We start from the raw sequence: 111,242 nt of genomic DNA, 5'->3' as shown, positions 1-111,242 counted from the left end.
TCGTCTAACGGACGAGGAGCTTCTTCAGATTCTGTACCCGGGCATCTATGACGCCACAAAGAGCGCCATCAGAAACTACGCTGCCGGCTCCCCTGACGGACGCGGGTTGTGCTTGATCGGCTACGCCCTCTCTTACATACGTAAGTACGGTTATGCCCGCGTCATCGATGAGGTTCCAGGTTCTGGCGCATTCAACTTTGCGGATCTCGACGGCTTAGACTATGCGCCGCGCGCTCATGGTCTAGAACCTGATTACCTCAACACTGCGTCCAACTACACTGACAGCCTGTCGGCACTACCCCAGTTCCTGTCCGACGGCATCGTGCTCAGTGATGAAGGACTGCAGAAGCGCCATGCTCACGTTGAGACGCTGCGCAGGTTTCTGACACATCGTGAACACCAGATCCTCCGCCTGGCTGTTCTTGAGCAACATTGCTCCGTAGACATGAGCTCGATGCTTGGGCTTAGTGAAAAGCAGGTATGGAAGGTACGTCGCCAACTCAAGGTCAAACTCGGTGAAATAGCGATTGACCAGGGCATCTGCCCTCGCGTCGTCGCAAGCCTGAGAGGGAAAGAGACGGCGGCGGCCGGCGAATGAAGCAATCAATCACAGACTTCATCAAAGACGCCGTATACCCGAAGCTAGATGCAGTGGATCGTGGCCTTCTTAATCACCTGCACCCCAAAAAGCTATCAGCCAATGGCTCCTATGTCCTCGACTGTCCAGCCTGTGGTAAAGACCGCGCTTTCTACTACCCATTCAGGTCCGGGATTCAGTGCAATCGTAAGGACAACTGCCCAAGCCCATACACGCCTTTGTGGGACGCCCTCGCCCAGAACGGCATGAGCAACGGCGATATCGTCAAAACCCTTTGTGAGTCCGCAGGTGTTGAACCCCCTGACAACCGGGACAACGAAGCCAAGCAGCAGTCACGCGCAGCCAATGGTGGTCGCCCTCCCCTCACGACGGGCCAGGCAATCATTCTGGTGACTCAGCAACTGGCTCAACGCAACAAGGGGATTCTTGACGAATTCCAGCAATCCCGAGGGTATACAAACGAGGTCATGGCTACGCTGCGCCTCGGCGTATTCACTAACAATGATGAAGTGCTTTCGCTTCTTCAGGCTCACGGTGTTACCCGGGAGCAAGCCCGTTCTATTGGGATCGTCAGCTTTGAGGATGAAACCCCTTCATCTGTCTGGTCGGGGATGGAAGGTCGAGTTATCGGTTACTGGCCTCACCCAGACGGCGAGGCCCGTATCTGGGGCAGGATCCCATCAGGACAAGGTGAAGCCAGGTCTAATCCGAAATACCGTTTTTCACCAAAATCGTCCAAAGATATCCCTTACCTTTTCAAGCAGCGGCAGAAGTCCATCCTGGTTTGCGTGGAAGGGACGTTGGATGCTTGGGCTCTGCAGCTCATCAAGGTTTGGGGATGCGCCATTGGGCAAGCATCAATTAACTCAGCCCAGGCCGCATACCTAGCCAGCCAAGGAATTACAGAGGCCGCTCATATGGTCGATGGCGATCATGCCGGCTATGAAGGTGCACTATCGTCGATCCGTGAGGCTGAAGCCGTTGGCATAACCTTGAGCATCATAGCGCTTGGCCGTGGCATGGATGATGCCGATGCCATGCGAACAGCTGGTCGTGAAGACGCACTCAAAGCCCTGATCAACTCAAGGATGAATGCAGGTGAGTATATGGCCAGATATTGTGCCTCTTTACTCGACCAGCCCCTTCCTGACCTACGGCGCGTAGCCAAGATACGAGCCATTGCCAATGGGCTTACCACTGCCTCCAAGCGTAAATGGCTGGATTTCAGCCAGAGCCTAGGCATCGCCGCCGATGAAGAATCTGATGCCCTACGGGCACTGAGCCATCTGGTCTCGGGTGGTCTCACTTTTGAAGAAGCCTCTGGTGTTATTCGCCGCAGGACCGGATACCAAATCACCATCACCAAGGATGCCGCTCATGGCTGAGTCGAGCTCACAGGGGTCGTCATCCGGCCCGATAGTGAAATCTCTCAAGATCGTGCTCTTTGTCTTTCTCGTTATCTTCGTTGCGAAGATATACCTGAGAGCTCCTGAGTATCGATACGTCGAGGTTTGTTACTTCCCGCAAAAAATATTCCAACTCGCTTGGATTGATGCTTGGGGTTTGTTCGTCCCTGACGACAGCGCCAGCTACCTGAGTCACGCAAGTGACGTCAGCGACTTTTTTCGCTCATGCACCCAACAAGCTGCTGGTTGGGAATGGCTGAGATCAATTGGCACTCACCAGTAAGGTAACCCCATGGCTAACGAAACTACCCAAGTCCGCAACACCGCGCCTCAACTTCCAGAGCGCACCCTACGCATTGACGGCGAGCGTACCGCGGCGATGTACACCCTGGCGATCCGTGTTGCACGGCTCGACTCGCGTTTTCGTGAGCTTGCAGGCAACCCCTCCGTGGAAGGTCGCAAGCAATATCGTTCGGGCAACGAAGGCTTTGCTCGGGCGCTCGGTGAGTTCGAAGACGCTCTCATGCAGATCGAGAAGGACGTGGATATGAATTCACGCCGCAGCGGTCGCCAGAGTAAAGGGCAGCCACAACGACGCGAGCCTCAGGCGCGCCCACAGACTGCTCCACAAAAGAATTCAGCTGCGCCGGCGGCCACTACTACGCCCACAGCCGAATCTAAGCCTGCGCAAGGTCCCAAGCCTGAGGCTAATGGTTCGACTGCCCCTGCCGGCGAAGCACCCAAAACCCAGGCCAAACAACCGCAGAAGCCAACTCAAAAACCTGCTCAGCAGAATGGTCAGCCACCTAAAGGCCAGCAAGCAAAACCGCAGGCCAAAAACCCGCAGCAGCAGGCTAAGCAAAAGCCTGATGTAGCAACCGTCACCTTATAAGGGAGCTGGACAATGAGCAGCTGGAACAATATTAAAGACGCGAGCCGGATGCTTCCGGCCTGGTTCACCCCATTTGTTCTTGCGGGGGCAACAATTGGTTTGTACGTGATTGCCCGCTACATGACTGCGGAAAAGCCTGACGAACTGGTTGGTTTCGCAACAATGTCTGCCATTGTCCTGTCGCTTCTTGTCGGGTTTGTATTCATGGTAAGTGCCATCGCAAAAGCGAAAGCTGGCAATGTCGTGTCAGCGATCGGCGAAGGCTTTCAACGTGGCCTAACATTCGTATGGGTCACTTCGGCCGTTTGCCTCTGCGTTTACGTCTGTGCCACCCCGGCATACCGCTTGGTCACACAGAACATTTTCTATACCGTCACTACCATCGGAGTTGCTTGCCTTCTTGGTGTCGGTTACTGGGCATCAGGACTTCGGCCAAAGGCCCAGGCTCATCAAGATCAACTTGGTGGCGCAATGAGCAGCGCAGTCGCTCTACCACTTTCATTTGCCCCAACACCAGAGCAACGGCCGGCATTTCAGGTGACAATGGCAGACCAAACCCGGCTCATGATTCATCAAGCGGCTCGGATCATTGCCTACAAAGGCAGTAACTGCTTGATTGCAGACTCATTCAGCGCTCACCTTGACATCAACACTCGGACTGCAAAGATCTTCACAGATCTTAACCTCCTCTCTACTTCAGACATGGTTTTCTGGCGAATGCACATGCTGATGATCGGCAGTGCCGCAGAACAGCGCATCATGAATACGTCTTCTGACGCAGCGCTTGATGATCTTCAGAATTTCGACGAGCTTTGTCTGCGCTACCTGCAAATGACAAACAAGGGGAATTTCTTCAAACCAGTGTCGGACCACGAAGTAGTGATGAAGGCTAACCGTTTGAATCTGTTGCGGGGGAACGTATCGCAACGTTGCCACGCAGCAGTGGTACAGAACGAGCGCCTCATCCTTGAGCTGGTCAAACTGATGCGTGGCCGCCCTACCCTGATGTACATGGACCTCAAGCACATTCTTGATCGCGTTGAAATGCCTGCAGACTTCCCTTCTGCTGAGTTCGACTCGAACGAAGCAATGGAGCGCGTGCTGATGCAGCTTACCTTCGACGAGCCAGATGACATCCAGGGCATAACAGAGCACAGCGACATTTCAGAGGGTAATTTCTCTGAACCTGTGAAGGACAATGTCCATCACTTCGCCCCCCCGGCCGAGAAAACCTTTCGAGCCTGATCTCAGTAAATTAAAAGCCCCAGATGCTGGGGCTTTTTTATATCCGCAGATCGGAACTGGTTAGTCAGCAGCCTCTACACGGTTTCGACCGCCATGCTTTGCCTTGTACAACGCGTGGTCTGCAGCCTTCATTGAAACCGCTGCGGACCCATCCAGCAGAGCCACGCCGGCGCTGAAGGTGCAGGCAAACCATTTCCCACTTTCACCCTGATCCTGCAGGCCGGTTTCAAACTGAAGATTGCTGAAGAGTTCGCGAATTCTGTCGATTACATTCCTGGCATCTGACATCGGTGCGCCAACCATCAGCACGGCGAACTCCTCGCCCCCCATCCTGCCTATGAAATCGGTGGAGCGAAGGTTGTCTGATAGCACCTCAGCAAGCCCAACAAGCACCTTGTCACCTACAGGATGACCAAACGTATCGTTTACCTGCTTGAAGTGATCAATGTCGATCATCACCATGGTGTTGGGCACGCTGCCTGAAGCACTGACACGTGATGCTGATGCCATCAACTGCCCGTGGTTCAGAAGCCCTGTGAGAGGGTCGCGCCGCATTCGCGAGTCAAACGCCTTAGACCTCGATATGAGCGCCTTGAGGGCTTTGATGAAGGCTCCCCGCTTCAATGGTTTCTGGACAAAAGCGTCTGCCCCCTTCGAAAGCGCGATCAGCTGGGTTTCTGTGTTCCGCTCACTGCTCAGAAAAATGATAGGCATCACTGCATCGCTATCTTGGCGAATAACACTGGCAACTTGGGCGCCATTGGCTCCCGGCATATGGAAGTCAGTTACGACCACGTCAGGCCTGAAGTCCTCAATAGCCTTCAAAACCCCAGCTGGAGAAAGGATATGGAGTACCTCAATCCCTTCCTCACGCATGAATTTAATTGCCGGGTATGCATCCGTTTTGGAGTCATCGAGCAGCAAAACCTTGTACCCATTGATCTGCGAGTCTCTGGCTCTGCTACGGATCAGCGATCGAAGCGTTTTGACGTCGGCCTCAACCCCTAGTAACCGCACTACACCAAAGGTCGCGGCAACCAAGCGCTGCTCGAATGTCATTGGTGTATCTTCTGCAATGACCACCAGCAAATCACTGTCATGATGAGCAGCCAGAGCTTCGAGCGCACGACATGCTTCTGGGTGGTCCACAACAGCGCTACCCACGAGCACCAAACCTGAGGTCGGCATTCGTTCCCTCAGGTCGGCTACAAGATCCGAGCTGGAATCCAGACTGAGTGACAGGATCTTAAGCCCCATAGAGCTTAAGCCTGAGGCAAAGAATGCTCCACGGTTTCCGAACCCGGGGATGTAGATGGCTGATGGTCCTTGATCACTGGCTCGTGCGTCGCTTTCCCGCCGGCTTGCCGCCTGTAGCGTGTCCATCTGCAGATCAATTCCTTCTAATAATCTTGCTGTCAGTGATTGGTTGCTGCTGATGAGGGATGAAAGCGAACCGAGCTCCGTCGCGAATTCCCCGGATAGGGAACTGATGGTGCTTGATCGAACCTTGGCAACTACGGCTTTGAAGGCTTCAAGGGTGTACTCGCTTGGCCTTGGCAAGACCTGTGAGCGCCAAGCTGACTGCAGGACCCGGTTGATGGTTTCGTGATTCATAAGCAGAGGCCTCCACTAGTAATAGTGGCCATCTAGTGCCCCATATTTGCAGGTTCCAACTAAAATATTTGCCTTCCGGCCTGAGGCAGCGAGCCATTCAGACCTGCGCCCGTGGACGAATGTCGGGAAGGCTAAAACCTGAAGGTTCGCAATGTGGTGGTGGTGGCACAGTCCGGCACTAGCGAGGATGGGTCACCGACAGATGGAGTAACCATGGACACGACATTAATAGCCGCGCTCACCAACCGTGGCGCTATGCCATTTGCGAGAAAAGTCGCCCGCGATATGCGACAGGGTGCAAGCTTAGACGACGCCATTGCGTCCCGAAGCGTCCCAGCAGGGGTATTGGTGGATGTCCGATTGATCATGTTTGCCGTCCAGGCTGGATGGTTTGAGGTTCCCGCGGGCCCAGACCTGACTTTCAGCAAGGCCCAACACAGCAGGCTCACAGCCCTCAGCAGCAGAGCCCCGTGGCTTGGTGAGCTAGTCGATGAGGCGGCAGCATTCGAGGCAATGCGTGCAGACCGAGCTCATGGTCGGGCGCGCGCATTCGGTGCCAAGGCATTACCGAACTTCCATTCATCCGCCACAGCGGCGATGACCCGCCTCTCGAGACTCCCACGAGATCATGTAGCAGGTGAAATCACACTCGAGCTCTGGGTCCAAATCCTTTTAGATACCCAGTCCGTGGCTAAATACATCAGGGCACAGATGGATTGCTTCCGTCCAGCCTGGATGTGGGAGTCGGCTTATTCCCTAACAGAGCAAATCGAACGGCTTCGTGAGCACGACTGCATGCATCTCTTGCTCGACTACGTGTCTGCAACGAGGAATCGGTACATCGACAGCTTTGAGCGCAAGCTGCTTGAGGACGTTCAGTATCGTGGTATGAACCCTTCGGAGTACGAGCAGTGCTGGGCGGCTGAGGAGATGCGAAGGGTCAATGAGCAGCAAGCCCACTGGAAGGAGGTGTTTGGTCTCGTTAGGCGTCTCGCAGCTGTCCTTGATGGTGTGAAGACCTACCACCAGGGCACGCTAACAAAAAGGCTCAGGAAGGAATCGAATGGCGCATTCCGGCTCCAACGTTCAGATCTGGATAGAGAGGCCCTCGTCGTAGAGGTCAAGCTCAACTACTGTGTCGGGCAAAGCGCAAACCTTCAGACCGGCTTTGAATTAGTGAATTACTGCCTAGCGCTGGCGGACGAGATAGAGGTGGAACCCCCGACCTTCTCTGGCTACCTGTCTGCATGCGATAGGGCCAAGGCCCGCGTGGCAAACCTGGTAACGCCACCACTCGACACAGCGTGCTCCACCCGTCGGCCACCAGACGACTTTGACGAAGCTGCTGCCTAACTACCCGAGCCGCTCTAAGAAGCGGCTTTATCATGTCAAGGCTCGCATTCATTCCCTCAGTCTGGGTAGGTGTCTTGCCTTGAGTTTGGACGGGGTGCAGATCCTGAGCTCGGGTCTAGCCTGCCTTTGAGGCTCCCCATCCACACTGAGACACTAGGGTTTCTTGAGGATGATGAATTTCCAGTCACCAGGTGCTTCTGGCACTGGGATACAGGGTTGACCATGGAAATCATCAACCTCTCAAGGTCAATTCAGATGTCTCTACACGACACCATCCACACCACCCTCCGCTCAACCGGCTACGTCACCAATGGCCAGGCCAGCGACCTCGCAGAATCGGTTGAGAACCTCATCTACTTGCGCGAGGCTCAACTCAACAGGCAGATCGAAGCCTTGAAGGCTCAGCTTGATAGCCTGCACGCCCTGATTTCAACTGCACAGGAAGGCACGGACAAGATGAACGCCGAGGCGTACAACGCCCGAGCGGTAGCGATATTCAAAGCCATCTCAGCGCCCGGCCTGCTTCTGCCCGTAGACGTGGAATCCTTGGCAGCTGCGGGGCCTAAGACAGGTCGTGTGGTTATCGACTGTACCGGCCCAATTACCATCAGCGATGCCTACTCCGATCACCCCTTGGATATCGTAGTGATCGTTCGGCCCCTCAGCCAGGAAAGCGATGCTAAGAAGCATGATTACCTCGAGCGCTACTGCCACGGCGTGGGCAAAGAGGATGCTATTGCGGATGCGTTTGAGGAGGCAGAGGCCGCCATCTAGGTTGGAGAGAATTTCCAATCAGGGGTGGTTCTGGCACACCAGCATCGCCCCCAACATGGTCCCCATCAACTGATCGCCAACTAGGTTACGAACATGCCCGAAGCCAATTCCGCTCAAGCCATCAAGTTCACCAGCTTTTCCGTAGCCCCATGCATTCGGGTTAACTACGACAATGATGTGGTCTACCGCACCATCCACCCGCAGCAGGAGCCGTCCGCGCTTGCATCTGTGGCCTCGCTCAACTGCTTTGATGACCACGAGATGGGGCTGACCCTCGTGAGCGTTGAGGCTGAAGGTGTGGATGGGCTAGTGGTCGCCCCGGAGGGCTCTGAGATCTACGACATCGCTCATGGAGCAGACCGCACCGAGATCAGCTTGTGCAGCGGGGAGTACGGGGGTCTGTACTGGCGCATCCTGGCATTTGTAAATGGCAGCACCAATCCCGAGGACGCATACCAGATGATGGTAGGTGACTGCGAGTCGACGGTGCGCTCGGCCTGTGCTGGCCTTCAAGGACTGGTATCCCTCCCCCAGGCTATCCGCATGCACAACGACAAGCTGGACGCTGATGAAAAATGCCCTGATGGTGATGACTACAACGATCTTCTGAAACTCGCCGGCGTTTAATGCCGCTACTTCCCCCGGCCCGGCACACACCGGGCCTTTTTGTTGGTCAGCGCTATCCCAGTGATAATGTGCCATAACGGTTACCAAACTGAGGCTTCCTACGTGCCCGATATCGACCCTGATGTTGCTTCGCTGAATGCGCGCCTACGTCTCTCCACCCTCGCCCCTCACCGGCTAACGCTCGCCCAGTTTCTTGAGCACGGAGACGCTTTGCCTGTTGTGGGCAATCCCCGCAGCTGGGAGGTCAGTCACGGTCGTTTTCTGACCTGGGCAGAGGCAGACAGTGCTGAAGCCGCGCTGAGGCAGATACACCGGCGTGAAGTGGAAAGCTCGCTGAACTGGAACAGCGCAGGAACAAGTGAGAGAGGCTATCTACCGTCGATGCCAACACAAGACGTACTGGACGACTACCCGGATCTGAAGGTGACCTTCGCAGAAATCCTGACTGGGGCGGTGAATCTGCCCGAGGGCCGATAACCGTCACTGGCAAAGTATGACTCACCCGCTTCTGGCACACCCTTCAGGGCATGACACTGGCTCTATCAACACAGAGCCGGGAGGCCATACCATGCAGAACGTCGAAACCAACACTCATGCTAATACCCAAGCAGCGGCCATCGCCCCTCACCTGCTTACTCAAGCTCAGTTCATCGCCACCGCCCAGGCAGTACCCCTGCTCAATCATGGGCGCAAGTGGGATGTGCGCATGGGGAACTACAACTCCTTCTCGGATGCTGACACAGCTCAGGCTGCGCTGATCGATGCCCACCACGGCGCCGTTAACAACGCCCTGTTCCTTAACGAGGCGGACGCACCAGAGATCCCAAACAAGCCGTCGGTACCCTCGGCCGAGGTTCTGGCCAGCTATCCGGACCTCATCGAGCAATACGCTGACGTGATTGCGTATTCTCAAGGCGAACGGAGCATCGCGCTGCCGGCGGTGAACAAAGCTGAATTCGATGCCGTACTGGCTGCCCTACGGCTGCTTGGTGCATCCATGACGGGTGGCCTTGTTCGCCCATGTGATGGCGACATCGGAGAAATCCTCACGGACAACGGCACCCACGAAGGCCTTACTGCCGAGGGTGTTGATGCACTCTGCGAACGTATTCAGTTCGACTCCTAACGGAGGGTAATCCCCCTATTTTCAGATCCACTCTCTTTCGCCCAGCACTGCTGGGCATTCACGCGCGTGATTGTTTCATCAGTCCTCTAACTCAGCGGTTTGAGGGTGCCCAATTGGGTGCCTGAGCAGGTGCAGTGATGGCAAAATGGCTCGCAACTGGGAAATTCACTTCAGATCTAGGATCTAGGATCGGCAATGGCAGCACCAAATGGATTCAAAGCAGGTGACATCGCGCATTCGCTCAAGTCAAAAGCTGAGCATGCCTTTGGCTTAGCAGTTACAGATCCATTCGCGATCAAGGAAATTGAGAATCACAGGGCAGACGTCACTTATACGGTCACCGCTTCGTATACAAGCGAACCCGAGAGCCGTCAGGTTCAGTACGCGTCCGGCCCGGCTTACAAACGTGAGTACATCGGTGAGGTCCTGGCGCAGCGCCACAAACAAATATTCAGTGATGCTACCTACACCCGCAACCTCATGCAGGGGCAACTAAAGGGCAATCCCAACCTGTACCGCAGCCCCGTCTCGAAGCATTTGATCCTTCGTGATGACTCATATTGCTACAGCGTGGAGGACTGCCGGGGTTGCGGCGGATCAGGCAAGAATGATTGCTCCACCTGTAACGGCACGATGTACCACACCTGCCGCGAATGTAATGGCCAGTGCCGGATGCATTGCACAAACTGCAGCGGCACCGGGAACACCTCACACAGTCGTTATTGCCCAGGATGCGGTGGCTCTGGTGCGAGAATGGGCGACCGCTGCAACCAGTGCTACGGTACCGGCAAATCAGGTAGTCCGTGCTATCGCTGCCACGCTACAGGCACCATGACCTGCAACGGGTGCAATGGCGGTGGCAGACAGAACTGCCGGCAATGCAACCTGGGCGAGGTTCAATGCAGCAGTTGCAGGGGCGCATGTCAGCTTACGTACGAATACAACCTGAACGTCTATGCCCAGACTAAGGTGTCATACGGCTGGAAAAATCTCACTGCGCCTTGGCTTGCGCCAGCCTTAAAGGAGATGATGAACGCACCCGAGTGCAGCACCATCTTCAGTGTCGACCGCTACGAGCTTGCCAATGAGAACCCGAACGTGTTCGTCGGTACCGGCCACGTCCTAGCTGCGCAAGCAAAGGTCGGATTCCAAGGCATGAGCGGCACCTGCCAGTTCATTGGCCCGACGCTGGTCCCGGTGTTCCTGGACAATATTCTCAGCGGGGGTTTCAAGACAGCATTGGAGGGTGTGAAGGATCATAAGAACCTCAAGGCGGTATTCCAAGCATCGAGCAGCAAGATCGCTCGCGAGCTAATCACCGAGCAAGCCAAAGGCAAAGATATCAATGATTGTTCGCCAGTTCGTAAGGGAATCATCACACCGAACGACGCAACGACGTTCTCCATGGCCCGCCACCTCTCCACGCTCCATATCATGACTACCTTCAAGCAGTTCCGCTGGAGCGCCGTATTTGGTTTGGCCAACTCGATGTTCGCGGTGCTCTTCGCCTTATACGCGCTAATGAGCATCCTTCATTTGGATGCAACCAATGAGCACAGCAAAGGCGAGTGGTGTCTTGGGCTTTTTGCGATTCTCGTTGACCCCAAAGGTGTAATGGAGGCATTCATGAGCCCAATGGAATATTTCATTGACCAGTTCAGGTACGGCATCGACTACCTGCTTATCACGTGCTGGATGCTCACAGCGCTGGTCTTCAATCGTTTCACCCTGCCCCTGCTCGCACCGAGGGTGTGGGGGTGGACTTCTGGTTCATTCCTGAGGATGGGAATTCTAGCCGTGCCGAGCATGGTGGTTGTCCAGATGCTCATGGCTTTGCATCCATCCCAATTCGTGCCACTGCAGTTCTCATCGCTGATTCCGACCTTTCACGTGAATATCGGTCAGGTGTTCGTGTGGGTAGTGGTGATCACTCCGCAGATCTACCTGCTCTCCCTAACGATTTCCATCATTCGGTACAAGGCTGCCGGAATTCACTGGGGAGAGAAGATGATGAGGCTGATGCTCCAAGAGGAAAATACGAAGGGCATTCGACGGGTGTTCTTGGAGAAATCCTAAGCACGCTATCGGCACCTACGAGCACAACACAGAACACCTGAGGCCCAGCTTATGCTGGGCCTTTGGCATTCTTGGGATGAATCGCTCCCCATCAGCGGATTCGGCCGATTTTCGAAGGGCGCCGAGGTTCTGGCACACCCAAACCGCCCCGACAATGGATCCCATCAAAAACGAACTCGCCCTCTACTGGAGCCACACATGCCAACCCTCCTCGAAAACCAGCAGGCACTGACTGGTGCAGGTTTCGCCCTCTCCGATTTCAAATCGATTGCTGGTGCTGATGGGTCTCTCAAATTCACGGGGCTGGATGGGTTTGAGGTCGTTGAGACTGGCGGGGGCTGCTTGGCTATGCGTCGCAACGCAGGCGAGTTCTACATGCTTCTTACGTCGGAGTGTGGCTCAGATGTGCCCGATGAACAGGACTGGGAGGAAAACCTGATCGGCATTTACCGTGAGGACGATGATTCCGAGGTCATGTGCATGTCAGCCCGCGATTTACTGGACTTGATCAACAAAGATACAAAGCCCATCGACATCGAATCTCTGGATTCATAAGCCCGATTGACGGCCTGTAGGCTGAGTACACCCCGCCTGCCCCATTCGCTATCTCGCTGGTTCTGGCACGCAGGAGCTCGAGGCATCCTGGTACCAACTTCAAAGGGAGCTCCCCATGCAACTCACCGTCAAATACACCTACGTCGAAAACATCATCCCGCCACGCTGTCGCAATCCCCGCCGCGCTCGGTTCGACGATGGACTTGAGGTTGTAAACCTCCGCGAGATCCCGCGCGAGGCCGCGCCGGTTGCAATCATCAGCGCCAGCAATAGCAGCGAGCCGCCAATCGAGTACCGCTGGTTTGACGGTCAACTCTGGACCTCCTGCAGCGTGTACGGTTGTTCGCGCCAGGCGCGCACATCGGGCGGTACTGACTACGACTACGCTGCTCCGGGGACAGAACTCTCGCTAGTGACCGACAGCGTCAGCATGAGCCGCCACGATTTAGGCATCTTCGTTTCTGTGAGTGAGGGGAAGGTGGCCATCGCTGACTACCTTCACGGCTGGGCTAAAACCCTCATCCTCATCGATGGTCAGGTCTACCGCCCCGCAGGCGAGCCGCGCTACGTGGTGATGACCTTTGGCCTAAGCAACAACCACGGCGGTACCGCAGTGCTGTGTACTGACATCTCGAACACCAACATTAAAGAGCAATCCTATTTCTCAGTCCTGCAATTCGAACAGGCAAAGGACTATGCAAGCCGAATCGCAACAGCGCGCGGAGACACCACCAAATTCAGTGCAGATCCAGGTTATACGTTTGAGGTGCTGATCCCTGAGGCGGTTCGGATCAGAAATGACTACAAACAAGAGGCTGCGGCGTGATCGAGGGTGCGGGTACGCTCAAACGCGTAGAAAAGCCTGTTACCGATCACGTCTACATCAATCATCCGGCTGGGTTTGCTTGCCCGTGGTGTGCATCATCTAACGTGACCTTGTCCGGTACCGACTTCACATTCGGCGGGGACTTCATCGGTCAACAGACTTCGTGCGATGACTGCGCTGAGAAATGGGAGACCATCTACACACTGTCTGGCTACGGTTCCTGAACACGAGCCTTGCCGACTATCCACCGGTGGGAACCGATAGGGTGGGGATCTCGAATCCCCATCTCTGGCATGGGGCCTGTGTCTGGCTTCGACGCAAGATGGGAAATCCCCCATTCACGTTCACTATGAAAATCACAGCCCTGACCTTGGAATCGGCCCGCTGTAACGGCTAGGCATATCGGCCTCAACTAGCTCCTCCGGCAAGCCGGGGATTTTCATAGACCCGGTTTGGCTAGCCCCCTGCAAAATCGGCGTTAAACTTTGCCTATCCACTTAGACTTGGATCCAAGATGGCAAACGACAATGACGCAAGGAACGCGGATTCCATTTGGACGCCAGCAGCCGTAGCCCTGCTTGGCAGACTAACCGACAAGGAAGTGGCGGCCCAACTTCGGATCACAAAATCGGCAGTATTCCAGGCGCGCAAAGCCCGGGGCATCAAGACGAGGTCGGGGAATAAAGTGTGGACGGAAGAGCACTTAGCCTTACTGGGTAAGATGTGCGACCAATCACTCGCCTACAAACTCGGCATCCCCAAATCCACAGTTACCTCAAGAAGAACTCGAAGCTCGATCCCGCCCCTCAATGTGCCTACCGAAGCTTTCGAGCTCCCTGCAGAATATCTGACGCGTCTTGGAAAGGTCTCTGACGCAAAGATCGCTAAGGCTGTGGGTGTATCAGCCCCGACTATCAGTGCATACAGGCGAAGGCTCGGGATCGGCGCAACCGTTGAGTTTGGTCACCCCAGTGAGGAACTCAATGATCTGCTGGGTAAGGACACAGATTCTAATCTGGCCAGGCGCTTTGGGGTCACTACCGCCTGCGTTTGGCTCAGGCGCAAAAAGGCAGGCATCCCACCTTACACAGAAAGCATTAACGCTACGCGCCCAAGGGAGGTCCAGAACATATCTCACCTCGCAGAGTAACGCCGATAACGCATTAGGTTCTGGCACGCCAGCTATAACATCAGACTGGACTCATTGTAGAAGCCCCTCGAGGGCACACCCAACGATCCAGCGAGTCCATGCATGAGCCAATACACCCTGCCCCAGCGACCCGGCGAAACAGCACTTGTGCTGTGGGAACGCCTGACCGGTAAGCCAGTTGAGAGCCTCAGTTTTGGTTCGGACTTAGATGGCTTTAGCCTCTACTACGCCAACAAAGAAATCAACGCGGCGATCAAGACAGGGGACGAAGCCATCGTCACCCTGCTCATACGCTCACAGATGCCCCTCTATGCCAGAGCGGCGACGTTTCCCCTCAGTGAGTACCGGAGTGGCTCAGAACGCATATCAACCATGCTGGAGGCTATGAGCGAACTGGATTCACTGTTCGCAGATTCAGCCATAGGCAGGCTACATGATGAGTACCTGGACTATGCTCAAGGCTCACTGGCCTTCTACCGAAATCTGGACAGATCAGCACTCTCCGCTGAGACACTGGAGTTTGTCGCTACACAGGCCGGAGGTGTTGGCCTCGACGCGCTTCACAGCATCGACCGGCTGACACGCCTAATGATCAAGGACGGTGTTCCGGCCCCAGCAGGGGAAGCGAAGCTTGGACGAAACATCTACGACATCGGACGTATCGAAGACCTGCTGGTTCATGCCCACCAAATACCCACGGGGTTCTCCCTGTGTGTCATCCGAGGCAAAAGCATCGCTAGTAGTTACTTCGTCATGGTGGTGCGCACCGGCTCACGCATCCTGGCGCTGACCGACAAAGGCAAGTTCGAGCACCCTCTCCAAGAAGAACGCATGCAGGCACGCAACGATCGGTTCAACGCCCAGCGTATCGATGGCAGTCACTTTCCCTATTCCCTGCTCAAGATTCAGTGGATGGACCGGGGCCGGACAGCCCTGGAGAGTGAGCCGCGCGCAACCAACCTACCCGCCGCGGCCGGACTGCCGGTCCTGGCGGACATCAGCGAGCTGGATGACCGCGAGTTGCTCTGGCTTCAGCTGTTTATCGACCAATGCCGCGCACGCTACTTCGACCAAGGCAAGTCCGAGCCATTGCTCGCAACAGGTTCAATGTTGAGCCTCGGGCACAAACTTGCAGAGAGTGGTGATCATCTCCCAGCGCTTGCTGGCCGAAAGCTGGATCTGGTTACACGCGCCAGCAAGGATCTGACGGCCGCATGGTTCTATCAAACTGAGCCACAGTGGGAAACGTGCGCCAATCCGAACCTCTGGATGGAAGATCGATTCGCCGCCGCAGTGCCCGCGGAATGCCTGTACATCCCTGAGACAGTGATACAGGCCGGCCAGCTCCAGATTGGCATGGATGGGCAAGGCGAACTGACCATGAACCACGGCGAGCCGGGCAAGGGGCTGTTCGTGGCTGAATTGAAGTCGATTGCGATGAACACCCTGGACACCCCGGAGCGCATCATCGCTGACGCCCACTACACGGCACGTCACAACCAGGTCGAAATTATCCGGGGCCTTGCAGCTGCAGACTACGCTCACCGGCAGATTCAAGTGCAGGAATGGTTCTACAAGGCCGTGGCCAAGAATCTGCCCGCGATCCTGGATGACCTACTGCTAGCCAACCATGCACGATTCCGTCTGCCTCGTACGGAGAGTGGCCGCCCAATGATGGGCGTGAACGGCACCAACATGCGACACATTGGGTATATCTACGAGCCACCCAGCAAGCAGCACGCCCCCGACCGCCGCGACAAGGTGCGCCTGGAGCACTTCATTGGTGTCACTAACAGAGCGGCATTTCAGTGGGATTGCTACCTTCAGCCTGGGGAGCACGTGCAGGCCAATCTGTTCATCACCGTGAGTACCGACACCATCCACGACATCAAGGTCCTTACCGGCCTTTCTCTTGCAGACATCCCGGCTGAACTTCATTCCCGAGGATTGGATATCTACACGGGGAACCACATCCTCACCCGACTGGATCCTCTAAGTAGGATTCGGAACCCATGGGCAGGTCTGACACTGAGGTTCCGCTTGCCCGTCAGCTTCAAGGCATTCAAGGCCTACCGCGCGGCGCACGGGCTTACCACGCCCACTCCCGGGGCACTTGTACAATGGGGATTGGAGGGCGGCCTAGCTGCGCACACCGAAGGGCTGACGTGCTGAGTGGTCCTGCGCAGCAGCTTCACAATCAAGCGGAAAGGAGAGGCACCCCTAACCGTTTCCGCTTCAAATAAACGGTGCTTACGCTACACCCGAGGCGCTCAGCAAGAAGCCGATCGGAGCAAGTGCCGAGTTGATTTATAGCGTCCTCAGTCCAGTCAAAGAACTTTTGATGTCGCAACAGCGGCACTTTCTTCTTTTCACGCATCCGGGCTACCGCGTTTTTAGTAAGTCCAAATCGGAAGGCGATAACTAAATCCGACTCCTTCCCGAGTAGAGCAATTCGCTCCGGTGTCCAGAAAACCCCGGCGCTATACCTCCAAGCGGGAATGCCAAGTGCGATTCGTTTGTACCTGACAGCGTGACGCGAAATACCAAGCTGTTCAGCCAGTGCGCTATCGGAAACCCCACCCAACAGTGCGATTGCCTCTGCCCCCCATTCAAATCTGTTCTCAGGCACTCAGTCCCCGATTTACTTTTAGTGTGTGTGAGCTATTTACTGGCGGATATGGGCAGCTGTGGTGATAACGAAGAATCCTTTCTCGCCAACCTCACCTTTCTTTAGTCCTAGAATCCCATCTTTGTCCCAGATGAGGCCTGGCATCTCTGTCACTATCAAGGAACCGTCAGCCTGCGCACAGGCGAGGTTTGCAACCCCCTCCTGAGCTTTTAACCGGCCATTTGTTCCTCTGGAGACCCGGATATTAAACGCACATTTACTCTCCTGTAGCTGATCCGCGACTTGGCTTGCAAGCTTAGTCATCGGGCCTTTCTCATCGCCCAAGGAACCCCAGTTCTTCACGACGCCGAAGAGTAGGTCTCCGGGAGTGCTGACGATGAAAGGGATAGGGGTGAGTGCCGGAATCGCGATCTCGTTGGTAGACGCAAATGCCGGCGCTGCGAGAACCAGCAGTGCCATTCCCCAAAATGCTTTCTTCATTGGTGATCCTTCAAACATAGGCTTTTAGAGGATGTAGCTCAGTACGGCAGTTTAACGCCCGGGCCAGCGTCATCAAGGCAAACCCCACCCTTGAAATTCCACCTGAGGAATCGATGACTGAGGCAGCGCGAGCAAGACGGACTTTATGTGCGGGCGGAAGTCCAAATGGCTCCCCGGCCGCCGTCACTTAGCGCCTTATCTGCCCAAGGTAAAGCCTGAAGCATCAAGAGCGTTTGATGGAATGTAGCGAAAGCTGGGTGCGAAAAAGGAAGCCCCCAGTTGGGTTGCAAGGCGTAGTGCCCGACTGCAACATCACCGAATTGCTTTCTACCTGGAATGGTCCAATGAGTGTGCAGGACAGCGTAACCGCCCCTAAAAGCCGGAAGGCGTTGCGGAAGGTTTTCAACACCATCGGCTTTGCCTCCGCAAGCTGGGCTGCCTACGTTGGGGGCTTTGTGGTGTGCTATGTAGCGTTAGAGCCTGTCACTGACCAAATGTCGGTGATGATGCGATTCACTACGTACATGGCTGTTACGGCAGCGATTGCATTGGCTGAGCACCTGTACCTGCAACCCTGGCACGGCTCACGAATGCTGAAGAACATCGCTGAGAAACATGGACCTAAAACTAGCGCTCACATCTACGGCCTGTTTGTGAACGAAGACCCTAATAGACCCCGCATCAATATCCCCGAAATCGCCAAGCAGTACGGCGAGCGTCCATAACCTAGCCTGGGATGGTGAAGTGAATGGAGCCTGCTAAACCCGCACTTGCGCCTTGAAAGGAATGATTGGACATGGAATGCACCTGCTGCAACCACAAGACATCGATCGTCAAATACTTCCCCGATACTGGAATCGTGGCCTGCAGGGTCTGTCAGGATCTTGGCATCGACACCCCTAAACCCACCCTCCGCGGGCTGGGATTCTTGCTGCGGTCAAAATGCGAGACCTGGCCGGAGGGGCACCTCAAGTCGAAAGCTGCTGCACTGATCGAGCACGACCGTGCCCTGCGAAACGGTTAAAAGCCATAGTTAAGGCTTCATAAGCAAAGCACCTATGACCATCTTGCGAGCAGTGCACTGTTCAGAACGGGCACATCCCGCACCACGGAGTTAAACCCACCAATGCGCACCCCTTCCCAAGACTTCATCGTATGGATGAACGCTGAGTTTTACTCGCTTTATCGCGTCGACCAGAATCAAGCCATTTCAGCGGCTAAGAAAAAGGTTAACCAGGTGCAGCCTAAAGAGCAGGCGCAATTGAGAGCGACCCTTGAAGCAATGGCCCGAAAGAACAAAGGTTTTGCCAACATTTTCAACAGGCGTGAGGCATATTTCGTTATAGGGCTGGTGTTGGCTGCAATTGGCACTTACGTCGCTGGAGGGTGGGCAGCCTGCTGCGCCGTCGTGGTCGCCACCGTGACACCTGTTGCAATGTCGTGTATCCACAGTTCCCGTAAAGCAACCGCGACAATTCAACTGATCGCAGCGCTAAAGCAATGATCGACCGCGGCTGTTTATGTCGACGCGGTCTATCCGCCATACCGAGGCTTGACCAGAGTCTCACCCGTAGCCTGGTGATTTTGGACGCCGACTCTGAATATCTCGAAATATCCGCTACACTATAGATTATAGCGTGTCGGATATTTGAGGATATAGCATGAGCATCAGTCAGAAACGCCCTATCTTCCAACGCCCTGCGCTTGCAGAATCTCTGGCACGAGATGTCGCCGGTGAGTCGTTTGTCGATTATAGCTCAGGCCTGTTCCTGGCCGCGCCTCGGCGCACTGGCAAGAGCACTTTCCTCAGAAACGATTTCATCCCCGAATGTGAAACGCGGGGCTGGCTTGCAGTGTATGTCGACCTTTGGGCCAATCGCGAAACTGACCCGGCCGAACTGATAGCTGGAGTGATCGGCTCAGCCCTAGGGGAATTCGATAGCGCCATGAGTAAGGCCGCCAAGAAGATCGGCATCGAGAAGATCAACCTGTTACGGACCCTCAGCTGGGATTTCTCAAAGCCTCACTTGCCGGCGGGCACCACCCTTGCAAAGGCGCTGGACGTGCTTCACCGGGTCTCAGGTCAATTGATCGTACTTATCATTGACGAAGCTCAGCATGCTCTGAACAGCGAGAGTGGGTTGAATACCATGTTCGCCCTCAAGGCTGCGCGTGATCACCTCAACAGCGGCGTGGGGGACGACGGGCTGCGCTTAGTCTTCACTGGCTCGAGTAGAGACAAGTTGGCCAACCTGGTGCTCAAGAGCAAGCAGCCGTTCTACGGCGCCAACATCACTCCATTCCCATTGCTGGGCAAAGACTTTGTCGCGTTCGCAACGGAAATCTGGAATGCCCGCCTCGCATCCAGCAATCAGTTTAGCGTTGAGGATTTAGCTGACGCATTCGACCTTGTTGGACACCGGCCTGAGATGTTGAATCAGCTCCTCACTGAGGTAAGCGTCGGTCTAGGTGAGGCCAGCAACCTTGGCGAGCTACTGCGCACAGGCGCGCTGAACCACCAAGCAGGAGTGTGGAGTGACTACGAGAGCGCCTTTAACGGGCTTTCCCCTATCCAACAAGCGGTTCTTGAGGTCATGGCTGAGCGTGCTATCAGCAAGCAGCCATTCGTGCCCTTCTCAGATCAAACATTTCAGGCCGTGAACCGTAAACTCGAACTCGCACAAGTCGACGCCAACGCCTCAACCCCGAACGTTCAGAAGGCCTTAGACGTGCTGCGGGACAAAGAGCTGGTCTGGAAGGCAAACCGCGGTGAATACGCCCTTGAGGATATCTCTATGGCTACCTGGCTTACCCGCAGCTCCGTTAAGTCATAACTGAACCGCCTGTTGGGGGAAATGTTAAATATTGCCCTGACAGGCTTTCGGTAGCGCTGCACCACCATCAGGCGCCCCAAAGCTGACTGTTCGGTTGGTGGATCTCATCTCATCAGGACAGATCCAAGATAATGGACCGGGCGTAAATCGCCGCACTCTCACAGCGGGAATGGAAATTATCGTCATTGGTAGCTTCTGGCACACATCAGTCGCCTACAACATAGGCACATCAGCTTATGGAGTGCTCGCAATGTCCGTCTACCTTTGGCCCCTCGTATCCCTTCCGGCAGTCATCACCGAACCAGGTGCGTACATCACTCGGGGCGGCGAACGCGTCACGGTAGTCCGTGCAACCCAGCGCCACAGCTTCGACTGCAACGGCTTCTATGGTGAGGATAGTGCGGCGATCGCTGAAAGCTGGCATCGCAGCGGGCGCCTCTATTCGAATGTCGAATGCATAAACGACATCGTTCGGCGGGTGTGAACCAACAAGAAACCAGTCAAACAGCCTACAAGGAAAAGGAATGGCCACCCTGACATTTTGTGACTTCGATGAGGCCCTTGAGGCCGTAGAGAGCGCACCAACAGAGGAGGCTCTTTCCGCACTAATCGACACCATCAACCAGCTGTTTGAAAGCGACTGCCTCGAGGTCACACCTCGGGACTGGGCACACCTCGCATCTGCAACTATGTTCCGCACCACACAACTTCGGGATACGGCACCGCAATAACCAGCCGCGGACAGGACAAATCATGACCAACAATATGCAAAAATGCTGGGAGTGGTTGCATGAGCGGAGTCGATTCGCTTCCGTTCAAATCGACTTCAACCGCGACCACACCTACAAACAACACCGCGCCGTTTGGCACGTGGAAGGCTTCGGCTGGTGCAACGCGAAGGGCCAAAGCTTTGAAGAGGCGGTAATGAACGCTATCAACACTCGCTTTGATACAGAAACTCTGGAATATTTCCCGGCTGAATAACAGGCCAGCCGCAGCAGCCCCTACCTGGCACCTCAGTGACCGTGTCAACTTTCCCATCAACTTCATCGCAGGTGCTTTTTGACAACGATCACATGGGATCTGAAAACCCTCAGCGCCGACACTTTGGTGAGTGACAGCGCAGCGATGGTGCAGACCGGCTACATCGCCCAACGGGATTGGTCACTGAAATCCAAGCTTTGGGTCCCAGTTAAACCCCTCACGTTTGAGCTCTCGCCTATCGTCGCCGTGGGCGCATCCGGAAACGTTCTAGTAAGCAACCTGATTGTTGACTACCTGCTTGACCGGAACCTGCCTGCTGGTACCACTAGGCCTTCAACTCCGCTGGAGGCCGATCTCGCGGCCCACGCAACGGCTATTCTTGGAATCCATAATCAGGACGCATCGTTTCTAATCCTGACTGAAAGTCACTGCTGGCGCCTCAAGGTGTTCCCCGGAAAACCCGTCGATATCAGCGACGTCACTGCCCACCCGACTGCGATCGGTGCAGGTGCCCAAGTTGCGCAGCCGTGCCTGGACGCAGGCCAAAACGGGATCAAGAGCATTATTGAAGCGGCTCGGCACACAGATTCGGAAACCAATTTCTCCATCGACTATGTTGATCGGACGTCCAGTCCCACAATAAAACGGGCGCGGCAGTCATGCACAACCCTCAGAGACCCACAGCGTCTGAATCGGGTGATTACTCGATCCATCGCACTCATCGGTGGGGGGCTCACCGCAGTGGGTGGCATTGCCTTCCAGACTGGCGGGTTTACAGGGGGCGCTCAGATGCTGTTAGTCGCGCTCAGCATGGCTGGGATCGTGGCCACAGTATCCTCGATACTCACATCTCTCTGGGACACCAAAGGAGCCAAATATCACCTGGTGCCTATTGGGGTGATGGCGTTACTGCTAGTTTGGAGTGTGAGTCAGAGCTTTCTTGAGGCACACCGGTTGACACCCCTAATCCTGCTCTACTTCCTCACAGTTTTCGCTCTGATTATGCTGCGGATAAAGTGGCCTTGGGTAAGCCGCCCGCGAAATGCGGTACATCTAGGGGCCAGCTTAACGCTGGGTAGCTTGCTCGCCGCGCTGACACTCTTTTCTCAAGCCCCCTACGACTGGCCCTTGCTTATTGCAGGCACGATCGGCGTTAGTCTTGGGTACACGGCAACTCTGCTGACGGTCAACTACATGATCCGAAACTTCTCCCGCCACCAGGTAATCATTGAGCGAATTCAAGAGAGTCAGAATCCTTAGTCAGGAATTTAATACCCCCGCTCAGGCAAGATCCTCGGACGTGCACAGCACAAGGGCTATTCGAGCAAATGAATTCAGGAAAGATATTGGCTGTGGGATGTTTCGGCGTGATTCTGATTGCCCTCGGCTTTGATATTGCAGTCACCCGCCCCTTCGCAACGATGTATTTCGTCGGTTCAAACCCCGCCTGGGGCTTTGGTCCGAGGGAGCTTGCACACTGCGTGGGGTTCGCAGGCTGCACCCTGGTAGGGTGGGCTTTGATCCGGTCGTTTTCCACGCAACGAGGCCGTCGCGCCAACCTTATGGTCGCATTGGCGGGCCTGTGTGGATTTCCTCTGTTCCTGTCATGGCCCACTTGGATGCCTTTCCAGATGGAGCATGGCTTGCGAAAGTTCATCTGCACCATCGTCATCCCTTTCTACCTCATAGGCTCAGTCATGTTGCGGCAGTATGTGAGGGACTGGCCTTCACTTACCCGGCCGACGCAAGCGGCGCTCATGAGTGCAGGAATGATGTGGATTTGGTCACTCACATGGGAGGTGGGGATCCAGCCTCACGAATATGTTTATGAAGGTCCTCCTCGGGGATACATCCAGTGGGCACAGCTGCTTTCCGACTTCGTAGGCATATGGGTCCCAGCATTGGGGTTGATTGGCCTGCGCCACCACATAGCAAACGACACCCCATCTGCGGTTTCGAAGAGCGCAGCCTTGTAGATTCCCTAGCGATCCAGAAGTGGTGCCTGCTTCTGGCACACGCAAAGGCCACCCATGATTGCTCCATTGAACAACTCAAGTCTCTGGAGACAAATTATGAACGCAGCATTCCGTGAAGCCCTCGCCGCCCGCTTCCTGTGGACGGACTACCTCGTTCTCGAAGCCATTGGAGCATCGGAACCTCAGGTCGATACCGCGTACCAGGCCGCTTGCAACGCAGTAGATGAGCTCGCTTCGAACGACGTGCTTTCCCACCGCCACTACGGCCCTGTTGCCCCTCTCCTGCTGCAGGATGTTCCCTTGCTGGAGGACCATTACAATCTCGCGTACGAGATGTATTCAGAGCTCTACTACAAGAACTATCACGACGGATCTATCGAGGTGATGCAGTCGCACTGGCTACCACCAGTCAAACCGCTGGACCTTCCCTATTCCCAATGGATGGCCGCAGTTACTCGCGCGATTGCCGATCTGATGCAAATGACCTGTGCCGAAGCCGCGGTTGCTACGTATTCCTTTGATGAGGACTTTTTCCATTCATGGAGAAACCAGGACCTGCCAGCTGTTGCAGCTGAAAAGATCCATGAGTCTTACAAGCGCCATATCGGTGGGCTGGGTGAAATCGAGCTCGAAGAGTTCATGCATGAGGTTGCCCGGGATCTTGAAGATGTCCGCCAGCAAGAAGACCACCACTTACGTTGCGATTGCACCGACCATTCTTAAGTCGGAGTCGCCGGCTAACTCCGGTTCAATTCCTCTGTAAGCGGCTGAATAGCTGGGGGCGGACTTAGGAAGGAGAACGGACATCCACCAGCAGGAAATGTCCGTTTCCCGCCACATCCCCAGTCAGGCACGTCGCGCAACCCCTGTGAAAGTATAGAAAAGCCGTTATCCTAGCCACGATCCGAATCCCGCTGCTGGTTACCAATGTCCAAGAATCGTGGCAACGAATACCGCTACCAGATCCTGAGGTCTGAAGCACGCAAGGCAGCCCAGGCGCTGGCGCACTCAAACGAGAACCTTAAGGCCCGGGGAATAGACACTACTCAAATCCGCTTCGATAGCATCACGCCAGTGGAGATCGAAGCCTCGGACCTTTGGGGTGATGAGGCTACCCTCTATCCTTGGTACGATGTGCATCATTGGAAGCAGGACGACACGCGCGGCTTCGATCTTTCGCTATGGTTTGGTCAGGAGCTCTGTGGGCTCTGCTACGCCACACCTCGAAAGAGCAAGATCTGCATCAAGATCGTGATTCTCGAGGGCAAGCCAGACAAGTCGCACCCCCTACGAGGTGCCGTGGCTGCGCTGGCGCTGACCGCAATCGAGAACTACGCCCTTATGATCGGTTGTACGGAGATCGAGGTCCAGGAGCCTGCAGCAGGTGCTATCCCGGTATATGAGAGCCTGGGGTTCGCCTTCGATCCGACGGACCGGCTTGTCATCTCTATTGAGCAGTAATACTATCCACCTAAATCCCGATACCCGAGAGGTGTCTATGCAGAAGCCAAAGCACGAACCGAAACCAATGATGGCAGCACGCTTCCAAGCAGAAGCTCGTGCGGTCCTTGCTAATCGTTCCGTGAAAGCCAGCCGTTTTCTGGACGTAGCAATGTCCAAAGGCCGTGATTTCGAGCCCGTTGGCCGCCTCGCTGGCTGACAAGCATCATTGATTTCCAAAGAGCTGCCCTGACGGGCGGCTTTTTTTGTGGTGCGCCAGGCATGGCGCGTAGCGCCGTGACTGGCGCTGTTTAGCTCACTGTGGTGGTGAGCCAAACGACTTGGAGGTGAAAGTCCTCTACACACCCGGCAAGGGGAAGTGTTAGCCAGAGGTAAGGGTGTCGCGGGTGACTGCGAATCTGAAGGAAGCCCGAGGCAAAATGCTGGCCTGACGAACAGGAAGCGGATGAGGCGGCACAGCGGGGTAAGACGGCCACAATCGTCAAAGCCCGATACTTGCACGGAACGCTGTGACGTAGATCCGACAGGCATAAGCAGGAAGGTCGCGCGAATTACCCTGGGAGATCTGTTTAGCCTGCCATGTGCTACCGGCGTCGCGAGATGACGGGATGGGCGAACAGAAGTCAGCCGAGGCCGTAGTAGTTGCTCGAACCGGAGTAATGAAGGGCTGAACCTGCCATGAGTGGATAGTCGGGTGTGATCTCTGTTGGAGCGTAAAGCAGAAACTCCGCGTAGCGGGGGTCGAGACCATCAGGAGGTAGGAGCCGGAAGCTCCGAGGGCCGGTCTGGGCGCTTAGATACCACAGGCGACACATCAACGGAACCAAACTCGCTGACGTTATTTGTCAGTAGGCAGGAACCGCCGTATACGGAACCGTACGTACGGTGGTGTGAGAGGACGGCGGCTGTGAGGCCGCCTCCTACTCGATCCTGCAATTCACAATACCCCCGGCCGGGTTCGTGGATCCTCCATAAGCATGCTTCTGGCACGCTTGCGAACGCCTCAATATTGCCCTCATCAACTTCCAAGAGTGTGGAGAGATCATGAGCAAGGCTGAAGAAAGAACAATGAAATCACTGCGAAACCGGTGGGCTCAGGGCAAGGCGACGGCAAAGCAGGTCCGCCTGTGCATGGACCTGGAACAAAAGGCTCGGGTTGAGCAGCTGAAATCCCCACTCTGAATCCCAACCAACTGGCTGTACTGGCCGGCCCCGGCTATTCAAGGTAGGAATTATGAGTAAGTTAGCAGCGCTGTTGGGCCCCGCGGACGAGAAGACGCCGTATCAGCGTGGACGTGAAGCAGGCCAGAAGGGAGACCCGGGGCCAGCCTTCCCCAATCCGGATTCGACCTGGGAAGACCGATTGTACGCCCGCGGTTGGTCACGAGGCGCAGATGATCGGGCTGGCAAACGGAGTTAGTTGCCGTCCACCAAAAAAGGGGCCCATGCGGCTCTTTTTTCGTAAAGAGGGTTCTGGCACAGGGTAAGTGGCAACAAGATGGCCATATCAAATTCAGCTCATGCAAGGAAATCAATATGGCTACCGCCCACACCATCACACTCGCTTCGGGACTGGCGGTGCCTGTCGTGCAGTACAACTCGACCATCAACGGTAAAGGGTTCTACGTCAGCTTCAACGACCACGACATGTGGATCTATGGCTGCGACACCACTGCGCTAGTGCGTGATCAAATGGATGGGTTCTACATCCTCAATGGTGATCACCGCGCAGCCTACTCAGCGCTTATCTCGCAAGGCTTTGAAGCGTGCATGGATTACTTCAAATCCAACATCGGGATCGCAAACAAACGTAGCGACCTCCCGCCGCAAGCTGCCTGAGCCTGATCATCCCACCCTCACGCCCGGGCTCGCCTGGGTCTCAAGGAATCAAAACATGAACCCTAGTCAGACCATGAGTATTCAATCCCTCAAAAGCAACTTGATCGGTGTTATGCCGGTCCTCGATGCGAACCTAGCCGCTGCGCACAGTGAGTACATGGCCGGCGCCATACCTGCCGGTGCTTTTCACTATGTACGTTCACGTCATCTGACTGCCTGCGCAGTAGTCTCCCGCGATGACCTTGAGGCCGTAGACGCTTACAAGGCATGCGCGTTCTTAGCGATAGATCTGCGCAATGGAATCAAGGAGCTGACCGAGAGTGTGAAGGACCAGGTAGATGCTTGGTGGCAGTGTTATCGAGATGCGGGTTTTACGGAGCTTCACCCGTTTTTCGAAGCACCTATGCTGCCTTCTACGCCTATCAATTGAGCCATTTCATCAAATTCCAACCCGGTGCCAATGAGACACGGGTTGAGTTCCTTGAAATCAATTAGGTCTGAGTGCCGGCACCAACCTGACCAAGTCCAGCCTCCCCATCAACCGCGCGTAATCCTCCGACCACTGACAGTAGTTCTGTGCGTCACCGTCACCCTCCCCGATCAGCACCAACTGGTGATACACAAGCCCGGTCATCATCGGTAAGTGCCGGACTACTGGAGTGTGCTGCTTGCCGGAAAAATAGACCGACTCAGCAAAACTCAGAAGCTCAGATGGGTTTTGGCTTTTGCGATGCTGAGAAGGAAGGATAGTGGTGTCAATGACACACCCATTCTCCAAGGTGATCCAGGCATGAGCATTTATCGGCCGGCCTACAGGACGCCCATCCTGAAAGTCCAACCCATAGCCCCCGGCAACGTCGCGCTGCAGCTGCTCTAGGTCAAGGCCCACATAGAGGCCATCAACCAGCTCGATGTCTCCAACAGTGACGGTATGCCGGACACCCAACTCAAGCAGGATGTATGACAGCTCACGGGCGACTCTGAAGCATTTCCCTGGCAGCACGTCGGTATGCGGGAGAAACTCCGAGAAGTCACGAGCGATCGCATCAACAATCTGAGGTATGTCGATCTTCAACCCTGGAGTGATCCTCAGCGGGTAGTTCGACAATCCACCTGCAATCCCATCGGTCCGCACCATGGCTACCTTGAAAGCGTCTATGTACTCGTGCATTGGTACTTGCTCCGGCGATTCAGTGTCAATGGGCGATGACGATACAGATCGACCAAGGATCAAGCGACCCCAGCACACCTTTCCCTAGGCTGGATAACGACCGCATTGGTACCCCGCCTGAGGCATTGGAAGTTCGATTAGGCGGGCATTCCAAACGTTGGGGCGGCAGCCTTATTTTCCCCTTGGGAGGTTCTGGCACACTTAATACCCCCTGATGATGGTTCCACTGTCCAAACAGACTCGGAGCCTCAACCATGAACCCAGCATTTCAAGAAGCCCTCGCCGCCCGCTTGCTCTGGATCAATGTCGCTGCTTTTGCTGGCATCGAAGGGTGCGAGGCTCAAACCGAAGCCGCCTTGGAGGCTGCCTACAACGCGGTGCACGATCTTGCGTCGAATGATGTTCTGACCTACCGCCACTATGGCCCCTGCGTGCCAATCATGCTTCAAGACATCCCTGAGCTGGCAGACCAATACAGCCTTGCTCACGAGCTCTATACAGAACTGCATGAAACCAACGTTAAGAGCGGATCGATTGGCAGGCTCTCAGCAAGTTGGTTGCAACCTGAGCCACATGAACACTTCCCTTACACAAGCTGGCTTGCTGCGGTCGATATGGCTATCGCTCAACTCATGGACGCTCGTGTCGGCACGGTCGCACACATTCGGCAAGGGCATTACCGCACAGTGATGCACCAATGGTCACATGGAGAGTCGCCGGTCGACACGGCAGAGGAATGCATTGATGCCTACGAGTGCAACCAGGAAATGTTGGAGGAGGAAGCCCACCGCGCGTACTGCCAGGACCTTCACGATACCTATGCGTCGATTGAAGCAGATCTCTGGGCCGGATGGCGTGAGGAGTGTGAAGACCTGGGGCTTGCGGCCTAACACCGGCGGCGAGCGATTCAATTCGTCAGACCCAACCTGCGGAAACCGATTGCGCAGCCTTCGGCTCACATCTGGGATTCAGCCCGTGCTTACTCATCATTCTGACTGGATGGGGCTTCTGGCACGCTGAATCCTCTACGAATATGGGGTCAATCAAATGCGACCCTTCATAAAGGAAATCACCCATGAGCGCCCACACCCCGGACTATCGACCCACCATCGGCCAGACCTTGTTTATGGGATTCATGGACGACCAGCCCTACGTTGTAACGGTAACCGGCTTCCACCAAGACGCCCGCTTTTCGAGTGAGCAGATCGAATTCACTGTCGGCAAAGACGGCAAGCCCCACTCCTCGAGCATTAATCTGTACAAGTTCTACCCAGATGCCCCGATCGACAGCAAGTACGTCTACTGCGTTGTGCAATCGTCATTTGATGGGCGGGAGCTTCTAGAGGTGGAGGAATCGTACTTTTTCAGTGAATCCAGCGCGTTCGAATTCAAGGCAGGTCTGGAATCTGGCGCGATAGGCTCCCGGTTGGATTTGCATGACAAAGACCGGACGTTCCGTGTTCAGGTCGAGATGGTGTAAGCCTGAGTTGAAAAGGTTGTGGTTGTATTTCGGCTTCCACCGACATGCTGGCCACATGAAAGAACGGACACTAATTGTCCCTAAATACGGATTACAGCAATGGCACGTCAGATCAGCGAATTCGAGCAGCAACTAAATAATCTCATCAAGCCACTGCGCACCGCGCGCTGGTCCGCGGATTACCGCTGGGATGGCTTGGAGCGGGCCCTGATTGGTCTCGGCGAAGATTATGGTGGACTGGAGCTAATTCCGGACTTCCAGCGCGGACATGTTTGGACGCCCGAGCAGCAAGCTCACTACATCGAAAACTGCTTGCGCGGCGTTGTACCTGTCAGCGGGTTGCTTATCCAGTTCAACAGCGCTAGCTGGAATAATATCGCCAAAGCAGATACCGATCTCCCGCCTGGGTTGCAGTGCGTTGACGGGCTGCAGCGTTTCACTGCAATCACTGAGTTCGTCAAAGGAAACGTGAAGCCATTCGGGCTCACTGCTAAGGAGTTGCTGGGCACCGCGTACAGCGCACGAAAATTCTACGTGAAGGTCGCAGTCTACGACTTCACCAGTCGCGAGCAACTGCTTACTCAATACCTAGACCTGAACGCGGGCGGCACGCCGCATAGCGCGAAGGAAATTCAACGTGTGCGTGCACTGCTGGAACAGGCCAAGCAAGCCGTCGACCCCAACTAACCGGACGCCCCAAACTGGTAACGGTGGAAATGGCGGTGATGTTTCCGCTTCTGGCACACAGCCAAGCAAGGCAGCATAGAGGTAATGATTTCAGCCGAGGATACCGAAATGACAGCCTACGCTCCTGTGCCACCCGCAAAACCCCAAGCACTCTCCGGATTCGTACAAATCTACCTTGAGGAACTGGACGGGCCAGCCCTGGACTGGGCTGTTGCTCAAGCGGCCGGGATCAAGGTTCAGATCGAGAGCCCTCAACACCAGAACCTCGCACGCGCCTATCGCGTTACCTCACGGGGCTTAATCCCGTTCCGTCCGAGCACAGACTGGGCTCATGCCGGCCCATTGCTGCGCGAATACCAGGTGGCGCTCAACCCAGAGGCTCACTACGGGGACGAAGGTACTGAGACTTCCGAGCGTTGGATTGCAAATATCTACTACAGCGGAGGCGATCAATACACCACCGAGCCTGCGCGTAACGAGCTCGTAGCGCTTTGCCGTGCTGTGGTTGTCACAAAGTTTGGGGACTGGGTCAGTGTGCCGGTTGAATTGAGTGTGGCACCGGAACCTGGCTATCCGAGAACTGACGCTGCCGAACTTTGAAATCCAGGCGAGGGGTCTATACGTCGGGCACTGTTGAAAATGCACCACTTCAGCGGGTTGCCAGCAAATCAGCGGGAGACCGTCTATTGGGTACCAGTCCCCCAGGCCGCCGTCTATTGGGTGCCCGGAACACCGTCTATTAGGTACTCGGACGACCGTCTATTGGGTACAAATCCCTCAGGCACTGTCTATTGGGTGACCGCACCGTCCGAGCACAGAATGGGCTCAAGCCGGCCCATTGATGCGCGACTACCAGGTGGCGTTTACCCAGAAGCTCACAACGGGGCCGAAGGTACTGAGACCTCCGAGCGCTGGATTGCAAACATCTACTACTGCGGCGATCAATACACTACCGAGCCTGCACGCAACGAGTTGGTAGCGCTCTGCCGTGCCGTCGTCGTCACCAAGTTTGGCGACTGGGTCAGTGTGCCGGTTGAACTGAGTGCGAGTCCGGAGCCTGCCTTTCGAACCTCCAGTTCCGCCAATCAATGAACCCTTGGCCCACGGAAAACTCCATGGTGATTTTCAAAGAGCGACTCTCATTCTGAGTTAAATTGGAAGCTTGGCTTTGGCCGCTAATGATGGATTAGACATGACTGAAATTGTTCCGACGCAAGAAACCACGGAAACACCCCCACGTCGATCGCTCATCCTCGCCGCTATCACGGGATTCAATCTGTATTTGATTAGTGGTATTACAGCCCTCTGGCATGTCCTGCCCCAAGCAGTAACCCAATATTTTCTTGGGATGACCCTGCTTGTCTGGATTATCCAAGCCTCGGCGGGACTTGTTTACGAGCGGTATTACCAGAAGGGCACGGATAGAGCCCTTTGGGTCGCGATGCTAGTGTTTTACGGGCTGATTTATGTCTTCGCCACTCTCGGTTCAAACGTACAGATTCCAAAGCCTCCTGAAGGCTTTTCTACTTTCTATGTAGTCAGCGAACTCATCATCATTGGAATGGGCTGGATCGCTTCTGAGCTTACTCGATGGACTGTCTGGGGAGATTTTCGCCTCCGCATAATAGGGCTTTAACAAATTCCTCTCATGCTTCAGCCCGGCATGTCTAGGCCTTTTCATTTCCCATAAGCCGGAGCGTGACTGACTCAAATCCTGGGACAGGATTCATAGCGCCAGCATTAGGTAAAAACTCTGTCCCAGTTGGTTCTGGCACACGCAAAGTATCCTGATACTGAACCCATCGAAACACAGGTTCTCAACACATTCAGGGGTATCAAACATGGGCTCTACAGTCACCACCGGCAAACTCATTGGCGCATTCCGCGGTCAAGATGGCCAGCCTTGCTACGTCATGTTTGAGCAAACCTACGAAAAGAACTGCCACCCTCACACTCCGAGCTGGAGCGCCCGCGCAATTGGATCGTCGTCACAGATTATCCGCGCGATCTTTCGGTCTGCATCCTCCTGCGAAGGCCAATCGCTGCAGGGTGCTGGCGGACGGACGATCAGGCCTGAAAGCTATATCGCGGGCTGGCTAGCAGAGATGGCCAACCCTGTCGCGATGGCCAACCTGGACATCATCCTGAAAGCTGGCAAAGAGTGGAATTCTCCGCTGACCATGAGCGCGTTCAACGACTCCAAGCCCGCCATGCAAGCATGGGGCTATGGGAAACAGGTCGCGGCGCTTGAGGCCGGCGAATCCGTTGAGCTTTCCCTGTACGCGGACAGCAACCTCTTGGGCACCTTGTATGACGGCATGACGCTAGGCGCACACCGGGTTATTCAGAGCTACAACATCCCACTGGGCAACCCGCGTGACGAAAGCCTGGGCTACAAGCCTCAGAAGGCCAAGGCATACGACGTTACATCGCCGCGCTGCATGCAGGTCCGGGACAATGACAACGTCCTGATGATGGGCAGTGACGGACAGTGGCGCTGTGAGGGCTGGGCATACAGCATCGTTGCCCAGTTCGTAGCCTCGCTTTGGGAAGCAGAGGTTAAGGAGCCAGGCAGCTACCGCAAACGCATTCAGGCACTCCGAGCCTCGGTGGAAAACGCAGAGCCGATGCCTGCCACCGGCGTAAGGGTTATCGTCGACACGACCGTGAAGGTCGAAGACTACAAGCAGCGGACCATTGAGCGTTTGTTGGCGAAGGTTGAACACAGCTCTGTTGGTAAAGAAATCCACTTCGCTATGCCGCAAGGTCATGACGAGATCTACTCCCTCACCCAGTTCCCTGCCGCCAACACGACTTGGGTCATCGACGCCAAGCCCGCGGCAAAGCCTACCCCACAGCAAGCACCCATGGAGCAATTGAGTTTCCTGGCAGGCTGAATTCAGGTCGATTGTGCGGTGGCCAGTTACAATGCCGATCATGGCCACCGCGCATAAACTTCGGAGTGTATTCGTGAACAATCCCGCAACCACTGAACGCCCAGGTTTGAAGCTCCTCGCAATCGAAACCCGGCCCGAGTCATTCGCTTTCCACTACAGCCGCGACGGCCGTGAGTGGTCGGTTGAACTGGGTGCGGTAGCGAGCGAGAAACTGCAAGACCTGATCAACGGCGCGTCCGACCTGGATCAAGCAACGCTCAGCGAGCTCCGCAAGTTTGGTCTCGTGGTGTTGAATCCGGATGGCGGAATTAAATACCCGGTCGCAGTGACCGAGATCGGATTCAGAACTGCCAAAGGTCTGGCCGAAATTCGAACCGCGCCAGCGGTGCCAGGCCGGATGCTCATCACAGACCCTGAGTGAGTTTATGATTACGACACAGCAACGCGAATACACGGTGGCCATGGCTTCATCCGGCAATAGCTATCTGATTCACCGTTTCTTCCACGAGGTGCTTTCAGGCGGGACGGGGCAGGAATCGCATATTTACAGCTCAAAGTGCGGCAGCGTCTCTGTTCCAGGGATAGACCGGGATCCTGAGTTGGTAAAAACGTCAAAGCGCTGCAAGCGTTGCTTCAAATGACTGAGCCCGGCACTGTCCGGGCTTTTTGTGACCTGCACTTGGACTCGCCTTTAAATCCTCAGTGAGGAATTCGCCCTAAGCTGAGGGATTGGTAGAGACGGGCGAGATTATTCAGGCCCACCCCAGACTCAGGGATGTTCGGGGGAACTCAAGCTTGCGAATACTCAGATGAAGATTAGATAAATGCCGTTGGGCACGACTGTTCAATTGGATGCTGGACGGGACTTTTCCCGGGCGTTTGAAACTCATCACCGGCCAACACTCTCTCGCAAAGCTGCTTCACAAATGCAATATGAGCTGCTTGTTTGGCCCCTTTCTCCGTCGAGTCTTTGACTCTGACCCTTACAGACCCATGCAGAAAAGCGGCCTGCATGAATATCGAATGGGTATAGACATTTTTTATCAGGCAGCGGCGCTTGATTTCAGTAAGAAAGGTGATCGCATTTGGAGCGCGGGGTAACGTGTTGATGACGTGGGAGCAGACCTCCGCATGGGTTGCTAGATCCGGCACCACATCTGCGATGTAATCCAAAGCTACCGAACTGCGCGTCATCAAGGCATGACGCAGAGCGGTTTCACTCACAATCTCACATGATTCAAAGTCGAAGACCTCAGCATTGGTCGGAGCTATACGGCCACTACGACTCCCGCGCCTGGTGTTTGAAGCCGAGCCTTCTGGTGAACCATCAAGCCCGATTTCGTACACGGATCTACTTTCTAAAAGATTGCTCACTCAAATCTACCTTCTGAATCGAACAGCCTTGTAGCACGGCGTTTTTGACCCAGGCAATCCAATAACTGCAAGGATAAATCCGAGCCCAACAATTCAGTTCATTTGCGTTGAAAGCCTGAGGTTCTGCCACAACGAAAATGGCATCAGCATGTGATCATCTAGTCCAATGACTCATGAGTACAACCAATGAAATCCACCCTGACTTCGGCCGCAGGCCTGCGCTTCGTCAAGTTCGACATCGAGCGCTGCATTCGTATCGTGACTGAGGACGGCGAACATTGCCTGCCGATTGACCCTCGGCAGTGTGAAGACATTCTAGCGCCGATTGCCCTGGATGGATCGTTGAGCATCGGAGACCACCAGCGTTTGAATCTCATCACCATTGAAATTGGTGGCGCTTCCTACGCGGCTATGGACACCATCGATGGGGAGCTCTACCAGCGGGCTGCCAATGCAGAATCCGTCGATTACTCGCACACCTTCTCAGAAGGTTCGTATGGAGGCGTCGTGTGGCGCGTTGTGGGCTACCTCTCCAACCGTCCGGGCGATGCCTTGCAGCTGAACAGTGGTAATGACGAAGCAGGCGTGCGGGCAGCCCTGGGCGCTTTCCAGTCGCTTCTTTCGCCAGCACCTGCACCCTCCCCAACTCGTGTGGTAGTGGAACTCTCCGATGGCGGCTTAGTGGGTATCCATAGTCAGCAACCTATCGAGGCCATCGTTGTGTGCTTCGACCACGAGGATGAAAGCGAGGGAAGTGTCAGCGAACAGGCACAGTGGTTCAAGGAGAATGCCGGCAGGACTGCGGCGATCTGGCATCACCGCGACAATGCAACAGAGGAGATGCAGGCCTTCTTCGCCAAGGCAGCAGAGCGCTCCACCGCCCCAAGTTGAAACTCTGACCGCTGGCCCAGCAGCGCCGGCATTCGGCAACTATTGTTATCGTCGAATTCCGAGATGTAGAGCGCGGTACCGGGCTAGAATCCACTCAACGCCTACTGAGGAGAACCCAATGCAAATTCAACCCGAAACAACGTATCGGTTCATTAAGAGCGGCAACCTTGTCCGCACCAAATCACCCACTGACTACGGCGGACGTGGCAACTGGGTTGTTGCCCGCATCGACACCGGAAAAGAAATGATTGTGCCGGGACGTGCTCTGATCGATCCCGACCATCCGGATTGGTCTTAGGGAGCGCTGGAAATACAGAGTGTGCCTTAGGTTCTGGCACACTCGGAGCGACCTCAAAATGTGTCCATCATCCAGCGGACACCATCGAGGTCATCATGCAAGGTACCACCAGCTACCGCCCTTCCCCTTTCCCAATTGCCACTAAAGCCACCAACGGTTTCCGAACGCTGGCTGAACTCTGCACCTTGTGGAATGTGCTTAGCGGTGTTTGCCTGGCTGATGATGGCGCTGAACTGAACAATTCCTTTCTGCACTTCGACAAGGGCGACGACGTCGCCGATGTATGGCACTGGTTTGAGCAGCAGAACCCTTTGTTCGTAGCAGCGAATGCCGGGCAGCACATCGGCGGTGACCATCCATTCCGCACCTTAGGATTGGTTGAACAGGCGCTGGCCCACGTCGCAAGCATTCACCCTTCCGTCACGCAAGTCGTCTACGGAGATGATCTGCGCTGGCGCTACTCGGCGAGCGGGGGCACACCGGTAGTTTTCAATCGCACTGAAAACATCAGCCTTCTCGAAGATGCTGCCGATGAAGCATTCGATCGTGCACTGCAGAACGTGGTCGTCACACTGAGCAAGATTAGCAGTAGCTGACTGCCAACACCGCCTAGCGGTGCGTGCGCTTCTTGCACATGATAGTTGCCCTCACGATGAGAACTCCTAACCGATCCCACAAGAGGGCCACTAGATGAACGCCCCAGGACTTTTCCTGCAGTGACTATGCGATTCCCGAAGCTCGCCATCGAGCGTTGCCTGCACGTTATCTACGACAGCGCCTCGCAATAAATGCCCTTGGACGCCCGCCAGCGCGTAGAGATCCTTTCCCCGGTTGCCAATTCCACCGGTCGGACTGACGAAGACGCCTCCCGCCTGGTACTCACGCACTGCGAAGTGATCAAGACCATGAGTTATCGCGCCGAAAACGCTTCGAAACGCTTAAAGCGGTGCTTCAAGTGAATGTGCAACGGACGGACTTCGCTTTTGTCCCTTTAGATCGGTGCGCATTCAGAACCTACGTGAGGACCCCATCCTCAAGTTAAAAGCAAGAAACTACGATATGTATTATTTATATGTTTCATCGGGGACGGTGGTTAGATTTGGAACCCCTGTTTTGACTTGCCCTGCACATTTATCTACTCCAGAGTCATGTGCAATCTGCTGCAGTTTTGCCTTTCCAAACCGTTGATTGACTGATCTGAGGGATTTAACTGGTGCGAGCAATATTCACAATACTTATAGCGCTCTCACTTCTGACAAGCGCCCATACAAGCGCTGGTACATGGGCCCCCATTAGGACAGCACCGGGAAGCAACCCCGGCACCTGGCAGTATGTAGTGTGTGAGCCTACTAGAAATGGATGGAACAACTGCGAACAGGGATTGATCATTGTCTTGACAGCAGCCCCCCCTACCCTCGCGGCCCTTGGCGAGGTGACGTATATCACAGCGACGGTTACCGATGCCTATGGCTCACTTGTTGAAGCAAGTATTCCGATTACGTGGACAACAACCAGCGGAACCCTTGGCGCTTCGGTTACATATACGAACGCAAATGGACAAACTGTGGTGAGTTTAAAATCTTCTAGTCAAATTGGCGGGGCTACCGTAACGGCATCAGGGATGGTTGAGGGTGGGTCAGGTTCGATATGGATTCCCTTCACGGACAAGTGGGCAGCAATCGCCCCAACCTATACGTCTTGGACACCCTATGGGGCCTTGTTCAATTGCAGCGCATGGAGTCCTGACGCAGCCACTGTTGCGCAGGGCAGTAGCTTCACGCAACAGCAGGTTTGCACCCAAAACTACTACCAGTATGTTCAAGCCCGGGAACAAAGCTTGGTGACTGGGCAGGTCAGAAATGTTGGCGGGTTAACGACCAATTACACTTCTGGCCAAATAACAAACCAACAAACCGCTGTTGGTACAATGGCTCCAGCTGGACCATCATGCGCTTACAGCGGCTCGACTTGGATTGGTACGAACTCGGGAGGTTGTCGAGGCAACCAGGACAGAGGCAAAGAATTGAATCTGAATGGGCAGCGGTTCTTCCCCAAAGACTCCGGCGGACTTTATTCAACTAATCCATACCCGGTTCTTTTCTGGGTCGTTGGCGGCGTAAAGTATTACCCTGGCAAACTAATGTCTCGCTCTTATGCCTCATGTGCACAAGGCGAAAGTACCGATTTATTACGTTACGAGGCGTGCCACGACTAGAACGGTCGTTAACTCGCCCTGCCCCCAGAATCATCCGAATCTTCGGAGTGACCATTCAATCCGCGCATTTTGATTGGTTGAGCGGGCACTGGGCCACGTCGCGGGGATTCGCTTGCCTGTTACGCATCTCGACTACAGCGATGATATCCGCTGGTGCTACTCCACGGACGGGGGCACACCGGTGGTTTTCAAAGTAACCGAGAACATCCGCCTTCTCAAAAAACACCCGACCGTGAACTGCAGAATCTAGTCACCACCCTCGCCCTATGCCACTGAGCCCGGACCGCTTTAACGGACTGCCGGCATCTGCACAGGGTGCAGGTGCTTCTGGCACCCGATAGGCAACCCCATCATGAGAACTCTTAACAGAGCTCACGAGAGGGCCACTAGATGAACACCCCACAAACTAATCCCGGAGCTGGTCTGCGATTCACCAAGTTCGCCATGGAGCGTTGCCTGCACGTTATCTACGATAGCGGCGAACATTACATGCCCGTGGATGCCCGCCAGCGCGAAGAGATCCTTGCATCGGTTGCCAACTCCAACAGCCTGACTGGTCATGACGCCGCACGTCTGACGCTCATCCACTGCGAAGTGGACGAAACCATCAGCATCGTGCTGGATACCCTGGACAGCCCAATGTATGCGCTGGCCAGCGATCCTAACGAACTCGAGCACATGCCATCGACTGGTAAATACGCCGGTGTGGTTTGGCGTGTGGTGGGCTTCCTGTCTGATCGCCCGGACGAAACCGTTCAGCTCAACGTCGGTACCTGTGAAGAGAGCGTGCGTCAGGTGCTGGAAGCATTCGAATCCTTGCTTGAGGTAGCAACCGCCCCGATCCGCCTTGTGGCAGATGTCACTGGTGGCGCACTGCACGGCATCTATGCCGAGCGGCCGGCGGAAGTGGCATTCATCAGCCATCACCGTGACGACCTGGACGAGGAGCAGGTCCGGGAAGGCTACACCGCCACTAATGGCCAGCCAGTGGCTATGTGGCTACAAGACTCTACTGGCGGCGAGAAAATCGTGATTGACCACTACTTCACCGAGCTCAAGAAATCCGTGCAACGGAGCGCGGCGGCTTAAACTGGGCATTCGTCGCGCCGGCGTCATGCTGGCTATCTCCGGTGCCGCTGGATCAACTGGATGCAGTAGCACCCAATTCTGAATTTCACTTGATATGCACCCCGGGCTGGTATGGCCGGGGCTCTGTCGCCGGCTATCCAATCCCGGGTTTATCACCGATACTCGTGGCCATCTGACCTACAGCACTTGTAGGGCACATCTAACGAGTGACGGATCACGCATGACCACGCTGGCCCGGGGGCGCAAAACCACCCCGACTTCCAAAGCCAAGCCAAAGAAACCAACTGGACGGTTGAGCCGCGCCCAATACGCTGGTTACGAGACATGGCTTCAATTCAAAGTTGCTTACGGTCTCTATCTGGACGAAAGCACCAGTACAGCAGACCACTCAGCATACGCTCAGTGGTTAGACGGGGGCGTACTGGGCTCGCGTGCGTTTCACCACGACAGTCAAGCCCTCACCTCGACAATCAACTTCTCCAGCCTCATCACTTCCCGGCCCGACACCGTCCTCGAGGAGGATTTATCAACGCCTCCTACGCACCTGTACGCCCTGGACGTTGAAGACATTGCCGACTTTACGGGTGATGACATCCTGCTGGCCTGGGAGAGCCGTGCCCACTCTTGTGGCTCACAAGAAGCTGCGGCCGAGATGTTTGCCCTCTACAGGGTGTTGATCGGGGACGATGAGTTTTATGCCGGCGCAACCACCTACCTGTACCACCCAGACGTATTGGCCATCTTCACCCCGATCGCCGAGGCAGAAGCGACAATTCAGAAAGTGTTGGTCGATCTGGAAGTGGTACACGTACAGAACCCGGTGATCGATAACCTGACAGAGGTTGTGGAAGGACCGGTGCTCAGCCTGGCCGACATTCGAGACCTAACCACGGAGCAGCTCAAGTCAGCCTGGGCAAATCGCCCTGACAGCTTTGCCTCACTGGAGGCAGCAGCAGAAACGCTGTCCATCCTCCGAGCGCTCAACTCGGGCCAGCCAACGAACCCAACCTATCGGCTGATGATGGACCACGAGCTGATTCAAGAGCTTGAGGATTCGCTTCCAAACGAGAGACAGGTAACAGCGCCGTCGCCCACTGTTGAGCTGGCCATGCTCAAGGTCGACCGGCGGACTGTGCGAACACAGGTTTCGGTTACCCGCCCTGGGCAAGGCAACTTCAGGGCATCCATGCTTGGTCGGTATGGTGGAGAGTGCTGCATCTCCGGCTGCAAGGTGGATACCCTGCTCGAGGCCGCCCACATCATTCCCTATCGCGGGGATCAATCGGATGATGCAACCAATGGGCTACTGCTAAGGGTGGATCTGCACCGGCTGTTCGATGCACACCTGATAACCATCAACCCGGCCACACTCACCGTGGAGGTTGCCAAGTCAGTAGATGATGCCGGGTATCAGGCCTACCAGGGAAAAAGGATGTTCATGTACAGCCCCAAGCCGAGGATTCTATTCCTGGAGAGCCACTACCAAGAGTTCAAGGCGTCGAGTAAAGAGCACCACTGACAAGTAGAGGCCAGGACCTAGTAGGAGGGATTGCCGGCGCTGGGTTTTGAATATCGCTGGCGATCGCGCTTGGTCGGCAGGTAGTACATGTATCGGTAAAAGGCAGCGGCCAGGACCACAGAAACTCCTACCAGGGTAAAACTGAAAGGGCTAGGGTGCCGGTAGACTTGAACGAATATGAAGACAAAACCTGTAGCGAGCAGCGCCATAAGTAGAACCGTGAAGATTTGCAGTTTTGTGAGCTCTGCACGGTACTTGGCTTTCCAGCTCTCGGCCTGAAAGGAGTTTCGGTTGAACATGGTCACCCGCCTCGCTGACGCAGATCCGCCAGCTCACGAGTGAGCTTGTCATGAGGGAGAGTGCCAGGTGTAAACCGTTGGATGGCTCGCTCAAGACGAGCGATCTCGGTTTTGGCTTTATTGACCGCTGTCTTCACTGCTCTACGCTGGGCAGGTTTCATCTTGATTCCTTAGCTCAGGACTACTGATACAGAACTGTTGGCTCGGCGCATGATTTCGTCCTGGTGCTGCTGCGATGTGGCATTTTCCAACTCAGCAGGGTCAGCATCGCTTACAACAGAAGCGGCAACACCATATTTGCGGCCTTGCTGCCGGAAGAAGTCAAAGACCTCCAACTCTGCAGGCTTGAGCATTGCAAAGTTAAGACCATGCAGCGGAAGCGCCTTTACCAGATCTGCCATTACGGAGTCTGGAATGAGCCCAAGCTTAGCCACCAACTCTGGTGGAAAGGCGCGTGCATTTTTGGCAACGGTCGAATTATCCATCGGTCGATTCCTGTAGTTAGGGCTGTATTGGGAAGCGGCCTGGCATGACGTTTGATTTCCCGATGAAGGTCAGGCTATCCCGGTCAATCGGTACTCCAGGCCACTCCCCAATCCAGCCCTTGTTGAGATGGTGATACTTTACTGCGCTTTAAACGTGCCACCACCCTGCTCGTGGAGCATTTTCCGTGCTAGCCGGACGTGTTGGTTTGAGCCTCAATCGAGGCAAGGAATTCGGCAGAAAAACTTGGAAGTATCTGGCTATACACAGTCAAGACTGTGTACCCATCCTGCCGTTGGACGCTCAGTTTCCAATCCGAACGCAAACCGATCGGAACGAGTTCATTCGTCTTTTTGCGGTCCCCCGTACGCATATTTTTAGCGACCTTTAGGTAAGGTGTCGCATCTGTGCCAACCAGTTCAACAGTCGCTCCGCCATATGTCTGCAAGAACACAACGCCATCATCCTGGACAAGGAAGCGATCCGCTTTCGCGTCAATGCAGTGTTCCAGTGCTGATTTCATACTCTTTACCTATAAATTGAAGTTACCGGCAGACAATAGAGTTGGTTGAGGCGGTGTATCACCGACGTAGACGAACTCCCGGGCCAGGTGGTCCCAAAGATAACCGTGCTTGTAGGCCTCAGCACGAACGTTGTCCACCCTGTCGCTCATACAGCTCACCGGCTGGCGAATAACCGCCCTGCACTTCACTTTCACCCACTCTGGCAAACTCATATCAGATCCCGCCAATACGTCCATTTTGATGGTGGCAGTAAAACTGAGTGCGCCGAGTGCCAGAAGCACCTAATGGTGAAGTATTCAAGATACATCTCGGTGTACTCGATAGGCTATTCGCTTATTCCTCCCATTCGATCACATCCCAGTCGTAACTGATCTCGCAGCCATCGCCAGCGGTACGCCAGGTGCAGTCACTCTCATCTACCCTGGTGAGCTTCTCTTCAACGGTTGCTTTGGTATTCCAGTGGCGAAGTTTGCACAGGACGGTCGTGCCTGCTGCTGGAAGTCGGTCTTTTGCAGTGATCCATGCCATCGGTTGATTCCAGTCAGTTGTGGTTCAGCACCAAGAGGACGGCGCTGACAGAGAAACCACAATACCGCCTAGTCTGGCGTGCCTGAAGCCATAAAGCGGGGCTGAAAATCTGTTAAACCGACATAAATTCGCAGGGAGCATCGGAGCGCCTTCAGGTTGACCCCTTAAGGGACAAAGGGCTGACGTTTCGGGATTAGCTAGCTGTTTGAGTGAAGAGGCTGTCGTAAATGCCAGCTGTCTGAACCTCTTTCAATCCCTCAGCAAGGGCAGAAAGGGATTCCATTTTGGCGATTTCGGCCACTAGAGCAGAGAAGGTGCCGCCTGAGGGCATGTCCTGGACAACTCTCAACAGAGCAGTGCGCTGAGCATCATCCAGGGCCACACCTGAAACCTTCTCTACCATGCTGGCAGCATATACAGCATCACCCTGCCCCAACGTCACTCGCTGCACAGGCGCTGCCGAGATCGGCAAGTCACTAGCAGCGATGGCACCACTATCTATGCCTTCCAGGACATTGACGAATGCCGTGTCTAGACGGCGCTCATCACGAACAAAATCTGCAATCTGGCTGAGCTTCTTTGCGTCCACTGCTGTTACCTCTGATTCAGAAACGAGGGATTGAACTGGTTCAAGGATATCCCAGCTTCCAGAATCGCGCTGCTGGACAATCCGCTGTTGGATCGGGGCCCCGGGGGCTTCTGACACACCCATTGACCACGATAATGGAGGCCATAACAAAAAGGGGCATCACATGGTCATCAACGAGAAAGAAGTGAAGAAAATCGAGGCTTATGCCTGCCCTCGGGATTTTCGTACTGGCAAGAGGACTCGTATGCGCGACTGGCGTGTAACTGTTCAGTTCGTAGATGGCCACGTATGGAACGACGGTGGCCACGGCACCCGTAAAGCTGCTCTAGCCTACGCCCAACGCTATGCACTCTGAACGCCGCGGCAGCTGTAATGCTTCTTGAGATTGCTCCGCCGTTACCCGTTGCTGGTGGTGATCAAGTCCAGGCTTCGGATTCCGCACACCGGTTTTGGCTCTGTTATCTGATGTTCCCGCGTTAATTTATTGACCATCAAGCTGGGGGCGATGCTTCTGGCACACCAATATGCCCCGCAGTATGAACGTCCCGAATTCGCTCAGGAACATGCCATGTGCCCCTTTCATTTGTCCGAGAACACTCGGTTGAGTCCCACCGATGTGCACGCTCAACCACCCGGTGAGTTTTCCCCCTGCAACTGTGGACATGCAGGACCACTGGGCCGTGAGCGTTGCGGTGCTGATATGGCAGCCTTCGCAGTTCGCTGCCCGGGCTGCAACAAGTCTGTCCAAGCTTTCACTGAACAAGGTCTGCCCGTTAATTGGAATGCAGTGAGCCGTAAACACGCCCCCGTCCAGCCGGCGGTCCACAAATGAACGCAGCGCCGGCTAAGCGGCGAGAGCGCGCAATCGAATTCACGGGCCAGAAGGTTCGTGCATTCCAGAACGGTGCCAGCAACGTCACTCGACTGATCGTTAAAGGCGCTGCACGACAGTGGCTGATCGACCAATCCCCAGCATGGGTTGCGAGCCACGCTGATGAGCTCTGCCCCTTTGGCCAAGCTGGGGATCTGCTGTGGGTGCGTGAAGCCTGGAGCCAGGACTTCGCTAACCATTACCCTTTCACCACCACTTGGTATCGCGCGGATGACGATCGCAGCTATGAGATAGATGAAAAGGACGGAGTCCGAGGCATCTACAGTCCAGAGCATGATGAGCACGTACCTTTCAGGTGGCGCTCCAGTCGTTGCATGCCGCGGAAAGCAAGCCGACTGACCCTCGAGATAACCGGGCTCAAAATTCAACGCCTACACGACATCAGTGATCAAGAGATCATCGGCGAGGGCGTGCGTCAGGCGCGTGATGGCAGCGGTTGCTGGGTTGGCCGTGAAGGCCCACGACGGTTAATGACCCCATGGCTGACCGCCCGCGAAGCCTTCATCGACCAGTGGGAAGAGAAGCACGGCCCCGGCAGCTGGGAGGCTAACCCCTGGGTTTGGTGCATCGAGTTCAAGAGACACCTCAATGGCATCTGACCGACTGCCCTAGCCTCCCCTACAACCCACACTCACGAGGTGTTTCATGACTGACATCCAACGCTGGATCACCGTGCCTTTACCGTTGACCGTTGACATGGAGGTGGCATTCGCCGAGGCCTGGTACTCCAAGCGGCGTTGTATTGATGACGTTGAGATGGCTGATGCCTGGGAAGCGGCATGCAACGCAGCACCTCAGTCGCCTCCGGATCCACGTACTGAGTCCCTTCAGCGCCAGCTGGGCCGACTTAACGATATGGTGCGCAACACCGGGAAGGCCCGCGACAAGCTGAAGGTGAGCAACGATGAATTGCTTTCCTTACTACGGGAGTCACTGGTCCGCGACGACGCAGGGATTTACAGTGTGTCCATGACGCCGTCTTACCGGGATCGCGTGCGCCAGGCGCTCTACAAACACGAAGTTCGTCGACCAGGCGTAGCTACCCTATTCGAAGAAACGATTGATCACTTCCAAATGCAGCTCGAGGCAGAGCGCCCTGGGTCGGTGGAGCTCCGAGACGTACTCAACGAGACAATCGCTCGAGCAGAGGCAGAACGCGATGCTGCGCTTGCTCATCTGCAGGCCCTGCAAAATGAACCGGTATCAGTGAAGCTGACCGTTGTGCACCGGGGCATTGAAGTTGACGAACCGCTGGTGACCTTCAGCCCCGAGTTTGCCCGGCAGTTTGATGCCCTCCCCCCCGGAGCAGTGGTAAGCCTTTACACCCATCAACCATCGCCGCGATTCCGCGGTGAGGGTCTGGCCGAGTTGGCCTTCCCGACAATGCTTCGGCAGATGTGGTCCGGTGGTGACGTTCAAGGCTGGCTGAACGAACAAGGACCGGTCTATGCATGGCCCTCGCTGCAAAGAGCCTCGTTTCAATCCCGTGTAGCCCCTTGGCTGGTCGAATGCTTTGGAGAAGTGATCGCCCAGGACACTCAAGAGCGCAACCAAAGGTTTCTTGAGGAGGCCCTCGAGCTGGTTCAAGCATGCGGCGCTACATCCGACGAGGCTCACCAGCTGGTCGACTACGTATTTGGACGGGATGTTGGCAAGCAGTCGCAAGAGGTCGGCGGCGTTATGGTGACACTGGCTGCACTCTGTCACGCCCACAAGCTTGCAATGCATCAGTGCGGCGAAGCTGAGCTTGATCGAATCAGCTGCCCAGACGTGATGGCGCGGATTCGTGAAAAGCAGAAAGGCAAACCAGCATTCAGCCCTCTACCGGGCGTTTACTCTGATCGGCGCTAGGAGCAGAGATGGTCACTTCTACTGATGCAATAGACGCAAAAACTACAGCACGGTGGACCTTCGCCTGCTCGCGTTGCACCTGGTACGGATGCAACCCTGAGGTGACTCTCATTGGCTACTTCGCAGACTGCCCTAAGTGTGGAGGTTCTTGCACTACAGACGAGCCTACATATGAACCGGCTCCGGGACTAGCTGACAACAACTGATTTAGGGGTTAATTCCCAGTCATGGGAAAACACTAAGCATTAATTCAAAATGGGTAAATTATGAGTAATCAAGAAAACTTGGTGAGAGATACAGTTCTGTCCTGCACCCTTAAGATAGGTGTCGGAATTTTGTGTATTGGCATGTTGTCCGGGCTCATAGCTCTAGTACCTGTGATCGAGGAATGGCGAGCCCAAATGTGGCAGCACGTGTCGGCAGTCCTCACCGATGGCGGCTCAAACCTTTTGCCAGCAGCCTATATTCAATGGGTGACCTTCATAGTCGCTGCCTGGTCGCTGTGTATTGCATTGCAGCTGGGCAAACAACACTCCTTATGGGGCATTCCCTTTGGATTGCTGTCACTAAGCTCAATTTTTCTGGGCCTGACACCCTCGTATTACGCAATGATGTCCGTGTGCGGGGAATGGACGCAAGACTTCATCTCCACTCAACCATTCGTCATCAGAACTGCGGTAGGTTTGGTTACTCTACTTCCCGCCATAGGGCCAATTTTGCTCATAGTATGTCTATTAGCAAGTCTGTGTGGGGACGATCATTCGTCAAGTAGCCAGGCATCTGAAACATGATTGAGAGCCTCAAGCATTAATGGTCAATGAGGTAATATCATTGACCCTACTAAGCGTAGATACCCAAAGAATGAGTAGCATCGATTAGCACCTATTCCACTTAATTATCGAGTATGAAGATGTCACGATCCCTGGCCATGGTTGAATTTGAGGATGGTCGCAGGCTTTACCTCATTTATGACTGCACCGTCTGTTATGCCTACCGGCCCCTGTTCGAAACAACAAAGGCAGCATGGGATTGGTACGTAGCCGGTAAGCCCGACATTCCGGAGCCCCCTAACGCATCGAGCACAGAACTTCCAGTAATCGTAACCACGGACCTTCATTTCGAAGGGCAGGAGCGCTGGCAGTACGAATCGAGGGCGTCTGCTGATTCAATGTGGCTGACTGGTCCGCGAAATTCAGAAGAGCGTATGGATGAGCTGAGTCGAGACGATGAGCCCTTCGGGGGGTACTTTTCGACTTAAAAGGAGGCAGGCAGCTCGGTTTGAGGGCTGCCTGCAGGTCTGAATTAATGCGTGGCAGGGTTTTTAAGAGCAGGGAAGCAAGGCTGCAAGAATGCCTGCTCGTAGCCTTCTTCATCTGGCAACAGATTGTGTTTGTCAGCAACAAGAACTTGATAGATTCGCTCGACCTCACCTCGGACATCGCAAACATGCGTCTCCATGGCCGCTGATACGTTAACCGGCACGCATTTCGTGCGCAGGCCTTGACCTGGCGTTGATGACAATTCAACGAGATCTGTGCGCTCTTCTTCGATCACCTCGCCAGCCTTGGCCAACTCAGCATATGCGTTGACCATGTAGGCGTTCAATTGATGATCCATCCCCGCCATCGAGATCAGCTCAAACCCCACGGTGCCAGTCAGACCGACTGAATACGCGAACGAAGGAGAGTCGTCACCTCCGAATATTGATTTCACTGCGTAGCCTTGCGCGCCGATCGCCCCATCAATCTGCGCAGCCATGCTAGGCGCAAGCAATGGAATGCGAATAGCTCGAACTACGTCGACAAGGTTTTCTTCAGTCACCTGTCCATCCTGAACCAGCTGATTGAGGCGGAAACCGACGGTCACCGATGGCGCGAGTTCAAAGGTCATATTTGCGGCAAGGGTGCTCATCTGGAACTCATTGATGTGATTGGCAATGCCGGGCACTTGCAGCTTGAGCGCAGCGATTTGAGCGGGTGTAGCTTCGGGGAGGTCGGTCATGGGTACTCCAGAACGGTTCGTTAGGTGTGTCTCAAGTTGATGTGGCCATTTTGACCTGCCCAGCCTGTGCCAGAAGCCTCAAGTTAGATTCCGATTTCTCTTGTGGGTGGTTGCATCTCTACCTGACGATATACTCAACCCAACTTGGCGGAATGATTCGCCTGAAACCCGATCTGATGGAATGAACCATGTTCTACGAAGATATCAAGACAGCCATGCTTGCCGGTAAGCTCAAGGTTGGCATTTACCCGCTGAACGGTATCTCGTACCGTGATGGGATATTCATCGAAGCCCCAGGGCTTCTCGGAATCAAGGCGAGGCTTCTGTCAAAGGCTGATCGGTTGGCACTTCTTAATCTGGTGAAGCAAACCACCGGTAATGTAGCGCGTGAGCTGAAGACCTCGACCGTTCAGCAATGGCTTGAGGAACGCAAAGCCGTGCTGTTGACCGGTAAAGTGGCCAGCGGCAAAACCACTTTCCTTCAAGCCGCACTGCCAAACGCGGTCTACTTGAATGGACGTACGTCGGACTGCTCGAACGCAAACTGGTTTTGGTACCAGGTGAGCAAAGACCCACATCTCCCAGTGGTGATCGATGAACCTCAAGCGTTCCCTGTACTGGTTCTCGGCGAGATCCTGAAGATCATCAAAGAGCAAAAGCGTGGGTACGTGCTGGTTAGCCAGGCAGAGGACGGGGCGGGATTCAATGAGCTATGGGAGTCGATGACAACGGCCCCGGTCGGTTTGCTCGGCTACCCTCAGGTTGACCCAAATTTCGTCTGGGTGAAGTTTCAGCGCAGCCGAGAGGTCACTACAGCCATGTGGGTCGGGAAGATTGTTGAAGACAATGCCGCGGGAGATGATGGCAACGGTCCAGGCGCTGGTCCATTGAGCCTAGCATCGCATTAGGAGACCAGGGCAGCATCATGCCGCCACGAACAGTTTCTACTAGCTGCCCGGTCATCTGAGTCCGATCACCATCTGATGCTGATGATAAGAGTATCTTCAGCGGATCGCTTTCAGTAACTCGATCGCCCCATCAATCGCTCTGTCAGGCCGGTCGACGATCGCGAATATCCTTTCGACGGAAGAAGAGAACAAGCCGGTTCCGATCAAGCTAATAATGAAAGGTGCACCCTGATCTAGATTCGTCTTGGCTTTTCCCCACCCGCCTCGCTCATCGGCGGCCTTGACCTGCCCTTCGAGGATGCCAGCAATAGAAGAGGCATTGAAACCGTCATTGAACAAGGATTTGATTCCTAGCAATGTAGCTAACTGCATTTCGTGACTCATGTGGCTTCCAGTGGCGGTGGTAGCTGTATTCATGTCCGCAAACCCTCATGTTCTAGTTCTGATGCTTTCTCTTTTGACGCAAGATCGGGCTAGCCGAGCCTGATCTCAGTCAGGCCGACATGATGCCAAAGGTTATCCGCCTGGCAACTCAAACCCCCGCAACGGAATTCATTCCAAGTGAAGCCGTTAGCTGGTGGCACATCCAGAGCTGGCCGACACTGGAAACTATCAAACACAACGGAGATCACGATGGACATCGGGAAGCGGCCGGCTCTGCATCTAATGCGATCCTAAGCCTTCGCAATATGCTGGATCTGCCAGCAACCGCAAAGGTGGATGAGATCGTCGCCAAGGTCCATCAACTGATGCAGCAGATAACCAGCTCCAGCTAATTCCAACCTACTGTTGGACGGTGAACGCTTTGGCAGTGCCACCCACCGAGAATCCAACATCGCACTGACCTTTAGGGTCTGGCATCTTTTGGATGTCGACCATAGCAAGGCCATTGGCCCCACTCTTGTAAGCCTTCATCTTCAAGCCAGTCAGGATGTAGTTTTCATCAGATCCGAATTCATTTGCGTCGCTACCACATGCGGCCGCCATGACCGAGCGAACCCCAATGGCGCCCTCTGGAATTGCTTTGTAGACACGAACCGATCGGATAGCGGTGTTTTGTTGAGACATCGCAGTATCGTATGAAGAGGACTCATCGCTCCCGGGATTCGCGGCGCAACCCACCAAGATTGCTGCACCAGCTGCGGAAACGAGAGTGAAGCCAAATCTGCGAACAGCAGGAGATGAAAACCGGTATTGGGGCATTGTCAGTCATCCATAGAAGAGGCTGGCCAGTCTAAACGCTAGGGGGGTTTTGGCACACCTAGGCCCACGTGATGATGAACCCATCAAATCACTCACGGAGATATCGATATGAACCCTACCGATCACATCAACGAACTAGGCCAACCAGTGTTCATTAAGTTCGAGACTCAGCGCTGCATCCGTGTCATGTACGGCATCGAATCACAGTTCCTTCCAATCGACCCGCGCCAAGTGGAAGGTGTCCTGGAGCCGGTTCGCAACGAGCAGAGCCTGGCCGAATACCCTAACCTTTCTCTGATCCTGTCCCAGAAGCCTGGCGGTGTGCAGATGGCCATGATCGACCACTGTGACGGCGACGTTTACCTCGCGGCTGATGCCGGCCAGGATCCACACTCCGAGGTAAGTATGGCCCGCTTCGCCGGTGAGGCCTGGCGCGTCGTCGGGTATGAAGATGGGTTTCCGGACGAGCCCTATCAGCTCATGACCTCGGAGAGCATGCTGGCGGCCCAGTCCGTATGCAACGGCCTGCTGACCTTGCTAAAGCCTGTACGGGTAGCCTTGGGGATGGATAATGGTGCTCAAACCTTCATTTTTACCGATCGCCCGGCCGAGGTACTGGTCATGGACAGCGCCTATGCGGCGCAAAGCAAAGAGAGTGGAACCCTCGTGATCAACAGCCCTTACCTCGGCCACGAGAATGAATATGCCGGCGACGTGTATCGTGGAAATCTGGCTCGTGACGCAGTCAGCCATTTCTGGGGGCAGGTCGAAGCACACGAAGACGCTAGCGCCGAATTTCTTGTCAGCCCTTAAAGGAGCCTTAACTTCCACAAATCCGCGCTGGACGAGGTTGACTCACCGGCGCTTGCGGGCTGTACGGGCTGAACGGTTTCAATATGAACCTGTTTGGTCTGAGCCTCCCCTTGGTACAGTCCTCGCTCCACTTGCCATTAGTAATTGTTCCACTCATCTCCTCTGCCATCACCGCGCGGCACGTTGGGGGCCGTGGACTTTCAAATCCCGCTTGAGCTTGTCCCGACTTGTCGAATCCGACGCGTAGTTGAGGACTTCGTACCATCCTTCAACTTGTCAGAAACTTTTTCTTCAAAGAGTTTGCTCAGTTTTGCCTATTCATCGCACGCCATGAATGAGGGTTTGCAGCATCGGCTACCAGAGGGTGATCTCTATTAAGAGTTGGCCTGAGTCGCCATGTGTCAATCCAGCCTATTAGACGGCCCAACCTCGTTAGGTTTGAAATGTTGCCTCCAGGTGGTTCTGGCACGGGTTAAAGGGCCAGAGAATTGCTCCATCGTTACCACATGACCAGGAGCAAATCCATGAACACTCAAACCGAGTCACCTCTCACTGCTATCGGCATCGCCGGCGCCGTCGTCAGCACCGCTCCACTTTTCAAGCACTTCTGCTGCGCCATCTGTGAAGATACTGGCCTGGTAGCCACCGAGCATCAGAACGAGGCTGGCGATTACCTCAACGGTCGCTGTTGGAACAGCTGTGAAGCTGGCAATTCGGTGGTGTGGAGTTCCGAACAAGAACAATGGGTCAAACCCTCGGAACAGGTTCGATTCACGCTGCGCAAGAACGAGGGCAGCACCAAGAAGCCCTGGATCGTCGAAGACACCCATGCAGATCCTGCTGAGGATGCTGTGATTTATCACTTCGCCAGCAAGCTCAAGGCTGAACGTTTCAAGTCGGACATGGAAGCTGAGTACGGATCCAAGCAGCTGGGCGCCTAATCGTGTGTAATGTCGGCTTTAGCCACAACCCACGGCGCTGGCTACCACAGGGAGCACCGTGAAAGGTGAACCGTCAATGAATCAAGAACGTCGTTCCGCCCTGCTTAATGCCTTGTCTGATGAGGTCAGAGTACCGTGGGAGCACAACTGCGCCGGTGAGATCTTCGTGCCAGGTAAGTCAGAGAACGAAACCCTGCGCATCGGCCACTTCCAAGGCGACGCGGCCCTAGCGGCATACGTGGTTGCGATGCATAACGCGACACTTGCAGGCCAGAGTTGACCCTGGAGGTATGAGCATGACCAGCAAAAACGCCATTAACGTCACCTTTGAAGACCTGAAGCTGGAAGACACAGTCATCATTTGGGGATCGTGGGCACGACGCGCATGGCTCACGAGGTACAGTTTACTGGCTCGATCCCGATACTAGGATGGTCTCAGTAAACACAAACGGCATGGCAGACACCTGGGAAGGCTTAGCCGATGGACTTCAGAAAGTCATACCCTGAGCCCGGCCGGTTAATGTGAGCCATCCTACAGATATCGGAGTTTATGACCATGACCGCTGTAAAACTCTCAGCCGGCGAAGAAGCGCTGATCGCCTCCATCATCTACCCCGCCCCCCAAGCAGGCACTTCGCTGCCGGTTGAGCCCGGGGAAAAGCGTGCTGCCCGAGGACTTGAGCGTAAGGGTCTCGTGGTGCTCGGTGTCGACACTCAAGGCCGCGACCAGATGACGTTTACGACGCTCGGTCAGGCCACTTACGAGGAGATCAATTCCACCGCGCGGGAGGGAAACAGTAGTATAAGCAAGACAAAACTAGTTCGACCAAGTGGGCTGGATACTAAGCTGATCGGTACTATCAGGGCCGCGGTGAGAACTGCTGAGATTGCTACCACCTGTGATTGGCTTGTAAGTGAAGGCTACGCATCAGATGATAGCCACGCCCGCGAACTGATTCAGTCGGCATGCAGCACCTAGGCAGCCAATTTGATCCAACCTAAATCATTGCGAAACATCAGCGTTAACGGAACAAGGTAATCGAAGGCTCGGCCTTCCAAGGGTTACTCTGTGAAACGTTAATATCCATACTGGCAAGGTACGACTGGGGTGGCAGTAACATCCTGCTTTATGGTTGCGAGAGTTTGATTTCTACGCAGCACGACGTCTCCAGTCTCAATAATTGCCGAAGAGTAGGTTAAATCATGAACGATCGAAAAACACTAATTACGGCTGTTTGCGGAGCAACTATTGGCATCGCTGTAATGTTAGCTGGCAAGTCTTATGTCCTGGAGCCATACCTCGCTTCGAAGCGCGCGGCATCACAACAGGACCAGGTTGATGTTGAAAATCGCCAACGGGATGAGCTTGTTGCTGCTCAGATTGAACAACTTGATCCTGGCTCAAAGAAAGCAGCGTGCGAAGGCTATATCGGTGGCCTTAAGGAGCAAGGCATCCCGATTTCAGCACTAATAAGTACAGCATGCTCAGGAAGCTAGAATGCTTCGCTTTCTCTGAAGTCGATGCCTCGCTCTACTGGCACACTACAAAATTGAACCTATATGGCTGAGGTCGCGCAGTGTCATTGAAGCGTATTTCCAACGAGCTCGAGCAGCTCTGCACCGTCAAGGATCTGTTCGTATATGAGGTGCCCGCTGGCGATCGTCGGGAGGTCTATCCTGTCATCACTGAATACACCCGTACATCCTCAGAATCACGGCACATGGGCAACTACGAGTTTTACAGGGCACGCGCAGTCCACCCGGCAGCTAGTGGATCCTCATTCCATACTTGGAACAATCAGGTATCAGTCGTCATTTGCCATCAAACCCGACGCGTGAAGTTCGGGCCTACTGGTCAATTGATCATGCACAAAAAGGGCGTAGGTCTGGGCCCAGCTCTCATGTCCAACGTGATCGAGTGGCTCACCAAGCAGGATGTTGCGGGCTACGCAATTGACCCAGGTTCCCTTGCTGATATCGACGCCAGCACTGAAAAAGCACGGGAGCAACGCAATCGGTTCTACATGGCTTTCGGCTTCGTTCTTTCCAATCACGATCAGAGCAGGACAGGTATCGAAGTCATTGGCGGAACCTTCACTGCAAAGTGCGTGGGGGACCTGTTCGTGCCTGATCGCTACTATCGTCGCCTGAAACCTTGGTTCGGATTTGAGTCCGAACTGCGCGATGAGCGTGAGTGTGGTGTGAAGAGCCTGGCGGAGCTCAAGCTAATTGATAGATGGACCGATAGTGCCAGCGGTTTGGGCAGGTGGATCTTGAAAAAGATGGGATGGCCAGCTCGATTTACCACCCGGCATATGCACAAGCGTAAGAGCTGGGAGCCGCAGCCAATCATGACATCAGTACAAACCCCAGAGTGATTGCAGCCAGCTGAATGCCAAACGGACAATTCTCCCGAGAGGATGTCCGTTTTCCATTAAGCCATTCGCGCCCGGCGGGCGATTGAATTTGGGGTCATGCTTATGAGTTGCATCGACGTGCCATGATCCGCACCCTTGGCTGATCCAGAACAGCCCAGGTAGAAGACCCTCATGAAACGCCTCTCCCTTAGCCACCTCATCCTCTGTGCGCTCATCGCTGGCAGCATCTCGGTCATTCTCACCTCACCGGCCAGCGCCAGCCAGGCTGCCCGTGACCGAGGCCCCTCGCCCACACCGGCCGCATTCGCTGCATGTGTTAACCACAAACTCGGCGATCGGGTGATCGTCAAAACAGCAGCCGGGAAGTCGCTGAACGGGACCTGCCGCAAATACAAAGACAAGCTAGCCGCTCGCACTCATATCCGGCACAAGAAGGACAAGAGCTGGTGGAAGTCTCTTACTTCCTGGATCTAACCAGAAAACAAGAGGCATGCTTGATAGGACTCGCTTTCAATACCTCGAATAGTCTAGGAATAGTCCTCGACTAGGGCAGCCGGTTGCTTTCGGTCAAGATCGATATGAGTCCGAACTTCTTAGCTTTCCGTAAATTGATCCGGACGATTCTTTCAAGAGCCATCTTGTGAGCAGACGATTGACCAGAAAAAGCTACTGCGTGTGCACGTGTTTCTCGCACCAGGAGCTCATTCGCCAAAGAATCCTCGCTGCCGAGCCAACAGAGGGTTCGGTGCCACCAGTTGCGACGATGAGCATAAGTGAATGCTCGCTGATACTCCTCGATAGCGTGGCGCACTTGGTGACCTATGACGCCATCTGGCTCAAAGGGATCCGCCTTCTGTTTGTCTGTCCCGGGTTCAACGTTGTGCGGTCCTCCAGATGATTCAACCAAAGCCTCACAGCCACTCAGGTCGTTCGCCAATTCATTTTGAAGGAACGTGCGTAGCCGAGAAGACATGTAGATGTCGTACTCTGTCTTAGTGGTCCGGGACAAATCCACACTGATTTTTATCATCAAGAAATTCCTGTGAAACTGACACGACCATTCAGGCCACGCGCCGTGTTTAGGCTTGGGATTACGCCGCGGCTTTGCGGGTATGCCCGAGCTTCGCTTTGAGGATTATTGCATTTATATCCAACGTGGTTTTCTCAGGAACAGTCAGTTCGGCAGGTCAAAGGACTGGTTGGCTGCAGTGGGACCGGAAGAAGGGCCGTGCACTATGTTGTGACCCTCGAGCCAGGCCTTAATTTTGCCCAGGCTGACGGGGTTGCCACTTGCAACCGAGAAAACGAAACCAGTCTGAAGCAAGACCAGCACGCTCCGATCATCAAACGCAAAGACCATGAATTCTGCAGACTCTTCGTGATGGATCATCTTGGCGGTACCTGCCGCCTCAGGTAGAAGCCAGTCGAACCCCCGCCCAGCCTCTGGATTCACAGAGTTGGTCAGCTGTATCGCCCGGCGCTCTTCTCCAGGAACAGCCGGCCGTCCAGACGCAAGCATGGCCGCGTCGAACTGGGCTAGCCGATCAAATAGTGACTGTGGCACTTGATGGTCCTCATGGTGCTTACTTGGTGCTGGTTAGGATAACGCCTCGGCCCAGACCGGCCATAGCGCAAGAATCAAGCTGGTTTACTTACCCCTGTCCTTTCCCATCTGAGGATACTGATCGCTTTGAACTGGCTAATACCCAAGGAACCTCGCTCGTTCCTACTTCTCGAGCCCGGCCTGGTCAGCAACGCCTCGACGTCTGGCCTTTTTGCTTCGAAGATCTGGAAGGCGTTGTAGTCGCCATCAAGCAAAACCAGCATCACAATGTCGAAAGGTTGCTTCAGGTCGATCGATCCAAGCCTGCCACCTCGCATGCGACGGTTCGGGAAATACCGTCCCTTGATCTGGATCTTGAGGTCTATGCCATCTTTAGTCTCGATGGCGTCGTAGCCCGCTGTTCTGGCTTGCTCCAACTCTAGACCGAGGATTCGAGATGCTTCGTACTCAGCCACCTCGCCGGTGACGCCCAGAGGCTTGCCAGTCAAATGGTAGTAGCGCCTTGCTAGCAATTTCGCTTCGCTGAGGATCTCGTAAACGTCGTCGGGTTCTTCCATTTTCATGACATTTTGCTTCCTGGGAAACTCGGCTGAATCAAAAGCGGGAAAGCCAACGGCCTAGGTTGTCATGAATGGAGATGGTTTTGTCCATTTCTGATTGAGCAAGCTCGCTCAAAAACGGTGAGGACTCTACAAACAGCCGGCGTAGCTCGCTCTGGAGAATCGAGGCGCTCACTCTGCAACTGTTGAGCAAAGCTGCTTCATCACTGCATACAGAGGCAAGCTGATCGTCGCTCAAACATTGAGAAGCCAGATCTTTCGCCTCACGCTCAAGCTCAGCGCGCCGTGACTGTACGGCAATGATTTGCTCCTTTAAATTCTGGACACGCTCATCTGCATCGTCGATTTTCTGCGACAGTTCAACAGCAGATGCATTCTTTGGCAGGAGGGTCTTGAGCCAGTGATTCATCTTATCGTTTCCTAGGTAGGGGACTGATCTGAGGCTTATACGGATGCCACGGATAGTCATAATCCACTCAATGGACACGTGCCACCAGCTAGGACAGTGAGCAACTGCTTTTTTATTAGATGACCAGCATGGAAGTGCAAAGACAAACTAATTGCCAAGGATCATCAAACTGGGGGCTTCTTGTCTAAAATTTTCTACCAGGGTGGTTCTGGCACACATGATTCGCCCTAAAACTGTGCTCATACCGAAATGAACACAGTGAAGTAATCATGACAACCGCCCACGCAAACCTGATTAACGTTAAACAAGTAGGCCTCTTCGAAGAGATCAAGCTTGAGTCTCCACGTGGGCCGGTTGTAACCCTGAGTTTTGATGAGAAAGTCAGAAGTGCGATCAACGCAATCAAACAGCAAGTAATCAATGGCGCTAACTTGTCCGTCGCCTGGAGCGGTGGCAAGGACAGTAGTGTTACTTTGAATCTGGCTTACAGCGCACTTTCCGAACTGAAAGCTGAGGGAGTTGAAGTCCCCACACTGCACCTTGTCAATTCTAATACAAGGATGGAAAACCCAAGAATTGACCAGTACAACAAGGGGCAGATTAAATCTATCGAAGCCTTCGCAAAGTCCGCAGGCATTCCTACTAGGGTATGGATAGCCTCACCCAATCTGAGCAACGATTATCTAGTGGCGATCTTGTCCGGCCGGTCGATCATGAGTGTTGGCGCAAGTTCCAAATGCCAGCAGATGGTCAAGGCGGCCCCTCTTGATAAAATCAAGCGACAAGTCAAGGCTTACATTGCTGAGAAGGATGGCGTAAAGGCCAAGGATGCAAACCTAGTCACTCTCATCGGCACCCGCTTTGATGAGAGCAGCGCTCGCGCCACCAAGATGAAGGCGCGCGGAGAAAGCGCTACCGACGCGGTAGACGCTATGGGCAATGGCCAGATGGTCCTTAGCCCTATTGCCAACTGGGATACCTTCGATGTTTTCACATACATCGGCTATGTTCGCTCGGGTAAGTTCGCCGCCTACGACAACTTTGATGAGCTTGTGGAAATATACCGGGAAGCGAATGGTGGCGAGTGCATGGTTAATATGTACTTGAGCGGTACTGAGCAAGCCCGCCCGGCATGTGGAGCCCGCACTGTTATCGTCGAAACAAAAATGTATGGCCAGACTGTCTAGTGATGCTTGATATTGCTGGCTAAAGACCCAATCCAATTGGAGGTCAGATGCCACGCAAACCCTTCTCCAAGTCTGCCCTTGAGTCGAGTGAACGACCGCTCCTCCAGCGCAAGCTGCCAGAAAACACCCCCCAAGCAATCCAAAAAAGAAGCACTGCAAGGGGACAAGTGGATGTTTCAGCTCAAGGGTTGCTTGTCCGAAACAAGACCACTGGCACCAAGGACTTCGTCCGTGACTTCACCGATTTTGTCAATGAGTATCCGCACCATAAATTAATTGTTCAGCAGTTACTCATAGGTGCGCAGCTCCATGCCGCAAAAAGATTGATCACGTATCAATCCCATCAAGACATCTATTACTCAATCCAAGAGTTTGTGCTGTTTCTAAATAGCGCTGAGCCGATCAATAAATCAGTCAAAGGTGTTGCTGATGTCGATGGGCAGGTATGCATGAATTTTAGGTCATTTTTAATTCGTTCGTATCCAGGCCGCACCGTAAATAGAAAAAGATACGGTGCATTAAAAAATATATTCATCTCGTTGAAAAATAAATATAAAGGGCAGGGCTGGGTCGGCAAAGAGTTTCAATGGCCACTTGGACCGGCGATGAACGAGCAAGTAACAGAAGGATATAGCAGGGAGATTCATAATAAGCTTGTAGAGGGATGCCTGGTTGATATTAAGTTTATTATGAAGTGGATGGAGAGTTACAAAGGTCTAGTGAAAGACGGGCAACCAATGCTGGAATACGATCTTTCATTAGAAAACTTGATGTTTGATCTAGTTATGAATGAGCAGGCCAAAAGATCCAATGGGTCGATCAAGGCGACACATGTTAAGGGGTTTGAGTGGGTCATACGCATCACTGGAGATGTTAAATATTACATACGGGAAAATGGAATAAGTATAGAGAAGTTTCTGGGCATTTACCGAGCCCGCGCCCATGAACTGGCGGCTAAAGGTCGCCCTGTAGTTGGTACTGAGGTCAGTGAACGGGGGATGGTGTATGGCTGTGATCGAGAAGAATCTGGGCGAATTGCAACTGCAAATGTAGGAAGACTTTATCCTGATTGGCCTATGCAAGTGAGCTTCGAGGAAGCTGGACATCTCTTTTCCTCTGAGTGGAGTAAAAACACCGCTCACGGAACAAACAAAAAATATTCTACGCTGGAAAAAAGATTACGGTCGGCCTTGATGTATATGAGGGTCGGGCCAGAGCACCTACCCTATGAAGTAGGTCAAATGGCATACTTCAGCAGAGTAGCTTTCACAATGGGAACTATATTCCCATTCTTTCTCTTCGTGATGTTGCAGACGGGCTGGAACTTTGAGGTTGTGGTATCGATAAGCGATAACCTAGACGACCACATTGAGGAGGACCTTCTGGATGATGACTATGTGATTATTTATGGGTACAAGGGACGGTCCGACAAAAGCCAAATGCATAGATCAAACAAGCGAGATAAGTTTGGCGCGTATCAGGTCTTGCGCTTTGTTGCCGCTGAAGTAACCAAGCATTTGTCGTCGCCTCATTATTTAAAGGGTAAATTATTCCAGTGTGTCATTTCGAAGAATCTTTGGAATAAGTTTGGTCGCTTATGCGCGCCCGTAACCACTACGAATTTTGGGCACGCTTCAACGGAGTTTCTACTTCGCCACGGCATAAAATTGGATACGGATACCAAGTCCCAGAATTGAAACGAAACGTCTTCGAACTACCTATGAAACTCGACGGAGAGAACAGGGTTTAGATATTGACGAGGTTTCGGCAATGATGGGGCATTCGAATCTCGATACCACAGTAAATCATTATGATAGTGACTGGGGGCGGCAGAAATATTAAATGGTCGTCTAAGGAAGATTCAGAGAAAACATGAAGAAGATTTTAGAAGTTACTCAGCAAATCTTCTTACAGATGTGTCTTTGGTTGAGCTGCGTGAAGCCACTCTACGTTGCGGTAGCAAAGAAGAACTAAGGTCAGTTGTTGCACCATTAGTCGGTAGGCTGAATTCTTCTGAAGATGCGGTAATACAGTTGCTTTCTCCGGAAGGTCAGACATTCATTGCAAGTTGTCTAAACTCAAGGCGACCAGATTGGCCAGGCGCTGAAAGTTTTCTTAGGACGGATACGCCGTGCAACTACTTCAATCGTTGTCCGTTATGCTCACAGTGTGTGATCTTCAAAGAAGCATTACCTTTTATTGCAAGAAGAATTTCCGACCTTGACGGTCTGAGGGAGCGGTTAAATCCCTTAGAATGGGAGAAAAGCTATCGGGCTGAGTATTTAGGGTGGAAGGGGGTTATAGAGGGCTGGGGGGACCCGATTGAGATTGCGGAGGCAATAGATCAATCGAAACATCACTGCTATGCACTGCCATTGACAATGATAGGGCTCTCATGACAACTCCAACACGTGACCAATTAAAAGCAGTTTTAGAAGAAATAAGAAGTGGACTGGGTTATTACGAGGAAGAGTCAGAGCCTATCTCTGCTGAAGAAGATGATGAGGCTCTGAGTGGCGACTCTTCACTTGGGCTCATTTTCGATAATGTAAATATACTCAATCTTTCAAAAATAGATAAGAGCGAGTGGAGTTATATTAGGGTAAGTCCTAGAAGCTCTTTCGGCGATCCGGTTTGGGATTTTGGGGATTACCCCTCACCCTATGGATACCCCATACGAATCAATTTTGATTATGATAATATGTATGGTGTGAATGTTTGTGGCGTAGGGCACGAACATTGGGTGAATATTGCTAGGGCGCTGCTATTTTACCGTGTACCGCATTTCGGAATTCATGGTCGTGTTAATGCTTATACATCTCTAGAGACAGATAAAACTAAAGTATTAAGACTTGTCGGGTTGTTTCATGCCGAGGGTCTATATTTAGGTTCTGATAATTCACCAGATTATAGGACGGTGAATGATTTGGCCAAGTCGAGTGTGGAGCACTATATAGAGTCGCTTCCCACCTCTGGAATTAAGTGGGAGTTCTGTTACTTAATGTCCTTCTGGCAGGGCATGTCATCGATGGGTATGCTTCCGCCAGAGTACTCACTATACGATTCATACGTAACTAAAGATCTTGTCGCCAAATATAGAAGAGAATACGACGAGTCCTCTCGACCTTTCGAACCAATTCCGCTCGATGACTATGCAGAAATATTTAAATACTGCGTGGGATTTGTTGAAAACTATAGCGCTGATGTCCTATGGTTGTATAAAAACTTTGCACCAACGATAGTAGGCGCTTTTGAGACTCCCGAAAAGCTTGCCGCGATTAATTTTGGTGTTTCAACGGCGTCCGTTGAGGGGGTTGAAAGATTTAGGGATTATAAGCCAAAGTTGCTAGATAACGGTATGCCCTGGTGGGGAATAGTAATCAAAGAAAGAACGCATGAGAATGATGAGGGCAGTATTTAAATCAAGCAGCTGTAATTAGCGTCGTTGTAGCTCTGATAGATGCGTGTATCGTACTTCTTCTTTGTCTGACTGGCATGCGTCGATCAGAGGTCATTGGACTTAAGGTGGATTGTCTTTCATTTAAGGCTGATGGATATTGGCTTACTTATACTGTTTTCAAAACTTCGATTTCTTCACAGGGCGATATTAAAACAATACCTATTCCGAAAATTGCTGCGGACGCAATTGAAGTCGTAGTAGAAATGGGACGTGATGCTCGTGCTTATGGTAAGCACGACTATCTGTTTGCCAAGATACCAAAGTTCAGTTTTGGAAACATTCCGCAGACCACTGGGATTGAGCGATCTTGCAATCGAGTGGCAGGCAACCTAGGTATTCAATATAGAGTACACCCACATCGTTTTCGGAAGTCTCTAGCCCTTTATATAATTCATCAAGACTCGCGTAATCTAGAAATTATTAAACGCCTTTTTTCTCACCGTAGCTTAAAAATGACGCTAAAGTACATCCTTTCTTTACCTGGCGTGAACGATGAAGTCAAAGCTACCTTGATTGAGGAAAATACGGAGATTCTTGTCGAAGTTTTGCAAGGAGTCATTTCTGGTCAAATTGGGGGCATTGGCGGGAAAAGGTTGGCCAAGACTGCTAATTCTTCTCCAATACTCAGGGCTAAATTGCAAAACGCGGGAAAGAAAGCTTAAGTCAGTATGTCGCATCTTTGCTTGATGAAGGTGTGAAGCTTTTGCATAGAACGAATCTTGCAATCTGTTTGCGAACGCCAGGACTTACCAGCGAGTCACCTTGTGATGCTAAGAATGATAGCCCTGGGTCGAGGCTTCATCCAAATTTGTTTGCGTGTGACCCATATAATTGTAGATATGCTGCATTTGTCGAGGCTAATGTTCCATCATTAAAGAATGAGATAATTTTCCACGATAATATGATTAAGCATAGGTACTGTGGAGCGACTCAGAAGGAGTATTCGCAGAAACGAATCGCTGAAGCTTTTAAGAGGCTTCACGAGGTTGTAGGGGATGAGGCACATAATTTCCTTAAGCAGGTAGCGAATGGCTAAGCAAGAACTGCTCAACCGGGTATATGGGACTATTTCAGCGCTCCACAGAGGCGGCCGAAAAAAAATATCCGTGATGGAGGTTGCTAAATTATCTGGTGTCGCTCGGGCAACAATCAATCAAAAGCATGATCCTGACTGGGTGAAGGTCAGGGAAGTCATAAAAAGAACAGTTCATTCGGGGGGATGTAGAGGATTCAAGTGTGGTTTTCGAACAACCACTCAAAAACTCTCAAGAAATACATCATCGACTGAAAGAGTTGGAGGAGCAGTTATCCCTACTAAGGGAGAGAGCTAACACCACATATAATCAGTTGATCGAGAGGGTGCAATATTACTTTGCGTTGGCTAGTGAAAAGCCAGCTAAGCAAGTTGAGAAGGCTAAGGTCCTTCAAGAGCTAACTCATCAGAAGAATCAGAACGCAATTTTGCGTGCAGATCTCAAGGCGGCTCTTGCTGAATCATTAACTCCTGCGGTATCAGGAATTATTACTTCAAAAATTATTTTGGAAGTGCCTAATGCAGTATCAGAATCTGAGGCCATTCTGAATTTTTTGGAGAAACTGGACTCGTTATCTAATCAAAATCGATCTTCACTTGTTACCACAGTCTACATAATGTTCGGTCTTCCAATGTGCGGCAAGTCATCTTGGATTGAAAACCACAAGCCATCTACTCCAGGTGTATCCTTATATGTTAGTGGAGCAAGTGATACAGTTTCAATTCGGAGTTTGTTAATTTCTAGAATTAGGAAGGAATTTAACGTGCCTGTGCACTGTGTTCGATTTAGTATAGGCCTTGATGTCTGTATCTCTAGGGCCGAAAAACAGTTCAATGGTGCGGCTCTTGAATTGAATATTTTATCCATTAAAGGTGCGGCTGCGCGGCTCGAAGAAATACAATTCAGCGAAAATTTCGACTCAATCATTTTGGCATGAAATCAGTGAATGGTCTGAAGCGTTTCCAATCGTTTGTTGAAGAGCGACGTCGCTTGGGAGACTGGCGGAATACGGTTCAGCAGATATGACTAGGCTTTCAAGAGTAAAGCTTGTTGAAGCATGTGGGATTAAGCGGAGCTTAATTTATCAAAATTCACAGGTAGTAGCTCTGCTTCGTGACCTAGAATCCGAATTAAGAGCACATGGTGTTCTATATGCGCGCAGTGCGGATACTAATTGTGTTCCCCAGAATGGTTCAACTCATGACGAGGAATTTGAGCTACGGTTAGTTGATTTATCTGCTTCGCTTTGTCAGTTTAATCAGTATTTAAGTGATGTTTCTAAGTCACTTCTGATGTACCCCTTATCGAGGCCAAAATAATTGTGTGTATCCTTCATTTTGGAAACGGTTTGGCCAGCCACTCTGGCTATATGCGAGCGCGCGTAGGAATTTATTTTGATGATAATCACAACGTCCTTGAAGCACCGACCATGTGGGCGATGGCTGTCTCGAAGATACGTTCAAGGAGTGATGAAACGACAAGAAACTATGCGAATATCCTGAGAAGGTTTTTGCAGTGGTTGGACGATAGCCCAATCGAAGGGGGTGAAGTTGTATTTGGTGCGCAGAACTGGCAGTTGGTGGATGAGGATGTTTTTGATGCCTTCCTTGTTCACATAGCATCTCCAACGGATGCGCTTCCTGATGGTCCGTCTCACAAAACCATGTATCACATTGCGGCAAGGGTCTGGAGCTTCTATCAGTGGGCCGAAAGGCAGGGCTATAAACACTATTTGGATATCAGTAGGACTGATATCCGATACATGCTGAAAGACCAGAAACTCCTGGCCCATATCAACCCAGGGGTTAAAGTTACTACCTTGGGATTTAATCTGCCCAGTGGTAGACCAGCAATGCATCAACGAGAAATGCAGAAATTTGTAAGGCAAACTGATTATGAAATAGCTCTCGGTGTGATGAATGATCCTGTTTATCAAATTATCGCAGCGATCATACGAATTACCGGGCTTAGACCGATTGATCTTTTTCAATTGCCCTACCGAGGGAAAAATGAAAATTATGGATTCATTCCTTATGATGAGGGTGAGTACCCAGAAGGGTTAGATAATGGAGCTATCTATTATTATTTTAGGTCCAAGGGAAAATGGCGTTCCATAGACTTTCCAGGGAAGCTGTGGAGAGTTATTTGCGAGTATTATTTACCCTTAAGGCGGCAACGAGCGAAGCTATATGAGGCTAAGCATGGCATTCCACCAAGGAATAGCGACTTGTTTCTTTCCGCTCGTGGTGATGTTGTTACTCATGGAATGCTTGGTTATAACTTTAGCAAGGTGGTTTCTGCAGCGAAGAACTCCGAGAGCGCTACTGATTTTAAAGCCATACGATTCAATGCACGAATGCTCAGGCACACCTGTGCGACATATTTTGTTTATGAGGCGTTGAAAGCCCAGAATAGACTTGGAAGGAGTTTTGTTTACGATGCAGCGCTCGACGAAGATCTCAGGAAAATGCTGGGCCACACTAATGTTAGAACTACACTTGAATACTATGTTCATCTAGTCAACCGATATGTGCACGACAATCTTCTGACTGATCTTCATCGCTCACGCGTTGATGCTGGTTTGTCCGCTATTTTAGACCGACATAATTACTCTGAGATTGTGGTATAGAACAGGCACTAGGGATGGTCTGAAGTAGCCATGTATTTCCCGGCATACCACCTAGCGCAACTTTTAAACTCGCCAAATGATCAAAAAACAATCAATTCGACGAGTATTTCTTACGTTTTCGCCACCCGGACCCCACTCCGGTGGCCATTTCCCGCATTACAGGCGCACCTCTCCTGCATTCGTCAGTAAATGTCGGCGCGCCATCCACAGGTTCGACAGAGCGAACAGTGTCACCAGTTGCGCCGTGTTTTGGCCAAGCCGCGAAAGCGCACCTTGGTGTAACCGAACTGGCGCTTGATTACCCGGAACGGATGCTCGACCTTGGCGCGCACCTGAGCCTTGGCCTTTTCAATCTTGCGCTTGGCTTTGTACAGCACGCTGCGCTTATCGAGTTTTTTGTAGGTGCTGCGGCGTGCCGCCACCTGCCAGATAACTTCACGTCCTTCATGCTCGGGCCGCTTTTCGACACCGGTGTAGCCTGCATCGGCGCAGACCACGTTTTCGTCGCCATGCAGCAATTTGTCCACCTGGGTGACATCCGCCACATTGGCCGCCGTGCCCACTACGCTGTGCACCAGACCCGATTCGTCATCGGCGCCGATGTGGGCCTTCATGCCAAAATAATACTGGTTTCCCTTCTTGGTCTGGTGCATTTCCGGGTCGCGCTTGCCGTCCTTGTTCTTGGTCGAACTGGGCGCATTGATCAGCGTTGCATCGACGATGGTGCCCTGGCGCAGCGACAGGCCGCGGTCGCCCAGATAGCCATTGATGACAGCGAGGATGCCGGCCGCCAGCTCGTGTTTCTCCAGCAAGCGGCGGAAGTTGAGAATGGTGGTTTCGTCGGGGATGCGCTCCAGGTTCAGCCCGGCAAACTGGCGCAGGATCGTGGTTTCGTACAGCGCTTCCTCCATCGCTGGATCGCTGTAGCCGAACCAGTTCTGCAGCAGATGCACACGCAGCATCGCCATCAACGGGTAGGCCGGACGGCCACCTTCACCTTTCGGATAATGTGGCTCGATCAAAGCAATCAAGCCCTTCCACGGCACCACCCGATCCATCTCGATCAGGAACAACTCCTTGCGGGTTTGCTTGCGCTTGCCAGCGTACTCGGCGTCGGCGAAGGTCATCTGCTTCATCGGGAAACTCGGTGGGTGGGGTCGCGGTATTTTGCCAAATCAGAAAGTCTTTTTCAGAGTTTCCCTAGGCTGACAAGCCAAGCGCTGGATCGCAACCATCCATCACCTTATCCAGCTAGATCTGCCTCCTCCAATAAGTGCCGCACAAATCCCGGCGGGTGCAGATTTCCGGGAGGTTTGCGCCAGATCAGTTGGAGACGCTTTTCAAGCCCCGGGATGGGAAGAGCTACCAGCGCGCCACTGCGAACTTCGTCTTGTACTGCGGAAGCCATCACCAACGACACGCCGAGTCCCGCCCTCACTGCTTGTTTGACTGCCTCGGTGCTGCCTAGCTGCATACCGCTGCGAGGCACGCCCAGTTCGCCAAAGTATTCGGTCAGAAGCCGTCCGGTACCGCTACCCGGTTCACCTCCCAGCATCGGCAGGTCCACCAGACGATCACGTTCTATGCACCCTGCTTCAGCCAGCGCATGGTCGGGGCTGACGATAAGCACCAGCGGCTCGACCCGCCAGAGGCGGTGTTCGAAGTCGGGGTGAGGTAGCCACCATTCCATGATCGCGGCGTCGAGCTGGCCCGCCAGTAGCTGGTCGGCCACATCCGGGTTGGCGGCGATGCGCAGATCCACCTCGCCCCTCTCATTTGCGGTCGTCAGATAGTTGCGCACGAATGGCTGGAGAAGGTAGGTGCCGATGTTGGAGCTGGCCCCGACGCGCTCACGATTGCCATGCAGGGCTTCTAGCGCCCGGGCGTGCATGTCGAGCAAGGCGGTCGCATGCGGCATGAAGGCCAGCGCCCGTGTGGTAGGCTGGCAGCCGCTACGACTGCGCTGCACCAGCGTTACGCCGACCTGCTCTTCAAGCTTCTGCAAGTGCTGCGACACCGTCGGCTGGGCCAGCCCCAACGCCCTCGCCGCGCTCTGAAAACTGCCTGTTTGAACGATCGCTACCAGGCTCTTCAGCCAGACCGGATTCAACATGCGGCAGGCTCGGCCTTGGGCAGACGGTTCGCAGCGTTGATTGGGCGCGCACCTGCCAATACCTGGATGATGTTCTGCGCTGCACAACGTTCAATCTCCAGGCGCACCGCGCGCACTGCCGACCCTATGTGCGGAGTGAACAGCGTATTCGGATGCGCGAGCAGCGCAGGATCGATCAGCCGCGGCCGGTCCGCGCGAGCCCAGTCTTCCATTTCGAATACATCCGCCGCATACCCGCCGAGCTGGCCTCGCTCAAGCGCCGCGAGCACGGCGGCTTCATCCACTACCGAACCACGACAGGGGTTTACAAGCAGAGCGCCCGGCCGTACGAGGGCAAGCAGCTCGGCGTTGACCAGATGCTGGGTATCGGCATTCAAGGGAAGCGCCAGCAGGATGAAGTCCGAGCTGGCGAAGAGTTCGCTGCACGCCACCTGGCGCAGGCCGAGCCGTTGCTCGGTTTGTGTATCCAGAGCCTTCGCCTCGTGGTACTGCAGGGTCGCGCCCCATCCCTGCAAGCGATCAGCCATGGCCAGTCCGATGGCGCCCATGCCAAGGATGCCGACCGTAGCGTTATCCAGCCCCGTGCCGTAGAACTGTGGTTGCCAGCCCTGGAACTCGCCAGAGCGGACGAACGCATCTGCTGCCCGCAGATGCCGCCCCAGCCCCACCGCCAGTCCGATCGCCAGCTCGGCAGTCGGGACCGTCAACAGATCAGGCACGAAGGTCAGCCAGACCCCGCGGGCAGTACAGGCGTCCACATCGAAATTGTCGAAGCCCTTGAGCGCGCAGCCGACTACACGCAGCTCAGGGCAGGCTTGAAGAAAGTCTGCATCGACCCGATCGGGCATGAACGCCATCATCGCCTGAGCATCGCGGCAGCGGCGCAGAATTTCCTCGCGCGTCAGCGTGCTGTCGGTCTGGTTGGTCATCAGCTCGCAATGTGGCGCCAGCAGTTGCAGGATCTCATCGTGTACTCGGTGAGTTATAACGAGTTTCGGCAGCATGGTTTGTCCTATTTGAAACGTTTGCGCAGCACGCCACTGAAGGCGTCTACTAGCGTGACCATGGCCAGGATGACCAGCAGGATTGCTGCAACCTCCTGGTACTGCATGATGCGCAGCGAGCCCATGAGTTCGAAGCCGATACCGCCGGCGCCAACCATGCCCATCACGGTGGAGGCGCGAAAGTTGTATTCCCAGCGGTAGATCGCCACGTCGGCGAACTGCGGCGTCACCTGTGGCAAAACCGCGTGCAGCAGCACTTGCATCGGCGTAGCCCCCGCCGCCCGAGCGGCTTCCACCGGCGCTTCGTCGACGTGCTCGATGGCCTCGGCGAAGAACTTGCCGACCATGCCGACCGAATGCAGACCCAGGGCAAGCACGCCCGGCAAGGCGCCGAACCCTACGGCTGCAACGAAGATGATGCCCATGATCAGCTCCGGCACCGACCGCAGGGCATTGAGCAGCACCCGGGCAACACCGAACACAAGGGGGTGCGGCGCCGTATTGCGCGCTGCAACGAAGGCCACCACCAGCGAGAACACCACTGCGATGGCCGTACCGGCGATGCTCATCGCCAAGGTGTCGATCAAGGGGCGAATCCAGCTTCGATAGCCCGAAAAGTCTGGCGGCATGGCCTCGCCTGCCAGGGTCGCGATGGAGGGCAGCCCGTTCAGCAGCGTGGTGGCATCGAGCAGCCCCACGTACCAGCAGGCCAACAGCACCACTCCGAATACAATCGCCACCTGCCCCAGCTGGCGCCACCAACCGAGGCCGAAGCCTCGAAGGATGTGCTCGCGTTGCTCTGCAGGCAGCGCCTGCACGTCGTAATGAGTAGACATATCGGTGCTCACATCGTGGCGAAGTCGAGGCCGAGCAGCGATCCCATGTTGCGGATCACATCGTAGTCGGCGTCGGTGATTGGCGCGAAGGCCTCGGCCTTGAAGTTGCGCAGCACTTCGGGATCGTCGATACCGACGAATACATCCCGCACCTTGGTTTTCAGCTCGGGGCTCAGGTTCGAGCGCATCGCCCAGGGGTACTGGGGGTATTCGCCGCTGTAACCAAGTACTTTCACCTTGCTCGGATCGATTAGGCCACGTTCGGCTACGTGATTGAAAATTACCTCCGACAGCCCACCCGCATCGGCGTTGCCGTTCGCCACGTTGACGGCAACGGCGTCATGCGTGCCCACAAAATGTTGTTCGTAGTCCTGCCCACCCGTCAAATCGGCCGTCTCAAGAAGCACGGTTTTGGGAATCAAATGGCTGGACGTCGATGCCCGGTCACCATAGGCCATCTTCTTGCCCTTAAGGTCGGCATACTCATTCACGCCTGACGCCACATTGGCGATAATCACCGAGCGATAGGTCGGCTTGCCGTCGATGACCATGGCAGCGAAGGGCTCGATGTCGCTTTTGCTTTTGGCCATGACGTAGGACAGCGGACCGAAATACGCCAGGTCGATACGGCCAAAGCGCATCGCCTCAATCATCGAGGAATAGTCGGTGGTTACGATCAGCTGCACCTTCTTGTCCAGATGCTCTTCCAGATAATCCTTCAGCGGCTGGTTACGCTTGATCAGCTCGGAGGCGTTTTCGTCCGGCAGCAGGGCAACCTTTAGCACATCCGGATCGGCATCGGCCGCTAGGGCGGACAAACTTGAAACAGCGGACAGCAAGCAAGTCAATAAGAGCGCGGATAAGCGTTTCATCGGGACATCTCCAGTGAAGGTTCGAGCATGACAGGTGGTTCAGCCGGAGCATTCGCTGGCTGAGTCGTAGAGCGGCCTGCATAGATGCGCTCAAGCTGCGCATCGGTGAGTTCCGAGGGCGCGGCATCGAAAACAATCTGAGAATCGGCCAGCCCGACGACGCGATCGGCGAAGCGGCGGGCATATTCGAGTTGATGCAGCGAAACGATGGCGGTGATGCCGTCTTCCTTGCAGATGTCGCGCAGCAATCCGAGAACACGGACCGAAGTGGCCGGGTCGAGACTGGCTACCGGCTCATCGGCCAGAATGATCGCCGGCTGTTGCGCTAGCGCACGCGCGATGCCTACCCGCTGCTGCTGGCCACCGGACAGTTTGTCCACCCGGCTTAGCGCCTTGTCTGCCAGACCGACCCGAGCGAGGCAACTGAGCGCAATCTCCTGATCGGCACGCGGCAGAGGAAACAGCGAGCGGAGCGTGTTGTGAAAGGCCAGCCGACCGGTAAGCACATTAGCCAGTGCGCTTTGACGTTCGATTAGCTGGTGGTGCTGAAAGATCATGGCGGTACGCCGACGATGCTGACGCAAGGCCGAGCCGCTGCCGAGTTCACCGAGTTCGCTGGTGACACTGCCGCCAGTGGGCGTGACGAGTCGATTGAGACTACGGAGCAAGGTCGACTTGCCTGCGCCCGAGAGACCAAGCAGCACGGTGAACTCACCACGCCGAAATGCAATCGAGGTATCGCGTAGGGCTGTCACGCCGCCTGGATAGACGACGCTCAACCGGTCGACCCGCAGCACGGCGTCCTGTATCGGATGGGGCGTCATTTGATCACCTTTCGCAATATTGCTGGCCGCACAATTGCGGTTCGCGATGCAAAGGGTAGAAATTCCTTGTTACCGCACTGCTTCTAAAGGATGACATTTCGATGAATACTTCGAATCTGCCGTAGCGGGGCGGCAAGCGAAGCCGTGGAAGAACGGGCGCAACGTAGCGTCTTTCTTCACGCGGGATACAGGAGGCTTTGATTGATACTGCTGCGGATTCGCTACAGTAACGTTGGGCCAGAACGTAATGCCATCCAAGCAAGAGAGCGCACACTAGCGGACTATAGGAGACATTCTATTCTTGCCCGTCGATTGACCTAGGCCGTTATGTGGCTGGTCGAAACCTTCAGGTGCCGCCCAACTAGACGTCTGTTGTCGCGCCCAGCTTAATGCTAGGGAAACTCTGAAGAAGACTTCCAGATTTTGGCAAAATACCCGGATTCCACCCACCGAGTTTCCCGATGAAGCAGATGACCTTCGCCGACGCCGAGTACGCCGGTAAGCGCAAACAAACCCGCAAAGAGTTGTTCCTGATCGAGATGGATCGGGTGGTGCCGTGGAAGGGTTTGATTGCCTTGATCGAGCCGCATTATCCCAAGGGTGAAGGCGGTCGTCCGGCCTATCCGCTGATGGCGATGCTGCGCGTGCACCTGATGCAAAACTGGTTCGGTTACAGCGATCCAGCGATGGAAGAGGCGCTGTACGAGACCACCATCCTGCGCCAGTTCGCGGGGCTGAGCTTGGAGCGTATCCCCGATGAAACCACCATCCTCAACTTCCGTCGTTTGCTGGAGAAGCACGAACTAGCCGCCGGCATCTTGGCTGTCATCAATGGCTATCTGGGCGACCGAGGGCTGTCGCTGCGCCAAGGCACGATCGTCGATGCCACGCTGATCAATGCGCCGAGTTCGACCAAGAACAAGGACGGTAAGCGCGACCCGGAAATGCATCAGACCAAGAAGGGTAACCAGTACTGTGTGTCACGAACACAGGTCAGATGACCTGTGCTGCTGTGCCGAAGATGGAAGTAGGCCTTCCGAAGTCGGCTTGCAGGAGCGGACTTCAAACCACCCGGTGCTGCGGCATCCAAAAGGTGTGGTGGTGAGCGACCGAGGAAAAGTCATCCCTGAGGATGGCAGGTGAGTATGGAGAAGATGAGCGAAAGCAAACCGTCCGATGACGCATCGTTATGCCCAAGGTGCTGCCGAAACTGAGGTGGAGTACTGGCTTCAGGACAAGTCGGGGCGTTACCTGCTTACGGACCCGATGGCAGCCGGTGTATAGGCGGCATGATCTTCATACAGGCTTTGGTACGGAACGTGAGAACCTTGTTCCAGATGCGAAGGAAAATGACAAATGGCCAACACCATGAGGAAGAATACCGATGCTGGAACGAGGGGCGGAGCCTCCCGTAGTAGCGATGAAGCCTCTGTAATGGAGGTGGAGCGAAGGGGCGGCGTTATCCGGCCGACGAGCGTTGCCAACCTCCGGGGATGAGTGGCGTGAGCTCGGCGAAACCTTATGACATAGCGAAACGCACGGTATGGGACGCCTACCAGCAGGTCAGGGCCAACCGCGGTGCTGCCGGCATCGACGATGAAACCATCGCCGATTTCGAGCGGGATCTGTCTAAGAATCTCTACAAGCTGTGGAATCGGATGTCGTCGGGGTCGTACTCCCGCCTCCGGTCAAGCAAGTAGAAATTCCCAAGGCATCGGGAGGCACGCGCAAGCTGGGAGTGCCCACGGTTGGTGATCGTGTCGCGCAAACCGTGGTCAAGCTTCTCATCGAGCCGGAGCTGGACTCGATCTTCCACTCGGACTCCTATGGGTACCGGCCGGGACGATCAGCGAAGCAGGCGGTGGCGATCACGCGTGAGCGCTGCTGGCGATACGACTGGGTGGTGGAGTTTGATATCAAGGCAGCCTTCGATCAGATCAATCATGGGTTGCTGATGAAGGCGGTGCGCCTGCACATCAAGGAGGACTGGATACTTCTGTACATCGAGCGGTGGCTGGTTGCGCCGTTCGAAACGGATCACGGTATGCGCGTCCGACGCGAACGCGGCACCCCGCAAGGTGGAGTGATCAGTCCCCTCCTGATGAATCTGTTCATGCACTATGCCTTCGACACCTGGATGCAACGTACCAGCCCCAACTGCCCGTTTGCCCGCTACGCCGATGATGCGGTGGTGCACTGCCGCAGTCGAAAGCAAGCGGAGTACGTGATGCGCTCCATTGCTTCACGGCTGGCTGCCTGTGGCTTGACGATGCACCCCGAGAAATCGAAGGTCGTGTACTGCAAGGACAGTAACCGTCGCGCAGGTTATCCGCATGTGAGCTTTACCTTCCTCGGCTTCACCTTTAGGCCGAGGAAGGCGCTCAGCAAACAAGACCAGCTCTTCACGAGCTTCCTTCCGGGAGCGAGTGCGGATGCCTTAAAGCGGATGCGGCAAGCGGTACGCAGGTGGCGACTCAATCGCCAAACCCACGTGACGCTGGTCGACGTGGCTCGGCTCTACAATCCAGTGATACAGGGGTGGTCGCAATACTATGGCTCGTTCTATCGGACAGCCATGCTTGGCATCTTCCAGCACATTGACCGCGCGCTTGAACGCTGGGCCCGACGAAAATACAAGGCTCTTCATAGGCGCAAGCGGCGCATTAGCCAATGGCTGGACAAGATGCGGACTGTGGTACCCCGGCTGTTTCATCACTGGCGAGTGACCGGGCAGCAAGGTTGGATAACGGGAGCCGTATGACGCGAGAGTGTCACGTACGGTTCTGCGAGCGGCTGCGGGGGCAGTTCCCGCGGCCGACTCACCACTTCGGCATGAAGGCGCACATCGGTGTCGATGATGAGTCGGGCTTGGTGCACAGCGTGGTGGGCACGGCGGCCAACGTGGCCGATGTCACCCAGGTCGATAAGCTGCTGCACGGCGATGAGAACATGGTCGGTGCCGACGCGGGTTACACCGGCGTCGAGAAACGCCCTGAACATGAAGGCCGGGGGGTCATCTGGCAGATCGCCGCCCGCCGTAGTACTTACAAGAAGCTTGATAAGCGCAGTGCTTTGTACAAAGCCAAGCGCAAGATTGAGAAGGCCAAGGCTCAGGTACGAGCCAAGGTCGAGCATCCGTTCCGGGTGATCAAGCGCCAGTTCGGTTATGTGAAGGTGCGCTTCCGTGGTCTGGCGAAGAACACGGCGCAACTGATGACGCTGTTCGCGCTGTCGAACCTGTGGATGGCGCGCCGACATTTACTGGCGAATGCAGGAGAGGTGCGCCTGTAATGTGGAAAATGGCTGCCGCGAGGTGCTCGCGGCGGCTAAAACACAGAAATAAGCGGGTGATCTGAGCGTTTTTGATCGATTTGCCGCTTTTAAAATCGGCAGGGGCTGAAGTCAGCCAGAAATACACAACTACTTCAGACCATCCCTAGGTTCGTCGGATCCTGCCGATGCTATTTACGGGAGCCCAGTGTACGAGCGATTTTGCGAGGAGATTGATAACCTGCTATCGGGCGAAGCGGCAGACACCAATGCCTACGACTATTCGTGTGAAGATTTTGAGGTGACATCTTCGTCGTATGATGAAACCAAAGGCCTACTGGTACTGGAGGTTTCGTTTACTTACTCGGGTGAGCAGGATCAAGATCGTCCATACGCTGGTTGTGAATTTTATCTGGACGTTGAAGTTACGTTGGTGCGGCGCCCTGGTGAGTGGCTATTCGAAGAGGGCTGGGTAGCAGTAACCAAGATTGAGACAGATCAGGATCGCGACCGAGAGGCTGAGCTTGCTGACATGTACGCAGATTACTTGAAGGATAAAAAGCGAACTGATGGCATGTAAGTAAGAGCGCTGCGTGCGCAAAATGGCCGATAGTGGACTCTGGTGATAGCCGCTGTCGGCCAGGAGCAGACATCTGCGAGCTGCAACTCGGACAGTCAGTACCCGCGAATTACCGCGATCATTGAGCCGTGGCTGGGCAGACCGTGACTGGTCGGAAGCTAGGGGCTCGGGTACGCTGGCGACTCCATGAGTTGTAGTGTTAATTCGAATTTATTCTATTTAGCAATTACGAGAGATCAAAAAAATGCAGGGAGGCGATGAAAAAAGCACTCCAGATGTGCTAGATGTTACTCAACTGATACGCATCGAAGCGGTACACAGAGGATTCTTATATCAGCACCTGTATACCGTTGGTTGCTTGCTATTAGCGCAGGCGGCCGCCGTCGATGTGGTGATGGTTGAGCTTGATGAGGATATTGAGCTTGTTACCGATCAGGGACGAATCTATGTGCAGGTTAAGACCCGTTCAAAACCAATCATTCCCAGCGATATTTCAAGCGCCCTAGAGCGTTTTGAAAACCTGCGAAATGAGCATGCTGAGGGGATGCGCAAAGGCGAGGCTGCCTTTGTTATCGTCGCGAACCAAGCACCGAGCGTTCAGTTCCAGCAGACTATCAACGATAAAAAACTCCCCCTGATGTTCTTTCGTTTGGCCCCAATCTACTTCTGAACGCCACCCGGCACTTCCGCCCGCCTGGGAGTCGCTAACTGATGCAGCGGCATGGTGTATCGCCCAAGCGGAGAAGCTGAATTTTTCATTGTTGTCCCGGATTCCCTGATATGGAAGCTAGCCGGACTGGCGCAGCTTGCAGCCACGGGTAGTGCCCCGAACAAACAGCATGCGTTTCACGCCAAAGACCTACCTGCGCTATTTGAGCAACTCATCGTTCAACTACAGGATTTCCCCGCACCTCCAGCGTTTTACAGGCCACAAAAACTGGAGCCATCTCTCGCATCCGACGAGCGTGTACGTATCATTTGCGGATTATCCGGTGCAGGCAAGACAGCGTGGGCAGCGCAGGCAGCTCTACACTGCTCTCAGCTGTGTGCCTACTATGACACCGGCGACCTTCCGGGCCCTGCTCTGGCGAGCACACTGGTTCGTGAGTTGGCAGCGAAATTTGCAACACCGGATCGGGATGGTCTGCGAAAAATCCTGCTGCCGGGCGCCAGTGGTTACGAGGCACTCAGAACATTCGACACATTTCTGGATCAGCAAGGAGCCACCCTGCTGCTGATTTTAGATAATGCGCATCGTGTTCCTGTAGAAAATCTGCGCGATACACTGAATGCAACCAAATGCATTCGTTTCGTCCTGCTGTGCCAGCCCCATGACAACGTCCGCGAGCTGGAAGCTGTTACTGGACTGCAGCGTGAGGCACTTTTGGGGTGGGATATTGATACGGTGGCCGCAGCAGTAGACGATCTCGGTGGCTATGCCACCGCTCAAGGCTACGAGCAACTGCGGACTTATACCGGTGGACTGCCGCTGTATGTTCAGAGCGCTGCAAAAATAGCGGTCACAGAATACGGAGGCAATGTCGATGTGCTGTGCGCTGAACTTCAGCAGCAGGAAAACAGTGTCGAGACTGCGCAGGAAGTCATCCTTACCCGTATTTATCAGGGGTTTGATAAGTTAACTCAGGATTCGCTGGCATTGTTCAGCCTGACTGATGTGGGGTTGAGTCGCGAAGAAGTTTGTGAGCTTCTGGTCAAGTCACTAAATGTATCCACAGGTGGCGCTGCCTCAATTCTTAAGAAAATGCGGGCCACCGGCACCGTTGAGATTTTGGGAACCAGATGCTGAAGGTACATGACGCCGTCAGAGCACTGGGGCTGCAGCACTTGGAGCTTATGGATCCGGCGGTGGCAAATAACGCACTTATGGCATTGAAAGAGCTGCTGGTCGTGAGCCTTCACAAAACTCGCGACACATCAAGATTCGCGTTGTTGACCCAGGTTTATATCAAACTCAACGATGTCATGACACTCATCGCACTTTCAGGCGAGGAGCTATTTTATGAGATGGGTATTAACGTCGACATACTGGCAAGTCTAGAGCGAGCAACGAATTCAGATACACTGGAACCTGTTCATAAATTCTGGGCGTTGGATGGACTAGTTTTCTCTGAGCTTCGAGAAGGCCGTCCTGATAAAATCGTCCAGCGACTTGAGGCCATGGAAGCTCTTCTTATTGAGTATAAGTTTGATTTTCGTGAACAAATTGCATATGCAATGAAACGGATATTATTCTCAGCAGAAAATGGTAACGCATACGAGGTTAAGCGGCTTGTAGAGCAGGCCATCACGAAGTTGCCCGATGCTGAGCATGAACGCATATTTGACTATAACCATGCCATAGCTCTATGGAAGTTAAAGAGATATAAGGAGGCAGAAGCGCTGTGCTGGAAGGTCACTGATGGATATTACGACCTGTTCGGTATTCGTCCGGCAGATGTGATGGGTAAAAATGCGGATGTGCTATGGAAAATTATAAAACGCCCAGAAAATGTTCATGAACATCTCAAACATCTCGCCGACGCACTAGAGTTGTACGCAATAATCCTTCAAGCGCGTGGAAAACCAACGCCATTCATCCGTATTCATTCGATGAAGTTCTACAACATGGCCGGTGCGCCAGAGTCTATGGTGCGGGTCGGCCAGGATTTGGCGGATGAATTTGTCGCCAGGAAAGACTATGAAGGCGCCAGAGAAGTCATGGAGCAGCACGTTTTGCCGATTGTAAATACGGCTGGACTGGTGAACAGGCTGGTTCAGGTACGAAGCCAATATGCGGTGATACTGGCACTATGCGGGCGGCACGATGACGCAGATGCTGAAATGACACGTTTGGGTCCTTATTTTGACGGGTTGACTGGCGAGCAACGTCAGGAAGTTGAAAATCAATCAAATTACATTGCCCAACTCGCCTATGAGGCGTTGAAACCTACTATCGGGCAGATGTTCGGTGCGGTAGGAAGAAATGATCGATGCCCCTGTGGCTCTGGCCTGAAATATAAAAAATGTCATGGGGCTTGACGGCCTAAGACTGAACAGGGCGCGAGCCTCTTCAACATCGCAGAAATGTCTGCTCTTGGCCGAAAACTGACCACTCCAAACGGTCAATGAGCCGGTTCGGCCGTACGCTTGTGTGGTGGGTTATTAGCAGGGAAGCAGTCTTGGAACTCCTTGTAGATGCCTGCCATCATCCCTGTCTCCGGCGGTACACCACTAAGGATCAAAAGCAGATTGCCTGCGATTCCGAGCAGACCATTCGAGTGCTGGATCTCTGCTAAAACCAGCTCTGGCGGAAACCCCCTTCCGTGACGATTAACTGCATGGATGCCTCCATGCACGTAGGAACTCAAAGGTCTCCAAGAGTAATGCTTAAACTCCTTTAGGTGTGCTACCGGAGCGTGCGGAGCTTTCACCTCAATCTCTTCCAACATTTGGCTGAGCATAGGGATTTTGCTTGCCTGCTTTGCCGTCTCATGTGTGAGCTCAGCAAGCATTAAATCCGCCTGACCATCCTTGGCTACATAAAGCACCCACAGTGCGCGAACTAGTGATTCGTACTGTACTCGCAGCAATGCTGCAGCAGAGGTGTACAGCCCTGCTGCCACCAGATGCTTCAGGCCCCGGGCGTGCTCAAATCCTAGACTAGCTAGAGCTTGGGTTGCCTGCAGGCGACTGGAGGCATTGACCAAGGGCAGGGCGAAAAAGCCGACAAGCCTGTCCTCAAGCATGGCCGACCGTGCCAGTAATTCATCGAAGTGCATACAGATGCCCAAGTCAGAGCAGAGTCATGTAGCCAAGGATTCTATCGACACCGGGCAATGACCGCATCTGGCCGATTCCGGCCTGCTACTACCTGGAACTCCCAGCCAAAAGTGGCATCGTGTGTCTCAAAAGCTGGGACGATTCACTACCTGCAGCCATAAACCTATGACGTAGTGGCAGGTTCGGCTCTGGTCGAGGCTTGTTAAGGAGCCGACATCTGCTGTTAGCTGGGCAGCCAATGCCGATGAGCCCGTTGGCCCTAGGTCACGCCGCGGATGCGATTCATTTCTGTTAGACCCGGTATTTCTACCTCTCCCTGGTGATACCCTCACACATCGGTGTCTAGGGGTTGACTTAATGGATAAGGCGTGGATGCTGGACATGTGGGAAGATATCCAAAGACACTAGCGCAGACAATATTATCGCCACTGAGGGTGGCGTTTATTCTTGGATGGCACCTCTTCGTGACCTCCGTTCATTCATGCTGGCAAAGCACTTCGATCCCTCCGCCCGCTGCTGGCTTGCACGCACTGTTAATGAAGAAACAGGAACTATCAAGATCGTTCCTAATTCGTACAGCCCACAACATTGTCTCGACCTGTTGCGAATCATGCTGACAGTCCAAATCCGTGAAGAGATTGAATCCGGTCGACTGGGGATTGCCCCTCGATTCACTATCTTGGACGAGCGTCAAATTATTGCAATTGACTTCATCAGTGCGCGATACGGGTATCAAAATAGTTTTTCGGCTCTGAGGGCCTACAAAGACATCTATGAGCGCGGAATGCGGTATGAAATTCCTTCATTGGATTCGATTCCCAAATTCACAGAGAAGGATGTGGCGTTCCGGGCTGAAGCTCCGTTTGTCGACGCTGAGTATCACAGCGCCTGGCGAGGTTTCCGCAACCTCGCCCATGCGATGGTCGACTGGGAGTCTACGACCACTCTGGCGGATGGGACGATTGTTCAAAGTGCAAACGTCGGGGATGAGTTTGAGATCGACGAGGAAGGTGCCGAATACTTTATGGGCTTCGATCTCGACTATGCCCTTGATCGTATTGCACCGCTGGATAACCCAATGTTGGTGGTCGACTACTTCGTAGGGCTGGGTACGGCCACCCTTTACAAAGGCGGGCTTGGGGAATGGAATCGTATGGCCAAAATGAGTAACCAGATCTATGTTCATGGGATAAAAGACGTGCTGCATGACCCGCACGCTCTTTTGAAGGCTCTTCAGTCCAAGTTCGAAACGGAACAGTCGCCGGCAGTCCCCCCAGTCGCACAAACGACCCTTGAGCAGCTTTCGTTCTGGTTGTAGCTGTTTTTCACTTGGGCAGGTTCTGGCACACCTCCCCCACCCGGATACTGGGCTCATCGACAAGGAGCTTAATCAATGACTCAAGCCAAGCCAGCTACCATCACCCGCTGCACCTCGGATACCGACCTCAAGAAACTGGGCGTCCAACCTGGTTGGTTTGTTCGGTTCGCGTGCTGCTCTATCTGGCAAGAGATCACCCATGTCGCTGATGGCTGGGTGCAGTGTGTAGCGCGCGACCCGTCTAAGGGTAAGGATGTGGCCTTCGTCGGTAATCACTACAGCGCTATCGACGTCCTGGCTGACGGGAACCCGGGCCAGCACGAGCGCTGGATCGATAAGGACCGGCGGAAATCTTTCTTCGATAAATTTCACCCCGAGCCTGACAACATTGTGCGGCCGGTAGCGGCTTGATAGGCATATAGCGGCCGTTATAACTGCTGAACCACTCTGCGTACGGTAATCTGCAGAGCACGGACAGAGCGACGGTTCAGGCTTGGGACGCAGCGGCCCAAGGCTGACCGGTTGGCTTTTTGCACCCCGCAGCAACGTTAGGTGCTTCTGGCACACCTAATATGGTTTGAACATGGTTCCATCTTGAAGCCACTTGGAACACAGCCATGCCTACTTACGATCAGAGCAGTACTCAGACTTACAGCGTGTGGGAAGGCGAGGTAACCCAGTTCGTTGCCGATGACCTGGAGATCTCGCACTCGGACGCCGCGGGCATCGTTGAGGGTCAGCCTTTTTACGTCCAGCAGGCGTGGGGTAAAGGTCTGAACTCCCGCGAGACGGCCGACAAAGTTCTCAAAGAGTGCCGCGATCCAAGCTGATTCCGTTCAACACACCAAGGCACCTCTCGGCGGTGCCTTTTTTGTGCCTGTAAGAACCTGTGGAAGGGGGTTCTGGCACTCCAATACCGGCCGCAAGATGAATCATCAAATCTTGAGGAGTCACCCATGTCACTCAATGCATCGCCATCGCTGAATGTTGTTTCCCAGTGCGTACAAGCAACCGTCGTGATCAGCGCCAGCCATCCAACCCTGGGCCCTGCCTACTGGTGCTTTGTCGATGGCTCGGACCATAACGCCCCTAACTGCTACACGCTAACGACCAATCTTGAGGACGCAATGACGCTGCGCAAAGGCTGGCGAGAGGGAATCATGGCGTGGAGTCATCGCGACCACATGACAAAACTGATGCTCGACAGTGAGCAGTTTCAGCAAGAGCACGACATAGACGAAACCAAAGTGTGTACTTGGTCTACCACCACCACCCTTGGAGGCGTTCTCAAGTCGTTGCAGCGACGTAGCGGGCAGGATGTTGACGCTTTCACGGCGTGGCTAACCTCAGCCGCCTGGTTGGATGTAGAAGCCCCCGGCGCCGCACTCGACTTTCCCCAGTACTTTGTTTCACCTCAATTGCAGCTCTTACCTGTCTGGAAGCGCTTGCAGGCCTAAATTCAAAGGTGGACGCCATCCCGGCCACCAACCAAAAGCGACGATTCAAAGGAATATCCATGTCTAAGTACATCAGTGGAAACTGGGGTCACATTTTTGAAGCAGACGAAAGCGAGCGGATGACTCGGATCGTGATCGATGCCGAAAGCCAAAAGCTCGTATTTGCTCAAATTCAACGCATCCGCTCTATGGACTCCACCTATTCCGAAGCCAGCCACCACGAGATGGCCGACCTGGAGGAATCGCTAATCGATGCAAACGCTGAATTGTTCAATGACCCAGTGGGGTTTGGATTGATTACAACTGATGCCATCCCCGAATGGGCTGCCAATCTCGCCTAAGTATCGGCGCAGGCAATCAAAGGGCCGGGTCGCACGGCGGCCCAGCTTCTGGCACACCCTAATCCCCGTAACATGGCGCCATTGACCTTTTAGGAGTTGCAAGCCATGCCAATCGAACGCGATGACGAACGCCGAACCCGTACCGGAGTGGTTGTATCTGCCACCCACCCGACGCTAGGCCCTCTGTACTGGGAATTCGTGTCAGAGAGAAGCGTGGGCGGTCCTGACTACTATTCAATTTCGACCAGTATGGCGCGAGCCTTGCTGCTCGAACCCGGCTGGCGCGAAACCAGCGATTTCCGTTATTACGGTGGCCACCTCTCGCAGGTCATCAGGAACCAGGCCCGGGAATATCGTAACCCCGAATACTGGGGCGTAGATCTGGTGGTTGAGCTGGAGGATGGATTGGCGAGCCTACAGGCTCAATCCGACCAAACCGAGATTGAATTCCTTGCCTGGCTGAGGACTGCTGAATGGATTGATGCCCCGGGTCCGACTGTCATCGAAGAGCTCGTCGATCACGGATTCATGGAAGAGTGGGAGGTTTTGAGCTTCACACTACCTACGCCGACTCAAGCCTCAGCCTAGGAAACCAGAGCCCAAGCGAGGGATGCGTCGGGGGCCTGAGAAAGTTTGTAGGGTGGTTCTGGCACAGGCAAAACGACCTGATCATATGCCCATCGAAACAACACACTCTTTGATCAGGCCTATTCCAATGACCATTTTTACTACCGAGTACACCGCTGTTAAAACCCGCATCGCGGCAGCACTTAACGCCCTTGGCTGGAAAGTCGCATCCGCCCGAGACATGGAAATTAGCTGCCTTATTGCCCGGATGGACTATGAGACTGTGGTTGGCGATAAGACCGCGACAATCTCCCTTGAGCCATGGTCTGAAACTCTGATGCTGGTCAGCAACTATGACAGCGAGGGTCGCAACATCCTTAGCGCCAACATGAAGCGCTTCGATCCTGCCATGACTGATGAAAGCCTGACTGAAGCTGTGACCCACTACGTCGAGGCATTGGAGAAAGACGTGAATCGATCTTATGCCCGTCGGATCCACCTGAATCACCCACAACCGGCATAAAGACCGTACGGGCTGGATAACACCCCTCTACCCTAGTCAACCACTCTCCTTCAATCCCTGCATAGGGCGCCATGCCATGACCATTGAAAAGCACATCACCGAAGCCCTGAAATCACCCACGGCTAACCTCCCAGCGTTCCAGACTGCAGCAGATGCCTACGACAACGAGCTGGCAGGTCGGACAGATGTGGCCATCAACATATCGCCCGTCTCTGTAGTGTTCTTTCGTGATCGCGCACTACACCTTGGTCTGTTTCAGGATGGGGTGATAGACATCGGAAACGCACAGCCGCTCACCGAGGATCTGTGGAATACCCAAGCCCCACTGCTTACCAACAAATCGTCCGTTATCGACATCAGCGCCCTCAACATTGCGAGCTTCAACTGCGATCAGGTTCGCTTCGAATTTGAGGGTGATGACATCCAAGACCCCACGTTGTCTGAGTGCGGTCGCTTCGACATATCGCCGGACTACTACGGTTTTCAGAAAACCTCAGCTGGGATCTGGTGGAAACGCATTGAGGGCGGAGACACACTGATTCTAGATGGCGCTTCCTTTGCCCGGGCCAACCCGGTGGGGGAGTTTGTAGGACGTGTTCTTCTCTCTGAGGTCGCTTTCGACTGTGAGTATGATCCGGACGCTAAACCAACCGATCACCTACCAGAAACTCTTGCGTGCGCAGCCAGAACCACTTCCGGCATGGTTGAGTACGCAGTACCCTCACTGACCGCTGACGCAATTGCTAAAGGCTTCAAGCTAGGGCTTTTCGAAGTAATCGGTAATGGCTTGGCTCGTATTACTGCCAAGGGTAAAGAAGTGGCCGCCAACGGATCCGAGAAATCGAATGATGAAAGAAGCTGAGAATAATCCTCGCCCGGCCGGGCCACGCTTGATCAGGAACATCTCCCAGTACCTGAATCGCTCATTGTCCCAATGGTACATGTTCGAGCCCCAACTTCATTGGCAGGCTGGCGTTGAGGTACACGACATCTACGGAGCGTTCATGTCAGTCGCCGTATCACACGCGCGGGTGCTTGTTGCCAATGTGGTGATTCCAGACGGTGGTGATGGGCTGGCGGCGTTTCTGAATACACATTGCGATGAGCCGTTTCATTTTCCACGAATGCCGCAGGCATTTTCTTGCTCTGCATTTTTGGCTCGAGCAACGCACGCTGAGTGGCGGATGATTGCCGACGAGCTGGTAATGCCCGACTGGCTCGATGAAGAGATCATTGGTTGGGCTTGTACCCAGGGGCTGATCATCAAAGCGCCAGAGACACCGTCCCCAGTAGTTAAAGTAACGCCAACCACGACAAGGCCTGTAAGCCAGAAGACAGGCGTACCCGGCACCAAAAACCTGTTCAATCCCGAAAAGGTGCTTTGGCTGGCCAACAAGCCTGAGGGTATGCACGTTTCGCCGAAGGAAGCTGAGAGACTCAGCGACCTCGATGAGATCGTAAATGACCTGCATGGGCGCGGGCAGCTGGAGAAAATCCGGTCTGATGATTCAGGTACTTATTTCCGCACGACTCACGCGGGGCTAATTTCACTCTACGAACTGAGGATTGTCTGGCGGGCGGCGAATGGGAAATCGACAGATGATGAAGAAGCACATCTGGAAATGCTCAAAGCTCAGGAGTCTTAGCAATTTGGTTATGCTGGGGAGATCTCTGTCCTAGGGAGGGATCCTTACTCTGGCGTCTTTGCAGAAACCTTTGCAAGCTTGTTGGCGTGGGGATTCCTCCCCTTCTTGAAACGGGTAGATTCCCCGGACTTGCTCCCTGACTTGAATCGGCCACCGTGCTGACCATCTCGGAAAGAGTCGCTGCGCTTGATGCCCAAGGTCCTTGCCTTAGCATGAATCGACCCTACTTTTCGGTTTAGGATGGACGTCAACTCAGCCATTGGAGTGTCCCCGTAGAGTTCCTTGATTACCTTCTCTTCTGCTGTAGTCCAAAACCTCAAAGCCCTGCCCCCGGATTTCATAGTCAATCGACAGATTAACGCGACCGTCCAGTTTGCCAAATCCAAAAAGGGCCATGCTTTACCGTGTATTTGCTCAAACTGGCTAATGATTCATTCCAGCGGCCAGACATCGGGAATTTGCTGGATACCCTTTGGCTTTCACATGCTCAAAGTCAAGGGCACAATGCGTCCAAATCACTAAACCATCAGGAGATGGCTATGGTCGCGAGCACAGTCGGTAAATTAGCCGCCCGATTTTTTTGGTTCATGTCATTCGTCATGTCCCTCGGGGCTCTGCTTAGTTTCTTCACGTGGGGGCTGAATGCGCTGGAAATAACCTCAGTCTTGTCTCGCTTGTATGGCACCGATGCCTGGCCTCCATTCAAGAATCTTATCGGTTGCGGGCTCGGCAGCTTGGTGCTTTCGCACATCTCCACGAATCTCTACGGTCGGGCCATTTTAGTGGCGGAGCAGGAACGTATGCTGGACAAGTAATCACAGATCGACAGTTCAAATGACGATGTTGCAAAACTCCTGCAGGTCAGGAACCTCTCCGCCGGCCCGCTAAAGAAAATGCACTTTGATGCCAAGCGTCTCGGACGCCTTATTTATCGCACTGCTGGGAATCACCCATCCTCCAGGTAGCTTCCGCATCAACGCTCATATCCCGCAGCCCACTCGTAAATGCTCAGATCGGGCTTTAGAACCCCTATATCAAATCTGAACATGTGAGCATCCAGGTCGGCAAAGTGCCCTGTCAACGCCGCACCAAAGGGCAGTTCCATATTAGGACAGAACGCGACCTAGATCCCTGGCGCCTTGATGGCCTTGATGCACAGCACCGCATCTGCATATGGCTCAATAGCTTCCTATACCAACTGGCTCAAAACTGTATCGCTCAGCATGCCGCAGACCTCTGCAAAACTATGCAGGAGAATAGGCACCAAGATGCCACCGGTGCGCATGCGTGCGTAGGCAAAAAGCACAGCCAAAGACCCGATCAGGGCAAATGAGGGCCAATGCGTATATTGGCTATGCATCAGCATGAATAACGAGCTGGTGCACAAGATCGCAACCCACTGCCAGAGCCGGCTGTTCAAAGGGAACAATCTCATCAAAAAGTGGCGGTACAGAAGCTCTTCACTGATCGGGGGAAGTGCCAGCAGCATAACCAGACATACCACCTTTTCCAGGGCAGTTAGGCCGCCCAAGAAGGAAACCATAAAAGTCTCGCGGCCGAACCCCAGCCCCACGTCTAGGCTGGTGCAGACCACATAGATGACGATTACGATTGGTAGACAGATCTTGTAGGTGCGCCCAAGGTCGCGGCCTAAAAGCGCCCTGAGTCCGCCAGAGCCTCTGAGTTGTACTGCGGCAAGGAACAGAAGTGCTACGGCTGTTGCACCGTGTGCGAGCATAAGCCACAGGGAATTCCATTCTTCTTTCCCAACGACAGTGAATATCCAGGTCGGTATTGCTAGCGCAAGAAAGAGAGCTGTGATGCCCATCAAGCAACGCCGCCACCATGAGTAGCGGGCTTGATCGATTGCTGGGTAACCTGGGGAAATGGCGTTGTTCACGCTAAGCATCCTTTCGCGAAAATAAGTGCCTACATCTTACCCGGTCCATCAAATGATCTAGCCAAAGCAAGAGCGCCAAAATGGATGCCCGGCAGGTTAAGGATTTTGCAAGGTTGTTATGGCTTGTGGCACTCATTGCAGTGCTCGACTATGAACATGACCGAGCGGGCACTGTCCGCAATAGCAAGGAATAGCCCACGATGGAAAATCGCCAGTTCGCAGAGCAAATCGCGGCAGCAGTACAACTTCTCGGGGCCGAAGGCGCTGCAAGCTGCATGGCCCGGGCTTTGATCTGCCTTGCCCACGAGGCGAAGAATGATCTGGAATTTGAGGCTGATCTGGGGGTTGTCACCATCAAACGTACAATCACGCCCAATTCCCAGAAGCACTGAATTAAGAGGGAATCCGTCTATGGCTAGCCGCCGTCAGCCCTACACCCCTTGTAAATTGTACATCGACGGAGCTGAAGACTTGAGCGCCGGCGACTATATCGTCACTTCTGGTGGTTCAGCCTATCTAGTCCAAGCAACTCGACCGAGCCCAAGCAAACCTGAACGTTTGTACTTGGACTGCCTGCGCTGGGTGCCGGCCGAGATACCCGCGGATGCCAGATGCTTCAAGCTAAACTGGTATCGCCGTTGAAGTTGATAAGCGGGAGCTAAACACAATGTCATGGGCAGATGCAGCTGCGCCGGTGGTAGCGCAAGTGATTCGCAACGTTGGCCGCAGTGATATGAAAGCGCTACGTAAGGCGTTAATAGAAGCCTACCCCTGGGGGGAGCGAGCAAACACACCTTACAAGGCCTGGCTTGGTGAGATTCGCCGTCAGCTGGGCCACCCGCTGAACGCACCAAAGACAGATACGGCCAATACTCAAGCAGACATGTTCAACAGACATTAAAAGGAATCGGCACTATGCGCTGCAACGATCAAGAATTCACCATCAATAAGGGCCAGGAAGTATTGGACGGTAAGTCCCATTATCCCGACCTTGTTCGGTTGATTATCCCGAAAGACGAAGCCCTAGGTCTGGCTCAAAAAATCCTTCGCGAGCTCGAGCATATGCTGCCCGACCAGACCCATCTGGGCGAAATCGCGCTTTTCGGAAAGCTTGAAGTAGTTGATGACGAGTGAGCGGCTGGACAGCCGGGGCGCATAGAGCGCAGCAGGCCTGTTTTACCTCAGCTCAGACCTGGGCCTCCAAAGGATAAAAACCGCGGTTGTTGAAAAGTCGATTAGGCCCAGGACAAGCACTGATGAAATACCATGCACCAACAAAGCAACTGACTGTTCCACTCGAAAACCTAGAGCCAAGTGCAGCGGCATTTCGATTCGCAATCAAAATGCTTCGGAACGCGGCTGGCCTTCCTCTTGAAGGTGATGAGCGGCCAGTCCATATGTCTGATGCTTGCCATGCCGAGCAAGCGATTCTTCGCGGCGCTCGGTTGCTTGGAATTGATCTCGGAGCGGAAATGCCGGGGGAGCTCGACGTCCGGAAGGCTTGACTTCGGAAGCCAAGAACCAAAAAGCCCGCATCGAATGCGGGCTCTTGGGAGAGAAGCAGAGGCTTCTTGGCTAGTTCCGGCGGTGCCACCCTTAGGGTCGCGGGGCAGGGCCCATAAAGGCTGTCTCTCGCAGCCAGGATTTAAACATATCCGGCAGACCAATCAGAGTCAACACTCTCTCCCCCTCTCGCAGGTGGAGCATTGACGATTCGGCCGATGATCTCGGCAACGCTGGCGGTGGCCTGGTAATACACGTCCTGGGCCCGCTCGAAATTGGCCAAGAGCACTGCACGCCTTGCAGGCGGCGCCTCGCTGGCCAGCTCCTCTAGCGCCACCCGCAAACCTTCTTTGGCCCTTGTAACTTCCCCTACGTAGGGAAGCAAGCCACTTGAAGGGTGATGTGCTGGCTCCCCCTCTACCTCAATGGTCTGGGCTATAACCAGAATCGCCGCGCGTTCTGCCTGTGCGCGTGCCGGCAGCGAACATGCAGCTGGATCGTGTTGAACCTTGTCCAACGCGGCGGCCAGGATGGTCATTGGCGCGGTCATCTGTACTCCTTACAAAAATCGGATCTACATCTGCTGACCCTATCCAGAGAGGGTGGGTCACACCTTTTGGACAGGCGGCAATCAGATGCACTATGTATCCGGCTGAGAAATTCACATCCCATTTCCGGTATTCAGTTGGCCGATCCCTGTGTGGCCCTACCCTCGCCCCGCGACACAACATGTCGCTTGCGGTCTATCCTGTGACGCAACTCTTTGGAGACTGACTATGTGCTCACACTACGAAGCCCCAACTGAAGACCGCCTTCTTGCAGGCTTCGGGGTCGCCCCTACAGAACCATACCAACATGACCTATGGCCTACTTACCTTGGTCCCTTCATCCGACTTCGTGGCAGCGAAGCAACCGATGATGATCAGTCAGAACTCGAAGCCCAAGTTGGCCAGTTTGGTCTCCTCCCCTTTTGGTCTAAAGACCGGAATCTTGGACGACGAACTTACAACGCCAGATCTGAAACGGTCAGCAGCAAACCTTCCTTCCGTGATGCCTGGAAGAAAGGGCAACACTGCGTGATCCTTGCCTCGGGGATCTACGAACCCGATTGGAGAAGCGGCAAAGCAGTGCCCACCCGAATTACCCGCTCTGATGAAGGGGTCATGGCGATCGCAGGCTTATGGGACGAATGGCACAGCCCTGAAGGCCGGCTACTCAGCTTCACAATGCTCACGGTCAACGCACAAAATCACTTCATGAATCAGTACCACAAACCCGACGATGAGAAACGAAGCGTTGTCATCCTTCCTAACGGGCTGATCAACGACTGGCTACGCGCCACCCCAGAGCAGTCCATGGAGTTCATGCGCTTGTATCCAGGGGATAAGCTCAAAGCCGAAGCCAAGCCGAAGTAAGGCAACAAATGAGATCCTACCGACGGATTTGTGACGGTGCACCCCATAGTGTGGGGTCGAAATTCAGACCGAGCTAACCATTCGCCAAGAAACTGCCAGGCGGTGAGCTCGTTCTGGTGGCACACCGCGGGGTTATCATTAGGATAGCGACCCTCAACGCATCCCCAATCAGAGGCCCTACAATGACCAAGCCGGCTGAAAGTACCCGGAAAATCCTCTTCCTAGATGAATTTGTCGAGGTCGACACATACCAGCCAGTACATTGGCCCGAAAATCAAGAACTGGTCGCAGGGCGGTTTCCCCTAAATCCCACATTGCGTCGTTGCTTTGACCAAACTCCAAATGAGGACCGCGAGTCGCTTGAGACGGAGCATTGGTGGGACCTGCCCTTCATCATCTCCCGTGACTGGGAATCTTGCGTTGAGATCATCAAAGCCAATCAGGCCCACCATCGCGAGCAGGCAAACGACTACGTTATTTCCGATGATGAGCTTGAGGCCAAGATCCAGGCGGAAAAACTTCGCTGGTTTGCTGAATTCCCGGACGGTGTTCGTTATGACGTCAGATGCCTTGATGGCGGAGCGTGGGACAGATCTACCTGGTGGGGTTCCAGCGGGAGCCTTGATGAGGCGGCCAAACTTGCCGAAGCGGGGCCGGCCTGGCGCTCAAAACTCAGCTGAATGCCGGCCCAGGTTGGCATTTAGGCTCTTAGAAGTTTTTTGCGCAAAGGTAACAGTGCGGTGCTCACCATCAGAAGCGATGAGATGGCGCTCCAGGTGTCACTACCTCCCCCCATAGACGCAAGAGCTACCACTACGGTAAGTGCTATCAACACGGGTTTGAAATAGTCGGACAGGTAGAGCAGTTCAACGGGTGTGTCTCCGTGGATTTTGAAGCTCCAGGGTAGACAGTTCACGACCAACAGCAGGACGGTGGCAGCTATCCCGAGCATGATGCTGTCTTCGAAATCGCTGATCAGTGAGCTGGCAACAGTTGTGCCCAGCGTTGCGAGCACAAGCCACAGGCATGTGCGTCGCGATTTGGTAGTTTGGGCGAGGAGCCCGACCGCTGCGGTAGTCATTAGCCGGCACGCAAAGGGAAATTGAACGCCGAGCTTATGTTTCAAACCTGATTCATGCACCTCAAACTGGCCTAACAAAAACTTCACGTTTTTTGCCCTGGGGCTGAGCGGTGCTACTTCACCGGACGAAGACCCAGGCTCTGGTGGTGCAGCCTGACCCTCGCCTGCTCCATCGACTCACCTGTTCGAGCTGACTCAAATATAGGCTCCAGTACGCCAAAGCCTCGTTTATTTAAGGTCTCAGCCTCCATCACCCGGATTCGCAAATGCCCAAGGCCCTTGAGGCTTTTTAGGGTCTGCGTCGCAGCTGGTGCGACCGTGATTGACTCAAGGTCCTCGGACAATGGCAGTTCCAAAGTCTGTGCAATTATTCCAACCCATTTGGCATGCGCGAGATACAGCAGTGACAGGTCGCAGTAGACGTGGCCATCTGGAAGGGTTGCAACCTGACTGCCCAAGTTCAGGGCCCGCACTTCATCCAAGAAGATCTTCATGAGATCTTGGCTATGGACATCGAGCCCGTCACGAGCAAAATCGGCTTGAAGGACTGCGCAGGCCTCCGTCAGGTCGATAGCTGTCGGGGCGCCCGGAGCTGCAGGTTGTTCTCGGTCAGGAGCCTCACCAGCTTGATGCAAGCCTACCTTCTCAGCATAAACCCGGGCATTTGCTTGGTGCTGGTCTTCGCCGGTGGCGACAATCTGCTTGAATACGTCCGTCACTCGGTACCCGAAACGCTCCATTGAGTCCCGATCAAGGGTTCCGATCGCCCCTACGGCGATCTCGCGCACGGTCGAAAACTGCTCGTTTAAGTTGGGCATATCCACGAACTCCCACCGTCCCAGATGTCCCTTCGTGCAGGCCACCCCGATCTTTGCTCCGATCAGAGGTGCAAGCTTGAGTTGAATCGCGAATATCAGGGTCAATGGTCCGGACACGTCCCCTGCGGCATCAGTCACTAGCTTCTCAAGGAGCCCCGCTTCCTTAGCCAATCTTTCAATAGACTTAATAACCCACTCGGCCATGATTGATCTTGAATCTTGCACCACTGCATTTTCAATGCTTCTGGCCATAGAGGTAAGGTTCAATACTGTCTGGTCGTTCATATTGTCATGCTGGGCAAGTTGGTATGACACCTATCCTAACCTGCGCCCCCTGAAATTCCCTATTGATTTTTTGGGTATGCCTACTCGTGCAAATCTTACACATGAATCCGCAACTCATAGGTCAATGAGTAGATTTGTTAATCACTGAGGCCAATCCTACCTAACTAACTATTTTACAATACAAAATGACGCCAAAAAGCCTGAACTATTTGAATATAAGTGGGAAGAACAGCAAGTGCATAGGCGCTGCTGCAACGAGGAGAACAGCAGCCGCATCTGTTAATAGGTTGTTCGGAAATCTCCACCCCACCCAAAATTCACAATATGCAAACCAGGTGAAGAGTGATGAAAGCAAACCAAAATGCATATAGGTAACTACGTCCACTCCAGAGATCGAAGCACCTGAAGTCCTAGCCAGCAACATCAATACCACAATGCCAAGCATCGAACCCAGAGCGGAAATACAAAAATACACCTGTACATTTGAATCCGTACAAAAAGAATAGAATTTATGTCTCGACATCTCACGACCACCACAAAAAGAAAACACCTGAACAATCTAACTTGGCCGGATGGAAAATAAAAGCCAATTCCTAAACTTTTACAAACTCTGTCATGCCGATTTAAAGGAAGTAAAAAATATGCCGTTTTCTTTACTGAGCACACGGGCTTTCAAGCTACGTATTTTTTTAAAGTATGGTTCTGGCACACCTAAATCAGTAGGAAACTAGGCTCATTAACTAACAGGAGAACTCCTCATGACTACCCCCAACATCGCCGCGGACCTGATCACCCCTCATGCCATCGACTCCCTCGCCGCATGCAATTCTCTGCGCAAGTTTCACGACGTAACCCAGACCCTGATCAAGAACCAACAACTCGGGCTCGATTTCGCCCCGAAACGCAACAACGCGTTTGCACTACCCGTCGCTCTATTGGTTTGCTACATGTCCGACTCCCGTCGTGAATCCTTGGATCCGGACCAGATCCGTAGCTTCGCCAATGCTTACAAGGCTGGCGACCACGTCGATCCTATGACTGTGGTACCAGAAAGCGGCAAGCTTCGAGTGGTGACCGGCATTACTCGCTACGCTGGCCTGATGCTTGCCATCTCCGAGGGCTGCACCATCAAGCAGGTGTGGGTTATGGAAACCGATGCGGACCCTGCGTCGATCATCATCCGCCAGCTGAACTCTAACCGTCAGGTGGCCATGAAGCCTGTGGAGTTGGGCAACTCGTATCGCGAACTAATTGAGCTCAAGATGACCGTCCCTGAGATTGCCACCCGTCTCCACGTCAAGGAGAGCCATGTGCGCACCATGCTGGACTTCGACCGTGTACCGGCTGAAGTAAAACAAATGGTTGTGGCCGGACAGGTATCGGTTAAGCGCGCGATCAACGAAGATCTCAAGTGCCAGATGAAAGGGGCGGACACCGTAGTTCACATGCAAGATCAACTGGCCAAAGCACGCGAAAACGGCCACAAGAAGATCACACCCAAGAACACTTCGGCGCCCTCGCCCCTTTTCAGCCGCAAAGATCTCGATGCGTCTGTCCCTGTGCTGCTCACTCTCGCAGATGCACTTGAGAAAGAGCTGCCGATGATGGGCGACACACCCGGCGAAGTAACACTGCAGCTGAAACTCGGCGGCGACCTACAAGCTCTGTTCACTGCGCTGGCCAACTTACGCAATGCACATCGCACTGCGACCGGGGATGCACTGCCAGCAGTCGCCACCAACTAACTCCCAAAGCCACCGCTATTCCGTCGCGGGAAAACTAGACGGAGCAGCTCAACCGGCCGCCGCCGTGTTTAGCCCCTGACCTAGGGTGGCGATTCACAGCTCAGGCATAATAATGGTCTCTGAACCGCCCAGATCAAGGTGATCACCCGTGTCCAGTTCATGCGCGCTGAACCCTCTCAAAAAGCCCTGCGGCTCTTGTCCTTGGCGAGTGAATCAAGAAGCCTCAGACATTCCCAATTTTGATCTGGAGAAGGCTGAACGGCTGAGAAACTGCAGCCCGGACATCAATGGGATGGGTCCAAGCTATCTCGACCCGATATTCGCATGTCACCAAAGCCGGGTGGGAGAGGAATTCGCCTGCGCCGGTTGGCTGGCCAAGGTAGGGCATGCCCACCCTCGCATTCGATATCTCGTTAGCACTGGTAAGCTCCCAGCAGAGGCACTCAACCCCGGCACTGGCTGGCCAGAGCTGCACTCTAACTACCTAGACGTCCTCGACAAGCTCAGGGAGTCAACCGTCGAGTGATCCTCAACAAGCCAGGAGCTGGCGCTTGGCTTCTGGCACGCCATAACGCGATCTACGATGGCTCAACTCTAAGCCATTGATGAAGCCACCATGCAAATGAACAAAGCCCTGACAACGACTGGCATCTATCGCCCAGGTCAGCCGCCGCAACTGTTTCCTGAGTACGACGCCCACCTGAACCGCATGCAGGAGTTGGCGTTTCTGATTGGCGACCGATTGCTCAGTATGCCGCCGGGCACCCTGGCATCAGTCAGCGAAACCATGAAAGTTGGCGTTGTCACGCTGGCAGACAAGATCGAAACCGTAATGCTCGAGCACTACTCCCCATTGCAGTCTGATGACGAAGTGCAATGGTTCTGTTTCACAAAGCAGAAATACCAGGACTGCGACTGGGGCGGGGAAGAACAGATAAACGAGATCATCGTACAGCTCGAGGCTTGGCTAGCTCGACCAGTGTTCACTGAAATCCAGCCAGCCCAACGTCTTCAGACCCTGGCCAAGGGTCTGGAAGACTGGATTGAAAACTACGAAAGCTCCCAGCCGAGCTAAGCCGCGACCGGGCGCTCAAGCTGCAAGCACCGCAGGGCGAGCTTGTGCTGGTAATCAGCGCCGGTGCAAGTACGCTCCAAGCGGGTCAAATCCTTCAGTGTTACGTCATTTGCACCCGCAGACTGCAACTGCGCGAGAAGAGCCTCGCATAGCGTTACTACGTATTGCGGGGCCTTGTGCTCAGGGCTGATGTTCATCGCTCCCGGCATTGCTCGCCGGCTGGCCAAGCCAGCACCTACGATCCCCCAGTATGGCTCCAGTTCATGCTTGCTTGCGGTCGTCATCTTTTCACTTCCCACCCTTGGATTTCAGATACTGAGCAGTTGCATTGCTCCCACCCACGACGGCTGCGCGATATGCGGTGTCGCCGTCATTATTCTTGGAGCTGAGGCTAGCACCGTGCTCTACGAGAAGTTTCACTACGTCGAAGTGACCCTGGTATGCCGCCATGATGAGTGGCGTATCTCCTCCCCGCTCTAATGCCACATCTGGCCGCGCGCCAGCAGCAAGCAAAGAACGGACGCAGTCGGTAGCACCGGCCTGCGCTGCATGCGCGATCGGGGTCCAGCCGTACTTAATGCCCATGAAGTCAGGTTTCGCTCCTGCTGAGAGAAGATAATCGACGGCAGCGCACTTCTTGGCTGCCGCAGCGGCGGCGATCACAGGATTACCCTTCTGATTGAGCCAAGGCATGTCTGGCCCAGGAGTATCAACAGCATAGCCGCCGTCGACATACTCTTTGAGCGTTGGTATGTCGCCGCTGCTTGCTGCCTTGGAAAACCCTTCCCGGCTAAACGAGCTGGAAGTTTTGGCACCTGAGGCTACGACGGGAGCAGGAGATGAATCGACTTTAGCAGAGTGATTCGATAATTCCGGAACAGCGGTTGAGGTGGAGCCTGTGCTTGAGCAGCTCTTCACACCCTGCTGAAGCAGCGCAAGCAGTTCAGACGGCTCGTAACGCTCTTTTCCATCTTTCCAGCCCTGGGCGGCCGCCATAGTCCTCGCGCTGCCATTGATAGCGTACACACTCCCATCAGATGTTGCCGTTACGACAATGCTGCCTCCCACCCTTTTACACTGAACAGGGTCACCTGCAGTGGCGGCCGGCGCTACAACAATTGATATAGCGAGGACACAAAACCTGATCAGCGTTTGCTTTCCCTTTCGTTTGGAATCCATTGTCCGGCTCCTATGCAGATCATCTCAGGCGTACGCGGGGTCCTCAAGGACCCGCTTTAGAACGGCCAGGCCGAGGGCGGTGAAGATGAGATCGAAATGATCCATATCCTTAGCCAATGACTCAGGCATTTCAGCGATCAACCCTTTCTCCCGGCAAGACTTGGCAGAGCGGAATTCACCACGCTGACAACTAATACTGCTTGTCAGGTTTAGATCACGATCAAACGTCGCGAGGAAGGCTCGCTGCCCCGGTGATAGCTTCTTGGCGATGGCAATCGACTGGTGATTGATAAGCCACTGGCCAACATCACCCGTGAGGACTTCGGACTTGGCCCAGGCGGCAAATGAAACTCGAGTGGTGTTACTTTCGGTCCCAGCAGGAATGCCGCCCGAACTCACATGGGGCTTATAACGGAGGCAGTCTTCATCTGCGACTGCTTCGTACAGCTTGAATTGCGGCCCCTCGGCAAGGACTTCACGCAGACCCGCTTTGCCGTCGGTATAGAACCGGCCGACTCCAATATCAGTTTTCTTCACGATGACGCTCCCGAAGGTGATCAGTACCCCGTTCGGGGCTGTGAGAGTAAGGATAACTGCACGAATGCTCGTGCCAACAGCATGTAACCAAAACAAACCGATCGCATTACCCGGCTTGTTCCGACTGGATTTCTAGCATCAGATCAGCAGCATGTTCATCAACTGCTTTCTGATCACCAGGTATGTACCTGGCTGGCAGATCTTCAAGGGGCGCCACTACTACCTTGGGGAGCCCGAACTGGTCCGCAGTGACATCGACAACAAAGGCTTGATCGCCGGCTGTCGCCTCCACCCAATAGTGACCATGACCAACCCAGTCGATGTAGAGCCCGCCATCCGAATCACCATCCCCCCCACGCACAGCGGCCTGGAAACTCGTAAAGCGGTTGATTACCGCCGCGCACATCACCGCCGCATACAGACAGGTACCCAGCGTGCGCTGGTGGCCCAGTGATTGAGCCAGAATGCCTTCAAAGATCTCCCTCGAGCTCGCTGCCAAGCTGACCAGCTCTGGTGGTGCTAAGTGGTGAACATCCATTGATTCGTTTCCATTCACGGAGTCTGGTGAGCATTTTAAGGGGTGCATGTGCACGCGACCACAGAGTTAAGCTGCCGATATACTGGGCGTAACGTACATTTCCGGCTTTCCAGGGTAGGACCGATGATCCGCATTCGAACGAAGATGGCCCCGCGGTGGATTCAACAGATCACCAGTGCTCAGTCTCAACTTACCGTGCTCTCCCCCTACATCACGAAGAACCCTACTCTAACGCTGCTCGCGAACAAGAAAGCTACGTTCTATACACGCTTCGATCTCCGCGATTTTCTCAGCGGTGCGTCAAAGCTGAACGCATTCAAACAGCTACTCAAAAAGGAATGTAAAGTCTTCGTAGTGCCGAAGCTGCATGCAAAAGTGATCATGGATGAGGATCAGTTTGTCACCCTTGGGAGCCAAAACCTGACTCAGGGAGGGAGGCGGAACAAGGAGCTGAGTGTCTGTTTCGACGGTTCAGCTCGAGACAAAACCTGTGAGTCAGTACGAAATATGGTGCGGGAATGGACTACTGATCCAGGTCTAGTTCAGGTCGACTGGGATTGGTTCCACCAGATGGCTGAGGATGTAGAGCGCGGCAAGGAGGCATACGAACAGTTCAACGAGTCACTTCGCACCATTGAAGTTGATGCAAAACGAGCAAATGCGGAACGGTTAAATGCTCAGGAGCTTCGCCTGGAGGGTGAGAGGCGATCGAGGAAAACGGCAGCCCTTGCTGAACTCCAAGAGACAGTGAAATCCGCACATCCGTCTGGCATTAACCATCTAGGCACTGTAACCCCTACCAAAGCATCACCATGCTTACGGTTTGAGCCCGGGGTCGACCTGCTTAGCTGGAAGAAGCGAAACAAGATCCTGCCTCCGCTGGATAAGGGCTCACGATGCCTTTGCGTCCTCAATCAGAAGCATGTCGGCTGGGCTCGCCTGGCTGGGAGGCAGATAACTAAGATAGCTCAGAGCATGAAGATTCGCGGAATCCTGCCTGCACCATTCAAGACCGTTCAGATTGAGCTTTCTGTGAAACCAGAAGACCTCAGAGCAATGTCCTCGGACACGACGATGGTTGTGAAGCTCTCAGCACCCAACGGAGTAAAGCTGCTCTCAGTGGCTCTAAGCTATTCCATCAAGAAAACAGAAGTGCTTGGAACGCATCTGCCAAGGGTTAAGGCCAAGGGTAAGAAGCTCAAGCCAATTGCCCAGTTGAGAACCGACCTGCAAGCTTGGATTGACTCGGATCACGATTCATTCGAAAACCTTCTATCCAAACATATTACCAGCACCACACCCTTGAAACAGCGCCTCGCCGGTGTGAATGCTGATGAGTATTTTGGAGGGTTGTATAGCAAGGTTTCGGTCACGATGATGTTCACCGCCCGAAGCAACCAACCAATCCTAGTAGCGAACTTGATTGGTGATGACTGAACGCACAAAGCTGGTCAAATCTTACTGTTCTCCAGGTTTGACCAGGGCGAATTCATGATTTGTAGCTCAGAACCTTTTCGCCCTGGCTCTCCAGGGTTTGGCGTTCAACTCGTTGAATTTCGAGATACTGCTCGATTTCCTTTTCCCTACCAGCATCACCCATCGGGTCCATGATTACAGGTAGCCAAACCCCATCTGCGCCCTTAGTGAACATAGTAATTTCTGATACTGATTTGTCTGATGACTGCATTCTTTTGCCTTTGATTAAGTAGTGCGTGTAATTGGCCGCTGCATGTGAAAATTTATTCAACAGTCTGAGCGGGGCGGAATACACACTTATCACCATCAAAATGAGCGATGCACTTCCCCTCAGCACTATAGTATTTTACTTTCCAGCATGGATGGCAGTTGTGAACATGCTTCCCGTACTTTAGCTGATTTGAGAATCGTACGTTGAGGTTCGCGCTGTCGTTCATTCCGATGATTGTTCCGATGTCACCATCTACCTCGACCTGCATGTCCAGTTGAACAAACTCCAAGCCACGGTGCTTGATCATGTCAGCTACGAATTTCTGAGCCTTAGTCATCTTGCGTGTATCGGCCATACGATCCTCTATCAACATTCGCTGCCCAGGATGGGCATCTTCTCAACGCAGTAATTTTCGGTCACTTGAAACCGTGCCAACAGCCCGTCGATGATTTTCCGCCAGCTACGAGTAGACGCTGTTGAACCTCATGTTGGGTATCGAATGCAGGGTGCATGGGTTAGCCTCACTGTCGACCATGCAGATGATGAAAGCCTGGCCAAATCCACACCCATTGAGGCTCACTAATGGCAATTACTAACCGCGACACAGTTGAGCGCACTCTTAGATCCGCCCTCCTCAACCCTGAGCAGCAATCCCGGGCACTGGCTTTTCGGCAATTGAGGCTTCGAGAAGAACTCAGCGGTGTTGGCGTCGGGTCCGAACCATTGCCTGAACTGAATCGGTACCTGGCCGGGGAGCTGACCCTCGGAGAGTTAGTGGATCTAAGACTGCGCCCAGAGTTATGCGAGTGATGGTGTCACGCAGCAACAGCTCTCATGCTTACTCCATCCAAGCATCTGCGGAGAATCAAAATGTCTAGCGCACCGCTCATCCCCTTCACCCTCCTCGGCCGTGACATGCCTCAGGTAGAGTTCTATTGGTCCAACGAGATCGAGGGGCTGGTTTCATCAGGTCCGCACTATGCGTCCGACGAGAAGGACGATAGCGATCAGGTATGGGGGATTGTTCTTGTTTCCAAGTGCGACACAGGCTTCAATGCCGGCTGGTCCAACGGTGAGATGGCGCAATCGGGATACACTGAGGAAATGTACACGGACCTTGTTGAGGCCGGCAAAGCAGAGGAAGGCCTTGCTCAAACTGAAGCCGACCGCCAGTGCGCTGAGTTCCGGTAATCTGGTTACCATTCCCCCGGTTGCAAGACGGTCAACCCTGCCAATGAGAACCCAATAGAATGAAACAGCTTCTATCGTCCCCGCCTGATCTTAAAGGGCTATCCCCAGCACAGCATGCACACGTCCTGAAGGTGTTTCCAGAAACCCGCACAGACATGGCCAACTATTTACGCAGCGGCGCCCAAGTCATTGTAGGCCCTCAGAGTGAAGCGTCCCCGGATGTTCCACCGATCGCCATATCAGTCCTAGCAGATCCTGACTTCTGGATTGATTGTTGCGATTCGGTGGAAGAGGCACATCAGCGAATCGATTCGCTGGGACTCGTTTTGGCGGCCCGATAGAGCGTTGAGGCTAGGCCTTCACTCCAGTACCCAGCCTGCCCCCGACAAACGCGACGGCCTGCCGTTGAAGCTGGGCTACGTGCCGGTTCAATTGAGTTTCAGCATTCACCATCTCCTTCCGGCCCCAGCGCGCTAAAAGCCTGTCTCTGATTTCAAGGGCCTGGCTGGAGCGGTAAATCGGTTCCACATCCACAATCGCCATCTGACCCTCAGTGCTGGCGCTCCTCGTGTTCATGACCACCTGGGTGTTGTGGGTATCAAGCACTTGGAACCCTAGTCGCTCGTAGAAGCCAACCTTTGCTACCGGGCAGGTCAGCTCGATGTGCGGGTACCGTTCGATTGCCTTCTTCATCATTGCCGAACCGATGCCGCGCCCTCGGTGCGTCTTTTGCACAGCCATGTAGGTAACACCACAAGCATCGGAATGTGTCGGTACAGGCAAGTACATCAGAAACCCCAGGACATGCCCCGGGGTTTCTTCATCGAATGCCACAAGCAACTCAACAGGAGCGATCGGCACCTGCCCAATTCGATCAATGTAGAGATTCACCTCAGCAGGGACAGCCCACTTGTAGATCTCATAGAGGTGGTTGCTAGGCGGCACCGCCAGCATGCTCAGTTCCGTCAGATTGGACACGACCATTTGCAGGACCTGATGGGTAACATCCCGGGGCGGCGGCGCGCTGTCAAAAAGTGAGATTGGCATTTGCATCCTCAATAGGTAAATGATCCTGCGGGGCTGGTACCGGCCTGTCGGTCTCGCGGCAATATAACAAGGTACCCTCCCCTCGCCAAAAAGTAGGGCTACCTTTTGGCTTATGACACGCGATTCCAGACCCCGACCTTACACGAGGGCTTTGCCGATATGCACACGGCAGGGAAACCATTACAAGCCCTGCCCGGGGGAATGAATCTGCCGGGTGTATCTAGCGATTATGGGGTTCTGGCACACCGATTTCGTCCTGAATATGGCTCATCAATCAAGCGATGAGGTATGCCCCCATGGAGTTGATCTCCCTTCCTGTAATCAGCACCAGCCACCTGACTCAAGAGGTTGCAGCGACGCTCACAGCCTTGGGCAATGAGAACGCCTGGGTTCCCTGCGCAGCGTGGCCGTACGGCTTCTTCATCTCCCTGAAAAGCATCGAGGAAAAGGTTGCCGCGGGGGAGGAAATCCCTAGGTGCCTCCAGGACATCGCTGCATGGCTGAAAACGAAAGATCTCCCCTGCTCAGCTAGCGGACAAACCTGGAGCGGGACATGGGTGCAGCTTGACCAGGCTGTTGATGCGGTCGACGGACTTCCAACTTACAGCTGGTGATCACCCATCAGTAACTGCTGGCTTCCCATGCAAGCCATAGCTACCACCCAATCCGACTCAATAAGAGGTTCGTCCATGTCCGCTCAAATCCGCCACGCAATTGCATCAGCTGTTCCCAGCACTATCACGGGCATCAAGCTGTCCGTACCAGAGTTGTTCGCACAGCCGGAATTCATCAGCTGGCTCAATAACTCTCAGGCGATGACATGGCATTCCCGGCAAGGCCCGGTCAGCGAAGGCGACATTGCTGACGTTGCAATCTTCGTCGACCCATCAATGACCGGTGAGGGCTCCGATAGCGACATGCCCGGGTGGGAGCACGTCGTCGATAAGCTCAGGGTTGCAATTGGGGAAGGCCCCTTCAGCGGGAATCACTTCATCGTTATCTTGAGTAATTCCTGATCTTATCGAGCAAAGGCCGAACTGCGGATTCATGGGTCAGCAGCGCCTTAATTGAGTCCCCGCCTTGGGAGATCAAGGCCGCTGCCGGCACTTTATTTGAGGGGAACAAATGAGTGCCACCGTTGCTTCTGGCACAGCAAAAACAGACTGAAACTGGCCTCATATTAAATCAGCAAGGACAAACCTCATGATCTCCCAGACCCCAAAATTTACAGTTGAGTCGCTGGTGAAGCTGCTTTCAGACATCCGGGCGCCTCACATCGCCGGGGAGATCGCGAGCAAGCCGTTCAGTCCTGCACGCAATCAACTGTACCTGGAATACTCCTTTGAACTGCTGCGCCTTCTCCTACCTGTTGCAGCCAAGGAGAAGGCATTCGCGGATACGCCCGAAGGCAACGCTAGTGACTCTTGTGATCACCAGGTGTGCAACCGTGCAGTTCGAATGATGCTTCAAATCCTGGACAACGCTTTTTACGAGCGCTTCAAGCCTGAGCATTCCAAGATGCCTAAACAGCTGACGGTTCGAGAGTGGGGTGTTTTCATGATGCAGCTCCGCTTCCATGGCTGGCACTCCGGTGTGCCTGTGTATCCGAGCCCCGAGGCAGGAATTGAATCGGCAACGCCTCTGGACTTCATCTCCGAAGAGCAATGCGCAATGGCACGCGCAGCCAGAATGGGATCAAATCTGAATGATCGTGACGCCTTCTCTGTGGCTAGCGAAATCAGCGGGGACTACCCTCACACGTCATTGTCGGCACTGGTGCTGGTCGTGACTAAAGCACAGAGCAAGCAACGTGTGGCACACATCGCGGAAACGGCCCGTGGCCCAGCTGGAATCCATACCTACTACGCGACAATCGAACAGGCAGAACAGGGAGTTGATGCAATTGCAAAAACCCTTGGGTGGTCGTTGACCACATCGGAACGTGAAAGCGCAATCCAAGGTGTGTACTTGGCGCCGCCGCTCGTAAAAACGGCAGCCTAAAGCGTCATAATCAAGTCAACTTACCGACCTGGCCAATAGCCGGGTTGGTCCACATTCATTCCCCAAGATCGGGTATGCGAAAGTCATTAATTCCGGGCTCGGTAGCTGGTGGCACACACAAGAGCTTTTAATATACACCCATCAGCCAAGCAATCCGGAGCTACACAAATGTCCATTTCCTCAACTACCAAACTGTTCACTTCTGCTAGCTGCGTACAATCGCATATCGTCCGCTTTGCAGCCGAAGTCAAAGGTCTGGAATACATCGAGCTGGACATGGCCCAGCATGCCGATCTGACGCTTTCAGTCGATGTCGTTGAGTCCCCGGCGCTCAGTGATCGGAACGTGACAACCGGCGAACTCGACATCATCATCGAGTACATCGACGAGCAACACCCCCAGCCCCCACTGCTCCCTGCCAACACCGCTAGTCGTGCCATCTACCGCAAGCAGGTCCGCTCCTTTCATAAGCAACTCTTCCCCCTGTTGGAAGCTGCCAAAGAAGGTGACGCTGCCGCACAGACAAGCATGCGTAAGTACCTGCAACAAATGGATAGCATGGTTCAGGGGTACGCCTACTTCGCGAGCAATGAAATCAGCGTAATGGACGTCACAATTGGTCCTTGGCTTTGGGCGGCAAAACAAGCGGGGCTTAGCCTCAAAACATTCCGTGATCTGTCCGCCTATGCAGACCGTTTGTTTGCATTGCGATCTTTCCAAGCAAGCCTCGGGCACAAATCTGAGAACGCTGCGGCTTAAGGCTTGCAGATCACGGGGCCAACCTAGGTTGGCCCAAACACCCTCGCCAAAGGCCATTGCAGATGACTGTGACTATCTCATTCACACTAACGCCCATAGAAACCCTAGACTGCTTGGCTGATGTGCGGGCGCTTAGGTGGAGTCTCGGTCAATTCGCTTCGTGTAGTTTCAGTGGTGAGGCAACGTTTGTGGAGCTATTGCTGTCCGAGGTTTGGCCGTGAAGGTTGCTAATGGGTTCCTGCTCTTCCACCACAAGAGCGAGATATACAGCAACTGGTACCTGCGCCCGTTCACGGTCAAGGGGATTATCTTCAATTGCGTCGAACAGATGCTCATGTTCGCGAAGGCCCGCCTCTTTGGAGATGAAGTCCGCGCTGCGGAAATCATGGCTACCCATGATCCCGCTGAACAGAAAGCTATTGGGCGCAAGGTCGATGGTTTCGTCGAGGCTGTTTGGGTTGAGAGGCGGGAAGCAATCCTTCTACATGCTCTGTATGCCAAGTTCACTCAGCATGAGGATCTCAAACTTGAAATGATCAACACAGGTGATCTTGAGTTTGTTGAGGCAAGCGGGAGTGATGGGGTTTATGGCGTAAAACTCTGGGAGTCCAATCCACGCATCCTGGACCGGCGCAACTGGCGCGGCTCGAACATACTTGGGCTGGCGCTCAATAGCGTCAGGTCGAAAATAGTAGCCGAGATCAACGCGGGCCACCCCCATAGGCGGTATACATAAGCGCGGCCCTCAAATTGACATAAATCCTGCCGATACTTCTTCGTCTAGAAAGTAGAGCCGAACACAGCAGTCAATCATGATCAGATCCCAAGATAGAAAATCGTTGGCCTACCGCGAAGGCCAGCGGGCCAGGGTAGATGGCCTCAGCCTTCAGGAATCGGCGCTCAAAAACCTGAAGGCAGGCACCCGGCAGCATGCTGAGTACCTGGAGGGCTTCCATTCCGTCGCAGGTCCCCCGCATATTCTGCGATCAGCGTAAATTCGAGCCTGTCATTTTGGTTTGGCGCTGAGCGATGTCTAGCCTATAAATGGCCTCACATCGTGACAGAGATTCCCCATGAGATTGCCAGGCTCAATTCTGAAACAGTCCTACACCAGGCCCACAAAAGTTCAAGCCATCAAATTGGCGCTGCCGGTATGAAGGTACTCGGCATTGAGCTAGTAGAGCCTCCACTTGAGCGAACAATCAGGGGAGCAAGGTGGTTGCTAACCACCCTCCTCGTTCTGGCAGCAATTACTGCTGTGATCGGTGGGAACATGCAGGATGTCCCTAAGGCGGGACTGCACTGGCTTCCTATGGTTGCACTTTGGACATGGGGTTGGGACCCTTTCAAACAGGGGCTTCCCGCCTGGATCCTTGGTGTATTGGCATGGATTGGCTCGACCCTTCTGACTGCGTTAGTCATTCATGTTTTTGTGGGCTAAGCCAAGGGTGACCAATTCTCAGTCGAGAGCAATTATGTCCCGTAATATCATCCAATAGGCCGGGAATGCTGGCGACACGGTTAGCTGCGGACAATAATGAGTTACCGGATCTCTTTTAGGAGTGAGCGCATGGTTGTAAGCGGATTAGTATTCGGCCTGGGCTTCTCAGCTGTTGTAGGCGCTGCAATGGTGGTTTTTGTGGTGTACGTGTTACCCCTCATGCTGAGCGATGAGCAACGCTACGGCATCGACGAGCACGGGATTGCCCAGACACCTGAGTACATGGCAAAGAAAAAGCAAATGGAGGCTTGGAACTATCAGGTGGAGAACTTTCCGCCTTACTGATGGGGCAGGTCAGACAGCAAAATTAGTTCACGTTTTGTGAAGAGATAGGAGATAACAAGGATCCTGTTGAGGCGGGCAACGAGCTTGAGAGCGTCAGCTTGGAGAGTGATGCACTCAAAGGGTTGTGGAAGTGTAGTGGGCACCCGTCTAGGTGCCCTAGCGGAAAGTCAGATGTACACCTGTTGAGCATTGCCGCGCGGCATGCGGTTGCGACCGGGCATCTGCGCCAGACGATTACCCCAGGATGCACGAGCGGTAAGTTTGGACGACGCGTGCTGTACCGATCGCTGAGGTTGAGTGACCAGCGGCTTTGGTTGTTGAGCTGGCGCGGACTGGCCCTCAGTCAGCTGTGTTGGTGCTGCCTTCTCCATCGAGCGCAGACACGTCTTGCACGAGACTTGCCCACGTTCTTGGGTGATGGCCAGGGTTGAACCGGTCCGGCCGCAGGAAGAGGTGCCAAGGTCTTGCGAGTAGTGAGTGACCACGTTTGAATCTCCAGTTGGTACAAGCGCCTTGCGTTGATTCACTGCCACCGGCGCTTTCGGATGGCAGCATTCGTTGAGGAGGCAATCCTCACATCAAAATTCGCGTGCCAGAACCTGCTGTGAAAACTTTTTCAGGCCTCCGCTTTGGCTAGCCAATGCTCAGGTGGCAGGGATAATGTATTCCCAACTGAGGAAGTGGATACTAGGCATGACACTGTTCAGCGAATACACCCAAGAGGAGCTTGAGTCGGAGTCTGAGGTTACACTGACCCTTGCAGAATTGAGGGCTCTGCAGCTTTCAAGCTCGGGGGACGTGTTCGCCCCCGCCAGCCAGCTAAGCACTAACCTTGAGAGCGCCGCGTCGAAGCTGGATATGGCTCTAGACCGGCACAGGGCTAACTTGGTGGCCGAGCGTACGTCGATTTCTAAGCGGGGCTAGTTGCCCACAAGAGTCTGGGAATTAGGACAGATCGGTTTCTTCCGTTCCACAACGATAGGGATGTTTATGGCAGTCTTTTTTGAGCGTTTAAAACGCAGCTTTAACTCAGTGCGCAGCAAGATAATCCTTCCAATCCGAGAGGACATCAGCTTCAACTTCGGATACCTGAAAAAGCATCTGGCCGACCGTGCCGGCTTCATGATCTTCTATTTCGCACTCGGGGGACTGCTCACGCTCATCACCCAGGCTGAAAGTTTGTCGGTGTTTGGGAACAAAGTTTTAGACGAGCAGATAGGCATCAGCACAATCACGCTGATGCTGGCTGGAAGCGCAATCCTGGCTTGCATCACATATTTGTTTTATAGCACTGAAGAGCCTCAAAATGGGGCTTTTCTATGGTGTCACGACGTATTGAGGCGAGTAGTCGACACTGGCGCTGACCTTTGCCTGATATTCATAAGCATCACTGCAATTCCGTTCTTATTTTCAAGTAACGATCCTAGCCTGCTCTCCATTCTATTGGGGTATGTTAGCTTGCTGTTGATTTTCGGTGTGATGACATACATCCCGACATTTGCGCTCAACACACGGAAGAGCATGCGTTCAGTTACATTTGGAATCCTTAGTACGAGTGTGATAGTTTTGGTATTAGTATTCTTGTATGCGGCAGCAAGCTACAAGTAGATCTGTTAGTGCCAACGCCCCTGGCGAAGCTTGGTGCTTCTGGCACTAGCAGGGGCATTTACGATTGCATGGTCCTCATCAAACTCCGGAGCTGACCATGCGCACCACATCCCCTGTCTTCAACTTCCTCAGCGCATATCGCGGTGAGCACCATTACCAGGTACAGCTGAGCAACGGTGCCAAGCACCGACTGTCTATCCGCCTCACACCTGAACAGTACGACCCAAATGTCTACCATCAAGACCAGGCAGCATTCGAGCGGCTGGTGAACGGCCAGGTCGGCCTGATCGCGTGCGGTGCTGACATCCTTACAGAGGAACTGGTTGCTCAATTCAACAAGCAGGCCTATCTGGATCACGAGTCGCAGTTGGCCAAAATGCTCGCCAATCCCAGGGCATACGGTGAAGTCGAGCGCGTCCCCTTCCCAGTGTACGTATCAGGGCGCATTGATCCGGGTAACGGGGCGTGGGCGGCGGTTCAGGAGTTCGATGCCATTCGCACTCTAGCTGGAATTCCACCGGAGCATTGCATTGACCCGAGGGCCAGTTTTAACGAGTGAATGGCAGCGTAGTTTGGGTGGTGGCACACCCAAGCCGGCTGGACAATGGGCACATCAATTTATGGAGGATGACCCAATGACCCGATCTCAACGCAGGCTCCCATGGCTTGACCTGGAAACCACAGGCTTTACTGAGCTCTTCGACCGTAGAGTTTACGAACACCGTATCCTCGAAATTGGGGCAGTGGTCACTGATGAACACTTCACTGTGCTGGCCAGTACCTCAATCGTGATCCAGCAGCCCATGGTTCGTGTCCTCGAGCTCAGTGATGAGGCTGTCACGCGCATGCATACGAATAACGGACTCTTCGATGAGGTGGTCAAGTCCTTCACTACTCTCAAGGCCGCGGAACACCAACTGATTCAGTTCTACCGGCAGAACGGTGTCACCAAGAAAGTCGAGCCGCTGTGTGGGAGTGGCATCCACTTCGATCGGATGTTCATCGAAGCCCAGATGCCGGAACTTCACGACTTCTTGTACTACCGGAATCTGGATATCTCCTCAGTGAAAGAATTCCTGAAAACGGTATCCCCCTCCTTCGAACCCTCGAAGCGCCAGCAGCATCGAGCCTTGCCTGACATTCTTGAGTCAGTGGCGGAGGCCAAAACATACCGTGCACTGCTCGCGCCACTGATCGAGCGTGATTAAAACAGCTGCTCATGACCTAGGGTTCTGGCACAGCCGTATGCCCCTTAGGATTGACACATTACAAGCACCCAGGCCATACCAATGACACGAGTCACCTCCCCTACTCAGCCATTCAGCTCAGCTGAAGCCACAATGCCTACACCGAAATTCCAGGTCGGCGATCTGGTCAGCCTTGATTTTCGACTGGAGGTCGACCGCCCCTATTTCTGGAAGCAAATTCTGAGGAATGAAATCCGCCAGATTCGTCGTTTCATGCCCCAAAGGCCTATGCACCCGCACAACAAGGCTCAGATCCGGGAGAAGATGGAAGGCGCTCGAAACGCTACAACAATTCAGATCGCCGGTATTCGCCCATGGGGCGGTCATAACGTTGGCAATGTAGCTGCTGAAGGATATTTGGCGGGCTGGCCGGGCGCTGCCAGTCCTCTTGAGTACCATTTCTACTTGGCCTTTCGCTGGACGAATGCTGAAGGCCACGCCGTCGCATACATCCCAACAATTGGTAATGCTCACAACAACATGCTGAGCGCGGTGAACCTGGCTCCAATTGAATGACCCCAATCACTAAGTGAGGCCTGTACCCATGACTGCACAGATTCAACGACTGGCCGCCCGCGGTTTTGTGGAGGCAAACTTAAGCCAGCTGTCCGCCGATGTCCTCCATTGGAGAAAGCACGGAAAGCTACCACCGAGCAGCTTGATGAATGAGCTGGCCAGCATTTGCATGGCTTTCGCAGTCGAGGGTGATGAGTTCCAGGAAGCTGAGCGGATGATCATCCAGATCGCACTTGGATATTCATCACGCAAAACGTCAGCACAAGGCGAGAACGAGGTGACGACATCAGCACCCACTGCGCCTGAGGATCTGAGCGAGAACGACGCTTACAAGAGCCTGCTACCTAAGCTCCTGAGCCTAGCCGACATGATCGACGACATGTCGGATGAGGAGTACCGTAGCTGGCTGAATGCCCTGCCTAAGGAGGAGTTTTTTGAGTTTATGGGATTGGACGGCAAGGATGCGTTCCGTGCAGCAGTGGCTGAGGCACGAGCCCTCTCACCCCGGTAGCACCCGAAGTAAGTCCCTGTAGGCTATTTGCTCTATCCCTCTCAACGCCTGATTACAAAAGGTCAGGCTTGAGGTCACACGAGCCTGCTGAATTTCGATGCCTACGTCCGGAATGGAATGCACTCCCCCTGGGTTATTATCTGGAGCTCGCTGTCAGTGGGTGATCCCCCAATGAGCTACGTTGAAAATGTCCTACCTCGCACTGATGAAATCAATTCGCTTCTTGCCGAGGTTCTCGCGGGGACCGATATAGACCTTAGTTCCATCATCACCACTCACCAGTGTCTCGTGGCCATAGATCAAGCGCGCCGGCCCTTCCCGGTTGACCCATCCCAGGTCGACACGGAGCGAAGTCGGATTAATGCTGCAATCCGCCTTGTTTGCTTGGTTGCACTTACCAATGCGTCCGCGCTGCCAGGCTTGGTCAACAAAGAAGCTGCTCGCCTCTTTCGCGACTTTGCAGATGGTGTTCCCGTTACAACTGATCGGTTGAAGCGTCACCAGGCGCTGGGCAGGCTTTCCGTTGTTCCCACGTAGTGCCGTGATATTGGGTCTCACCGAGCAGTGTTACCCGACCACTCCATTCCTACTTGAGGAATCCTATGACCGACAAGCCTAAAGTTTACGTCGAGCCTTTTTACATGCGCCGGCTTGGCCCGGAATTGTCCAAGATCCTTCGGGATCAATTGGATTATTTCGGACCTCGCCTGATTGTTGGTACTGATCGTGCGACCTTCACGCCTGGCTTCGCTTTTGAAGGCATGGTCAGCAATGCCTATCGAAAACGCTCGCTAACGAAGCTCAGTGATCAACCCAGCGGAGATATCTGGTTCTCTATTGCTATGGATACGACGCCAGATGTTTGGGCCGTAAAGTACATCCAGGGTGAAGGCTCCCTGGTACAAGTAGTCACGCCGGCGGCCGAACTGTGCTGGGTGCACGAAACGCGCGGACTCGCAGAAACGGTGATGCGACCACTGTTCATCGATTGGGTGTTACGCAAAGGGCTTACTCGAGAGTTCGGGGTTGGGTATGCTGACCACCTCGAAACCGATGAGGAATACCGCCGTTACAGCCGAGGCCTCATCCTTCTTTACCAGACGTTCGGCATTCGATCTCGTTGAGTGCCCCCGGTTAAACACTATCAGGACTCAAATGTTCTCCGAACAACCTCAACAACCAATTGCAGCGACCAAGAAATCCATTTTTGCCAGCACTTGGTTCTTCATCCTGGCAACCGGCTGCGCGATTTGGGCTGGTTCTAAGAGCTCAGATTATTACTGGCAGCACTCTGAGATGAGCGCACGGCAGTACGCGATGGTTTGGGATGGATACCAAAGGCTTTCCCCTGAAGGTCAAACCAAGTTCGGCTCAGTGCTGCTCAAGGGCTTCCTGCTGAAGCCTGAACTCTCGGCGATCACCGATATCGCGCTGCAGGAGCGTGACTCTTTCTCCATCAGGGCAGGAGATACCGGAGAAGAAGCCGAATCTGTAACCCATCAGATCTATCGGTTTTATGCGGGAATTCCTACTGTGTCGATCGCCAAAGATAAGCTGCTGGCGTCACTAGCGGCGCAGGGATCTGCGAAGCCAGAATGAGACGTTCCATAGGGCATTCTGAACTCTGAAACCAGCTTGTATCTCGTACTATCAGCCAATAACACCCTATCTGGGTCAACCCACTCCCTCACTCAAATCAAAACTCATTGAGAGCGAGGGGTGATGATTCGTATCAAGCCCACCATGGCTCCATGGGAACCGGTTCACCTTCCTCGATAGCTTCACTGTGCTGGGAGTTAAACGCCCGATATCGCTCAAGATGCTCTTGGCAGAAAGCTTCTAGCTCTGCTTTGGGCAGTCGAGGTGAGTAGACCAGGTCTGTAGACCCATCGAGTTCGGCAATGATCGCCGTACCGTCCCCGAAGTCATGGACTGAAGACCCTACGTAATCCATGGCGCGAGTTGCAGCCGTATCGGAGAAGTCTACCAAAATTACTGCTTGCTCGATTGGCGCGGCCGGCAGGTGAACTTGACCATCCTTTTCATAAGCTGGGGCTGCTACGGTGACCATGCTGCCTGCAACGATGACCTGATCACCCTCGACCAGGCTGAACACATCGACTTGATGAAAGCGGTCCCATTTGAATTGACTGACTTGCATGGGTGACTCCTGCAATTGAAGAAGACCTCCAACATAAAGCACAGCAGCAGTACAGCAACCCAAAACCCTGTTACCGAATATCGATACATTCAGCGTCCTCCCCGACTGCATCCAGTTTCGTCATTTCAAAAGCGGGTATGTAATAGGGGATGGGGCTTTGGCGGCCAGCTTAACTACCTGCCATGGGCTTCTGGCACTGGCAAAGTGACCGCAGCATAAGCATATTCGCATAAGGACATAATTATGGACCTCATCACTGCCCGCCCCGCACTTAACAACGTCGACGTCTTCGTTAAGGGGGTCATGCTCACCTTCCCCTCCCAATTCACGTGCCGTATGGACGTTCTGCAGGCTATCTTTCTGGAGCCTTGTGACGCCCAGCTAGAGGCAGGAAACCCTGACCTCAGCTGCTTCGGTGATCTGCGTACAGAAATGAACTACAGCGATCTGGAAGGACATCGCAGCGACAGTGATATCGTGGAAGCCAACAGTGGTGGTCCTAGCGCAATTTTCCACGCCGGCCGACTAATAAACTACACACGCCTGAGGCAGGACCGAGAACTGGTTGCTGAGTACATCGACGTCCTGGCTATTGAGCATACCCGTGGTGAGAGATTTCCTACATCCAGCAAGCTAACGCAGAGGTTCCGGGCAAATGGGTGCCTACTGGATAGGGTCGACATCAGCACCTTGGATTTGAACTGGGCACTCGCCGCTGAAGAGGTCGTGATAGCTGCTCTATCCGGTCTTGCCTACGAACTCGGGATGACTAGCCCCTTCTACAAAGAGGTGACAGCACCGCCCAAGCCGCTGGCCATATACCGCCACCTCAATGCCTACCTTGAGCAGCTCGATACCGTCACCGGTACCAAAGCGCGCGTTGCGGAAATGGAAATGCTTACAGGCGAGTTGATCGATGAGATCCTCGCCGAGGAACGGTGAGCCCTGATTAAGAGCCTCACCTTGGATTCAATCCACGCCTACGGGTAAAATCTGGTGTCACACGGGCCGAAATGGCCAGTTACGGAGTAACGAAATTGGCTCTCGAATATTGGTTTGAAACCACCCCGCTGCGGGACAGAATTTGGGTCCAATGCAGCGACGCCAGCACTGTCGGACGGTTCAGTGAGAGAGGTATCGACCTTCACAACACTATTACCGAACAGCTTGCTGGCTCGCCAGAGTGCAGGCTCTGTACCCAC

Annotated in this window: 133 protein-coding genes and 3 pseudogenes (1 of these 136 only partly in view); 101 read left to right on the top strand and 35 right to left on the bottom strand. The window is 54.0% G+C overall.

From position 1 onward, the window contains the following. From P5706_RS36730 to P5706_RS36715, 4 genes are all read left to right on the top strand, one after another. Positions 1-598 carry the 3' portion of a helix-turn-helix domain-containing protein gene (locus P5706_RS36730; RefSeq protein WP_011923016.1) on the top strand. Its footprint begins 134 nt before the window's first position, so 598 of the gene's 732 nt are visible here — the last part of the coding sequence; its start codon lies beyond the left edge, outside the window; it ends in the stop codon at positions 596-598. Further along, a complete protein-coding gene (locus P5706_RS36725; protein WP_078466098.1) occupies positions 595-1,983 on the top strand; it encodes a hypothetical protein in 1,389 nt (462 codons plus the stop codon). The genes P5706_RS36730 and P5706_RS36725 overlap by 4 nt, the downstream gene beginning before the upstream one ends. Before the next feature lie 313 nt (positions 1,984-2,296). Next, positions 2,297-2,896 (top strand): hypothetical protein, encoded by a 600-nt coding sequence (locus tag P5706_RS36720; protein ID WP_078466097.1) that lies wholly within the window; start codon positions 2,297-2,299, stop codon positions 2,894-2,896. A 12-nt stretch (positions 2,897-2,908) separates the two neighbouring features. Then, positions 2,909-4,141, top strand: coding sequence for a hypothetical protein (locus P5706_RS36715; RefSeq protein WP_078466096.1), 1,233 nt, complete (start codon positions 2,909-2,911; stop codon positions 4,139-4,141). Positions 4,142-4,201: 60 nt separating this feature from the next. On the opposite strand, the gene P5706_RS36710 is transcribed toward P5706_RS36715, so the two are convergent. Beyond that, positions 4,202-5,755: a GGDEF domain-containing response regulator gene (locus P5706_RS36710; protein ID WP_078466095.1), complete on the bottom strand. Its 1,554-nt coding sequence runs from the start codon at positions 5,753-5,755 to the stop codon at positions 4,202-4,204. A 213-nt stretch (positions 5,756-5,968) separates the two neighbouring features. Here P5706_RS36710 and P5706_RS36705 point away from each other — a divergent pair, with 213 nt between their 5' ends. The 10 genes from P5706_RS36705 (at position 5,969) to P5706_RS36660 (ending at position 16,414) form a co-directional block, all read left to right on the top strand. Further along, entirely contained in the window at positions 5,969-7,108 is a 1,140-nt protein-coding gene (locus P5706_RS36705; protein WP_078466094.1) for a hypothetical protein, read from the top strand. Between the two features lie 222 nt (positions 7,109-7,330). Further along, the gene (locus P5706_RS36700) at positions 7,331-7,882 is read left to right on the top strand and encodes a hypothetical protein (RefSeq protein ID WP_153045993.1); all 552 of its coding nucleotides are present in this window, start codon (positions 7,331-7,333) and stop codon (positions 7,880-7,882) included. Between the two features lie 93 nt (positions 7,883-7,975). Then, complete coding sequence (locus tag P5706_RS36695) at positions 7,976-8,509, top strand: hypothetical protein (protein ID WP_078466092.1); 534 nt, start codon at positions 7,976-7,978, stop codon at positions 8,507-8,509. A gap of 102 nt (positions 8,510-8,611) precedes the next feature. After that, a complete protein-coding gene (locus P5706_RS36690; RefSeq protein WP_078466091.1) occupies positions 8,612-8,986 on the top strand; it encodes a hypothetical protein in 375 nt (124 codons plus the stop codon). A gap of 91 nt (positions 8,987-9,077) precedes the next feature. Further along, positions 9,078-9,635 (top strand): hypothetical protein, encoded by a 558-nt coding sequence (locus P5706_RS36685; RefSeq protein WP_078466090.1) that lies wholly within the window; start codon positions 9,078-9,080, stop codon positions 9,633-9,635. Between the two features lie 195 nt (positions 9,636-9,830). Continuing rightward, the gene (locus tag P5706_RS36680; protein WP_153045992.1) at positions 9,831-11,711 is read left to right on the top strand and encodes a hypothetical protein; all 1,881 of its coding nucleotides are present in this window, start codon (positions 9,831-9,833) and stop codon (positions 11,709-11,711) included. 198 nt (positions 11,712-11,909) lie between these two features. After that, on the top strand, positions 11,910-12,266 hold the full coding sequence (locus P5706_RS36675) for a hypothetical protein (protein ID WP_078466088.1): 357 nt from the start codon (positions 11,910-11,912) through the stop codon (positions 12,264-12,266). 115 nt (positions 12,267-12,381) lie between these two features. Then, positions 12,382-13,092: a DUF8359 domain-containing protein gene (locus tag P5706_RS36670; RefSeq protein ID WP_078466087.1), complete on the top strand. Its 711-nt coding sequence runs from the start codon at positions 12,382-12,384 to the stop codon at positions 13,090-13,092. Positions 13,093-13,606: 514 nt separating this feature from the next. After that, positions 13,607-14,242, top strand: a complete 636-nt coding sequence (locus tag P5706_RS36665; protein WP_078466086.1) for a hypothetical protein — start codon at positions 13,607-13,609, stop codon at positions 14,240-14,242. A gap of 102 nt (positions 14,243-14,344) precedes the next feature. Then, entirely contained in the window at positions 14,345-16,414 is a 2,070-nt protein-coding gene (locus P5706_RS36660; RefSeq protein WP_078466085.1) for a hypothetical protein, read from the top strand. A 493-nt stretch (positions 16,415-16,907) separates the two neighbouring features. On the opposite strand, the gene P5706_RS36655 is transcribed toward P5706_RS36660, so the two are convergent. Further along, positions 16,908-17,351: a hypothetical protein gene (locus P5706_RS36655; RefSeq protein ID WP_078466084.1), complete on the bottom strand. Its 444-nt coding sequence runs from the start codon at positions 17,349-17,351 to the stop codon at positions 16,908-16,910. Positions 17,352-17,587: 236 nt separating this feature from the next. Here P5706_RS36655 and P5706_RS36650 point away from each other — a divergent pair, with 236 nt between their 5' ends. The 14 genes from P5706_RS36650 to P5706_RS36585 all read left to right on the top strand — a co-directional run bounded on the left by P5706_RS36650 (position 17,588) and on the right by P5706_RS36585 (position 26,875). Further along, positions 17,588-18,076: a hypothetical protein gene (locus tag P5706_RS36650; protein ID WP_285685570.1), complete on the top strand. Its 489-nt coding sequence runs from the start codon at positions 17,588-17,590 to the stop codon at positions 18,074-18,076. Positions 18,077-18,147: 71 nt separating this feature from the next. Next, positions 18,148-18,375 carry a hypothetical protein gene (locus tag P5706_RS36645; RefSeq protein ID WP_078466082.1) on the top strand — a complete coding sequence of 76 codons (228 nt, stop codon included), beginning with the start codon at positions 18,148-18,150 and terminating at the stop codon, positions 18,373-18,375. A 102-nt stretch (positions 18,376-18,477) separates the two neighbouring features. Next, positions 18,478-18,855, top strand: coding sequence for a hypothetical protein (locus P5706_RS36640; RefSeq protein ID WP_078466081.1), 378 nt, complete (start codon positions 18,478-18,480; stop codon positions 18,853-18,855). 157 nt (positions 18,856-19,012) lie between these two features. Beyond that, entirely contained in the window at positions 19,013-20,185 is a 1,173-nt protein-coding gene (locus P5706_RS36635; RefSeq protein ID WP_233100507.1) for an ATP-binding protein, read from the top strand. A gap of 250 nt (positions 20,186-20,435) precedes the next feature. After that, on the top strand, positions 20,436-20,669 hold the full coding sequence (locus P5706_RS36630; RefSeq protein WP_078466080.1) for a hypothetical protein: 234 nt from the start codon (positions 20,436-20,438) through the stop codon (positions 20,667-20,669). A gap of 40 nt (positions 20,670-20,709) precedes the next feature. Next, positions 20,710-20,916: a hypothetical protein gene (locus P5706_RS36625; protein WP_078466079.1), complete on the top strand. Its 207-nt coding sequence runs from the start codon at positions 20,710-20,712 to the stop codon at positions 20,914-20,916. Between the two features lie 22 nt (positions 20,917-20,938). Next, on the top strand, positions 20,939-21,169 hold the full coding sequence (locus P5706_RS36620; RefSeq protein WP_078466078.1) for a hypothetical protein: 231 nt from the start codon (positions 20,939-20,941) through the stop codon (positions 21,167-21,169). 78 nt (positions 21,170-21,247) lie between these two features. Beyond that, positions 21,248-22,429 (top strand): hypothetical protein, encoded by a 1,182-nt coding sequence (locus P5706_RS36615; protein WP_078466077.1) that lies wholly within the window; start codon positions 21,248-21,250, stop codon positions 22,427-22,429. A 107-nt stretch (positions 22,430-22,536) separates the two neighbouring features. Further along, the gene (locus tag P5706_RS36610) at positions 22,537-23,145 is read left to right on the top strand and encodes a hypothetical protein (RefSeq protein ID WP_181087045.1); all 609 of its coding nucleotides are present in this window, start codon (positions 22,537-22,539) and stop codon (positions 23,143-23,145) included. A gap of 96 nt (positions 23,146-23,241) precedes the next feature. Then, positions 23,242-23,868 (top strand): hypothetical protein, encoded by a 627-nt coding sequence (locus P5706_RS36605; protein ID WP_078466075.1) that lies wholly within the window; start codon positions 23,242-23,244, stop codon positions 23,866-23,868. Positions 23,869-24,072: 204 nt separating this feature from the next. Beyond that, positions 24,073-24,606 (top strand): N-acetyltransferase, encoded by a 534-nt coding sequence (locus tag P5706_RS36600; protein ID WP_011923042.1) that lies wholly within the window; start codon positions 24,073-24,075, stop codon positions 24,604-24,606. 1,044 nt (positions 24,607-25,650) lie between these two features. Further along, positions 25,651-25,788, top strand: coding sequence for a hypothetical protein (locus P5706_RS36595; RefSeq protein WP_161952151.1), 138 nt, complete (start codon positions 25,651-25,653; stop codon positions 25,786-25,788). 354 nt (positions 25,789-26,142) lie between these two features. Next, positions 26,143-26,445 carry a hypothetical protein gene (locus P5706_RS36590; RefSeq protein WP_078466073.1) on the top strand — a complete coding sequence of 101 codons (303 nt, stop codon included), beginning with the start codon at positions 26,143-26,145 and terminating at the stop codon, positions 26,443-26,445. A 55-nt stretch (positions 26,446-26,500) separates the two neighbouring features. Further along, positions 26,501-26,875: a hypothetical protein gene (locus P5706_RS36585; protein ID WP_078466072.1), complete on the top strand. Its 375-nt coding sequence runs from the start codon at positions 26,501-26,503 to the stop codon at positions 26,873-26,875. Between the two features lie 57 nt (positions 26,876-26,932). Here the strand turns inward: P5706_RS36585 and P5706_RS36580 are convergent, their stop codons facing one another. Next, positions 26,933-27,616 carry a hypothetical protein gene (locus P5706_RS36580; RefSeq protein WP_078466071.1) on the bottom strand — a complete coding sequence of 228 codons (684 nt, stop codon included), beginning with the start codon at positions 27,614-27,616 and terminating at the stop codon, positions 26,933-26,935. A gap of 254 nt (positions 27,617-27,870) precedes the next feature. Between P5706_RS36580 and P5706_RS36575 the strand changes: the two genes are divergently transcribed. The 8 genes from P5706_RS36575 to P5706_RS36540 all read left to right on the top strand — a co-directional run bounded on the left by P5706_RS36575 (position 27,871) and on the right by P5706_RS36540 (position 33,321). Further along, the gene (locus tag P5706_RS36575; RefSeq protein WP_078466070.1) at positions 27,871-28,506 is read left to right on the top strand and encodes a hypothetical protein; all 636 of its coding nucleotides are present in this window, start codon (positions 27,871-27,873) and stop codon (positions 28,504-28,506) included. Between the two features lie 185 nt (positions 28,507-28,691). Further along, positions 28,692-29,096 (top strand): hypothetical protein, encoded by a 405-nt coding sequence (locus P5706_RS36570; RefSeq protein WP_078466069.1) that lies wholly within the window; start codon positions 28,692-28,694, stop codon positions 29,094-29,096. A gap of 99 nt (positions 29,097-29,195) precedes the next feature. Continuing rightward, positions 29,196-29,783, top strand: coding sequence for a DUF262 domain-containing protein (locus P5706_RS36565; protein ID WP_285685559.1), 588 nt, complete (start codon positions 29,196-29,198; stop codon positions 29,781-29,783). Between the two features lie 108 nt (positions 29,784-29,891). Further along, positions 29,892-30,383 carry a phage protein NinX family protein gene (locus P5706_RS36560; protein ID WP_078466161.1) on the top strand — a complete coding sequence of 164 codons (492 nt, stop codon included), beginning with the start codon at positions 29,892-29,894 and terminating at the stop codon, positions 30,381-30,383. Positions 30,384-30,975: 592 nt separating this feature from the next. Continuing rightward, positions 30,976-31,419, top strand: a complete 444-nt coding sequence (locus tag P5706_RS36555; protein WP_078466067.1) for a hypothetical protein — start codon at positions 30,976-30,978, stop codon at positions 31,417-31,419. A 205-nt stretch (positions 31,420-31,624) separates the two neighbouring features. After that, positions 31,625-32,680, top strand: coding sequence for a hypothetical protein (locus tag P5706_RS36550; RefSeq protein ID WP_078466066.1), 1,056 nt, complete (start codon positions 31,625-31,627; stop codon positions 32,678-32,680). Positions 32,681-32,753: 73 nt separating this feature from the next. Further along, positions 32,754-33,101, top strand: a complete 348-nt coding sequence (locus P5706_RS36545; RefSeq protein ID WP_153045990.1) for a hypothetical protein — start codon at positions 32,754-32,756, stop codon at positions 33,099-33,101. 4 nt (positions 33,102-33,105) lie between these two features. Next, positions 33,106-33,321 carry a hypothetical protein gene (locus tag P5706_RS36540; protein ID WP_153045989.1) on the top strand — a complete coding sequence of 72 codons (216 nt, stop codon included), beginning with the start codon at positions 33,106-33,108 and terminating at the stop codon, positions 33,319-33,321. Positions 33,322-33,496: 175 nt separating this feature from the next. On the opposite strand, the gene P5706_RS36535 is transcribed toward P5706_RS36540, so the two are convergent. Continuing rightward, a complete protein-coding gene (locus P5706_RS36535; protein WP_153045988.1) occupies positions 33,497-34,054 on the bottom strand; it encodes a hypothetical protein in 558 nt (185 codons plus the stop codon). A 186-nt stretch (positions 34,055-34,240) separates the two neighbouring features. Between P5706_RS36535 and P5706_RS36530 the strand changes: the two genes are divergently transcribed. From P5706_RS36530 to P5706_RS36510, 5 genes are all read left to right on the top strand, one after another. Beyond that, positions 34,241-34,945: a hypothetical protein gene (locus tag P5706_RS36530; RefSeq protein WP_078466063.1), complete on the top strand. Its 705-nt coding sequence runs from the start codon at positions 34,241-34,243 to the stop codon at positions 34,943-34,945. Between the two features lie 118 nt (positions 34,946-35,063). Next, entirely contained in the window at positions 35,064-35,243 is a 180-nt protein-coding gene (locus P5706_RS36525) for a hypothetical protein (protein ID WP_153045987.1), read from the top strand. 95 nt (positions 35,244-35,338) lie between these two features. Beyond that, positions 35,339-35,839, top strand: a complete 501-nt coding sequence (locus P5706_RS36520; protein WP_078466062.1) for a hypothetical protein — start codon at positions 35,339-35,341, stop codon at positions 35,837-35,839. Between the two features lie 2,009 nt (positions 35,840-37,848). Beyond that, positions 37,849-38,547, top strand: a complete 699-nt coding sequence (locus P5706_RS36515; protein ID WP_153045986.1) for a hypothetical protein — start codon at positions 37,849-37,851, stop codon at positions 38,545-38,547. A 220-nt stretch (positions 38,548-38,767) separates the two neighbouring features. Beyond that, complete coding sequence (locus P5706_RS36510; protein WP_078466060.1) at positions 38,768-40,066, top strand: HNH endonuclease; 1,299 nt, start codon at positions 38,768-38,770, stop codon at positions 40,064-40,066. Positions 40,067-40,083: 17 nt separating this feature from the next. Here the strand turns inward: P5706_RS36510 and P5706_RS36505 are convergent, their stop codons facing one another. The 5 genes from P5706_RS36505 to P5706_RS36485 all read right to left on the bottom strand — a co-directional run bounded on the left by P5706_RS36505 (position 40,084) and on the right by P5706_RS36485 (position 42,606). Next, positions 40,084-40,365 (bottom strand): hypothetical protein, encoded by a 282-nt coding sequence (locus tag P5706_RS36505; protein WP_078466059.1) that lies wholly within the window; start codon positions 40,363-40,365, stop codon positions 40,084-40,086. A gap of 170 nt (positions 40,366-40,535) precedes the next feature. After that, the gene (locus P5706_RS36500; protein ID WP_078466058.1) at positions 40,536-40,850 is read right to left on the bottom strand and encodes a hypothetical protein; all 315 of its coding nucleotides are present in this window, start codon (positions 40,848-40,850) and stop codon (positions 40,536-40,538) included. Positions 40,851-41,038: 188 nt separating this feature from the next. Continuing rightward, entirely contained in the window at positions 41,039-41,371 is a 333-nt protein-coding gene (locus tag P5706_RS36495) for a hypothetical protein (protein WP_078466057.1), read from the bottom strand. Between the two features lie 334 nt (positions 41,372-41,705). Beyond that, positions 41,706-41,900, bottom strand: a complete 195-nt coding sequence (locus tag P5706_RS36490) for a hypothetical protein (RefSeq protein WP_078466055.1) — start codon at positions 41,898-41,900, stop codon at positions 41,706-41,708. 193 nt (positions 41,901-42,093) lie between these two features. After that, complete coding sequence (locus P5706_RS36485; RefSeq protein ID WP_153045985.1) at positions 42,094-42,606, bottom strand: hypothetical protein; 513 nt, start codon at positions 42,604-42,606, stop codon at positions 42,094-42,096. A 46-nt stretch (positions 42,607-42,652) separates the two neighbouring features. On the opposite strand from P5706_RS36485, the gene P5706_RS36480 reads away from it, so the two are divergent. The 3 genes from P5706_RS36480 to P5706_RS36470 all read left to right on the top strand — a co-directional run bounded on the left by P5706_RS36480 (position 42,653) and on the right by P5706_RS36470 (position 45,232). After that, positions 42,653-42,844 (top strand): hypothetical protein, encoded by a 192-nt coding sequence (locus tag P5706_RS36480; RefSeq protein ID WP_078466053.1) that lies wholly within the window; start codon positions 42,653-42,655, stop codon positions 42,842-42,844. 473 nt (positions 42,845-43,317) lie between these two features. Continuing rightward, positions 43,318-43,980, top strand: coding sequence for a hypothetical protein (locus tag P5706_RS36475; protein ID WP_078466051.1), 663 nt, complete (start codon positions 43,318-43,320; stop codon positions 43,978-43,980). 46 nt (positions 43,981-44,026) lie between these two features. After that, on the top strand, positions 44,027-45,232 hold the full coding sequence (locus P5706_RS36470; RefSeq protein WP_198834114.1) for a hypothetical protein: 1,206 nt from the start codon (positions 44,027-44,029) through the stop codon (positions 45,230-45,232). Between the two features lie 1,302 nt (positions 45,233-46,534). On the opposite strand, the gene P5706_RS36465 is transcribed toward P5706_RS36470, so the two are convergent. Next, positions 46,535-47,233 (bottom strand): DUF4262 domain-containing protein, encoded by a 699-nt coding sequence (locus P5706_RS36465; RefSeq protein ID WP_078466049.1) that lies wholly within the window; start codon positions 47,231-47,233, stop codon positions 46,535-46,537. 188 nt (positions 47,234-47,421) lie between these two features. Here P5706_RS36465 and P5706_RS36460 point away from each other — a divergent pair, with 188 nt between their 5' ends. Further along, the gene (locus P5706_RS36460; RefSeq protein WP_078466048.1) at positions 47,422-48,141 is read left to right on the top strand and encodes a hypothetical protein; all 720 of its coding nucleotides are present in this window, start codon (positions 47,422-47,424) and stop codon (positions 48,139-48,141) included. Between the two features lie 96 nt (positions 48,142-48,237). Here P5706_RS36460 and P5706_RS36455 read toward each other — a convergent pair whose 3' ends face one another. After that, positions 48,238-48,525: a hypothetical protein gene (locus tag P5706_RS36455; protein ID WP_116827136.1), complete on the bottom strand. Its 288-nt coding sequence runs from the start codon at positions 48,523-48,525 to the stop codon at positions 48,238-48,240. A gap of 122 nt (positions 48,526-48,647) precedes the next feature. Between P5706_RS36455 and P5706_RS36450 the strand changes: the two genes are divergently transcribed. Beyond that, positions 48,648-48,917 carry a hypothetical protein gene (locus tag P5706_RS36450; protein WP_153045984.1) on the top strand — a complete coding sequence of 90 codons (270 nt, stop codon included), beginning with the start codon at positions 48,648-48,650 and terminating at the stop codon, positions 48,915-48,917. Between the two features lie 7 nt (positions 48,918-48,924). Here the strand turns inward: P5706_RS36450 and P5706_RS36445 are convergent, their stop codons facing one another. Beyond that, positions 48,925-49,209, bottom strand: a complete 285-nt coding sequence (locus tag P5706_RS36445; protein WP_153045983.1) for a hypothetical protein — start codon at positions 49,207-49,209, stop codon at positions 48,925-48,927. Between the two features lie 243 nt (positions 49,210-49,452). Here P5706_RS36445 and P5706_RS36440 point away from each other — a divergent pair, with 243 nt between their 5' ends. From P5706_RS36440 to P5706_RS36410, 7 genes are all read left to right on the top strand, one after another. After that, positions 49,453-50,157: a hypothetical protein gene (locus P5706_RS36440; RefSeq protein ID WP_078466044.1), complete on the top strand. Its 705-nt coding sequence runs from the start codon at positions 49,453-49,455 to the stop codon at positions 50,155-50,157. Between the two features lie 524 nt (positions 50,158-50,681). After that, complete coding sequence (locus P5706_RS36435) at positions 50,682-51,098, top strand: hypothetical protein (protein WP_078466043.1); 417 nt, start codon at positions 50,682-50,684, stop codon at positions 51,096-51,098. Between the two features lie 76 nt (positions 51,099-51,174). Next, entirely contained in the window at positions 51,175-51,378 is a 204-nt protein-coding gene (locus P5706_RS36430; RefSeq protein WP_078466042.1) for a hypothetical protein, read from the top strand. 276 nt (positions 51,379-51,654) lie between these two features. Beyond that, positions 51,655-52,077 carry a hypothetical protein gene (locus P5706_RS36425; RefSeq protein WP_078466041.1) on the top strand — a complete coding sequence of 141 codons (423 nt, stop codon included), beginning with the start codon at positions 51,655-51,657 and terminating at the stop codon, positions 52,075-52,077. A gap of 224 nt (positions 52,078-52,301) precedes the next feature. Next, positions 52,302-52,595 carry a hypothetical protein gene (locus P5706_RS36420; RefSeq protein WP_153045982.1) on the top strand — a complete coding sequence of 98 codons (294 nt, stop codon included), beginning with the start codon at positions 52,302-52,304 and terminating at the stop codon, positions 52,593-52,595. 86 nt (positions 52,596-52,681) lie between these two features. Next, a complete protein-coding gene (locus P5706_RS36415) occupies positions 52,682-53,476 on the top strand; it encodes a hypothetical protein (RefSeq protein ID WP_078466040.1) in 795 nt (264 codons plus the stop codon). Between the two features lie 171 nt (positions 53,477-53,647). Further along, entirely contained in the window at positions 53,648-53,950 is a 303-nt protein-coding gene (locus tag P5706_RS36410) for a hypothetical protein (protein ID WP_078466039.1), read from the top strand. Between the two features lie 70 nt (positions 53,951-54,020). Here P5706_RS36410 and P5706_RS36405 read toward each other — a convergent pair whose 3' ends face one another. The 4 genes from P5706_RS36405 to P5706_RS36390 all read right to left on the bottom strand — a co-directional run bounded on the left by P5706_RS36405 (position 54,021) and on the right by P5706_RS36390 (position 56,009). Then, positions 54,021-54,506 (bottom strand): hypothetical protein, encoded by a 486-nt coding sequence (locus P5706_RS36405; RefSeq protein ID WP_078466038.1) that lies wholly within the window; start codon positions 54,504-54,506, stop codon positions 54,021-54,023. A 144-nt stretch (positions 54,507-54,650) separates the two neighbouring features. Continuing rightward, the gene (locus P5706_RS36400) at positions 54,651-55,040 is read right to left on the bottom strand and encodes a hypothetical protein (RefSeq protein WP_078466037.1); all 390 of its coding nucleotides are present in this window, start codon (positions 55,038-55,040) and stop codon (positions 54,651-54,653) included. A 74-nt stretch (positions 55,041-55,114) separates the two neighbouring features. Next, a complete protein-coding gene (locus tag P5706_RS36395; protein ID WP_078466036.1) occupies positions 55,115-55,603 on the bottom strand; it encodes a hypothetical protein in 489 nt (162 codons plus the stop codon). Positions 55,604-55,634: 31 nt separating this feature from the next. Next, a complete protein-coding gene (locus P5706_RS36390) occupies positions 55,635-56,009 on the bottom strand; it encodes a hypothetical protein (protein ID WP_153045981.1) in 375 nt (124 codons plus the stop codon). A gap of 269 nt (positions 56,010-56,278) precedes the next feature. Between P5706_RS36390 and P5706_RS36385 the strand changes: the two genes are divergently transcribed. From P5706_RS36385 to P5706_RS36360, 7 genes are all read left to right on the top strand, one after another. Further along, on the top strand, positions 56,279-57,196 hold the full coding sequence (locus P5706_RS36385; protein WP_285685537.1) for a phosphoadenosine phosphosulfate reductase domain-containing protein: 918 nt from the start codon (positions 56,279-56,281) through the stop codon (positions 57,194-57,196). 47 nt (positions 57,197-57,243) lie between these two features. Continuing rightward, a complete protein-coding gene (locus P5706_RS36380) occupies positions 57,244-58,893 on the top strand; it encodes a hypothetical protein (protein ID WP_285685535.1) in 1,650 nt (549 codons plus the stop codon). A 698-nt stretch (positions 58,894-59,591) separates the two neighbouring features. After that, on the top strand, positions 59,592-60,617 hold the full coding sequence (locus P5706_RS36375) for a hypothetical protein (RefSeq protein WP_285685534.1): 1,026 nt from the start codon (positions 59,592-59,594) through the stop codon (positions 60,615-60,617). 14 nt (positions 60,618-60,631) lie between these two features. Further along, positions 60,632-61,318 carry a tyrosine-type recombinase/integrase gene (locus tag P5706_RS36370; RefSeq protein WP_352231497.1) on the top strand — a complete coding sequence of 229 codons (687 nt, stop codon included), beginning with the start codon at positions 60,632-60,634 and terminating at the stop codon, positions 61,316-61,318. Positions 61,319-61,892: 574 nt separating this feature from the next. Beyond that, entirely contained in the window at positions 61,893-62,627 is a 735-nt protein-coding gene (locus tag P5706_RS36365) for a hypothetical protein (RefSeq protein ID WP_143513840.1), read from the top strand. A gap of 85 nt (positions 62,628-62,712) precedes the next feature. Further along, complete coding sequence (locus P5706_RS37380) at positions 62,713-63,009, top strand: VPA1267 family protein (protein ID WP_502945539.1); 297 nt, start codon at positions 62,713-62,715, stop codon at positions 63,007-63,009. A gap of 29 nt (positions 63,010-63,038) precedes the next feature. Beyond that, the gene (locus tag P5706_RS36360) at positions 63,039-64,319 is read left to right on the top strand and encodes a tyrosine-type recombinase/integrase (protein WP_169882235.1); all 1,281 of its coding nucleotides are present in this window, start codon (positions 63,039-63,041) and stop codon (positions 64,317-64,319) included. A 156-nt stretch (positions 64,320-64,475) separates the two neighbouring features. On the opposite strand, the pseudogene P5706_RS36355 reads toward P5706_RS36360, so the two are convergent. From P5706_RS36355 to phnC, 6 genes and pseudogenes are all read right to left on the bottom strand, one after another. Further along, positions 64,476-65,455, bottom strand: a pseudogene (locus P5706_RS36355) (IS5-like element IS1384 family transposase). A 107-nt stretch (positions 65,456-65,562) separates the two neighbouring features. After that, on the bottom strand, positions 65,563-66,432 hold the full coding sequence (locus tag P5706_RS36350; protein ID WP_010466239.1) for a LysR family transcriptional regulator: 870 nt from the start codon (positions 66,430-66,432) through the stop codon (positions 65,563-65,565). Next, positions 66,426-67,436, bottom strand: a complete 1,011-nt coding sequence (gene ptxD / locus P5706_RS36345; protein ID WP_003118429.1) for a phosphonate dehydrogenase PtxD — start codon at positions 67,434-67,436, stop codon at positions 66,426-66,428. The genes P5706_RS36350 and ptxD overlap by 7 nt, the downstream gene beginning before the upstream one ends. Before the next feature lie 8 nt (positions 67,437-67,444). Beyond that, complete coding sequence (phnE, locus tag P5706_RS36340; protein WP_010466252.1) at positions 67,445-68,272, bottom strand: phosphonate ABC transporter, permease protein PhnE; 828 nt, start codon at positions 68,270-68,272, stop codon at positions 67,445-67,447. 8 nt (positions 68,273-68,280) lie between these two features. Beyond that, on the bottom strand, positions 68,281-69,144 hold the full coding sequence (phnD, locus tag P5706_RS36335) for a phosphate/phosphite/phosphonate ABC transporter substrate-binding protein (protein ID WP_010466255.1): 864 nt from the start codon (positions 69,142-69,144) through the stop codon (positions 68,281-68,283). After that, positions 69,141-69,968: a phosphonate ABC transporter ATP-binding protein gene (gene phnC, locus P5706_RS36330; RefSeq protein WP_003118432.1), complete on the bottom strand. Its 828-nt coding sequence runs from the start codon at positions 69,966-69,968 to the stop codon at positions 69,141-69,143. Before phnC ends, phnD begins: the two co-directional genes overlap by 4 nt. 461 nt (positions 69,969-70,429) lie before the next feature. Here phnC and P5706_RS36325 point away from each other — a divergent pair. The 7 genes and pseudogenes from P5706_RS36325 to P5706_RS36295 all read left to right on the top strand — a co-directional run. Then, positions 70,430-70,942 (top strand): annotated as a pseudogene (locus P5706_RS36325) (IS5-like element ISPre1 family transposase); the annotation flags it as partial. Between the two features lie 519 nt (positions 70,943-71,461). Then, positions 71,462-72,729, top strand: a pseudogene (gene ltrA, locus P5706_RS36320) (group II intron reverse transcriptase/maturase). After that, entirely contained in the window at positions 72,639-73,259 is a 621-nt protein-coding gene (locus P5706_RS36315) for an IS5 family transposase (RefSeq protein ID WP_498247407.1), read from the top strand. Before ltrA ends, P5706_RS36315 begins: the two are co-directional and overlap by 91 nt. Positions 73,260-73,446: 187 nt before the next feature. Continuing rightward, positions 73,447-73,818 carry a hypothetical protein gene (locus P5706_RS36310; protein WP_051488632.1) on the top strand — a complete coding sequence of 124 codons (372 nt, stop codon included), beginning with the start codon at positions 73,447-73,449 and terminating at the stop codon, positions 73,816-73,818. Positions 73,819-74,062: 244 nt separating this feature from the next. Next, a complete protein-coding gene (locus P5706_RS36305) occupies positions 74,063-74,488 on the top strand; it encodes a dsDNA nuclease domain-containing protein (RefSeq protein WP_285685529.1) in 426 nt (141 codons plus the stop codon). Positions 74,489-74,539: 51 nt separating this feature from the next. Beyond that, entirely contained in the window at positions 74,540-75,625 is a 1,086-nt protein-coding gene (locus P5706_RS36300) for an ATP-binding protein (RefSeq protein ID WP_285682623.1), read from the top strand. Then, the gene (locus P5706_RS36295) at positions 75,619-76,857 is read left to right on the top strand and encodes a YecA family protein (protein ID WP_285678264.1); all 1,239 of its coding nucleotides are present in this window, start codon (positions 75,619-75,621) and stop codon (positions 76,855-76,857) included. Before P5706_RS36300 ends, P5706_RS36295 begins: the two co-directional genes overlap by 7 nt. Before the next feature lie 83 nt (positions 76,858-76,940). On the opposite strand, the gene P5706_RS36290 is transcribed toward P5706_RS36295, so the two are convergent. Further along, on the bottom strand, positions 76,941-77,597 hold the full coding sequence (locus P5706_RS36290) for a DUF6988 family protein (protein ID WP_090401280.1): 657 nt from the start codon (positions 77,595-77,597) through the stop codon (positions 76,941-76,943). Positions 77,598-78,049: 452 nt separating this feature from the next. Between P5706_RS36290 and P5706_RS36285 the strand changes: the two genes are divergently transcribed. The 10 genes from P5706_RS36285 to P5706_RS36240 all read left to right on the top strand — a co-directional run bounded on the left by P5706_RS36285 (position 78,050) and on the right by P5706_RS36240 (position 84,265). Further along, positions 78,050-78,916 carry a hypothetical protein gene (locus P5706_RS36285; RefSeq protein ID WP_285685527.1) on the top strand — a complete coding sequence of 289 codons (867 nt, stop codon included), beginning with the start codon at positions 78,050-78,052 and terminating at the stop codon, positions 78,914-78,916. A 75-nt stretch (positions 78,917-78,991) separates the two neighbouring features. Beyond that, positions 78,992-79,327, top strand: coding sequence for a hypothetical protein (locus P5706_RS36280; protein ID WP_078466033.1), 336 nt, complete (start codon positions 78,992-78,994; stop codon positions 79,325-79,327). A 206-nt stretch (positions 79,328-79,533) separates the two neighbouring features. Continuing rightward, positions 79,534-79,746, top strand: a complete 213-nt coding sequence (locus P5706_RS36275; RefSeq protein ID WP_078466032.1) for a hypothetical protein — start codon at positions 79,534-79,536, stop codon at positions 79,744-79,746. A gap of 126 nt (positions 79,747-79,872) precedes the next feature. Next, on the top strand, positions 79,873-80,373 hold the full coding sequence (locus P5706_RS36270) for a hypothetical protein (RefSeq protein WP_285685525.1): 501 nt from the start codon (positions 79,873-79,875) through the stop codon (positions 80,371-80,373). A 59-nt stretch (positions 80,374-80,432) separates the two neighbouring features. Continuing rightward, the gene (locus tag P5706_RS36265; RefSeq protein ID WP_078466030.1) at positions 80,433-80,714 is read left to right on the top strand and encodes a hypothetical protein; all 282 of its coding nucleotides are present in this window, start codon (positions 80,433-80,435) and stop codon (positions 80,712-80,714) included. Between the two features lie 105 nt (positions 80,715-80,819). Next, on the top strand, positions 80,820-81,302 hold the full coding sequence (locus P5706_RS36260; RefSeq protein ID WP_078466029.1) for a hypothetical protein: 483 nt from the start codon (positions 80,820-80,822) through the stop codon (positions 81,300-81,302). A gap of 127 nt (positions 81,303-81,429) precedes the next feature. Then, positions 81,430-81,804: a hypothetical protein gene (locus P5706_RS36255; protein WP_078466028.1), complete on the top strand. Its 375-nt coding sequence runs from the start codon at positions 81,430-81,432 to the stop codon at positions 81,802-81,804. A gap of 76 nt (positions 81,805-81,880) precedes the next feature. Continuing rightward, complete coding sequence (locus tag P5706_RS36250; RefSeq protein ID WP_078466027.1) at positions 81,881-82,666, top strand: hypothetical protein; 786 nt, start codon at positions 81,881-81,883, stop codon at positions 82,664-82,666. Between the two features lie 142 nt (positions 82,667-82,808). Continuing rightward, on the top strand, positions 82,809-83,450 hold the full coding sequence (locus P5706_RS36245; protein ID WP_233100506.1) for a hypothetical protein: 642 nt from the start codon (positions 82,809-82,811) through the stop codon (positions 83,448-83,450). A gap of 404 nt (positions 83,451-83,854) precedes the next feature. Continuing rightward, positions 83,855-84,265, top strand: coding sequence for a hypothetical protein (locus P5706_RS36240; protein ID WP_153045980.1), 411 nt, complete (start codon positions 83,855-83,857; stop codon positions 84,263-84,265). A gap of 374 nt (positions 84,266-84,639) precedes the next feature. Here P5706_RS36240 and P5706_RS36235 read toward each other — a convergent pair whose 3' ends face one another. Beyond that, complete coding sequence (locus P5706_RS36235) at positions 84,640-85,350, bottom strand: CPBP family intramembrane glutamic endopeptidase (protein WP_161952150.1); 711 nt, start codon at positions 85,348-85,350, stop codon at positions 84,640-84,642. Positions 85,351-85,550: 200 nt separating this feature from the next. Here P5706_RS36235 and P5706_RS36230 point away from each other — a divergent pair, with 200 nt between their 5' ends. From P5706_RS36230 to P5706_RS36215, 3 genes are all read left to right on the top strand, one after another. Continuing rightward, positions 85,551-85,742, top strand: coding sequence for a hypothetical protein (locus P5706_RS36230; RefSeq protein WP_078466024.1), 192 nt, complete (start codon positions 85,551-85,553; stop codon positions 85,740-85,742). A 523-nt stretch (positions 85,743-86,265) separates the two neighbouring features. Then, positions 86,266-86,484 (top strand): hypothetical protein, encoded by a 219-nt coding sequence (locus tag P5706_RS36220; RefSeq protein ID WP_078466022.1) that lies wholly within the window; start codon positions 86,266-86,268, stop codon positions 86,482-86,484. A gap of 122 nt (positions 86,485-86,606) precedes the next feature. Further along, positions 86,607-86,855, top strand: coding sequence for a hypothetical protein (locus P5706_RS36215; protein ID WP_078466021.1), 249 nt, complete (start codon positions 86,607-86,609; stop codon positions 86,853-86,855). Between the two features lie 140 nt (positions 86,856-86,995). Here P5706_RS36215 and P5706_RS36210 read toward each other — a convergent pair whose 3' ends face one another. Continuing rightward, positions 86,996-87,403 (bottom strand): hypothetical protein, encoded by a 408-nt coding sequence (locus P5706_RS36210; protein WP_011923101.1) that lies wholly within the window; start codon positions 87,401-87,403, stop codon positions 86,996-86,998. Positions 87,404-87,629: 226 nt separating this feature from the next. On the opposite strand from P5706_RS36210, the gene P5706_RS36205 reads away from it, so the two are divergent. Both P5706_RS36205 and P5706_RS36200 read left to right on the top strand, forming a co-directional pair. Further along, positions 87,630-88,268: an SOS response-associated peptidase gene (locus tag P5706_RS36205; protein ID WP_011923102.1), complete on the top strand. Its 639-nt coding sequence runs from the start codon at positions 87,630-87,632 to the stop codon at positions 88,266-88,268. 182 nt (positions 88,269-88,450) lie between these two features. Continuing rightward, complete coding sequence (locus P5706_RS36200) at positions 88,451-88,948, top strand: hypothetical protein (RefSeq protein ID WP_078466020.1); 498 nt, start codon at positions 88,451-88,453, stop codon at positions 88,946-88,948. 20 nt (positions 88,949-88,968) lie between these two features. Here the strand turns inward: P5706_RS36200 and P5706_RS36195 are convergent, their stop codons facing one another. Together P5706_RS36195 and P5706_RS36190 are read right to left on the bottom strand one after the other, a co-directional pair. Beyond that, the gene (locus tag P5706_RS36195) at positions 88,969-89,436 is read right to left on the bottom strand and encodes a hypothetical protein (RefSeq protein WP_011923104.1); all 468 of its coding nucleotides are present in this window, start codon (positions 89,434-89,436) and stop codon (positions 88,969-88,971) included. 26 nt (positions 89,437-89,462) lie between these two features. Then, positions 89,463-90,452: a hypothetical protein gene (locus P5706_RS36190; RefSeq protein ID WP_285685515.1), complete on the bottom strand. Its 990-nt coding sequence runs from the start codon at positions 90,450-90,452 to the stop codon at positions 89,463-89,465. A 758-nt stretch (positions 90,453-91,210) separates the two neighbouring features. Between P5706_RS36190 and P5706_RS36185 the strand changes: the two genes are divergently transcribed. From P5706_RS36185 to P5706_RS36180, 3 genes are all read left to right on the top strand, one after another. Further along, positions 91,211-92,197, top strand: coding sequence for a ParB/RepB/Spo0J family partition protein (locus tag P5706_RS36185; protein ID WP_078466017.1), 987 nt, complete (start codon positions 91,211-91,213; stop codon positions 92,195-92,197). A 148-nt stretch (positions 92,198-92,345) separates the two neighbouring features. Beyond that, entirely contained in the window at positions 92,346-92,723 is a 378-nt protein-coding gene (locus P5706_RS37075) for a DUF6283 family protein (protein WP_352231491.1), read from the top strand. Between the two features lie 90 nt (positions 92,724-92,813). Then, entirely contained in the window at positions 92,814-93,272 is a 459-nt protein-coding gene (locus tag P5706_RS36180) for a hypothetical protein (RefSeq protein ID WP_078466016.1), read from the top strand. A gap of 288 nt (positions 93,273-93,560) precedes the next feature. Here the strand turns inward: P5706_RS36180 and P5706_RS36175 are convergent, their stop codons facing one another. The 3 genes from P5706_RS36175 to P5706_RS36165 form a co-directional block, all read right to left on the bottom strand. After that, a complete protein-coding gene (locus P5706_RS36175) occupies positions 93,561-94,451 on the bottom strand; it encodes an ankyrin repeat domain-containing protein (protein WP_078466014.1) in 891 nt (296 codons plus the stop codon). Between the two features lie 24 nt (positions 94,452-94,475). Next, positions 94,476-94,988, bottom strand: a complete 513-nt coding sequence (locus tag P5706_RS36170; protein WP_177345124.1) for a hypothetical protein — start codon at positions 94,986-94,988, stop codon at positions 94,476-94,478. A gap of 106 nt (positions 94,989-95,094) precedes the next feature. Beyond that, entirely contained in the window at positions 95,095-95,526 is a 432-nt protein-coding gene (locus P5706_RS36165) for a hypothetical protein (protein WP_078466013.1), read from the bottom strand. A gap of 123 nt (positions 95,527-95,649) precedes the next feature. Between P5706_RS36165 and P5706_RS36160 the strand changes: the two genes are divergently transcribed. Continuing rightward, positions 95,650-96,963: a phospholipase D family protein gene (locus P5706_RS36160; protein WP_078466012.1), complete on the top strand. Its 1,314-nt coding sequence runs from the start codon at positions 95,650-95,652 to the stop codon at positions 96,961-96,963. A gap of 52 nt (positions 96,964-97,015) precedes the next feature. Here P5706_RS36160 and P5706_RS36155 read toward each other — a convergent pair whose 3' ends face one another. Together P5706_RS36155 and P5706_RS36150 are read right to left on the bottom strand one after the other, a co-directional pair. Further along, positions 97,016-97,213, bottom strand: coding sequence for a hypothetical protein (locus tag P5706_RS36155; protein WP_153045979.1), 198 nt, complete (start codon positions 97,211-97,213; stop codon positions 97,016-97,018). 52 nt (positions 97,214-97,265) lie between these two features. Next, positions 97,266-97,568, bottom strand: coding sequence for a hypothetical protein (locus P5706_RS36150; RefSeq protein ID WP_177345123.1), 303 nt, complete (start codon positions 97,566-97,568; stop codon positions 97,266-97,268). Between the two features lie 515 nt (positions 97,569-98,083). Here P5706_RS36150 and P5706_RS36145 point away from each other — a divergent pair. Continuing rightward, on the top strand, positions 98,084-98,404 hold the full coding sequence (locus P5706_RS36145; protein WP_078466010.1) for a hypothetical protein: 321 nt from the start codon (positions 98,084-98,086) through the stop codon (positions 98,402-98,404). Between the two features lie 351 nt (positions 98,405-98,755). Here the strand turns inward: P5706_RS36145 and P5706_RS36140 are convergent, their stop codons facing one another. Then, positions 98,756-99,451 carry a GNAT family N-acetyltransferase gene (locus P5706_RS36140; RefSeq protein WP_078466008.1) on the bottom strand — a complete coding sequence of 232 codons (696 nt, stop codon included), beginning with the start codon at positions 99,449-99,451 and terminating at the stop codon, positions 98,756-98,758. A 296-nt stretch (positions 99,452-99,747) separates the two neighbouring features. On the opposite strand from P5706_RS36140, the gene P5706_RS36135 reads away from it, so the two are divergent. The 11 genes from P5706_RS36135 to P5706_RS36085 all read left to right on the top strand — a co-directional run bounded on the left by P5706_RS36135 (position 99,748) and on the right by P5706_RS36085 (position 107,879). Further along, positions 99,748-100,065 (top strand): DUF5983 family protein, encoded by a 318-nt coding sequence (locus P5706_RS36135; protein ID WP_078466007.1) that lies wholly within the window; start codon positions 99,748-99,750, stop codon positions 100,063-100,065. 75 nt (positions 100,066-100,140) lie between these two features. Continuing rightward, on the top strand, positions 100,141-100,467 hold the full coding sequence (locus P5706_RS36130; RefSeq protein WP_078466006.1) for a hypothetical protein: 327 nt from the start codon (positions 100,141-100,143) through the stop codon (positions 100,465-100,467). 187 nt (positions 100,468-100,654) lie between these two features. After that, positions 100,655-101,452, top strand: a complete 798-nt coding sequence (locus P5706_RS36125) for a hypothetical protein (protein ID WP_078466005.1) — start codon at positions 100,655-100,657, stop codon at positions 101,450-101,452. Between the two features lie 168 nt (positions 101,453-101,620). After that, entirely contained in the window at positions 101,621-102,211 is a 591-nt protein-coding gene (locus tag P5706_RS36120) for a glutathione S-transferase family protein (RefSeq protein WP_285685503.1), read from the top strand. A gap of 217 nt (positions 102,212-102,428) precedes the next feature. Beyond that, a complete protein-coding gene (ybiA, locus tag P5706_RS36115; protein ID WP_011923119.1) occupies positions 102,429-102,947 on the top strand; it encodes a riboflavin biosynthesis intermediates N-glycosidase in 519 nt (172 codons plus the stop codon). Positions 102,948-103,781: 834 nt separating this feature from the next. Beyond that, the gene (locus P5706_RS36110; protein ID WP_078466001.1) at positions 103,782-103,997 is read left to right on the top strand and encodes a hypothetical protein; all 216 of its coding nucleotides are present in this window, start codon (positions 103,782-103,784) and stop codon (positions 103,995-103,997) included. Positions 103,998-104,987: 990 nt separating this feature from the next. Further along, a complete protein-coding gene (locus tag P5706_RS36105) occupies positions 104,988-105,605 on the top strand; it encodes a hypothetical protein (RefSeq protein ID WP_153045978.1) in 618 nt (205 codons plus the stop codon). 97 nt (positions 105,606-105,702) lie between these two features. Beyond that, positions 105,703-106,164, top strand: a complete 462-nt coding sequence (locus P5706_RS36100; RefSeq protein WP_078465997.1) for a hypothetical protein — start codon at positions 105,703-105,705, stop codon at positions 106,162-106,164. A gap of 76 nt (positions 106,165-106,240) precedes the next feature. Continuing rightward, positions 106,241-106,813, top strand: a complete 573-nt coding sequence (gene orn, locus P5706_RS36095) for an oligoribonuclease (protein ID WP_078465996.1) — start codon at positions 106,241-106,243, stop codon at positions 106,811-106,813. Between the two features lie 132 nt (positions 106,814-106,945). Then, positions 106,946-107,368 (top strand): hypothetical protein, encoded by a 423-nt coding sequence (locus tag P5706_RS36090; RefSeq protein ID WP_078465995.1) that lies wholly within the window; start codon positions 106,946-106,948, stop codon positions 107,366-107,368. Between the two features lie 28 nt (positions 107,369-107,396). Next, the gene (locus tag P5706_RS36085; RefSeq protein ID WP_078465994.1) at positions 107,397-107,879 is read left to right on the top strand and encodes a hypothetical protein; all 483 of its coding nucleotides are present in this window, start codon (positions 107,397-107,399) and stop codon (positions 107,877-107,879) included. Between the two features lie 192 nt (positions 107,880-108,071). Here the strand turns inward: P5706_RS36085 and P5706_RS36080 are convergent, their stop codons facing one another. Beyond that, positions 108,072-108,437 carry a hypothetical protein gene (locus tag P5706_RS36080; RefSeq protein WP_285685497.1) on the bottom strand — a complete coding sequence of 122 codons (366 nt, stop codon included), beginning with the start codon at positions 108,435-108,437 and terminating at the stop codon, positions 108,072-108,074. 44 nt (positions 108,438-108,481) lie between these two features. On the opposite strand from P5706_RS36080, the gene P5706_RS36075 reads away from it, so the two are divergent. Together P5706_RS36075 and P5706_RS36070 are read left to right on the top strand one after the other, a co-directional pair. Further along, a complete protein-coding gene (locus tag P5706_RS36075; protein ID WP_078465992.1) occupies positions 108,482-109,003 on the top strand; it encodes a hypothetical protein in 522 nt (173 codons plus the stop codon). Positions 109,004-109,034: 31 nt separating this feature from the next. Further along, the gene (locus tag P5706_RS36070) at positions 109,035-109,478 is read left to right on the top strand and encodes a hypothetical protein (RefSeq protein ID WP_078465991.1); all 444 of its coding nucleotides are present in this window, start codon (positions 109,035-109,037) and stop codon (positions 109,476-109,478) included. A gap of 133 nt (positions 109,479-109,611) precedes the next feature. Here the strand turns inward: P5706_RS36070 and P5706_RS36065 are convergent, their stop codons facing one another. Beyond that, complete coding sequence (locus tag P5706_RS36065) at positions 109,612-110,040, bottom strand: hypothetical protein (RefSeq protein ID WP_078465990.1); 429 nt, start codon at positions 110,038-110,040, stop codon at positions 109,612-109,614. 243 nt (positions 110,041-110,283) lie between these two features. Between P5706_RS36065 and P5706_RS36060 the strand changes: the two genes are divergently transcribed. Beyond that, positions 110,284-110,982: a hypothetical protein gene (locus P5706_RS36060; protein WP_078465989.1), complete on the top strand. Its 699-nt coding sequence runs from the start codon at positions 110,284-110,286 to the stop codon at positions 110,980-110,982. The last annotated feature ends 260 nt before the right edge of the window (positions 110,983-111,242 follow it).

It is taken from the genome of Pseudomonas sp. ChxA (assembly GCF_030263855.1).
Lineage (GTDB): Bacteria > Pseudomonadota > Gammaproteobacteria > Pseudomonadales > Pseudomonadaceae > Aquipseudomonas > Aquipseudomonas fluorescens_CB.
This window is presented reverse-complemented; position numbering and strand designations above follow the sequence as displayed.

Bases quoted from the DNA above. Each gene is read 5' to 3' on its own strand.
- P5706_RS36175 (WP_078466014.1), bottom strand. From the start codon at position 94,451: ATGGATTCCAAACGAAAGGGAAAGCAAACGCTGATCAGGTTTTGTGTC.
- P5706_RS36440 (WP_078466044.1), top strand. From the start codon at position 49,453: ATGAACCCTACCGATCACATCAACGAACTAGGCCAACCAGTGTTCATT.
- P5706_RS36505 (WP_078466059.1), bottom strand. From the start codon at position 40,365: ATGTTCAACCGAAACTCCTTTCAGGCCGAGAGCTGGAAAGCCAAGTAC.
- P5706_RS36295 (WP_285678264.1), top strand. From the start codon at position 75,619: ATGCTGAAGGTACATGACGCCGTCAGAGCACTGGGGCTGCAGCACTTG.
- phnC (WP_003118432.1), bottom strand. From the start codon at position 69,968: ATGACGCCCCATCCGATACAGGACGCCGTGCTGCGGGTCGACCGGTTG.
- P5706_RS36460 (WP_078466048.1), top strand. From the start codon at position 47,422: ATGTTCTACGAAGATATCAAGACAGCCATGCTTGCCGGTAAGCTCAAG.
- P5706_RS36255 (WP_078466028.1), top strand. From the start codon at position 81,430: ATGACCATTTTTACTACCGAGTACACCGCTGTTAAAACCCGCATCGCG.
- P5706_RS36695 (WP_078466092.1), top strand. From the start codon at position 7,976: ATGCCCGAAGCCAATTCCGCTCAAGCCATCAAGTTCACCAGCTTTTCC.
- phnE (WP_010466252.1), bottom strand. From the start codon at position 68,272: ATGTCTACTCATTACGACGTGCAGGCGCTGCCTGCAGAGCAACGCGAG.
- P5706_RS36250 (WP_078466027.1), top strand. From the start codon at position 81,881: ATGACCATTGAAAAGCACATCACCGAAGCCCTGAAATCACCCACGGCT.
- P5706_RS36130 (WP_078466006.1), top strand. From the start codon at position 100,141: ATGTCCGCTCAAATCCGCCACGCAATTGCATCAGCTGTTCCCAGCACT.
- P5706_RS36595 (WP_161952151.1), top strand. From the start codon at position 25,651: ATGAGCAAGGCTGAAGAAAGAACAATGAAATCACTGCGAAACCGGTGG.
- P5706_RS36540 (WP_153045989.1), top strand. From the start codon at position 33,106: ATGATTACGACACAGCAACGCGAATACACGGTGGCCATGGCTTCATCC.
- P5706_RS36090 (WP_078465995.1), top strand. From the start codon at position 106,946: ATGCCTACACCGAAATTCCAGGTCGGCGATCTGGTCAGCCTTGATTTT.
- P5706_RS36570 (WP_078466069.1), top strand. From the start codon at position 28,692: ATGAGCGCCCACACCCCGGACTATCGACCCACCATCGGCCAGACCTTG.
- P5706_RS36580 (WP_078466071.1), bottom strand. From the start codon at position 27,616: ATGCACGAGTACATAGACGCTTTCAAGGTAGCCATGGTGCGGACCGAT.
- P5706_RS36600 (WP_011923042.1), top strand. From the start codon at position 24,073: ATGTCCAAGAATCGTGGCAACGAATACCGCTACCAGATCCTGAGGTCT.
- P5706_RS36585 (WP_078466072.1), top strand. From the start codon at position 26,501: ATGAACCCTAGTCAGACCATGAGTATTCAATCCCTCAAAAGCAACTTG.
- ptxD (WP_003118429.1), bottom strand. From the start codon at position 67,436: ATGCTGCCGAAACTCGTTATAACTCACCGAGTACACGATGAGATCCTG.
- P5706_RS36280 (WP_078466033.1), top strand. From the start codon at position 78,992: ATGACTCAAGCCAAGCCAGCTACCATCACCCGCTGCACCTCGGATACC.
- P5706_RS36660 (WP_078466085.1), top strand. From the start codon at position 14,345: ATGAGCCAATACACCCTGCCCCAGCGACCCGGCGAAACAGCACTTGTG.
- P5706_RS36375 (WP_285685534.1), top strand. From the start codon at position 59,592: ATGACAACTCCAACACGTGACCAATTAAAAGCAGTTTTAGAAGAAATA.
- P5706_RS36270 (WP_285685525.1), top strand. From the start codon at position 79,873: ATGTCACTCAATGCATCGCCATCGCTGAATGTTGTTTCCCAGTGCGTA.
- P5706_RS36655 (WP_078466084.1), bottom strand. From the start codon at position 17,351: ATGAAGAAAGCATTTTGGGGAATGGCACTGCTGGTTCTCGCAGCGCCG.
- P5706_RS36530 (WP_078466063.1), top strand. From the start codon at position 34,241: ATGAAATCCACCCTGACTTCGGCCGCAGGCCTGCGCTTCGTCAAGTTC.
- P5706_RS36700 (WP_153045993.1), top strand. From the start codon at position 7,331: ATGGAAATCATCAACCTCTCAAGGTCAATTCAGATGTCTCTACACGAC.
- P5706_RS36215 (WP_078466021.1), top strand. From the start codon at position 86,607: ATGAAATACCATGCACCAACAAAGCAACTGACTGTTCCACTCGAAAAC.
- P5706_RS36520 (WP_078466062.1), top strand. From the start codon at position 35,339: ATGCAAGGTACCACCAGCTACCGCCCTTCCCCTTTCCCAATTGCCACT.
- P5706_RS36665 (WP_078466086.1), top strand. From the start codon at position 13,607: ATGGCAAACGACAATGACGCAAGGAACGCGGATTCCATTTGGACGCCA.
- P5706_RS36105 (WP_153045978.1), top strand. From the start codon at position 104,988: ATGGCAGTCTTTTTTGAGCGTTTAAAACGCAGCTTTAACTCAGTGCGC.
- phnD (WP_010466255.1), bottom strand. From the start codon at position 69,144: ATGAAACGCTTATCCGCGCTCTTATTGACTTGCTTGCTGTCCGCTGTT.
- P5706_RS36575 (WP_078466070.1), top strand. From the start codon at position 27,871: ATGAACCCAGCATTTCAAGAAGCCCTCGCCGCCCGCTTGCTCTGGATC.
- P5706_RS36145 (WP_078466010.1), top strand. From the start codon at position 98,084: ATGTCTAGCGCACCGCTCATCCCCTTCACCCTCCTCGGCCGTGACATG.
- P5706_RS36490 (WP_078466055.1), bottom strand. From the start codon at position 41,900: ATGGCATGGATCACTGCAAAAGACCGACTTCCAGCAGCAGGCACGACC.
- P5706_RS36395 (WP_078466036.1), bottom strand. From the start codon at position 55,603: ATGAAAATGGAAGAACCCGACGACGTTTACGAGATCCTCAGCGAAGCG.
- P5706_RS36710 (WP_078466095.1), bottom strand. From the start codon at position 5,755: ATGAATCACGAAACCATCAACCGGGTCCTGCAGTCAGCTTGGCGCTCA.
- P5706_RS36390 (WP_153045981.1), bottom strand. From the start codon at position 56,009: ATGAATCACTGGCTCAAGACCCTCCTGCCAAAGAATGCATCTGCTGTT.
- P5706_RS36705 (WP_078466094.1), top strand. From the start codon at position 5,969: ATGGACACGACATTAATAGCCGCGCTCACCAACCGTGGCGCTATGCCA.
- P5706_RS36065 (WP_078465990.1), bottom strand. From the start codon at position 110,040: ATGCAAGTCAGTCAATTCAAATGGGACCGCTTTCATCAAGTCGATGTG.
- P5706_RS36125 (WP_078466005.1), top strand. From the start codon at position 100,655: ATGATCTCCCAGACCCCAAAATTTACAGTTGAGTCGCTGGTGAAGCTG.
- P5706_RS36605 (WP_078466075.1), top strand. From the start codon at position 23,242: ATGAACGCAGCATTCCGTGAAGCCCTCGCCGCCCGCTTCCTGTGGACG.
- P5706_RS36555 (WP_078466067.1), top strand. From the start codon at position 30,976: ATGACTGAAATTGTTCCGACGCAAGAAACCACGGAAACACCCCCACGT.
- P5706_RS36560 (WP_078466161.1), top strand. From the start codon at position 29,892: ATGACAGCCTACGCTCCTGTGCCACCCGCAAAACCCCAAGCACTCTCC.
- P5706_RS36380 (WP_285685535.1), top strand. From the start codon at position 57,244: ATGCCACGCAAACCCTTCTCCAAGTCTGCCCTTGAGTCGAGTGAACGA.
- P5706_RS36590 (WP_078466073.1), top strand. From the start codon at position 26,143: ATGGCTACCGCCCACACCATCACACTCGCTTCGGGACTGGCGGTGCCT.
- P5706_RS36285 (WP_285685527.1), top strand. From the start codon at position 78,050: ATGGCACCTCTTCGTGACCTCCGTTCATTCATGCTGGCAAAGCACTTC.
- P5706_RS36245 (WP_233100506.1), top strand. From the start codon at position 82,809: ATGTCAGTCGCCGTATCACACGCGCGGGTGCTTGTTGCCAATGTGGTG.
- P5706_RS36510 (WP_078466060.1), top strand. From the start codon at position 38,768: ATGACCACGCTGGCCCGGGGGCGCAAAACCACCCCGACTTCCAAAGCC.
- P5706_RS36550 (WP_078466066.1), top strand. From the start codon at position 31,625: ATGGGCTCTACAGTCACCACCGGCAAACTCATTGGCGCATTCCGCGGT.
- P5706_RS36495 (WP_078466057.1), bottom strand. From the start codon at position 41,371: ATGAAATCAGCACTGGAACACTGCATTGACGCGAAAGCGGATCGCTTC.
- P5706_RS36625 (WP_078466079.1), top strand. From the start codon at position 20,710: ATGGCCACCCTGACATTTTGTGACTTCGATGAGGCCCTTGAGGCCGTA.
- P5706_RS36180 (WP_078466016.1), top strand. From the start codon at position 92,814: ATGCAAATGAACAAAGCCCTGACAACGACTGGCATCTATCGCCCAGGT.
- P5706_RS36315 (WP_498247407.1), top strand. From the start codon at position 72,639: ATGGCTGGACAAGATGCGGACTGTGGTACCCCGGCTGTTTCATCACTG.
- P5706_RS36645 (WP_078466082.1), top strand. From the start codon at position 18,148: ATGGAATGCACCTGCTGCAACCACAAGACATCGATCGTCAAATACTTC.
- P5706_RS36675 (WP_078466088.1), top strand. From the start codon at position 11,910: ATGCCAACCCTCCTCGAAAACCAGCAGGCACTGACTGGTGCAGGTTTC.
- P5706_RS36680 (WP_153045992.1), top strand. From the start codon at position 9,831: ATGGCAGCACCAAATGGATTCAAAGCAGGTGACATCGCGCATTCGCTC.
- P5706_RS36185 (WP_078466017.1), top strand. From the start codon at position 91,211: ATGACTACCCCCAACATCGCCGCGGACCTGATCACCCCTCATGCCATC.
- P5706_RS36620 (WP_078466078.1), top strand. From the start codon at position 20,939: ATGACCAACAATATGCAAAAATGCTGGGAGTGGTTGCATGAGCGGAGT.
- P5706_RS36205 (WP_011923102.1), top strand. From the start codon at position 87,630: ATGTGCTCACACTACGAAGCCCCAACTGAAGACCGCCTTCTTGCAGGC.
- P5706_RS36135 (WP_078466007.1), top strand. From the start codon at position 99,748: ATGGAGTTGATCTCCCTTCCTGTAATCAGCACCAGCCACCTGACTCAA.
- P5706_RS36300 (WP_285682623.1), top strand. From the start codon at position 74,540: ATGGTGTATCGCCCAAGCGGAGAAGCTGAATTTTTCATTGTTGTCCCG.
- P5706_RS36265 (WP_078466030.1), top strand. From the start codon at position 80,433: ATGTCTAAGTACATCAGTGGAAACTGGGGTCACATTTTTGAAGCAGAC.
- P5706_RS36720 (WP_078466097.1), top strand. From the start codon at position 2,297: ATGGCTAACGAAACTACCCAAGTCCGCAACACCGCGCCTCAACTTCCA.
- P5706_RS36685 (WP_078466090.1), top strand. From the start codon at position 9,078: ATGCAGAACGTCGAAACCAACACTCATGCTAATACCCAAGCAGCGGCC.
- P5706_RS36410 (WP_078466039.1), top strand. From the start codon at position 53,648: ATGAAACGCCTCTCCCTTAGCCACCTCATCCTCTGTGCGCTCATCGCT.
- P5706_RS36715 (WP_078466096.1), top strand. From the start codon at position 2,909: ATGAGCAGCTGGAACAATATTAAAGACGCGAGCCGGATGCTTCCGGCC.
- P5706_RS36275 (WP_078466032.1), top strand. From the start codon at position 79,534: ATGCCTACTTACGATCAGAGCAGTACTCAGACTTACAGCGTGTGGGAA.
- P5706_RS36430 (WP_078466042.1), top strand. From the start codon at position 51,175: ATGAATCAAGAACGTCGTTCCGCCCTGCTTAATGCCTTGTCTGATGAG.
- orn (WP_078465996.1), top strand. From the start codon at position 106,241: ATGACCCGATCTCAACGCAGGCTCCCATGGCTTGACCTGGAAACCACA.
- P5706_RS36435 (WP_078466043.1), top strand. From the start codon at position 50,682: ATGAACACTCAAACCGAGTCACCTCTCACTGCTATCGGCATCGCCGGC.
- P5706_RS36525 (WP_153045987.1), top strand. From the start codon at position 35,064: ATGCAAATTCAACCCGAAACAACGTATCGGTTCATTAAGAGCGGCAAC.
- P5706_RS36260 (WP_078466029.1), top strand. From the start codon at position 80,820: ATGCCAATCGAACGCGATGACGAACGCCGAACCCGTACCGGAGTGGTT.
- P5706_RS36305 (WP_285685529.1), top strand. From the start codon at position 74,063: ATGCAGGGAGGCGATGAAAAAAGCACTCCAGATGTGCTAGATGTTACT.
- P5706_RS36210 (WP_011923101.1), bottom strand. From the start codon at position 87,403: ATGACCGCGCCAATGACCATCCTGGCCGCCGCGTTGGACAAGGTTCAA.
- P5706_RS36425 (WP_078466041.1), top strand. From the start codon at position 51,655: ATGACCGCTGTAAAACTCTCAGCCGGCGAAGAAGCGCTGATCGCCTCC.
- P5706_RS36230 (WP_078466024.1), top strand. From the start codon at position 85,551: ATGGAAAATCGCCAGTTCGCAGAGCAAATCGCGGCAGCAGTACAACTT.
- P5706_RS36350 (WP_010466239.1), bottom strand. From the start codon at position 66,432: ATGTTGAATCCGGTCTGGCTGAAGAGCCTGGTAGCGATCGTTCAAACA.
- P5706_RS36450 (WP_153045984.1), top strand. From the start codon at position 48,648: ATGCCAAAGGTTATCCGCCTGGCAACTCAAACCCCCGCAACGGAATTC.
- P5706_RS36725 (WP_078466098.1), top strand. From the start codon at position 595: ATGAAGCAATCAATCACAGACTTCATCAAAGACGCCGTATACCCGAAG.
- P5706_RS36455 (WP_116827136.1), bottom strand. From the start codon at position 48,525: ATGAGTCACGAAATGCAGTTAGCTACATTGCTAGGAATCAAATCCTTG.
- P5706_RS36500 (WP_078466058.1), bottom strand. From the start codon at position 40,850: ATGGATAATTCGACCGTTGCCAAAAATGCACGCGCCTTTCCACCAGAG.
- P5706_RS36100 (WP_078465997.1), top strand. From the start codon at position 105,703: ATGCGCACCACATCCCCTGTCTTCAACTTCCTCAGCGCATATCGCGGT.
- P5706_RS36480 (WP_078466053.1), top strand. From the start codon at position 42,653: ATGGTCATCAACGAGAAAGAAGTGAAGAAAATCGAGGCTTATGCCTGC.
- P5706_RS36465 (WP_078466049.1), bottom strand. From the start codon at position 47,233: ATGACCGACCTCCCCGAAGCTACACCCGCTCAAATCGCTGCGCTCAAG.
- P5706_RS36635 (WP_233100507.1), top strand. From the start codon at position 19,013: ATGAGCATCAGTCAGAAACGCCCTATCTTCCAACGCCCTGCGCTTGCA.
- P5706_RS37380 (WP_502945539.1), top strand. From the start codon at position 62,713: ATGACTAGGCTTTCAAGAGTAAAGCTTGTTGAAGCATGTGGGATTAAG.
- P5706_RS36165 (WP_078466013.1), bottom strand. From the start codon at position 95,526: ATGGATGTTCACCACTTAGCACCACCAGAGCTGGTCAGCTTGGCAGCG.
- P5706_RS36670 (WP_078466087.1), top strand. From the start codon at position 12,382: ATGCAACTCACCGTCAAATACACCTACGTCGAAAACATCATCCCGCCA.
- P5706_RS36475 (WP_078466051.1), top strand. From the start codon at position 43,318: ATGAACGCAGCGCCGGCTAAGCGGCGAGAGCGCGCAATCGAATTCACG.
- P5706_RS36650 (WP_285685570.1), top strand. From the start codon at position 17,588: ATGGAATGTAGCGAAAGCTGGGTGCGAAAAAGGAAGCCCCCAGTTGGG.
- P5706_RS36150 (WP_177345123.1), bottom strand. From the start codon at position 97,568: ATGGCCGATACACGCAAGATGACTAAGGCTCAGAAATTCGTAGCTGAC.
- P5706_RS36515 (WP_153045986.1), top strand. From the start codon at position 37,849: ATGAACACCCCACAAACTAATCCCGGAGCTGGTCTGCGATTCACCAAG.
- P5706_RS36070 (WP_078465991.1), top strand. From the start codon at position 109,035: ATGTTCTCCGAACAACCTCAACAACCAATTGCAGCGACCAAGAAATCC.
- P5706_RS36640 (WP_078466081.1), top strand. From the start codon at position 18,478: ATGCGCACCCCTTCCCAAGACTTCATCGTATGGATGAACGCTGAGTTT.
- P5706_RS36290 (WP_090401280.1), bottom strand. From the start codon at position 77,597: ATGCACTTCGATGAATTACTGGCACGGTCGGCCATGCTTGAGGACAGG.
- P5706_RS36445 (WP_153045983.1), bottom strand. From the start codon at position 49,209: ATGTCTCAACAAAACACCGCTATCCGATCGGTTCGTGTCTACAAAGCA.
- P5706_RS36630 (WP_078466080.1), top strand. From the start codon at position 20,436: ATGTCCGTCTACCTTTGGCCCCTCGTATCCCTTCCGGCAGTCATCACC.
- P5706_RS36470 (WP_198834114.1), top strand. From the start codon at position 44,027: ATGACTGACATCCAACGCTGGATCACCGTGCCTTTACCGTTGACCGTT.
- P5706_RS36200 (WP_078466020.1), top strand. From the start codon at position 88,451: ATGACCAAGCCGGCTGAAAGTACCCGGAAAATCCTCTTCCTAGATGAA.
- P5706_RS36155 (WP_153045979.1), bottom strand. From the start codon at position 97,213: ATGCAGTCATCAGACAAATCAGTATCAGAAATTACTATGTTCACTAAG.
- P5706_RS36405 (WP_078466038.1), bottom strand. From the start codon at position 54,506: ATGATAAAAATCAGTGTGGATTTGTCCCGGACCACTAAGACAGAGTAC.
- P5706_RS36565 (WP_285685559.1), top strand. From the start codon at position 29,196: ATGGCACGTCAGATCAGCGAATTCGAGCAGCAACTAAATAATCTCATC.
- P5706_RS36060 (WP_078465989.1), top strand. From the start codon at position 110,284: ATGGACCTCATCACTGCCCGCCCCGCACTTAACAACGTCGACGTCTTC.
- P5706_RS36085 (WP_078465994.1), top strand. From the start codon at position 107,397: ATGACTGCACAGATTCAACGACTGGCCGCCCGCGGTTTTGTGGAGGCA.
- P5706_RS36075 (WP_078465992.1), top strand. From the start codon at position 108,482: ATGACCGACAAGCCTAAAGTTTACGTCGAGCCTTTTTACATGCGCCGG.
- P5706_RS36120 (WP_285685503.1), top strand. From the start codon at position 101,621: ATGTCCATTTCCTCAACTACCAAACTGTTCACTTCTGCTAGCTGCGTA.
- P5706_RS36420 (WP_153045982.1), top strand. From the start codon at position 52,302: ATGAACGATCGAAAAACACTAATTACGGCTGTTTGCGGAGCAACTATT.
- P5706_RS36160 (WP_078466012.1), top strand. From the start codon at position 95,650: ATGATCCGCATTCGAACGAAGATGGCCCCGCGGTGGATTCAACAGATC.
- P5706_RS36385 (WP_285685537.1), top strand. From the start codon at position 56,279: ATGACAACCGCCCACGCAAACCTGATTAACGTTAAACAAGTAGGCCTC.
- P5706_RS36110 (WP_078466001.1), top strand. From the start codon at position 103,782: ATGGTTGTAAGCGGATTAGTATTCGGCCTGGGCTTCTCAGCTGTTGTA.
- P5706_RS36190 (WP_285685515.1), bottom strand. From the start codon at position 90,452: ATGAACGACCAGACAGTATTGAACCTTACCTCTATGGCCAGAAGCATT.
- P5706_RS36220 (WP_078466022.1), top strand. From the start codon at position 86,266: ATGCGCTGCAACGATCAAGAATTCACCATCAATAAGGGCCAGGAAGTA.
- P5706_RS36140 (WP_078466008.1), bottom strand. From the start codon at position 99,451: ATGCCAATCTCACTTTTTGACAGCGCGCCGCCGCCCCGGGATGTTACC.